The organism is Streptomyces sp. GbtcB7 (assembly GCF_019091445.1).
Lineage (GTDB): Bacteria > Actinomycetota > Actinomycetes > Streptomycetales > Streptomycetaceae > Streptomyces > Streptomyces mirabilis.
The window spans coordinates 1-104407 of sequence record NZ_JAGXJM010000039.1; the positions used below are offsets into that span (position 1 = coordinate 1).

Below are 104407 nucleotides of genomic sequence, written 5' to 3' on the forward strand. Positions count from 1 at the left end.
CCCACATCACCGCACACCAAAACAACACCACCGTCTTCACCGCACAACTCACCACCCACACCCCCACCGACACCACCCAAAAGAACGTTTCATCCCGGTGAGGTTGTTCGGTTCGAGGTTCAGGTGTCGCGCCAGTTCGGGGTGAATTCGCGGGTGGGTCGTCGACTTATAAGGGAATGACTTTGAATCCTTCGGCGCCGGGATCGCGTTGGACGACTTCCACGTCGGGGCCGAATCCAGGCCGTTGCCTCTCAACTCGGCCCGCCAGGTGGTGAGCGTGACCCCGATCAGTCGCCAGCGTGCTTCGGAGAGGTCACTGGGATACGCGCGAGCGAGGTCAAGCGGGGGGACGCCTTGGGATCAGACGGGAGCGAACTGACGGAAGCGGGCTGACCAGCGATGTCCCCGTCGCATCCGCCGCATCGGACGCGTCTGCCGCAATGACTGGACCTCGCCTAGCCCGGCCCCCGCAACTCACCCCCCGCAGCCGGGCTGGGACCGGGCTTTGCCGTGATAGGCCGTAATCCACTTGACCTGGCCACGGGTCAACGCTGCACTGTGGCGGGACACCACGAGTCGTGGTGCCGGTACCCCAGGGAGGCAGCGGCAGCAATGGAGATTCGTCCCACGACCGACCAGGACCTCGACGTCTTCGTCGACACACTCCATGCCGCGTTCGGGCGCTTCCCTGAAACCCCGACCGAGGGCGGCGGGGTCTGGTGGTCGGCGCTCGAAATGGACCGCAACCTGCTCGCCCTGACGGCCGACGGGCGGCCCGTCGGCACGGCCGGTTCGTACTCCTTCGAGCTCACCCTGCCCGGTGAGATCCTCGTCCCGGCCGCCGGGGTGACCGCCGTCGGCGTCCTGCCCTCGCACCGACGCCAGGGCGTGCTCAGCGCGATGATGCGGCATCAGCTCACCGAGCTGCGGGCGCGCGGGGAGTTCCTCTCCGTGCTGCTGGCCTCCGAGGCCCTGATCTACCGCAGGTTCGGCTACGGACCCGCGACCTACACACAGCGGCTGACGGTGCCGCGCCACCAGGCCGCCCTCGCCCTCCCCCGGGCGCGCGGAACAGCCGAGGCCCCAGAGACCGGCTCGGTCGAGGTGCTGCGGCGTGCCGAGTGCGGCGAGATCCTGGAAGAGGTCTACGACCGCTACCGCCACGCACAGCCCGGCGCACTGTCCCGCCCGCACCGCTGGTGGGCCTTGGGCGCGGGGCAGCCCCCGGTCGCTTCGGCGCCGCGCTACGTCGCCGTCCACCGGGACTCCGACGGAGTCCCGGACGGGTACGCCAGCTACTCGATCGGCGAGCCCAGCACCTTGACGGTGGACGAGACCATCGCCGCCGACGACGCCGTCTTCACAGCCCTGGCCCGGTTCGTGCTCGGACACGACCTGGTCACTCAGGTCGTGTTCAAGCACTTCCCGCCCGAGCACCCGCTGCGCTGGCAGTTGGCGGACTTCCGCGCCGGCCAGGTGAGCCATGACACCGACTGGCTCTGGGTACGACTGCTGGACGTCCCGCGTGCGCTGAACGCGCGCGGCTGGTTCGTGGACGGCGAGCTCGTCCTCGACGTCGACGACCCGTTCCTCGGCGAGCACGGCCGCTACCTGCTGACCGTCCGGGACAGCAAGGCCGACTGCGTCCCGACGGACCGAGAGCCCGACCTGTCCCTGGACATGAGTGACCTGGGCTCGATCTACCTCGGCGGCACCGCCCCGAGCACGCTCGTGCGTGCCGGACACATCCGGGCCCACCGCCCGGGCGCGGCCACCCTCGCTGACGCACTCTTCCGCGCCGACCGCTCCCCGCACTGCCTGCACTGGTTCTGACCGCACGCTCGCCGACCCTGCACAAGTGATGAACAGTGGGAGCTGTTCAGGCGGGTGGTTCCGGTGACGGTCATCCTGCGCCCGCAAGGAGGCGGCCGGCGTCGCGCCGGCGACCGGGAGACGTTCGCAGCGATCGTGTTCGTGGCCACGTCGGGCTGCACCTGGTGACAGCTGCCGCCGCTGTTCGGGCCGTGCTGGCGTGCCGTGTACTGCCGCTTCGCCCAGTGGAGCCGTGACCGTGTCCGGGCACGGCTCCACCAGGTGATCCTTGACGCGCTCGGCAGCTGTGAAGAGCTGGACTGATGCCGGTGTGCGATCGACTCGGTGAGCATCCGCGCGACCAAAGGGGGCCTTTGACCGGACCGAATCCGACCGACCGCGGCAAGAAGGGATCGAAGATCCATCTGACCTGCGACCGCAACGGTCTGCCACCGGTGGGTAGTCCAGCGAACCGTCTCCTTGCTGGCGAGCTGCCGGTCGCCTCCACCGACGCTACGAACCCAAAACGGAACACTTCCTCGGCTTCGTCGGACTCGTCGGACTCGCCGCATTTCTGATCGGATACCGCCGACTGGCGAAGGCGGTCAGGGCCCCGAGCCGGTTGCCCTGCGGATCGAAGCAGATCAGCCCCATCGAGTCGGCGAACGCCGCAGCAAAGGCAACGCCGCAGCAAAGGCGGAGGGCTCATCCGCCATGCTCCAGCGCATTGGGAAGTAGACCAGCGGACCGCTGGCCTCCCGGATGCGAATCTTCCCAGGAGCAAACGCCCGCGGTTCCTCGCAAGAATCAAGCTGAAGGGTTCCGAACTCGGAGCCCGCTCCGCCGCTTCGGTCGTGACGGCGGCCAGTAGTCCGTCACGATTCGCCCTCGGCTGGAAGCTCGAGGTGCAGTTCGTAGCCCCCGTCGGCCGTTGGGCCGGAGGTGACGGTGCCTCCAAGGAGTGCGGCGCGCTGCCCCAGGCCGACCAGACCGTGGTGCGCACTGGGCAGAGGGAGAGGAGGCCGGGTCGGTGCGGTGTTGGTGACCGTGGCACGGATGGCGCCGCCCTCGTTGCGGATGCGAACCGTCGCACTGGTCCCGGGGGCGTGCTTGCGTACATTGGTCAGCGCTTCTTGGACGGTGCGGTAGATGGCGCGCTGAACGGTGGGGGGAAGGTCGTCGGACACGTCGGTCTGCAGCTCGACCTGGATGCCGCTGTTGTCGACCAGCCGTTCAAGGTCGGCCAGAGACGGCTGCGGTGTCAGTTCTGTGGGGCGGCCCCCGGAGGCGCGCAGGACGCTGACCATGTGCCGCAGTTCGTCCAGGGTCTGTACGCTCAGCCGCCGGATCGTGGCGGCGGCTTCCTTGACTTCGGCGTCCCGGGCGCCGACCTGAAGGGCTCCGGCCCGCACCGCGATCAGACTGACCTGGTGGGAGACCACGTCATGCATCTCCCGGGCGAGCTGCGCACGTTCCCTGGCCAGCACGGCCTGGGCGGTCAGCAGCCGCTTGTGGTCACGCGCCTCTGAGATCTCGGCGAGCCGCTGCGACAGATCGCCCCGGGTCTGGACGAGTTGGCCCAGGAAGACAGGAGCGGCCGCCGTCGCCGCGGTGTAGCCCAGAGTGACGAGGGTCGAGGTGGCCGCGAGGTTCAAATGCAGTGACGGCCATGAGGTCATGTCGCAGATCGTGAATGTCGTCACGCAGACGGCCAGCAGGGCGCGGTGTCGGGTGAATGAGGCGAGGGTGTACAGCGCGGCCAGCGCGGCGAAGACCGCGTCGGAGACCAGGACGGCGGGCAGCGTGAGCAGGAAGGTGAGCAGCGGCCGGCGACGGCGCAGGAGAAGGGAGAAGGCGGCAACCAGGGCGCAACCCAGGCGCAGCGACTCGTCGATGTGGACCTTGACCCAGACATCGAGCAGCGAGGCTCCGACGAGGACGGCGTCCAACAGCGGGGCGGGCGGGCGGCGAGGGGTCATCCCCCCTCCTGGTCCCGCGGGGGTTTGAGAAGGCAAGACCCTTCGGCGATCCGGGAGGCCTGGACGCGGCCGTCCACCTTGAGTTCCGTGAGGATGGCGCTCACGTCGTCCTTGACCGTGCTCGTGCTCAGATGCATCCGTGTGGCGATGTCGCTGTTGGACAGTCCCTCGCCGATGAGGACGAGTACGGCGCGCTCGCGGTCAGTGAGTCGGACGAGGCTGCGGGCAGCGGGTTCCTGGGGGCCGGCGTTCAGACAGACGTCCACGCCCGTCCGGGTGACCTTGGACGGCATTACGGTGCCGCCATCGGCCAGGGTCCGCACCAGGAACGGAAGCTGCTCGGGGTCGGTGTCCTTGAGCAGGAAGCCCGCGGCGCCCGAGCGAAGTGCCGTTGCGACATGTTCGTCCATGCCGATTGTCGCGAGCATGGCTACCACCGGAGGGTGGGACAGCCGACGGAGGCCGGCCAGGACGGTGAGGCCGTCGACGTCCGGCATCCGGATGTCCAGAAGCACGACGTCAGGGCATATCTCCTGCGCCACCTGAAGCGCCTGGCTGCCGGGAACCGCCGCCGCGACCTCGATGTCCTGCGCCGCGTCGAGGATGTACTGAAAACCCTTGCGAATCAGGGCCTCGTCGTCGACCACCAATACTCGGATCACGGGTGCTCCACTCACCATGGGGCCACTGTCCGATTCGTACCATGTCGTGACACTCCCGGCTGGTTCACAGCATCGAATCCAGCCAGTCGGCGGGGGCTGTCTCGGCCAGTCGGCGGGGGCGGTTCCGGACACCTGCCGGATGGTTGTGACGCACACCGTCCAGGACCCTGGATCACATGTTGCACGCCGTGTCAGAGGTCGCACCGTCCGGGGCGGCATCCGTTGTGGGGGCAGGTCCCGCCCCCTCCCTTACGGCGTCAACAGGACGGCTGATCGGACTCGACCTGGCCCGTGGCCTGGCGGTGTTCGGCATGTACGCGGCCCACGTGGGTCCCGACCCGTCGGTGGGCGGCCCGCTGGGCTGGGTGATGGAGGTGGCACGCGGCCGGTCCGCTGCCCTGTTCGCCCTGCTTGCCGGGTTCACCCTGGTCATTCTCACTGGTCGGCCACAGCCACGGACGGGGCGAGCCGGACGGCAGGCCATGGGCAGGGTACTGATCCGCTCCGCCGTCCTGGTTGCCCTGGGATACGCCCTGACCTGCCTGGACACCTCGGTGGACGTGATCCTCGCCGCTTACGGAATGGTCTTCCTCCTCGCCCTTCCGCTGTACCGGCTGCGAGCGGACACCTTGGCCGTCATCGCCGCGACGACCGCGCTCGTACTGCCCCAGGTCCTGTATCCGCTTCGAGCCGCGGTCGAGGGCGGAAGCTGGGCCGACGCCGTCATCGCCCACGACCCGCTGGCCCGGATCACCGATTCGGACGGGATCGTTGAATTGTTCATCACCGGCGCGTACCCGGTACTGACCTGGCTGCCCTTCGTCATCGCCGGAATGGCAGTGGGCCGGCTCGACCTCACCAGACCCGGCATACGCGCCAAGGTCGCTCTCCTCGGCAGCGCACTGGCCCTGCTCGGCTACGGCGGCTCTTGGCTGGCCCTGAACCTGGTCCCCGGCGCGCAGGCGGCCGTGAGCGCTACGACGGACGGCGGGGCGGCCGCATCGGCCTGGTGGTCCGACGCCGTGGGCGACCCCACCACCAGTACCCCGGACTGGCTGCTGGTGGCCGCGCCGCACAGCCAGACGACATGGTCGATCCTGGGCAACACCGGCGTCGGCCTCGTGATCATCGCCGCTTGTCTCTTCGCCACGGACCGGTTGGCCCGCCTGCGGCGGCTTGCCGCGCCCGTCATCGCGGTCGGCTCGGTCTCCCTGACCGCCTACGTCGGCCACATCATCGCCATCAAGGCCCTGGGCATCGACGACCTGCCGACCTCCGCTGCCCTGCCGACCCTGGCCTGCTTGGCCGCGGCCAGCATGCTGCTGGCCGTCGCCTGGACGCGGGCGTTCCGGCGAGGACCACTGGAGTACATGCTGCACGCCGCCACCGCACCCGCTCGCCTGATCAACTAGCCGGCTGTGGTCCAAGCCCCTTCCAGGACACAAACTCCATCGCCGATTCCGCGGCGCCCACGGTTTCCGAAGGTCTCGAACCATCCGGCGTCACGCCGGGCCAGGAAAGAGGTAAGCCGATGTCGGTCCGCCTGACATTCATGTGCGCGACAGCCGGGGACACCAGCAGGAGCGCAGTCTTCGGTGACGGTCTCCTCAGCGAGCACGGCCTGCACGAGGCACGCCTCGTCGGGGCCGCACTCCCCCCGTACTCGCTGGCCATCCGGGCACCGTCGACCCGTTGCGGGCAGATCGCCGACGCTCTCGGCCTGAACGCCACGCTCGAACCCGCGCTGCGCGACTTCGACTACGGCACGTGGCGTGGGCGCACAGTCGGCGAAGTCACCGCGCACGACCCCTACGGGTACGGCGCCTGGCTTACAGACCCGGATGCCGTGCCACACGGAGGCGAGTCGGTACGCCAGCTCTGTCGCCGAACCGCCGGCTGGCTGAGCAGAGTGCCGCCTGGCACGGGCGACGCACTGGCCATCACCGAGCCGGCGATCATCCGGGCCGCGCTCGTCCATGCTCTGTCCGCACCACCAACGGCCTTCTGGCATTTCGATGTGCCACCCCTGTCCGCGGTCTCCCTCACATTGCGTGGTGACCACTGGGACGTCCGGCCCGGGCCCGTCATCCCTAGAGGAGTCGGCAGCACCAGTCGCACTGTTCCCATTCCTTGTGTCGCGGCACGGAACCAGACGACACTCCTGTGGGACGAGACGGCGAACGACGAGCGGTACGACCTCGTCGCCTGGGTGTGACCCGCGAGCACGCTCATGTGCTGCCGTCGGATCGGCGGCAGCCATGGGGCCCTGGGAGCCCTCCATAAGGCGTGCGTCGATTGCGAGGTCACGCTCGTCGAGCGGACGCCGCGGTTCACGGAGATCGGTGCCGGAACCAGCTTGTGCCCAACGCCACGCGTGCTGCGCCGACTGGGCCGGCTCGACACGGTTGCCGCGCAGGCTACCCCGTCCCTCCCACTTGAGAGCTTCCGCACCTGGTCCAACGGGGCTGAGATCTGCCGCTACAGGCTGGGACGCTAAGCCGAGGACGAGTTCGAAGCGCTCGACCTGCAGGTGCAACGGGCCGATCTGCACCATGCCCTGGCCGCTGCGGTGCCACCCCAGTCAGTTCAGCGGCTCTCGGGAACGCCCGCATGGCGGCACACGCGACCATCCGATCGCTCGCACAGATGACGCGGCCAGCCGTTGCTGACCCGACCTGCCGACCAGCCACACCTGCAGCTTGGTTCCCTGCCGATACGGTACCGAGCGGCAGCCTCACGCAAGAGCTCGACCACCACCCGGACTTCGGGTGCGAAGCCACGAGCTCCAGGCACCGGGTGCCCGCTGGTCCGCGATCGCTGAGTGAGACCGCGAAGGAGCTTGCCGCCGGGGGACGCTGAAGCTTGGCCCGAAGTGACGTCGAGGAACTCGACGCCGCCTTGCAAGAGTTGGCCCGCCGCTCCTCAAGCCTACGGCTTCCTCACGAGTGGAAGACGGCGTGAAGACACCACGCATGCCCCGCCATAAAATGGGCACGGCTTGCTGGCATGAGCGTCACGAATATGCCAGCTTTTATTCCCGGCCTGGAACTCTCCCGCCGCTTCTACACCGAAGCAGTACGCCCCCTGTTGGAGGAGGTCTCCCCCGCAATCCCCCACTCCGCAGCACGCCTGGGCAGCGGCTCCGAGGTGCTCGGCTTCGACACCCCACGCTCCGCCGACCACGAATGGGGCCCCCGTCTCCAGCTCTTCCTCCGCCGCCAGGACGTCTCCCGGCACGCGGGACGCATCAGACACGTACTCGCCGAGCACCTCCCAAAGACCTTCCACGGCTACCCCACCCACTTCGCCCCCACCGGCGACCGCGACATCCGCGTCATGCGGGTCACCGACGGCCCCATCCACCACCGCGTCGAAGTCACCCACCTCTCAGGATGGTTCACCGACGCACTCGGCTTCGACCCCTCCTCCGGCATCACCCCGCGGGACTGGCTCGCCACCCCCACCCAGCTCCTCGCCGAAGTCACCGGCGGAGCCGTCTTCCACGACGGCCTCGGTGAACTCGCTCCCTTACGAACGGCCCTCCGCTGGTACCCGCACGATCTCTGGCTCCATGTCCTGTCCTGCCAGTGGCAACGCATATCCCAGGAGGAGGCCTTCGTCGGCCGCTGCGGCGAGGTCGACGACGAGCTCGGATCCGCCATGGTCGCCGCCCGCCTCGTGCGCGACCTGATGCGCCTGTGCCTCCTGATGGACCGCCGCTATCCGCCCTACAACAAGTGGCTCGGCAGCGCGTTCGCTCGCACCCCCATGGGCCCTCGCCTCACCCCCGACCTCACCGCCGTCCTCGCCGCAACCGACTGGCGCGACCGCGAGCAGCATCTGGCGCACGCCTACGAGACGGTCGCGGGCCTGCACAACCAACTGGGCCTGACCGACCGCGTCGACCCCGCCACTCGCCCCTACCACTCCCGCCCCTTCCAGGTCCTGCGCGCCGACCGTTTCTCCAAGGCCCTCACGGCCCGCATCACGGACCCGACGCTTCGCGATCTGCTGCCCGTCGGCTCCGTGGACCAGTTCCTCGACAGCACCGACGTCCTGAGCCGCCCGAAACTGACCCGCGCGGCAGGCCATGCCGTACGGAAATCCAGGTCAGAGTGAACCTGACGTGGGCTTCCGAGCCAGCAGCGTGCCACCGCAGCCGGCCCGGGGAGTCGACGAGGAAGTTCTGGAGCATGATCCGGCCGGCGCTCAGACCCCCCGGCCGTGGCGTGCGGAAGAATTTCCTCTGACTGGCTCTGTCTCCGCCAACCCGACACTGCGCCGCCTGAACTGCGGCCTGTCGGGGCCCAGCCGGCCCGCCTGGGCATCACTCATATCGTCCTCGCGGACTCGGGGCTCCCGGACTTCGACGTGCTCGTGAGCACCACATCCATACGGTGGAATCTCGTACCGTCGCTCTCGCCGCCTGCGCAAGGAGCCTCGAGCCCGGGACGATCGCTCGGCCGGAGGTCTGACGTCCCTCTCCCGACTGTCGGTCCGACCATCGCCAAACGAGTCGCTCCGCAGCTCGGAACGGTGGGAGCCCGAAGCTGCTTGCGTGCCACGGGTCTTCGCACCATGGTGGGCCATGCTGCGGCACATCATCCCCGGCCGGGGGCGGCCAAGTCGCCGTGTCGTCCGTGGGGCCGCGACCCGGCTACGTGACGGATTGCGTTGTTTCACGGAGGCGCTGCGGCGCGGGGCAGGTCAGGGTGGTGGTGTTCCGGGCTTTCGGTTGTGCGTGCCCGCGGGGCCCGACAGCGTGTGAAGGGTGAGTGGGCTGTGAGGCTGGTGATCACACCACGCTGGGGAGCAGTTATCCGTCCGGGAGCGGACACCCGATTCCGGGATATCGTCCGGCCCGCGTCCTGCCCTGAAGCGACCCGGACCCGACTCCCTGCGCACGCGCCGACCACGCCGGTGGTCGTCACTTCGGTGTGCCCGGCCGGGAGGGCCAACTTCCCCTTGCCCCAAAGGTGATGGAGGATCCACACATGACTCCGCAGCGAACTGATGGGGCGCCGTCGGCCGACGCGGCCAACGCCTACCTGGAGGCACTCCGTGAGCGGCTGGCGACCGACGGATGCGGGGTGACCGCAACCACCTGGCGCGACTACCGGGTAGTGATCGGCAGTCGCTCGAACCGCAGGGTGCGGTGGTTCGGCACCAAGGTGGAGCTGTTCGTCCTCGCCGCCGCTACCCCCGAGGTCGACGACGCCTCGATGGCCGAGTTCACCGGGTGGGCAATGGACTATGTGAAGAGTCTCCGCAGCGGTCTGCCCGGCGCCCGCAACGCGACCATGATCCTGCCCGCCCTGGCCGGCGGCAGCGTCCAGCCGTCCGCGAGGAACTGGGCTGCCAAAGACGCACGGATCCTCGGGACGTCCCTGATCGGCCGACCCGTCACGGTGGAGACGCCGGCCTCGAGGGCCACCCGAGTCACCATGTACCGGGGCAAGGTCGTGTACGGCGGGATGTTCACGCGTCACGTCCTGGAAAAGGCGTCGCTGTACTTCCGCTGAGTACTCCGCTGAGGCTTCCCCTGCGTACTCCCCTGAGGCGATCGCCAGGCCCAAGAGTCAGACCGACGGCCCCACTCCCGTGGTCAACGACGTCGCCCACACCCAATACGTCTTGAATGTTCGTACGCGTCGACGGGGACTGCACCTTCAAGGCAGCCGGTGTCGTCCAACTCCAGCGATCGCGGGGCGGTGGACCCCTCCGCCGTCCGTCTCTCCATGAACCGTACGAGTGCTCTTCGCCGGTCGCCAGTGAGACGCCGCAGATGGGTCCCCATGCCGTTCCGCCCCAGGCACGTCGTCGCTTCCGCGAGGCCTGCTCACCGGATGTGCGAGGTGGTCCTGCTGACCCATTGGGACAGCGTGAGCTGCATGGTCAGGTTCGCTCGGTGTGGCCTGCGGTGACGGGGCGACGCGTGGCCGCGATCGGGCCGGGTACCCGCGTGAGTCCGCGTGCTTCGGCCTTTGCCGCAGGCCAGAGCGTCGCGCAGCAGAGATAGGTGTGCGGGCACGGCTGCGAGGCGGTCGTACTCGCCCCGGCATGTGTGGCAGGTCGCCAGGTGAGCTCGCACCGCACCCGCCTCATCGGAGGCGAGGGTCTTGCGTTCGCTTCCGGCCAGAAGTTCACGGATCGTGCGGCATTCCTCGAGGGCCGTCTTCTCGTCGGACTTCGTCAGGCACTGGGTTGCGGTCATGGTGAAACCTCCGTTCAGGGTTTCACCTTGGCTCAGGAGCGGCCCTCAGCGCGTCGTCCCCACGCAGCGACTTCCGGCTACCACGGCTGCAGTACACGGTACGTCGGCCTGCGGCTGGGGCAGAAGGTGGACGCACCGAGCCGGGGGCTATGCGGGTTGCTGGGATTGATCTGGTTCCGTAGCCGGACTGACCAGCCCGCACTGGTAGGCGATGACGACGAGCTGGGCGCGGTCACGAGCTGCCAGCTTGGTCATGGCCCGGTTGATGTGGGTCTTGGCGGTCAGCGGGCTGACGAACAGGCGCTCGGCGATCTCGTCGTTGGACAGGCCCAGTGCGGCGAGGCTCGTGACGTCGCGTTCCCGCGGTGTCAAGCTCTCCAGCCGCTCGTGTACGGCGGCCGGGCATGGGTCCGGCTGGGCCAGAAACCGAGTGATCAATGCGCGCGTCGCTGAGGGGGACAGCAGCGCCTCGCCGTCTGCGACCGTTCGGACGGCATCGAGGAGTTCCTCGGGTCGCGCGCCCTTGCCAAGAAAGCCACTCGCACCCGCACGCAGTGCGTCGGCGACGTGCTCGTCGTCTTCGAAGGTGGTCAGGATGAGCACTTTCACACTTGCGAGATCCTCGGACTCGGTGATGAGCCGTGTCGCCTCGAGGCCGTCCATCTCCGGCATACGGATGTCCATCAGGACCACGTCCGGGCGCTGTGAGCCGGCCAGCTCGACCGCCTCACGGCCGTTGGACGCCTCGGCCACGGTCTCCATGTCGTCCGTGGCGTCGAACAGCATGCGGAAGGTGCCCCGCAGCAGGGCCTGGTCATCGGCAAGCAGTACGCGAATCGTCATGCTCATGTCTCCGATTTCCTGCCGGACCGGGGCGCAGCGGGAGTTCCGCGGTCACGGTGAAACCGCCTTCGGGGCGCGGTCCCGCAAACAGCGTGCCCCCTATCGTGGTAGCCCGCTCACGCATCCCGATCAGCCCGTGACCGGCCCCCGGGTGAGGATGGTGCGGTCCGGCGCACCCGTCGTCCTCGACGGTGATCGTCAGCCGTTCACCGTGGTAGTGCAGGAACAGTCGGGCATGGTCGGCCCCGGCGTGCTTGCGCACATTGGTCAAGGACTCCTGCACGATGCGGTACGCGGCCAGGTCGACCGCCGGCTCGAGCGGTTCGGTGATGCCCAGCCACGTGTGGCTCACGGCCAGCCCGGCGCGTTCGAACGATGCCAGAAGTGCTGGTACTTGCGCGAGGCCCGGCATCGGGTCGCGGAGCGCCACCGGCTCGTCGGACTGCCGCAGCAGGCCTACGGTCACCCGTAATTCGTCCAGCGCGGAGCGGCTGGTGTCCCGGATGTTCTCCAGAGCCGTCAGGATTTGTTCCGGGCGCTGGTCCACCAGGTGGACGGCGACGCCTGCCTGAGCGTTGATCAAGGCGATGTGGTGCGCGACGATGTCGTGCAGTTCGCGTGCGATCCGAACACGTTCGGCCGCCACTCGCTGCTGTGCTTCTTGCTCGCGGGTGCGCTCGGCGTGCTCCGCTCTTTCCTCCACGGCCGCCACGTAGGCGCGCCGTGAGCGCAGCCCGTCCCCGACGGCGGCCGGCAGGGCCGTCCAGGCCACCATCGCGGCCTTGTCCGGGTCCAGCCACGAATTCGAGGTCCACACCGCGTCGGCGCCCACCAGGACGGCAGCCGAGACAGCGGCCGCGGTCCAGGCGGTACGCCGGTCGGTCCGCAGGGCCACGTTGTAGATGGACGCCAGAACCGGGCTTGTCACCAGCGGGCTCTCCCGAAAGCCGAGCATCTGAAAGATCACCCCGCAGCCAATGGTGACCGCCAGTACTCCGAACGGGTGACGGCGCCGCCAGAGCAACGCGAAGCAGCCGACGGCAGCCAGCACCACGGCGGACCAGCGCAGCACGAACTCGTGCTCGTGCGGGTCGACCGAGGCAGCCACCACCGACAGCACGCACAGCACAGCCACGCCCAGGACGTCGAGCGTGCGGCTCGGGGCTCGCCCTCGCCGCCTCCAACCGTTGAGCACCGTCATGCCATCACCGTAGGGTCGGTGGCCGGGTCGGGCATCGTTTCACCACGGCCCGATGCGGAGCGAGAACTCATCGACGCCCGCTGACACTGCAACGGTTCTTGTTGTGGGTGCAGGGCGGTCTTACGGGCTGTGCCCGCGTCGTTCGTAGTGGCTGATGCGGGCTTGATACCGGCGTCGCCGCCGCCACCCGTGCGACAAGTGCAGGATGCAATCCACCCGGGTGGGGCGGCGGTCGGTGAGCCGGCTGATCAATCGTCGGATCTCATCAGCGACGCTCAGGCGGACGAGCTCGGAGGATCCGTTTAGCTGGCGGCGCCGTGGACCAGCTCGTCCAGAGCAGTCCCGGCCGTAGATCCGCAGGCCGTGGCCCCTCGCCGCATGGCCCGCACACCCGTGCGGGCGATGCGGTGCCGGGCGGCCGTAGGCATCGGCGCAGGTGGTCGTAGTCGCAGCCCTTGTCGATGTGGAGCTTGGCCGGCCTTCACCGACGCGATCCGCGGCGCGAGTGGATGGGCGGGATGCGCCGCACCGTGGCAGGAGAGCCTGGCTGCCTTGAAGGTTCGCGCCGGAGATGCCGTTGCAATGGGGCAGTCCGGCGCGTCCAGGGTCGCTTTCCATACGGTGCTGTCGGGTACGCACCGGCCGACGGCAAAGACCGTGGCCGAGTTCGTCGTATGCGACGATCCGCGACATGTCAGTGGCCCATGGCACGATCGCGGGCATGACATCGATCGACGAGCGGCTCGTTCACGAGACAGCCGCCGAGTACGGCGTTCCCGGGCCCGTCGCGCAGGAGTTCATGGCCCGGTTCCGGCCATGCCTCTATCTGGTGCCGCACAAGGAAGTGCCTCCGTCCCGGCGGGAAAACGTCCGCTCCGCCGCACGAACGGGCGGGCTCCCCGCACTGCCGGACGGGGTGGACTGGCCTGAAGGGAGAGCGCCGCTCGTGCTGAGCGTCGACTGCGCGGCCCTGCCCCACGACGTACTGGACATCGAACTGCCCGCCGATGGGCACCTGTTGTTCTTCACCGAGATCGAGTACCCGCCAGAGTCGTCCGTGGTGCTCCACATCCCTGCCGGAGCACGCACCACGGAGCGCGCCGCGACGCATGAATTCAACGGTGAGGCCATGCAGATCAGGGTCTACGAACCACGCACCCTGTATCCCGTGCCCGGACTGACCCTCGACAGCGACTGGCAAGGAGGCCCGCATACCCGCGCGTTCTTGGACGGCGACGGAGACGAGGACGCGCTGGACAGTTTCGAGGAAGCCGTCCTCGACGCTGCCTTCGGCGGACATCGCCCCGGCGTCTGCGTGCAGATCGGCGGGTTCTCCAACCCGTGGGACATGGCACCGGACGAGGGCGATCTCGTGCTCTTCGCGCAAATGGCCGGGCAGGCGATCGACTACAACGTATTCACCATGAACCTGATCGTGGGCACACGGGAGGACATCGCCGCCAGAGAGTATGTCGGCCTCTGGTACGAGCAGCAGTGCTGAGCCGGGCCCTCGTCGTAGGGCCCCAACGGGGATTCCCGGATTCGAAAACCACACCGTCATCCCGGGCGTCTGGTCAACGCAGGCAAGGATCCAATCCTGTGGGTTAACAGTGGGTAGTGGTTCACCGCCGTAGCCGCTGCCACGAAGGTGAACGCACGGTCCGCGGCCGCACCGCCGAGTGCAGTGCAGCCTGGCTCTTGGGGGCCGAGGAATAGTCAAGTGTTGACCAAGTCGATTGCGCATCGCGACCAGTCCAACTCGCCCCTGGAACCCAACTCGTCCAGGATGAGGCGGTGCAGTTTGGCCTACATGCGCCGACGGCTCCACTCCATGAACCGCCGGTGAGCCGTCGCCCCAGATGGTCCGAACACCGGCGGGACCTGCGCCCACCTGGCGACCACCGCCTTGCGGCCTGGTCGCGCCTCCAGCACCACCCGCTGAAACAGTCCCCACAGCCCGTCGGGGACCAGGTGATCAACCATCAACACGCGTACAGGGCAAAGGGATCACCAATTGAGTTGATGACTAAGCGGCGCGGTTCAGCGGCACAGGGCCGTGTCCACGACACCATCCATGCGCTCCTTGACTGCCTGGCTCGGCTGCATGGTCACGGTGACGTTGGCCGCGCGGCCGTCCTCGGTGACGCCGCCTCGGGTCTCGTATCCCGTCATGCTGCCGCCGTGGCCCCAGTACACCCCGCCGCACGACAGCGGCGTGCTCACGAGTCCCAGCCCGTAGCGGGCACCGGCGGGAAAGGGGTAACTGGCGAGGACGGTGGTGCGCATCTGGTCGAGCTGAGCCTTCGGGAGAAGGCGGCCGGCCAACAGCGCGGTGAAGAACCGGTTCAGGTCGGAGTTGGTGGACACCATCTGGCCCGCAGCCCAGGCCCAGGAAGGGTCCCATTCCGTGGCGTCGACCAGAGGCGCGTCTGCCGAATCCTGGTAGTAACCCCTGGGATGGCGCTCCCGGATCGTCTCCTCTCCTGGGGCGGGGAAGTAGGTGTGGCGCAGTCCGATGCGTTTGATGACGCGCTGGTCGATCTCCTCGGCGAGGGGACGGCCGCTGACCTTCTGCACGATCAGGCCGGCCACCAGGTAGTTCGTGTTGCTGTAGGCCCAGTTCGTGCCGGGGGCGAAGTCGGCCTTGTGCTGGAGAGCGAGGTCGAGGAGTTCGCGAGGGTCGTAGTAGCGGATGTCGTCGCTGAGGAACTTGCTGTAGTTGGGAAGTCCGCTGGTGTGCTGGAGTAGTTGGCGGACGGTGATGTGGCGTCCGTCGATCCCGTCCCCGCGGACGAGACCGCGCAGATAGGTGTCGACCGGGGCGTCAAGGCCGATCTTGCCTTCACCGACCAGTTGCAGCACGACCACCGCCGTGAACGTCTTGGTGTTGCTGCCAATGCGCACCTGACCGTCCCGGGGCACCTTCGCTCCGGTGGCCAGGTCACCGACCCCTGCGGTGTAGGTGCGGGTGCGGCCGTCACGGTCTTTGACGCTCGCCAGCGCGGCGGGCACGCCGTCCGCGTGAACCAGCGCGTTCAGGCCCCTTTGGACGGTGTTCGGCCCGGCGGCGGCAGACGCCACGGGCGGGGCCAGGGCGCCCATCGTCATGACGCCGACGGCCACCGCGGCCGCGGCCGGCACGGCTCTACGCCGACCACTCCGCCGCCCGGACGAACGAAACCTCTGCCATGCCTGCTCACGCACGAGCCAACTCCCATGGAATCATTGGGTAACCACCGGCTTATGGGCCCAGCATCTCGGAAGTGACCGCGCGGGACGATCGTGGTACCCGCCCACCTCTAGGTAGGGCTAACCCCCGGCCGCTTGGTTGGCGGGGAACGGGGGCGGGGGACGCGGTGGCAGCGTCAGGAGATGCAGACGCGACGTCGAGCCGGGCCGGCAGTTCATCCAGGTCGGAGGTGGTGAACCTCCACTGGAACGGCTGCGCCGTGGCGTTGTAGCGGTCTTGTCGACGATCCAGAAGACGCGTCTGGCACTGGCGTACGGCTCGGAGGACATGACCTGGGTGACAAGGTTCATGAAGGGCACGATGCCGGTTATGGGTTCGGCGGCCGGGAGCCTGGATGGAAGTCTTCTCGTCCGCCGAGATCACGTACTCGTCCTCGCCCAGCGCGGTGCCGTCGAACGTGCGGGTGTACAGGTCCAACACACGCGCGGCCTTGGGCCGGAAGGCGGGTCGCGTACGAAGATCCAGGACTGGTACTGCCAGGAATTGAGCGCGTCCTGCTTGAGCCAGCGCCGCATGGTGGAAGGAGAGTTCGACCCGGAGCTGGTCCGGTCAACCGCCTCCGGACCAGCTCCGGGCAGGACCAGCACGACTGCGGGTGCTGGTCTTGGCGGGTAACTGGCGGGCCAGCGCCTTGACTTCGGCGACCTGCAACACGGTTAACGAGGCCGGCGGACCGGACCGCTTGCGGGCGGCGAGGGCGGGCAAGCCGCCGGTGGCGAACCTGCCCCGCCAGGTGCGCACCGGCACCGTGTCCACATGCAGCCGCGTCTGCGCGGATTTCCGGGCATTGGAGCCCCACGGGCAGCCGGCAGCACGGTGGCTGCGTGCTGCCGGGCCTGATGTGGGGTCTTGTGGCCGTAGGCCATTTTCTTGAGCCGGTGATGCTCGGAGACGGTCAAGGTGAGCGACACGGCTCGGGCCGCAGGCATGGAAGGGACACGACCGATCTCGGGGTGAATGGTTCGGGACGGTGAACCGCCCTGCGCCGACGCGCCGTCCGCTCCGCGCTCAAGGGTTGCCGGTACTGCCGGCCAGGGCTCGGCGCCGCTAGGAGCCGTGATCGGTGGTCGGTGCTTGGCCGAGCATGGCCGAGCATGGCCGATGTGTCTGGCTGCCGGGTGGGAGCGGATTCGAGGTCAGGGCAGGGTGAGGATGCGGGGGCCGTCCTCGGTGATGGCGATGGTGTGTTCGATGTGGGCGGCTCGGCTGCCGTCGATGGTGCGCAGGGTCCATCCGTCGGGGTCGGTGTGGTAGTCGTTGCGTCCTCCGGCCATGAGCATGGGTTCGATGGCGAGGGCGAGGCCGTGGCGCAGGGGGAAGCCGCGGCCGGGTCGTCCGTGGTTGGGAACGTGGGGGTCTTCGTGCATCTGGCGGCCGATGCCGTGGCCACCGAAGTCGGCCGGCATGCCGCAGTCGGCCTTGCGGGCCACCGTGCTGATGGCATGGGAGATGTCGCCGATCCGGTGGCCGACAGTGGCGGCGGCGATGCCGGCGTCCAGGGCCTGCTGGGTGGCGGCGATGAGTTCGAGGTCGGCGGGGCGAGGGATACCGACGGTGAAGCTGATCGCGGCGTCGCCGGTCCAGCCGTCGAGTTCGGCTCCGCAGTCGATGCTGACCAGGTCGCCGTCGCGCAGGCGATAGTCGTCGGGGATGCCGTGCGAGACGGCGTCGTTGACGGACGCGCAGATCACGGCAGGGAAGGGGGTCGGGGCGAAGGAGGGCTGGTAGCCCAGGAACGGAGAACGTGCTCCGGCCTTGGTGAGAACGGTGCGGGCGGCTTCGTCGAGTTCGCGCAGGCGAACTCCCACAGCTGCCGCCGCGCGGGCGGCTGCGAGTGCATGGGCCACGACGCGTCCGGCTTCTCGCATCGCCTCCAGTGCCGTGTCGGTCTTGATCTCCACCATGTGTCGTGACTCCCTGCCATGCGACTCTACCCAATACTTATACCGGTATTAGTATCACGGGTATGGTGAGAGTTCCTTTGAGTCCGCAAGAGCGGCAACGTGGAGAGCGCTTCGGGATCCTGCTCCGCCGGGCCCGTGGTGACCGCAGCATGGTCGACGTGGCAGCAGCAGCCGGGGTGTCCGCTGAAACGCTTCGCAAGATCGAGACCGGCCGGGCCCCGACCCCGGCCTTCTTCACCGTGGCAGCCCTGGCCCACGCCCTGCACCTGTCCCTGGACGACCTGGCCGCCGCCTGCGCGGAAGGCGCCGAAAGCGGCGAGCAGGCCATGTCGGCGTGACGGCCGGGCGCGCGCCATCCGGCTGAGGATCGGATGTTCCTGACGCAGCACGATTCGGACACGTACGTCGATCCCCGAAGGACTTCGAGCGCCGACCAGAACCTGCTGACGGTTACCTGTTCCCCGGTCGGCCATCCGGGGCTCCGGGGCTTGGACGGCATCTTCCAGTCGGACGGCCTGGAGCGCCTTCACCAGGCGGCGGGCCTGTACGGCTGGGACGGGTTGGACGGCTCGGCTGCGCCACTTCCCGCCGAAGCGCGGCAGCGACAGGCGCGCACGCGTAGGCCATATGGGTGACGCATGTCGCCGAAGAAGGACGACGACACCTGCACACCCGCCTGGGGCGACCTCGTCGTAGAAGTCGTGGCGGGCAGCACTCGGCATTCGGTCGTCAGCGTGGTTCAGCGGCGCTCGGTCCACGCCTCATCGGGGTGGCACAGCCGCCTCCGTGTCGGATCGTTCTGCTGACCACCTGCGGGCAGCACGGACCGCCTGGACGCGGGCAGACAGGCGCCTTCCGCCACGATCCTGAGCGGAGCCGCGCGGTCCGCATCACCGCACCACTCGGCGCCGCGTCACATTTCGGCCGCCACGGCATCTCCGGCAGACGCTGGGTGAGATGGCCTCGATGGCTCGCGCGGCGAGCTGCTGTGCAGGCGCGGGCCATAGGCGGCAGCCAGTTAGCCCACCTGGCGGGATCTGGCTGTGCCGATCAGCGTTCCGCGAGGTCTCCTGTGCTTCCATCGCGCCAGGAGGCATATGACATGGCTGACAAGCGACAGCAGGACACCCACTCTCGGCACACCCCGTCCCGGCGCCGTGTGCCGGCCGCGGCCGCCCTTGCGCCCGTGCTCACCGGTGTGCCTGCCAGGGCCCGCGCCCTGTCCGCCGGACCGGAGGACCGCTCCCCGGCCGAGCCGGTAATCACCAAGCCGGCGGACTGGGCGGGCGTGGGCAACGCTCTCGGCCCGACCGGTGACCTGAGGCGGTTCATGTACCACACGGGCTTGCCGCGCCGGGACCTCACGGCCTTCTCTCGCGGCATCCGGATCAACCGCGCGCTCGTTCTGGGCACGCGCGTGTTCTATGTCCATCACCCAGACCACGGCACGCTTTTGCTGGGCGACGCCGTGGTCACCGAGCGCGAACTGCAGAATTTCAGATGCCCGCCGCGAGACCGTCGCCGACGGCCCTGCGATCCTGCCCCCGAGACGGGTCGCCACCACCTCCGTCAACTTCCAGCCGCTCGGCGGCGGAAAGGCCGCCCTCAGCGGTGACCTGGTCGTGATCGCCAAGGAAGTCCAACCCGTCCTCGTGGCCCTGCCGCGCGGTGGCGTCAAACTCGTCGAGGCGCGCCACCACAACCTCACCGACGATCCACACCTGTTCTTCGTCCACTACTGGGCCGTCGGCGACGCCGTCAGCCTCGCCAAGGCCATTCGCCGGGCCGTGGACACCACCAACGTCGTACGCACGCCCGGAGGAGCCGCCTGATGACTGCGGACAACGAGACAAACATCTGCCCGTTCGACTTCAGCGAAGCCCTGGAGTTCGACCCTGAGCTCGCGGACCTGATGGACCGCGATTCCCCCACTCGCATCCGGCTTCCCTACGGCGATGCGGACGCCTGGCTGATCACCGGATTCGACGCCGTCAAGCAGGTGACCACCGATCACCGGCTCAGCCGGGCCGCCATCATCGGCCACGACTACCCCCGGCTGACCCCGGAGCCCATCGTCTCGCCCGAATCGATCAACGTGATGGACCCGCCGCACAGCAGCCGTGTCCGCCAGCTGGCCTCGCAGGCCTTCACCCAGCAGCAGGTCGACGGAATGCGGAGCCGGATCATCTGGCTCGCGGACGTCCTGCTGGACAGGATGGAGGAGGACGGCTCGCCGGCGGACCTGGTTCAGTACCTCTCCGACCCGCTTCCCCAGCACACCATCCTGGACCTCCTTGGCGTCGAACAGGAGGACTGGCCCCAGATGCAGGAGTCCGTGCGCCAGTTGCTCGTCGTCGGCGCGGGCAACAAGGAGGCTGCGGCGAGCGCCAAGGCCGATCTGACGGCCTACTTCGCCAAACTCGTCGAGCAGCGCCGGAGCTCACCCGGCAAGGACCTCATCAGCGCGATGGCCGCAGCGCGAGACGGCGAGGATCAGCTGGACGACAGGGAACTGGCGGTCATGGCACTGACGCTGACACTCAGCGGCCAGGACACGGCAACGTGCCAGATCAGCGACATCGCATACCTGCTCCTGACGCGTCCCGACCTGATGGAACACCTCAGGCGTCGGCCGGAGTCCCTGACTGACGTCCTGCAGGAGATGCTCCGCCACATCCCGTTCCGTAAGGGGGTCGGTATCCCCCGGGTGGCCCTTGAGGACGTGGAGCTGGACGGCGTACGGATCCGGGCGGGCGACTTCGTCCACGTGTCGTACCTGACGGCCAACCGGGACCCGAAGCGCTTCCCGGACTCGCACGTCCTCGACCCCGACCGGCCCTACCAGCCGCACATGACGTTCGGCTGGGGCGGACACCGATGCATCGCGGTGCCCTTGGCCATGGCGGAGATGGAAGTGGCGATCGGGCGCCTCTTGAAGCGCTTCCCCGGGCTGCGGCTTGCGGTGCCGCCGGAGGAAGTGCGGTGGGACACGGAGACGATCCGGCGCTTTCCGCTGGAGCTGCCGGTGGCTTGGTAGGAACGCCTGAATCGCGCCGGACCTGATGGGCTAGCGTATCGGCTCGCTCGGACGATGCGAGCCCTTCAGGTGGGGGCCCGGTGACGGCGTCCAGGCTCTCCGTGCCACTCACAGGTGTCAGCAGCACGATCCGGCACGGCGGTGGCTCCGCCGTCCCCGTTGACCTGCACAATCATGAACTCCGCATCGCTACAGTACTGTCGCAACTGCACTTCGCATGACGCGACCTCAGCCCATCCTGCAAGGTCACGCCTTACGGCGTGACCTTGCAGGTACGCGCCGTAGTGGCAGCAGCATCCTCGTCCACCCCTCGTACGAGCCTCGGCGCCGGACTCAACGGTGGGGGGACAAGTAGCTGGGCGAGGAGGGCGGGCGGCCGCTGACGCTCGTTCAGAGTGCCCCTGTCCGAGTGGGTCGCGCCGTACGGCAATTCGCGGAGCGTGCGGGGCCGCTACGATGCGCGATGGCTTCCTGCACAGAGGACCCGCGCTGCATCGCCATGGCACAAGACTCAGAACAGCGACTGAGCGGCAGACAGCGGTGCGGTCCGGCCAGCGCTGGACTTGCTGCTCTCCGTACCGAAACGACCTGAACCGCCTGCGGCGCCGCCCGTCGTGCGGCCTGGACGACGACGGCGCAGTCATCGCCTTCTTCGACGATGCCACTATCTCACTGGTTCGACGGCGGTGACCGTAGGCGCCAGCCATGATCCACGTACTGCAGGAGACCATCCGGCGGGCGGGGCACCTGGACGTCAACGCCCAGGCCAGGGCGCGTCTCGGACTGCTGAGGAGGTATTTCCCGATCGCTCAAAGAGTCGCCGGGTACGCTCCTTCAGTCCTTGGTCAGTCCTTGGTCGAGGGGAGTTGCTGAGTGGCCCGGTCAAGTGGCCCCGTTCTGCGCACCCAGAGGCTTGTGATGGAGCCGATCCGCCGCGGGGACAGCGACGATCTCTTTGAGGCTGTGGTCAGTCAGGACAGCGTCATGCGATGGCTGGCGACCGGCCGGGCGGACAGTCGGTCTGCGGCCAGGGCCATGTGCGACGACCACGTCGCCCACTGGACCAGACATGGCTACGGCGACTTCGCGGTCAGGGATGCTGCGACGCACGCGTTTCTGGGCCGGGTGGGACTGCGCAATCGGGCCCAGCACGGAGTTGACCTCGGCTTCGCCGTGCAGCCACGGGCCCAAGGCCGTGGGATCGCCGGCGAGGCGGGCCGTGCGTGCCTGGACCTGGCGTTTCGCCGCCTCTCGCTCCCTGCCGTCTTCGCCTTCGTCCTGCCCGGCAACACAGCCTCGATCTCGGTACTGCGCCGCCTGGGTGCCCAGGCGGACGGGACTGTCGAGTCCAGCGGCCTGCATTGTCTGCGCTACCGGTTTGACCCCGCCGGCACGGCCACCGCGAAGCATGTGGTGGTGTACGACGGTGGTGCGGACCTCCGATTGATCCATGTGCTGGGTCCCGGTTCTCCGGGTGATGGAGCCGCACTCCGCGCTGGCCTGTCCGACCCTTGCGGGGTGAACGGGTTCGCTCTGGTGTGGGCCGACAAGCAGCACACCCTCACCGCTGTCTCCGAAGGCCGACCGGTGGCTTCCGCGGGATGGCTGCTGCGGGACATGGCCTTCGACGGATCTCCGCGCCGCGCCGCGGGGTTGGGCGGCGTGCTGGTGCACCCCGCCCATCGAGGCCAGGGCATCGCCCGGACGGTGATCAGCGTGGCGGTCGAACACGCACGAGCGGCCGGCGCCGAGACGATGATTCTGCTCTGCCGCCCGGACCTCGTCCCGCTCTACACACAGCTGGGATGGAGCCGACTCTCCGTACCCGTCACCTTCCAGCAGCCCGACGGCGCTCGGACCTCGCCACTGATCACCATGATCTACGACCTGGCCGGCCTGCCTCATCCGACCATCAGCGTGGACCTGCGAGGCCTGCCCTTCTGATGCGCTGGGCAAGATGCGCACGGTCAAGCAGTTCGCCGACGCCCAGAAACGACAAGCGCACCTCGCCACGGCCGGTGACCGCCCGGCCGCCCTCGCCGCGAGCCGTCGCCAAATGGATACTGCGGCACCCGAAAAGCCCCACCGAGTCCGAGCAGGTCCAGCTCAAGACCGTCCGAACGCACTGCCCCGAACTCGCCGCCCTCACCCACCACGTCCGATCCTTCGCGGCCATGCTCACCAGCCGCCAGGGCGAGCGCCTGCCGGACTGGCTCGATGGCGTCCGGCAGGACGACCTGCCCAGCCTCCACACCCTCGCCGCAGGCATCGACCGAGGCCGCGACGCCGTCATCGCCGGCCTCACCCTGCCTTGGAACTACAGAGTCGTCGAAGGCCACATCAACCGGATCAAGATGGCCAAACGCCAGATTTTCGGCCGCGCAGGCTTCGACCTTCCACGCGAACGAGTTCTGCTCGCCCCGCAGTCGCTTTGTCGGTGCCTGGTGCGAGGGTCCCGGCGAAGCTATGCAAGGAGATCGGCATGGGCACCTGGGACATCGGTCCTTTCGACAACGACACAGCTGCGGACTTCGCCAACGCTCTCGACGACGCCGAACCCGAGGCATGCGAAGCCCTGATCCGAGGCGTCCTCATCCGGACGATCGATGCCACTGGCTACCTCGCGGAAGCAGAAGAAGCGGTGGCTGCCGCCGCACTGATCGCGGCGCAATGCCCCGAAGGCGAACCCGTCGACACGCCCTACGGCCCAGAAACACCCATGCCCGTGTTTCCCGATGACCTTCGGGCGCTCGCTGACGAAGCCCTCGCCCGCATCGCCGCCGGCGACGAGGCGGAGTCGGTCTCAAATTGGGTCGACCAGGAGGACTGGAAGCAATGGCGGGCGATGCTCACCCGCCTTCGCGCAGTACTCGCCTCGCCGCCACTTTCCTTCGCTCTCTTCGACGTCCAGCCTTGACGGAGCGTCACTCGGCCCAGAAGTCGAGCCAGAACCCGAGTTCCGACAGCGGTTGTTCAGCATCGCGGAAGTGCCTCGCTCGAGGCCGGGGTCGGTGCCCACGAGAACAGACAGCACCCGGCCGCCGGCACTGCGGTCGGGCAGGAGGCAGAGCGGCACTACTCGGATTGGCACAGTATTACCGCGAGAGCCTGTGCGAACGCGGAGTCGTGGGTGCCCTTGGCTATCTCCTGAACGAAGTTGCCCGTGCGGATGTCAGGGGGGATGCCCTCACCGTCGAAGGTCTTGCCGTCGGACGGGGTGCGGTACTCCTCGTTCGGCAGGCCGAAGGTCCAGCCGTTCGGGAGGATGCGCTCCAGAACGTCCGAGAAAACACCCTGCGTGCTCTGTCCAATCCGTACGGTCCTCGCCGGGCGCTGTATGAGGGCCTGGGTGAGGGTCTCGCCGGCGCTGTAGGTCTCACCGCCGGTGAGCACTGCGACAGGGCCGGTGTACCGGAACCGGTCGGGTGCCGGCTGGACGCGTACCGACTGCGGGCGGGTGTGGCGACCTGGGTCGGCCGGGTCGTTGCGTGCCCGCTTGGCGTACGCCACGTACGCGCGGTCGGTGAGGCGTTCGGCGACCTGCAGGGCCAGCGCATCGGAACCGCCCCCGTTGATCCGTAGATCCAGCGCCAGACCACGGAGCCCTGGCCTGATCACCTGGCTCAGCGTCTGATCCAGGATGGCGCTGTTGCGCGCGTAGGTAGGGCTGTTGCCGTCGTATCCACCGAAGCCGGAGATCCGCAGGTAGCCGGCTCCGTCCGGCAACCGGGCATATCCGATGCGCCCGTTCGCGAAGGTCCGCAGTCGCGTGCCGGGGAGGTCGTGCTGCTCGACGAACGCCTGGGCCTGCTGGTCAAGTCCGGGGCCGGGGATCATGGTGCCAGGGCGGCTCTGCCCGAAGCCCTCGGTGTCACCGGCGTCGATTCCCACGTGCGCGTCGTACAGCGGCAGCACCATCTCCCGCAGAAGGGCGAACAGCTCGGTGTCGGGCATACCGTCGTAGACCTTGGGCGGTATCGGTCCCTGACTGCCCACCAGTCAATCTTCTTGGCCGCGAAGAAGGGATAGTTTTCCTCGAAGGTCTGCCAGAAGACGTCGAAGGTCGCCGGCGCTCCCGTCGGTGCGGCCTCGGCGCAGCTGGCAGGCAGTGCTGGAAGGCGCAGCAGCCTGCGGTCGCCGACCGAGCCGTCGAAGTGCAAGATCGCGCCGACTCCGCCCGCTGCGGGGCGTATCCGGTAGACAGTCGCGTCGTCGCCGGTATAGGACACCGAGCCGCTGCCACCCTGGCCGGTGCGCCGTGCCGTGTCGCCTCGCAGACAGCTGACGGCGGTCGCCTGGTATTCCTGCAGCCGCCCGTCCTCGATGGACAGCACGGTGCCGTAGCCGTCCAAGCGCCACACTCCCTCGATGCGGTCGGCTGCGTGGTGCGCGGCAGCGACGGGGCCGACAGCCAGCTCCATGCCGTCTACCAGGGCGAGGAGGACAACGGCTGCGGCGCCCCTGCTCCATGTTCGCCCCCTGAGCCCTCTGTCTTCTTTGACCGGCAAGTTCCTGCTGAGCACGCTCGCTCCTTCATGTCCGCCTGGTCAGCTCCGGAAATCATGATTCTCGACAAGGTCCTGACCCGGTATCCGGCTGACTGGCCCAACCACACGGGGGTAAACCCAACCCCAACGTCGTCAGCAAGCCACACACCTGCGGGCCACCCACCCTTGCACCAAGGCCTTCAGGCTGACGGCCTCGACGCCCTAGAAGTGGCTGATCGCGGGCATCTCCTCCCAGGTCTCTCGACGCTGCGGAGAAGACGCGCCGCCGGCACCTTGCATGGCTGCGCCGCACTGCCCCCACGGACGCCGGGCCGTCTCCGGCTGCTCCGGCCGCCCCCACTTGGACTGCATTCATCAGCGAACTGCAGACCCTGTCAGCCGTACCACGCGGGAAGGGCGTCCGGCGGAGCGGACGCCCTCTGGCCGCGCGACGGCGCCGAGGCTGACTCAGGATGAGCCGACCGGCACCTCACCCGTTTTGTCCGCGACGCCAATTCCCAGGAGCGCGCTCTTGGTTGTTCCGAGGTAGACGAGACTCGACGAGTCGAAGACCCAGGCGTAGCCCTTCGGGGCGCCGTCGAACGTGAGGCCGATACCCTCCCGCTCTGCGGCGTCCTTGACGTGGTCCACAACGCGCACACCCGGGAGCCTGGTGGTGGCACGGTAGAGCGCGGCACTGAAGTCGGGCAGCAGGGTGGCGTCGTCGAGTATGGCTCCGAGGTTCTCGACGACCACTTCCGTGACGCGGCTCGCTTCCACATTCTTGGCGTCGCCGGAAAGCTTCTTCAGCAGCGCGTCGGGATCGGTGGGCAGAGCCTGAAGCTGCCGGAAGGTCAGATATCCGGTGCCGACCATGTCCATGACCATCTTCTTGGAAGGGTCGGTGAGCGCGACGCCCTTCCTCAAACCGTCCCGCTTGCCGTCCACCGAATCCCATTGCTCTTGCCGGACGGTCCCCTTGTACTCCTCCACCTTGAAAGTCCCCTTGCGCTTCGCGAGCTCTTCGGGACTGCTGAAATCGACGCCCAACTCACCCGCCGATCCTTGGGACTTGGTGTAGATGTACTGGTCGTCGCGTACCGTGACCGCCGGGCGGTCGGCCGCCGCCAGGGCGATCCGATCCAGCAACTGCGTGGCCCTCCGGTGGTCGTCCGCGGTGACACCTACGGCAGCTGTGTCGCGCTTGCCGTCCTGTGCGCTGTCGACCGCCACTACGCCCAGGCCCACGACGGTGGCCAGTGCCAGTGGCGCCGCGACGAGAACGAGACGCCGGTCGGGGCGCCGACGTGCGGGGATCACAGGTGAGGCGCTCGGTGAGATGCTCGATGAGGTGTTCGTCGCACCCGACTGCTCGCGGGTGGTCTCGTGGGTGATGTGCTCCATCAGGTGTTCCCTCAGTACGCGGTGGCGGTCCTGAGCGAGCACCGGACGGCCCGGCGCGGGCAGCAACTCGGCCAGATCCTGGTAGTCGACCGGCTGATCGCGTCGTCGCGGGTTGGTGTTCATCGCTTCTTCTCCTGCGTGGACCGAGCCGCCTGATGGCGGCTACCCAGTGACTGTCCGACCGCGGCCGGGCGTTGCACTCCGCTCTGCCCGATGCCGCCTTCCGTGCTGCGGCTGCCGCCCCTACCGTTCATGCTGCCCGTGCCACCTGCGCTGCCTGTGATGCCTGTTCCGCCCGTGCCGCCGTCGAGTTCGAGCTCGGTGAGCTTGCGCAGGCGCCTTCTCGCGCGCGAGAGCCGGGCCCGTACGGTGCCGACGGCCACGCCCAGGGCCTCGGCCGCCGTGGCGGCGTCCAGGCCCTCCCACACACAGAGCGTGAACACCTCACGCTCCCCGCGGCGCATCTTGCTCAACGCCTTCTGCGCGGCGGCCAGTTCCTCGGTGTCGGCCAGGCGTTGTGTCACCTCGTCGGCGAAGTCCGGCACGGGGTCGGGGGGTGGGACTCTGGTGAGCGCGGCCTGGTGTCTTCGCGCCGCCCGCGCGGTGTTGCGCGTGATGTTCGTCGCGATCCCCAGCAGCCACGGGCGCAGACTGTCGTCACCCGGAAACACCCGCTCACGCAGCCGCCACGCCTCCAGGAAAGTCAGCGACACGATGTCATCGGCCATGACCCAGTTGCCGGTCATCCGGACGGCATGCCGGTGAACCACCGAAGCGTGCTCGTCGAAGAGTTGCCTGAACGCGTCCGGATCCCCGGCCCGCACGCGGGCCCGTAGTGAAATCTCCACACTCCTCCCTGTCCGCTGCGCGGATCGCGCTGCGGTGATCCGCGCCACACCAGGGCCGGACCAGCCATGCACAGCACATCACCGGACCGCTGCAACCATTCCGGCTTCTCGGACCATTCGCCAGTGCAGAGCCTGGGGCCCTGGAGGCCACGCCTGGGGGTTTACGGTCGGAGCATGACATGCCCTGCGGGATGGGGCCGCGATGGCGCCACACGCAAAGCCGGTGAGGCCGGGCAGTTGGTCGGCATCGACTGCGTCGATCCAGGCGGGGAGCCTGGCATCCCGGAACAGACGTCACCGCCCGTCCAACCACTCGAACCACCAACGCTGCGAACCTATGTGGTCACAGCATCAGGCAGCCGTCTCGGCTCACCGGAGATGCCTGGCGAGGAAATCGGTGGGATTGGCGGCTCGTGAGGTGAGCCGTTAACTTCCGCCTGAGCGCGGTGCGGTACGAGACGCGACGACGAAGGGAACCAATGCATGGAGACCGAAGGCGTGCGGACCGACCGTTTGGGCTTGCTGCTCAGCCAGTTCGACCAGGCCAGGGAGATGGCCCAGGTGCGGCTGACGGAGCTTGGCGACGAGGAGTACCTATGGGAGCCGGTGCCTGGTTGCTGGTCGATCCGGCGTCGGGGCGAGGCGACGACGCCCAGAGCGTTCGGACCGGGCGAGTGGCTGCTCGACTTGGGCAAGGCGGACATCCCAGCGAGCGAGTACGCCAAGGTCGCCCGGCAGGCCGCCGGCGGCATGACCGTCGCCAAGATCGCCGATGACTGGAGCGTGAGTGCCGAGCGGGTCGCGCAGATCCTCGCCCACACTGGCACGCCGGAGCCCGACGCGACGCCGGTCACGACCATCGCTTGGCGGCTGGGTAACCTGCACTTCCACTTCGCGGGGGGGGAGATGGGAGTGGACCTTCGGTGAACGCCGGCAGGAGCCGAAAACGCTGGTCGACTTCACTCCCTCCGCCGCCGTGGCACTCGAGCGGTTCTGGGCGTTGATCGACCACTGGCGCGACGACGTCGCCGCGCTCACCGACGAGCAGCTCGACATGGTCGGCTTCTCGCAGTACCCGTACGGCTCCGACCCCGACGACCCATACATTGCGGTGCTGTCGGGGACCAACCTCGAATTCATCCATCACATGGCCGAGATCGCGTTGCTCCGCGACCTGTGGCGGGCCCGCTTCACCACTCCCGGGTAGACCCGGGCGCGCCGCGAGGGTGTTCAACGGCGTTTCCGGCCCACACGCGCCTGCGGTGCGTAACCTCCAGCGTGAGCTTGCCAGTTGAGCTGACAGGGGCAGAAAACCCCCTAGATGGGTTTTCCACCCAGAAATCAGTCTCCACCAGGGGCTTCCTGTGCTCATCTACCCGCCCGGCAGCACCGTTCCAGCTCCACCCTGCGCTTGCCGTCCGCCCGCCTGAACGTCCCTCGCGGCGACCGCGGTACCCGACGGCGCCGGGCTGGGCATCGTGGCCCGAGCAGTCTCTCGCCCAACACCGTGGCGGCCCCGGAGTCGACATACCGAACTCGGCTGTCAGCGCTTCGAGTTGCTCGATCACCGCGGTGGGGCCGGGGCGCGAAGGCCACGACGCCGAGCCGTTCGGCCCCGCGGCGAGTGCTCGCCGGAACATGGTCTCGTCAGACCTGCGCACGAGCTTGCTCATTCTCGTAAGACGGTGCAATCGCGGCTCAGAGTCTTGAGTGTTTCTGAGATTGAGCTTGCGGTGTGTTCGCCCTGACGAATTGGTTCCAAGCGTCAGCGGGCCGCCGGTCCGGCAAGGACGAGTGCGGTGCTGGGCCTGCGGAGGATGGCATGCCGAGCGGCCCGGTCCGAGAGCAGGCCGCCCGTCGCGGCCACGACCTCGGGCAGGGATTCCTGACGGCCGAGCCAGCCTTGCAGCGACCGCCGCTGCCTCGGCTCGGCGATGGCGTGTTCCACCGTGATCCACCGCTGGGATCGGCGGCGGCTGCTGTCGTAGGTCTCGGCGTACGCGAACAGTCCTCCCATGTACGCAGCCGCAGACCGGCTCGTGTCGTGCAGCTCGGTCAGCGCCTGATGCGGCAACCGGAAGCGCAGCACGACGAGTGTCACGACTACCCGGTCGACGCTCACCAGATCGTGGTTCGGTCCGGTACCAGCCGCACGTCCCCGATCACGCACCCGACGCTCCCGCAGTGCACATCTCCGCTGAGCCCACCACGAGTCGGTCGGCTGCTCGGTCAACTCGGCCACATGCCGACGGGAGATACCCGTGAAGACAGGCCGCTCAGGAGTCGTCGCCGTGACCGCAGGCGGCCGCGCAGGACCGCTCGCGGGGCGTCAGCCCAGTACGACCTCTCCCGCGTGGACGGCACGCATGGCGCGCGCGACAGTCTCCTGGTCTTCGCCGACCGGAGCCACGTACCCGATGACGTCGCGCGCGGCGTCCTCCCCGAGCATCCGGGTGATCACCCACGTGGCGAGATACTGGGACGCCAGACAGCCGCCCGCTGTAGCGATGTTCCCCTCGGCGTGAAACGGCGCGTCCAGCACGGTGACGTCGAAGGCCTCGACAAAGGGCCGGCTCGTCATGTCCGTGCAAGCCGGCATGCCACCCAGCAGACCGAGCCGCGCAAGGACCAGTGCGCCGGAGCACTGTGAACCGATCAGCTGTCGCGAAGGGTCGAGCGGCAGCCTGGAGATCAGCCGGTCGTCGGCGACCACGTCTCGCGTCTTCACTCCGCTGCCGATCAGCACGACGTCGGCTTCGGTCACGAACTCCATCGGGCGCTGCCCGGTCACCTCGACGCCATTCATCGACGTGACCACCGGCGTCGGCGTCGTGATGAAGGCTTCCAAGCCGTCCTTACGGCACCGGTTGATCAGCGCGGAAGCGATGAAGCTGTCGAGCTCGTTGAACCCGTCGAAGGTGACCACGGCTACCTGCATCACAACTCCTTCAAGTACGGCATCAGATCCCCAGTCTCGCTGGCGCGCCGTTCCGGAGCGAGGGCCAATCAGCGGCTAGTGGCATGCCTACCGCCGCTCCGCGCTTCGAGCTCCGAGCTCCGAGCTCCGAGCTCCGAGCTCCGAGCTCCGAGCCTGAGCACCGTACTTACTCGTCCCGCCGACCCGCCGACGTCCCAAGGCTCTCCAGGCTCAGCCGCTGGGGGCACCCCCCTGCTCGAAGAGCTCGAGGGAGGGCGTGCCAAGCCCCGCGTCTGCGGCATGATCCGCCGGACAGGCCCTAGCCCCGATCGGCGAACCGTCGCGATGGACCCGGACATCGCGAGTCGGCTCCCCCAGGCGCATCTGCCCCAGGCTCATCTACGAGAGCCAAAAAAGAATCGGACGGCGATGTCGAGAACCCGTGGCTGGCTCCGTCCCCGTAATGAACGCGACCACAATGGGTCGGACCAGCACCGAGGAGAAACACGATGGCCAAGTACTTGCTGCTCAAGCACTACCGCGGCGCTCCGGCGGCGGTCAACGACGTGCCCATGGACCAGTGGGCGCCGGAGGAGATCTCGGCCCACGTGCAGTACATGAACGACTTCGCGGCCCGGCTCGAGAAGACCGGCGAGTTCGTCGACGGTCAGGCGCTCTCGCCCGAGGGGACGTGGGTCCGGTATGACGGCGAGGGGCGCCCGCCGGTCACCGACGGCCCGTTCGCCGAGACCAAGGACCTCATCGCCGGCTGGATGGTGATCGACGTCGACAGCTACGAGCGCGCCGTGGAGCTGGCCGGGGAACTGTCGGCGGCCCCTGGGGCGGGCGGGAAGCCGATCCACGAGTGGTTGGAGCTGCGTCCGTTCCTGGGCGTGCATCCCACCATCACAGAATGATCGTCGACGTGAACGAGGTCCTCCTCCGGAGCCTCACGCCGAGCGTGCTCGGCATCCTCGTCCGCCGCGGAGCCGACTTCGCGGCGGCCGAGGACGCCGTGCAGGACGCGCTGGTCGAGGCGGTCCGCGTCTGGCCGGCCGACCCGCCGCGGGACCCGAAGGGCTGGCTGGTCACCGTGGCTTGGCGCCGGTTCCTCGACGCGACCCGGGCGGACGCCGCCCGCCGCCGGCGCGAGGACCGCGTCGACGAGGAGCCGGCGCCCGGGCCCGCGCCCTCGGTGGACGACACGCTTCAGCTCTACTTCCTGTGCGCCCACCCGTCGCTGACGCCGTCGTCCGCGGTCGCGCTCACCCTGCGAGCCGTCGGCGGGCTGACCACCCGCCAGATCGCCCAGGCCTACCTTGTGCCCGAGGCGACCATGGCGCAGCGCATCAGCCGGGCCAAGCGCACTGTCTCCGGCGTGCGGTTCGACCAGCCCGGCGACGTCGCCACCGTGTTGCGCGTCCTCTACTTGGTCTTCAACGAGGGCTACTCCGGCGACGTCGACCTCGCCGCCGAGGCCATCCGGCTCACCCGGCAGCTCGCGGCCGCGATCGACCACCCCGAGGTGGCGGGGCTGCTCGCCCTCATGCTGCTCCACCACGCCCGGCGCGCCGCCCGGACCGCGCCCGACGGCAGCCTGGTGACGCTCGCCGAGCAGGACCGCGGCCGGTGGGACACCGAGTCGATCGCCGAGGGCGTCGAGATCCTGCAGGCGGCCCTCGCCCGCGACCGGCTGGGCGAGTTCCAGGCCCAGGCCGCCATCGCGGCACTCCACGCCGACGCGCGCACCGCCCAGGAGACTGACTGGGTGCAGATCGTCGAGTGGTACGACGAGCTCGCGCGCCTGACCGACAGCCCGGTCGTCCGGCTCAACCGCGCGGTGGCCGTCGGCGAGGCCGACGGACCGCGCGCCGGCCTGGCCGCGCTAGCGGCACTGGACGACACACTGCCCCGCCACACCGCGGTGGCGGCCTACCTCCACGAGCGGGACGGCGACCTGACCACGGCGGCACAGCTGTACACCGAGGCTGCCCAAAAGGCACCCAACTTCGCCGAACGCGACCACCTGACGCGCCAGGCCGCTCGGCTCAACGCCCGCGGGGGTCGCTGACGGTCGCTTTCGGATTTGCCCGCAGCACTTGGCGCGGCCCCGTGGCCTGAGCGGGCGCCCTCAATGTGGGTAGGTGGTCGAGCCCAGCTGCACGACGCGTTGCCGGCGGGGAAGCCAAGGTTGAGGCTGCTGGAGCATCCGAGGGCGCCGGCACACACCCGACCCGCTTGGGCTGGCCACCATTGTCCTCGCCCACTTTTGCCGGGCGCGTGCATCAGCCGGACAGCGAGTCTCTTTCTCTAGAGTCGGTTCCTTACCGACTCCCCTTCGTACTAACCAGTGGGACCGTCCGTCGTGGGCTCGCCCGCGTGGCAGGTAGGCGTTGGCCTACCCACGTAATGCGAAGGAGGGTGTGCGGCACCCACCTCGGTGGGGCCTTCTTGCCGGCTTTGCGTGGGCGAAGACTCGGGTTGTCGGCGATCGCCGATACCGAGCTTCAGCCCACTCCGGAGAATCCTGTGACCACGCTTCCATCCCGTCCGACCGCACGATCGTCCTCGTGACAGGAGCGTCCAGCGGCATCGGCGAGGCGACTGCCCGCCACCTGGCCGCGGCCGGCCACCACGTCGTCCTCGGGGCCCGGCGCACCGACCGCCTCGCACTGCTGACCAAGGAGCTGAGCGCGGCCGGGCACAGCGCCGAGTACGCCGAACTGGACGTCACCGACCCGGCCGGCGTCCATGCCTTCGCCGAGGGGGCGCTGGACCGTCACGGCCGCATCGACGTGCTGGTCAACAACGCGGGAGTGATGCCGCTGGCACCGCTGGCAGCCCTACGCGTCGCGGAGTGGGACCAGATGATCGACGTAAATCTGCGGGGTGTGCTCCATGGCATCGCGGCCGTGCTGCCGTCGATGCTGGAGCACCGGTCTGGGCACGTCGTCAACATCGCGTCCACCGCCGCCCACCGGGTCGACCCCACGGCCGCGGTGTACTGCGCGACCAAGTACGCCGTGCGGGCCCTGTCCGAGGGGTTGCGGCAGGAGAACTCCGACATCCGGGTCACGGTCGTCAGCCCCGGCTTCACCCGCTCCGAGCTGGCCGACAAGGGTGGTGACGCTCAGGCGCAGGGCGCGGCCCGTAGTGCCACCGAGCTGATCGGGCTGCCCGCCTCGGCAGTCGCCGAGGCCATCGGCTACGCGATCGCCCAGCCCTCGGGCGTCGACGTGAACGAGATCATCGTCCGTCCCACGGCCCAGAACTGACTCTGCCCTGCAGCTCGTCGTGCTGACGCGCGGGCCCATGTCCCCGGGACGCGCGTCAGCAGCGGGAAGCGGCCATGGACGCAAGGTACGTCAGGGCCTCCGCGCTGCGGCTTCCCGGCTCCGCCGAGCCCACCAGCAGCTCCTGGCCGGGCGCGTCGTGCACGTCGAAGCTCTGGTAGGTCAGCTCGATGCGGCCGACCTCGGGGTGGACGAACACCTTGTAGGCGCGGGTGAGGGCCGCGACGGTCTGGTCGTTCCACAGGGTCCGGAACTCCTCCGACGCCTCCAGCAGTTCCTGGGTCAGGTCGCCGATCTCGGGGGCGTCGCTGAACCGGGCCGCATTCAGGTGCAGCGCGTACACGGTCGCGCTGGTGACCAACTGCCAGTCGGGGAAGACCTCGCGGGCCCGCGGGTGGGTGAACAGGATCCGCGGCATGCTGGTCTCCCCTTTGAAGGGGGACAGGAGGGCGTCGGCGATGGCGTTGGTGGCGAGGATGTCGAACGCGGGACCCATGACGTAGGCCGCGGCCGTCGGGAAGGCGTCGAGCAACCGCAGCAGGTCGGGGTGTACTTGGTCGCGGGAGCTGTCGGCCTTCGTGCGGGGGTTGATGTCGGCGAGGCGGAACAGGTGAGTACGCGCATCGGCGCCCAGGCGCAGTGCGCTGCCGAGCGCGTCGACGACCTGGGGTGAGGGGTTGGTTTCGCGGCCCTGTTCCAGGCGGATGTAGTAGTCGGCGCTCAGGCCCGCCAGTACGGCGACCTCTTCCCGGCGCAGGCCCTTCACGCGGCGGGTGCCACCGCCGACGGGCAGCCCGACGTCGGACGGTTCCAGGCGGGAACGGCCGGCGGGCAGGAAGTCGCCGAGGGCGTTGGCAGGCGCGTTCCGCATGTGACCGACAGTACCGCGCGGACGGCTGCCCGCACTTGTGAGCGGCCGTGCCGAGGCGACGACACGCAGGCGCAGACGCAAGGAGATTCCTGTTGGTGACGGGCCGCTCGGTCGATCCATGCTGCGCGGGCGGCCGAAGGCGTTGACGGCTCCCGCGGACCGACACGCCCGGACCGTCGATCAATCAGGTGTCTCGGCCGACTCGGTCGGCTCGGAGTCGTTGGCCGGCGCGGACCGCTCGATGTCGTCGTCGGCCGCGGCCCAGCTGGCCAACATGTTCAGGGCCTCGTGCGAAGATGACCCGGGCTCGGCGGTGTACGCGAGAAGGCTCTGGCCGGCGTCGGTCCCCAGCGGGAAGGCCTCGAAGGGCAGGTCGAGGTCCCCGACGACCGGGTGATGGAGGAGCTTCATCCCTGAGGTGTGGATCCGGACGTTGTGGGCGGCCCAGCGGCGACGGAACTCCTCACTGCGGGTGGACAGCTCCCCGATCAGGTCCGACAGTCGCCGGTCGTAGGGATCGCGGCCCACCTCGGCGCGCAGCATGGCGACCGTGTCACCTGCGACCTTGTCCCAGTCGCGGAAGAACTCGGTGGCGCCGGGGTCGAGGAAGACGAACCTGGCGTTGTTGGGCGGCCGCACCGGGTCGGCGTAGACCGGCGAGAACAGCGCGCGCCCGAGATGGTTGGCGGCCAGGATGTCCAGGCGTCCGCTGAGTACGAACGCGGGCGTGCCGAGCATCGAGTCGAGGACACGCCGCACCGTGGGGCGGACGCGCTGCTGGGCCGGGCGGCGGCGCGGCGGACGGGTCGTGTTGGCGCCGCGCAGGAGGTCCAGCAGGTGGGTTCGCTCGGCCTCGTCGAGCCGCAGCACTCGCGCGATGCCGTCGATGACACTTTCGGAGACGCCGGTGGCGTTGCCGCGCTCCAGGCGGGTGTAGTACTCGCTCGAGATGCCCGCGAGGAGGGCGACCTCCTCGCGGCGCAGCCCGGTGACCCGTCGGCGGTCTCCGTACACGGGCAGTCCGACCTGCTCCGGGGTGACCCTGGCCCGTCGCGATATCAGGAATTCTCGGATCTCCGCGCGGAAATCGCCACGGATATCGCGATTGGTGTCATAAGGGACGTTTCTGCCGGCCATGGGCTCCACTCTACGAGCGCTTCCGCATGGCTGGGGGTCCCTGTCAGTACCCCCTCTCATCAGGGTCTCCCGCCGTCCCGTGACAACCGGTTCCGTAGATGGTGCACCACCCACGGTGGTGTGAATCGCCCGGATGAAGCGGCGCATCTGCCGCCCGTCGCCGGCCTCTCTGCGGAGCCGTCCGCGCCGCGATTCTCCGCAACAGCAACACGATCCTCCGGAACAGAATCAGAAGGACGAACAATGCGTCGACTCACCAAGCCGGCCGTCGTACTCACGACGCTGGCAGCGCTCACCCTCTCGGCCTTCGGAGCGGGTGCTGCGGACGCGGCCGGCACGACGGGAGGCACCACCGACTCCGGGTCGACGTCGCGCGCCGCCGCGGATTCCTTCTCGTGGAACCACGGGACCGCCCGAATGAACAAGCGCGTCATGGAGCGCTTCACCAGTGAGTTCCTGCCCACCGGTGACCCGGCACTGGCGAGGAAGTTCATCAGCCCGGACATCGTCATGCACTTCGGCGGCCGGACGCAGCAGGGTCGGGACACGTATCTCGGCATCGTCGCCGCGAACATGAAGGCATTCCCCGACCTCAAGTGGACGGTGGAGGACATGCGCGCCGAGGGCGACACCGTGGCCGTCCGCTACACCATGACGGGCACCCACAAGGGACCGTTCGCCGGCGTCGAGGCGACGGGCAGGGCCATCCGCGCGGAGAGCATGGCGTTCTACCGCCTGGTCCACGGCAAGATCGTCGACGAGCGCGCCCAGCTCGACATGCTGAGCATCCTCCAGCAGATGGGCGCCGTACCGGCCGCGTAGCAGCGCCCCGCTTCACCCGGCATCCCCTGCGCCCGCTCCCCCTCCCTCGCCGCACCGGCCGCCGCGTCCATGCGGTGACCGGCGTTCGCCTCGCCCCTCGGCACGGACGGGTCCGCCGCCCGCCGCCACCCACACCTCGCACCTCGCACCGCGCATCCAGAGAACCAAAGAAGGAAGAACAGGACACCCCCATGCCATCGAAACTGACCGGCACCGTCGCGCTCGTCACCGGCGCGAGCAGCGGCATCGGCGCGGCCACCGCCCGCCGACTCGCCGAGGACGGCGCCTCCGTCGCCCTTGTCGCCCGCCGCAAGGACCGTCTGGACGACGTCGCCGCCGAGATCGAGAAGGCGGGCGGCACCGCCCTGGTGGTGGAAGCCGACATCACCGACCGCATCCAGGCCGGGGCGGCCGTACAGCATGCTGTCGAGCACTTCGGACGGCTCGACACCCTGGTCAACAACGCCGGCCTGATGCTCCTGGGCCCCGTCGTCGGCGCGGACGTCGACGAGTGGGAGCGCATGCTCGCCGTCAACGTCCAAGGCCTGCTCCACACCACCCACGCCGCTCTCCCACACCTGCTCAAGGCCGCCGAGGCCGGCCCCCGCAAGGTCGCCGACATCGTCAACATCAGCTCGATCGCCGGCCGCGTCGCCTGGAACGGCTACGGCGTCTACAACCTCACCAAGTTCGGCGTGAACGGCTTCACCGAGTCCCTGCGCCAGGAGGTCACCCAGCGGCACGTCCGCGTCGGCGTCCTGGAGCCGGGCGGCGTGGACACCGAACTGGGCTCGCACAACAAGCCCGAGATCCAGGGCGCGATGATCACCCCCTTCTACGAGACGACCGAGGTCCTCACCCCCGACGACATCGCCGACGGTGTCGCCTACATGATCACCCGGCCCCGCCACGCCTCCATCGGCGAACTGTGGATCATGCCCACCGACCAAGCCTGACCCCATACGGCCGCGTCGGCCCCCCTCCCCTCCCCTCCCCCATCCACCGCCCGGCCGACCGCCGGGACGGACACCACGCGTCATCACCGCATGACACCGGTGCCGCACCACGACACCGAGTGCCGCACCACGGCACCTGAAAGGAACCCCTCATGAGCAAGGTCATTCTCGTCACCGGCGCCGGACGCGGTCTGGGCACGGACATCGTCCGCGAAGCCCTCGCCGCCGGCCACCAGGTCGTCGCCACCGGCCGCCGCCCCGAAGAAGTCGAGAAGAGCGTGGGCGGACCGCAGGACAACCTGCTGGTCACCAAGCTGGACGTCACCAGCCTGGAGGACGCAGAGGCCGCCGCCCAGGCCGCCGTCGACCGCTTCGGCCGCATAGACGTCCTGGTCAACAATGCCGGCAACTTCTTCGCCGGCTACTTCGAGGAGATCACGCCCGCACAGATGCGCCGACAGATCGAGACCAACCTCTTCGGCCCGATGAACGTCACCCGCGCTGTCCTGCCCGTTCTACGGAAGCAGCGCGCCGGCCACATCATCACGCTCTCCTCCTCCGCCGGTCTGATCGGCCAGGAGTTCTGCGTCGCGTATGCCTCCTCCAAGTTCGGCGTGGAGGGCTGGATGGAGTCGCTGCGCTACGACGTCGAGCCCTACGGCATCCGCACCACGGTCGTGGAGCCCGGCTTCTTCCGCACCGAGCTGCTCGTGGATGCCTCCACCACCTGGCCCGAGCCGACCATCGACGACTACGCCAAGCGCACCACCGCCACCGTCGCGGCCTGGAAGAACATGAACGGCCGACAGACCGGCGACCCCGCCAAGCTCGCCCGCGCCCTGCTCGCCATCGCCGACCAGGACAAGCCGCTGCTGCGTTTCGTCGCCGGCGCGGACGCCATCGAAGGCGTCGAGGCCAAGGCCAAGGAACTCCTCGCCCAGGCCCAGGCTTCGCGCGAACTGGGCGGCAACCTGGCATACGACGACACCACCGCCTGAAAGGGGGCACGGATGGTGCCGCCGACGCCTCGATAGTCTCGGCCGTCCGGACCCCACCGAAGAGGTTGGCATCGAAGAGGTCGCCATCGAAGACGCCGAGAGCGTCCGGGACGGTCAGGCGGGCTCACTGGGATCGCCATGCGGACCGTGCACGTCGGCGTTGTTGATCAGTACGTCGATCACGCCTCCGTCGCCGCAGCGGCGACGGAGGCGTTGCCTCGTGGCCGGTGTTCGCACACAACAGTGACGGCATTAGCAGCACACCGCCGCTTCGGCGTCACCGAACCGGTGTCGGCGGACGAGGTGATGACGTCGCGCTCTGGGACCGTCAGCAAGAGTGGGCGTAATGCGGATAAACGCCAATTCCGCCCCAAAAGCCCAAAACCCCGCGCCCGATCCGACTGTCGACTTCGCCTCGGTCGAGGCACTGCGCACCGAGATCTCCACGAAATACCGCCAGGACGGCATCCACGTGGAGTCGACAGCCGCCGGGTTCGCGCGCGGACGCCGTCGGAACAATTCGGGCAGGCGCTTCACACTGTCACTGACTTTCCCCGCAACGTAGCGACTACATTTCGACGGTGTTTCCGGCGGTGTGCCGAACTTGGGATTTGGTCAAGAATGGGATTCAACCCTTGTCGCCCGTCGGATCACCGACACACCATGTGCCGAACATAACGACGCTTATCAGCAGGAGGCACGGGTGTCCGCTGGTCTGTCCAAAATCGAGGTGGATACCACCACTCTCGCAGCGGAGTCCGAACGGAACAAACTCCGCAAACACTTCGGCCGCTTCGACATCCTGTTCTTCCTGGTCTGCACCCTCGTCGGCCTCGACACCATCGGTACGGTGGCCTCTTCCGGAGCGGAGGCGTTCACCTGGCTGATCGTGCTGGCCGTCATCTTTTTCGTCCCGTCAGCGCTGCTCACCGCGGAACTGGGCACGGCCTTCGCCGAGGAGGGCGGCCCGTACATCTGGACCAGCCGGGCCTTCGGGCGGCTGGCCGGAGCGGTCAACAACTTCCTCTACTGGGTGACCAATCCGGTCTGGCTCGGCGGCACTCTCTCCGTCTCGGCGGTCGCCGCGTTCACCACCTTCTTCAATGACGGCAAGGATCTGAGCACCCCCGCCTTCTACGTCTTCACCCTGCTATTCATATGGGTGGGCGTGCTCGCGGCGATCCTCTCCTTCGATGTCGGCAAGTGGATCCCCACCGCCGGGGCGTGGTCCCGCTTCGTGCTGCTCGGCCTGTTCACACTCACTGTGGTCATCTACGCCTTCAAGCACGGCCTGCACGGCTTCGGCTTCGGCGACTTCTCCCCAACGTATGCCGGCTTCGTCGGCCTGGTCCCGGTCCTGATGTTCAACTACGTCGGCTTCGAATTGCCCAACACCGCGGGCGACGAGATGACCGACGCGCAGAAGGACGTCCCGTACGGCATCTTCCGCGCCGCCGGGCTCGGCGTGCTGCTGTACGGCCTGCCGATTCTCGGCATCCTGCTGGTCCTCCCGGTCAAGGCCATCACCGGTCTCGGCGGCTTCCTCGACGCCATCCGCCAGGTTTTCACCGTCTACGGCGGCCACGTCGCCTCCGACGGCACGGTCACCCTCAGCGGGGCCGGGACCGTGCTGGGCGATCTGGCCGCAGTGATGTTCATCCTGACTGTGCTCTCCTCGGGCGTCACCTGGATCATGGGATCGGACCGTGCGCTGGCGGTCTCCGGGTACGACGGCGCCGCGCCGCGCGGCCTGGGTGTGATCTCCGAACGGTTCGGCACGCCGGTCCGGGTCAACCTGCTCAGCGGAGTGCTCTCCACCGGCGTACTGATCCTCGCCCACCAGCTCACCGGTGGTGACGCGGGCAAGCTCTTCGGCGCCGTGCTCGGGCTCGCCGTCTCCACGACGCTCATCAGCTACCTCGGCATCTTCCCGGCGCTGCCGGTGCTCCGCCGCAAGTACCCGCAGGTGGAGCGCGCCTACCGGGCTCCCGCTGCCTGGCCGATCACGATCGTCCTGACGCTGCTGATCCTGTTCGCCTCGGTGCAACTGCTGGTCCCGGGCGCGCCCTTCGACTGGTTCAGCTCGGACTTCCGGCCGGACGGCTGGAGTTACAGCGAGCGCTGGACCTATCTGTTGACGGAGGCGGTGCCGCTGGCCGTCTTCATCGTCACGGGCGTGATCTTCTGGGCACTCGGCGCACCGACCCGCGCCAAGGCCAAGGAGACGGCTGCCACAGGAGTGACCCAGGGGTGAGCGCCTGGCCGGTGGCCGAAGTCGCAGGCCGCGCTCGCCGTGGTGAACCGCGACCCGATGGTAACCCTGCCCGGCCTGGACCCGCTGATACTGATGCTCACTCCGTCTTGGCAGAGCCGTACGACACGACGACGGTACTGACCGTGGTCGCGGATGTGGCGCAGGCAACCGTCATGGAGCTGCTCCGGCAGATCTGGCCGATCTGCCGGGAACACAAGAAGTGAGCGGAAACGGGGCGGGTCTGGCCCTGCTCGAGTTCGTCGAGGTACTCGAGCAGGGCCAGCCGTACGCCGTGCCGTCGAGCGTGGTGCTGCCTGCGCGCTGTCCCTGCCGTCCTCCCTCCAGGGTCGTGTGAACGCGGTACCAATTACCACCGACGGGATGGGGTGTTGCAAGCGGAGGCCCTCGTCGGCGTGGGAGCCGCGGGGATAGTCGGGGTGGCACCCGGCCGTGGGGCGGGAGGCGGGTGCGGAGGGGGCGAGGCGTGTACAGGTACGTCCACCATGAGTTGATGACAGTCGTCGAGGTGCTGTGCGCCCTGGCCATCGACGGGATCGTCGTACTGATCGTCCGCGGCATTCCCGAGGTCGATGCCGCCTGGTTGTTCCTCGGCACCCTGATCGCGGTCAACGCTGTGTTCGAAGTGATCGTCTGCACCCGCTTGAGTTGGCTCGGCGGCAGAAAGCGGGACTTCGAGAACGCGGTTTCTCTGACGAACCCCGGCCCAGTGCTGCCGACGCAAGGCGAGTCTCTGTGCCGCAGCTTCGACTGGGGCCTCCTTTCCCTTCTTGTCGTGCCCACTCTGGTCGCCGCCCTGGTATGGGTGCCGTGGTTTGCCCTCTGGCCGCTGACTCTTCTGCCGGGCCGGCTGTCCGCCGGGGTATAAGGGCTGTATTGGGAACGGCGCCACAACGTCCTGCTATGGCGGGGCAACGTTGCGGCTCAGCCCCTGGGGAAGGGCCAGTTCTTTTATGCGTCTGGCTGACCGAGTCCTGTTGGTGGCCGCATCCTGGCGTACCGACCTGACGTTGCGTCAGGTGATGGCGCCCCCCGTTTGGGACATCGAAGTCCGCGGCCGACTGCGTCCTGGACCGCGTAACCGCCTCCGGCAAGAACCATCGGTACTCGAGTAACCCGCAGGTCGTCATCGACGCCGCTGGTCGGCTGGTGGTGGCGGTCGGGAGGCCGCTGCCCGGCAGCCGCAGCGAGTGCCGGACGTTTGCCGAGTCCGGTGTCCCCCGCGCTTGTCGCGGGGCCTGCCTCATTGCTGAAGAACTGGAAGGTGTTGCGGGGCTGCCGCCTCAAAGGCGATGGTGTCCACCAGGCCATGCTCGGTATCGCCTGCCTCCGCAGTCTCGCTGGCAGGCTCTATGCTGATCAGTTCGGCAAGCGCCGCGGTGGCAATACCCTGACCCCAATGGGCCCGCCCGACGACGTACGTGACCTCACGCTCCGAGGGCGCCCCGAAGGCGGCGGCGTGCCCTGGGACGACACCGCCGGCGAGAACGGTTCGCAAGAGCACCGAAGCGTCCGAGCGCACCTTTGCCCAGTGCTGGTCGAAGTGGCCACGGTCGTAGTGGTACTTCCTGGTCACAGCCGCCATCCGCTGCAACGCGGGGTCCGTCAACTGCTCCGAGCGGAAGGACTCCCCAGCCAAGATGGTCACATCGCGCGAGATAGGCCCGGTTCGTCAGCGATGCGGCTTCGAGACAGGACACGATCCGCCCTCGGCGCCAAAGGCCACAGCGTCGTCGTAGGACACGAACGGCGAGACCCGGTACCAGCCTATGAGCCCCCAACTCCGTCGTCCTCGTTCAGTCCGTACCGGAACTCCCACCGGCACGGACTGGAGCGAGCGACGAAATGAGAGAACGGGACATCACGCCAGGATCTCGCCACCGCGTTTGTCGGAGAGGCTCGAGGATTCCAGCCATGCGCCTGTTCCGAGGGAAGCCGTCCGGCACGGCAACCCATGCCACGCCGGTACGGATGCGTCGGTCAGCTCCAACGCTGGTCGGTGTTCAGGCTGCAGGGCCACAAGATCGGCTTGACGCCGTTGGTGGTGTCGGAGTTGGGTACGGCGAGGCAACGGTCGGCGTTCATGCTGCGCAGGCGGTCTATGCTGTCATGAATCCAGAGTTCTTCTATGGACGGCGTGTCGTCGCAGGTCCACTGCCAGGTGGTGTTGCCGTCCGAGGAACCGGAGTTGAGGCATTTGCCGCTGCTCTGGTTGATGATCCGGACCCGGTTGTCCCCCACCTCATGCAGCTCCCACCGCTGATCGGTGTCGTCGTTACAGGTCCACTGGATTGCCTCGGTGCCGTTTGCCTGACTGGAGTTGGGGATGGCCAGGCACTTCAAGGTTCGGGCGTTCCTCAATTCCTGGTAGGTGGCGGCTTGAGCGGATGACGTCGACAGGAACAGAACGGAAACGAGCGCGAGCGCCACAGCGCCGGTTCTCCGTGCGGCTTTCAAGGCATAGGTCATGTGCTCTCCTGGGTTCAGGGAACAGAGGAGCCAGCCACTCCCCGGGGTCTGGCCCTGGCACGGCGGGCCCAACTGCCGTGGAACATACGGCCAACACTTCCACCGCCTCCTCGGCCTGCGCCCACATCCGTCCGGCTCTTCGTCAGGTCCACCCCAATCAGTACTGCCTGAGTGCAGTTCGCCCCGTCGAGCCCCACATCATCGGGCGATGTTCCGGAACGGAACGGGTTGGCGTTCGAAAGACCGTCGTCGTAGATGGAGACATGCGAAAGCTTGGCGTCCGAGAGGTCCGGCCGGGGGAAGTACGCTTCTTCCGTCGTGGCGTTCGTGAACAGACCGCATGACCAGTTGGCCTTCACCTTGGCGCCATGCACAGGAATGTAGGCCGACAGCACTCCGACGATGCTCCATTGGTCCTTCGATGAGACCCGCATGATGCGCTCCAACGCGTAGATCCCTCCGAGGCATACATCCATTGAGGTATCGCTGAGTTGGGCCACGGCCGGAGTGAATCGCTCCGTGCCCGGGGCCGTCGGCGGCGTACGAGCGATCGCTCGTCGGCGCGCGGCAGCACGCCGCAGTCGCCAGACCCGAGGGACGGGAGCGTTCCGCCAACTCGTCTTGGACACCATGAAGCCTGAGCGATTCATTCGGGGTCAGCGGGCCAGTGCCGCGGTAGCCGCCGTCAGCGATCACCGTGGTGTTGCCGACGACGGCCTTTGCTCCGGCTGGGCAGGCTTGCTCCATGGCCGGCCTCGGCGGACCGTGTCCGCTACCTCGCGGCGCAGGGCGGTCACCGGCTTGCCGAACAGCGCGGGATCAGCACCCGCGGTGAGCGGGACTCTCCAGGGCCGCCGTTGCGCCGTAATCACACCAGCCACGCATTGATCATTTCACTGCGGCTTGGGCCAGGCCCCTCATCCAGCCTCTCGTCCGCCGGCCAGGCGGCGCCGCCACCAGAGGTCGGGACGCCATTGCCGATGTGCGGCGAACGGATCCGGCAGCGTGCGCTCGACGTACCTGGTGTCCAGGGCACGCACTCGGCGTTCCAACTCGACGTGGGCCCAGGCGGGCAACTGCCGCAGGACCTCACCGAACACGTCGAGAGCGTGCCGCACGTCGTCGCCGGAGGCAAGCCCCACGCGACACGGAGAGTCTGTTCAGCGCGCAGCGCCGCTGGCCGCTTACGCGGCATCGGCCTTTCGGTACATGGACATGAGCATCATCATGCCAGCGTCCACGGTCCGACGACGGCCAGGAAGCCGCATCCTGAATCGGTCCATCGCCCCCCAGGACTCAACCCCGCACGCTGTCCGGGGCGGAGTGGCGGACAGTTCTTGAGCGGCGCCCCGGGGCACATCCCAGAGCGTCTTGCCCGGCGTCCTCGGTCGGGCAGGTCGGTGGTGGGCGGCGAGCCTGCCGCGCAGACTGTCCGCCCGGGTCTTGCGTCAGCCCGAGGATGAGGCACCACCTTCCGCTGTCGCTGTCGCCAACTGCTCGGCGAGTCCCGGAGCTTGAGCGCGGTTCTTGTCGTCGGTGGCCGCGACATCGACTGCGTGTCGACTCTGACGATCGGCAGACGCTTCGAACCTCGCCGAACCGACCCGTAACCCATTCCGTCGGCCGCCAGACTGGCGGGCCAATGAAGCCACGACTCAAATGCGTTGGCAACCGGCTCGACACCAGCTCATCGAGCCTCGGGCTCCTCCGAGGTGACCGCGGAGATCCCAGCGCAGGGTCGCAGCCGGCTCGTAGAAGGAGAACCTCGTGAAAGTTGCGCGATCTGCCCTGATGCGGCGTGCCCTCGTCCTGCTGAGTGCTCTGGGAGGAGTGATCGCCCTGGGTGCCAGTCCGGCACAAGCGGCGGACAAGTGCGTGAACCTTGGCAACGGGAGGCTGTGCGTGGCCATTACGCCCGTCAATGCCCAGGGAGCCATACAGGTGATCTACGAGAAGACAGGAGGAGCGCCGATCTACGGACATCTGGCCTGGCAGGTTCCGGGCGGAGACGATTTCGTGTCGCCGGACATCTCCATGACGGCTGGGCACACCTACTACCACACCTGGCCGACTTGGGTCGGTCCTGGTTACGTGGAAGGCGCCTTGTGGTCAGACCGATACGGGCGTCTCAGCACCGGGTACGTGAAGGTGAACTGACGGCTGTTGACCTGCTCGGCAAGATACCGGGGGCCCCGGCGTTCCAGAGGCCTCCGGTGGTTGCAGTCGGTCACGCCACTGGCTCTGCTCGGACGATTGACCGGCAATGAACCGCCACACCCTGTGTGACGACGCAGCGCCGCACTGTCCGTGTCAGGACCTACCCTGGGCGCATGATCAATGGTGGGCACATCATCGTCTACAGCCGTGATGCGGAAGCGGACCGGGTCTTCTTCAGGGATGTTCTGGAGTATCCACATGTCGACGTGGGAGGTGGCTGGCTGATCTTCAAGCTTCCGCCGACCGAGATCGCCGTGCATCCCACGGACGGCCCGGAGACACAGGAGCTCTATCTGATGTGCGACGACGTCGACGCGACCGTGCAGAGCCTGACCGCGAAGGGAGTGGAGTTCACGCAGCCCGTCACTGACGCGCGTTGGGGGCGGCTGACCAGGTTCCGTCTGCCGGGCGGCGGCGAGGTGGGCCTGTACGAGCCCCGCCATGAGCGGGCTATCGACCTGTGAGGCATCCCGGCACTCGGGATTCGTTCCCGACCTCACCCACGAGCAGTGGGCGCGGATCGACGCGGCCGCCGTCGCACTCCTCGGTCAAGGGAGCCACTTGGGGATCGGCGAGTCTTTGGCGAGCGGGGAGTCGGTCAGCGCCCTGCGCGCGGTCTTCATGCCGGTGAGCGGCAAAGTCACCAGCAGGAGCGAGTCCCTGGAACGCGACCCTGCCTGATGAGCAACGATCCGTACGGGGACGGGTGGCTGGCTGGCTGTGACGACCATGTCCGGTACCAAGGAAATCAACGACCTGCTGACCTCCCGGCAGTACCGCAGGTTCGTTGCTGCCGAAGACTCCTGGTACTCCGGCTTCGTGACTCGTACTTCGCGCTTCGCGCCGATCGCGACTGGAGCGGGGCAGTCTGCGTCAGGTGCCCTGCCGATCGTCACTGCGGCTGGCGCAGTCCGGCGATGAGGAGGCCGACCAGTCGGCGTGCGTCGTAGCGCGGATCGCTGTCCGCGCCGACGCAGAGGTTGCCCACGCCTCGCATCAGCTCAAGGCCCTCAAGGCCGGAGCGGATCTCGCCGCGACCGGCCGCGGCGTCGAGCAGTTGGTTGCACACGGGCACGAGCCGGTCGAGGAAGTAGGCGTGCAGCGTGTCGAAACCGGCGTTGTCGGGCTGCAGCACGGCAGCGAGTCCGTGCTTGGTGACCAGGAAGTCGACGAAGAGGTCGATCCACTGCCCCAGCGCGGCGTACGGACTGGCGCAGCTCGCCAGTAGAACCGGACCGGCCTCGGCGCAGGCGTCGACCTGGTGGCGGTAGACCGCGATGATCAGGTCCGCCCGTGTCGGGAAGTGCCGGTAGATCGTGCCCATCCCGACACCGGCCTTGGCCGCGATGTCGCGTACCGGCGCCTCTACGCCCGAGGTGACGAAGACTGCGGCGGCCGCATCCAGCAAGGTCTGTCGATTACGCCGGGCATCCTTGCGCTGGGATCCCGCTGCACTTCCCGCGCCCTGACCGCTGTCGTTCACCGCGGCGATCCTTCCATGAGACTTGCGAAACGGAACAGTGCCTCGTATCTCCTACGGAGCGAGGTTCCGTTTTCATGCATTGTGGCAGACCCGGGACCGGCGCCCAAGCCGTCTGCCGCCAACAGGCTCCGCCCGGACGAAAGACGCACACTCGCCGAAGAGCGCGAAGAAGCGAAGAAGCGAAACGTAAGGCGCTTGCATGTCCGACTCGAACACCGCGAACGCACGGAAGATCGAGGGTGCTGCCACCACCGCCCCATCCGCGCGGTCGGTAGTTCTGTCCTCCCCAGGTTCTCGGTGACCTGCGGCCGCATCGCAGTGGCCGGCCACTCCTGGGGAGCCGAGACAGCGAGCACGTTGCTGGGCGCGCGTCCTCGACTTCGACGGTGTTCCCGGCGAGGACATGTCCGACCCCCCGCGTCACGGTGGGTGTCCTGCTCGCCCTGGACGGCCTGTGGGCCGACCTGACTCCGTTCGCCGTTGTGCCAGTCGCTTCGCCGGCTCGCTGCGACACGAGTGAGGCGGGCTGCCGGTGAACCCAGCGCGAAGATCACGGCACGTACCCTGATGCACATGGTTGAGCATCGAATGGTTGACGTGAACGGCGTTCGGCTGCACATCGCCGAGCAAGGCGACGGCCCCTTGGTAGTCCTCCTGCATGGCTTCCCCGAGTCATGGCACTCCTGGCACCACCAGTTCGGCCCTCTGGCCGATGCGGGCTTCCGAGTGGTCGCCCCCGACCAGCGTGGCTACGGACGCAGCGACCATCCCGACGACGTCGGCGCGTACACCATCCTTCACCTGGTCGGCGACGTCGTCGGACTGATCCGCGCCCTGGGCGAGGAGAAGGCGTACGTCGTCGGGCACGACTGGGGCGCGCCGGTCGCCTGGCACACCGCGCTGCTACGACCGGACATGGTGCTCGGAGTGGCGGGTCTGAGCGTGCCGCCCCCGTTCAGGGGGACGGAGCCTCCGCTGGCCGCCATGGAGAAGAGGTTCGAAGGCCGCTTCTACTGGAACTACTTCAACCGCCCCGGTGTCGCCGACGCCGAGTTCGCCAAGGACACCCGCACCGCGTTGCGGAAGTTCTTCTATTCGGCCTCCGGCGACGCTCCGGGCGCCCGCGAGGGCAAGCAGCCGCTGGTCGACCCCGAGCGGGGCTGGCTCGCGGCCATGCCGGACCCCGAGGTGCTGCCGGACTGGTTCACCGAGGACGATCTCGACGCGCTCACCGAGAGTTTCTCCAAGGGCTTCACCGGGGCTCTCAACTGGTACCGCAACCTCGACCGCAACTGGGAACTGACCGCTCCCTGGCACGGCGCCGTCGTCACCCGGCCGGCCCTGTACATCTACGGCGACCGCGACTTGGTCCCGGCGTTCCCCGGCACTCCCGAACTCATCGAGCGCCTCCCCGACCTCATGCCCAACCTCTGGCGCAAGCCCCTCAAACTGGCCGGCTGTGGACACTGGACTCAGCAGGAACGCCCGGACGAGGTGAGCGCGGCGCTCATCGAATTCCTCAGGGCCTGTGCCTGAGCCCGGCCTGAGGTGGCTCTTGAGGTCCATGGTGCTGGTGGGATCCGTGATGGCGAACGGTGGTGCTACGTAGTGCTCCCGCGGGGCGTCGCGCCCGCCGTGGTGAGGAGATCGGCAGTTTCGGGATGAGGGCCCTTGAGTGCCCACTCCAGTGGGGACCAGCCTGTGCCGTGATCTTCTCGGAGATTCGGATCCGCGCCGTGCGCCAGCAGTTCGCGCACTGTCTCGGTGTGCCCCCAGCATGCGGCCGCGCACAGGGGTGTGCCGTCCGCGCCGAGTCCGCTGCTCTCGGTGTCAGGGGAGGCCCCGGCCGCCAGGAGCAGGCGGGCAATCTCGGCTTCCCCGTTCACGGATGCCTCATAGAGAGGGGTGGTGCCCTCGCTGTCGGCTCGTTCCGGGTCGGCCCCAGCCCTCAGAACCGCCTTCACGCGGGCGGTGTCACCCGCCAGAATCGCTTCGAAGAGACGATGGGAGACCTTCTTCTGCTGCCGCTGGTTCATGGCGGCCGAGGTTAGCGACCGGGCGCGTGGCGGGGCCACTCATATCCACCCGTTGATGGCCGCGACCAGCATGGTTGCCGCGTAGCGGACCGCAAGCTCGAAATTTCCCTTGGGAACGTGGCACGGGCCACGGCAGGATGGTCGCGTCACCAGCCATACGAGGGGAACGGTGGATGAGGCGAAACCGGCTTGGGAAGAGCAAGGTGCAGGTCACGGAACTGGGCTTCGGTGGCGGACCACTCGGGGGACTCTTCGCTCCGCTGGACGACGAGACCGCCGCGGGAGCCCTTGAGGCAGGCTGGGACAGCGGGATCCGCTACTTCGACACCTCTCCACACTATGGCATCGGACACTCCGAGCGCCGCACCGGTGGGCTGTTGCGCGGCAAGCCGCGTGAGGAGGTGACGCTGTCGACGAAGGTCGGCCGGCTACTGGTCCCGCAGGACCCGGCGGGCCGGTTGGACGAGAGCTTCATGGTGCCCGCCACACATCGTCGGGTGTGGGACTTCACACGGGACGGCATTCTGCGCAGCGTGGAGGACTCGCTCGAGCGGATAGGCGTCGACCGTATCGACGTGCTGTTCCTGCACGACGCGGAGCAGCATTTCGAGGATGCGTTGCGCGAGGGCTATCCGGCGCTCGCCGAACTGCGCGGCCAGGGAGTGGTGGGCGCGATCGGCGCGGGGATGTACCACCCCGGAAAACTGACCAGGCTGGTCAAGGAGTCGGACGTCGATGTAGTCATGCTCTCCGGCCGCTACACGCTTCTGGACCAGAGCGCCCTCGACGAACTGCTGCCCGCCTGCACGGACCGGGGGGTCGCGGTACTCGCGGCATCGGTCTTCAACTCCGGGCTGCTCGCCACGGCCCGACCTGCCGAGGGTGCCACCTTCGACTACGCGCCCGCCGCGCCGCGGACGCTGGAGCGCGCGCACCGCATCGCCGACGTCTGCGAAACACACGGTGTGACGCTCCCGGAGCTGGCCATGGCCTTTCCGCTCCGCCACCCCGCCGTCTCGGGCATCGTGGTCGGCATGCGTACCGCCGACGAAGTACGCCGCAACATGGCGGCGTTCGGCGCGAAGATCCCGGCTCAGGTCTGGGACGATCTGCGAAGCGAAGGCCTCTTGGACGAGCGGGCACCAGTGCACGTCTGACGATCACCGGAACCACGACACGGCGGCCAACCCTTGGGCCCTGTCCGGTGTGTCTCCCTGGCCCGGCAGCTCGCGGCCGAGCGGCGTGACTTGATACAGGGTTGAGGGCCCATGCAGCCCATCACGCCCGGAGCCGGAGCCGGATCGCCGTGACGGCGACGGTGCCGTGAGATTCGGGGATGCTGTGCTTGATCCGGCGTCGGCCGTGGGGACGGCCATCGTGGACGGAGGCTTGGGCCGCACGGGAATACGAAGATCATCGCCCGGGTTGCCGCTCCCGTACGGCCCACACCGGAAGGGCCGTGACGATGAGGGGAGCGTCGTATGCGGGCGGTCGGGTTCCGAGTCAACGGAGGCGTCGAGGTACTGGAGGCGCTGGATCTGCCCGAACCCGTACCGGCTGGCGGCCAGGTGACCGTGCGGGTCGCCTTCGCGGGCGTCAATTTCGCGGAAATCCAGCACCGCCGGGGCGAGTTCGGCACCCCGGACGGGCCTGGCGGAGTGGACGTTCCCGGCCTGGAAGTGGCTGGAACTGTTGTCGCGCTCGGTGCGGGGGTGAGCGGACTGGAGGTCGGCGAGCCCATCGCGGCGTACCTACCGGCTTTCGGCGGCTACGCCCAGGTGGTGACCGCGGACACACGGTTTGTCAGGTCACTGCGCACCGGGGCGGGAGAGGCCGACCTGGCCGAGGCAGCGGGGCTGCCGTGCGTCTTTCCGACGGCCTTTGGTGTGCTCAAGGACGCCGGTCGGCTGAGGGAGGGGGAAGACGTGCTGATCCACTCCGCGGCGGGGGGTGTGGGCTCTGCGGCCGCGCAGCTGGCCCGGGAGCTGGGGGCCGGCCGGGTATACGGCACGGTCGGCTCGGTGGAGAAGATTCCGTATGCCGCCGAGTTGGGCTACGACGGAGTGTTTCCGCGTGAAGGCTTCGCAGAGCGGTTGGCCGCGGTGACCGGTGGCCGGGGCGTGGACCTGGTCCTCGATCCCGTCGGCGGGCCGATCCGTGAGCAGAGCCTGACCGTGCTGGCGCCGTTCGGCCGCCTGGTGGCCTACGGAGACCTCGGTCGACACGAGCAGTGGACGGCCTCGGTGTGGGACTTGTGGAAGGGCAACCGGACCATCGCCGGGTTCAACATCGGCGACCTCGCTCGTCGGGCTCCCGAGCGGATAGGCGAGTACCTCGGCGAAGCACTCCGGCTGCTCGCGGCGGGGCGGATCCGGCCCGGGGTGACGCAGACCCTGCCCCTGGCCGAGGCGGCGAAGGCACACCACCTCCTGGAGACGGGCACAGGCCGCGGCAAAATCCTTCTCTCGCTCACCTGACCCTACGTCAACCTGCCGGACGGGGCTCCTCACTTCCAGACGATCGACGACCAGCGCCGATGCCTCTCGTACACGGTTCTCCACTTGCCGACACATACAGGTAGATCTCGCCACGGCAGCCCCGAGCGCTGCCGGTGCGGGATCCCGTTGACGAACCTTCCACGTGGAGTCCGGCGCGAAAGGCTGTGGTGGTGTTCTCGTAGCGGGTGGTCAGGCGGCAGCAGCAGCCCAGCCCCCGCCCTCTACGTCACCGAACACCTCACCACCAGCACCCAGCCCTGTAAGACAGCTCAGCCAACGCCCCGCTCGTGGCCCTCCCAATACGGCTCCCGCAACTTGTACTTCTGGAGCTTGCCGGTCGCCGTACGCGCCAACTCCTTCCGGAACTCCACCGAAGTAGGCGCCTTGAAGCCGGCAAGACGCTCCTTGCAGAACCGGATCAGCTCGTCCTGCGTCACCCGCACGCCGGGAGCAAGAACCACCAGCGCCTTCACGGTCTCGCCCCACTTCTCGTCAGGCACCCCGATCACCGCGACCTCGGCAACCGCCGGATGGCTGAAGAGGACGTCCTCCACCTCGATCGACGACACGTTCTCCCCGCCCGTGATGATCACGTCCTTCTTGCGGTCACTGATCGTCAGATGGCCGTCCTCGCCGATCGACCCCCCGTCCCCCGTGTGGAACCAGCCCCCGGACAACGCCCGCGCACTCTCCTCCGGCTGCTCCCAATACCCCTCCAGAACCACGTTCGAGCGCGCGAGAACCTCACCCTCGGTGTCCGTCCTGAGCGTCACGCCCAGCGCGGGAGCACCGGCCCGCACCAGCTTCTCCGCCCGCTCCGCAGAGGCGAGGCCGTCCCACTCGGCGCGGGCACGGTTGACGGTCAGCAGCGGCGAGGTCTCGGTCAGGCCGTAGATCTGAATGAACTCCCACCCCAGCTCCGACTCCACGCGCGCGACCGTCTGGGTCGGCGGCGGAGCGCCCGCAACGATGATCCGCACCCGATCACGGCCGGGGATCTCCCCCTCCCAGGACTCGGCGGCCGCCAGCACCGCCCCCACGACCGCGGGCGCCGCGCACATCACCGTCACACCGTGCTCGGCCACCCGGCGCAGGATCTCGGCCCCGTCCACCTTGCGCAGCACGATCTGTGGCACGCCCAGGGCCGACATCGCGAACGGCATGCCCCAGCCGTTGGCATGGAACATCGGCAACGTGTGCAGATACACGTCCCGGTCCGTCACCCCGGCGTGCAACGCGAAGGTGATCGCGTTCACCCAGATGTTGCGATGGGTGATCTGCACCCCCTTGGGCCGGGCCGTCGTACCACTGGTGTAGTTGATGGTCGCGGTGGCGTTCTCGTCCGGCTCCCAGGCCTGCGGGGCAGTGCCGAAGCGGTACAGCTCGGCGTCGGCTGCGGCGCCGAGCGTGAAACGGTGCCTGCAGTTGACATCGGCCAGACGCTCCGTCAACTCCGGGTCGACAAGGAGCACATCGGCCCCCGAGTGACCGACGATGTAGCTCACCTCGTCCGCCGTCAGGCGGAAGTTGACCGGGACCAGCACCCGCCCGTAACCGCTGACACCGAAGAACGACGTCAGAAGCCGCGCGCTGTTCGGCGAGACCATCGCCACGCGAGCGCCCAGCGGCACACCCAGCGCATCCAGTCCGGCAGCCTGAGCCCGCGCCAGCTCCCCCACCCGCCCGTATGTCAGCCCCGCCCAGACCTCAGCCGGTTGGTCCGGCTCGTCCACCACACCCACCCGGTCGGCATACACGGTGACGGCACGGTCCAGAAAATCACGGACTCCGAACGGGACGATCATCACAGCCTCCGAAGCTTGAACGACACAGAGCCTCTATCCCGCCACGCCCTCGCGTATCCCGACAAGCCATCCGACACCCTGCGAACAGCTCAGTACCACCCGACCTCGCGAGACCCGGCCGACCACGGTTCTACGGCTGCCCGGTTGCCGTGGCAGTGAAGCCGCACCACTCGAAGGTACGTACCGGCGCCCCGGATGTCCGCTTGATACGCGGCCCGTCGAGCACCGTCTTCGCGTCCGCCGAAGCGGCGACCACCGCGACGCCCCCGACACCGCCTCCGATCCGGTCGTCGCGGACCGTGCACGAACCGTCCCGCAGGGCCATGCTGACGGTGCTCCGCGCGACGCGCCGGACCGCGCCGGCCACGAACCCGATCCCGTAGGTCGACAGTCGCCGGTGCCCCGTGACGGTGCTGTCGACGATCATGGCGCTCAACCTCACGACTTGCTGCGACAGCGCTGCGGACGCACCGTTGTGGATCTCGACGATCGAGGTACCGCCGTCCTCACCGGCGACCAACGTCTGCGGAGCCAGGATCCTTGTCTTCCGAGCCCCCGAGCCGGTGATCGACACATTCTTGTCGGCCAGACGGTCGCGACGACGGCCCACAGGCCTGTTCGGAGGTCGGCCGCAGGGCTGACGTGATCGAGACGGTCCGGTCCCCGTTGCGATCCGCCGCTATCGTGCCGGCGTGACTGGCTCTCCGCAGCGTCCGCTGCTGTTTCTCGATGTCGACGGACCGCTCATCCCGTTCGGTGCGGCGCCCGAGCAGTATCCAGTCCATGCCAGCTGCCTCGAACCGCTCGATGCCGATGCGAATCCGCTCTTGGCCCGGCTCGATCCCGAGCACGGGCCTCGGCTGGCGGCGCTCCCGTGCGAGGTGGTCTGGGCCACGACATGGATGGCTGACGCGAACGAGTGCATCGCCCCGCGCATCGGTCTGCCGCAGCTGCCTGTGGTGGTCTGGCCGGAACCGTCCGACATCGATGATCAGGACGAGCGGAACGGACTGCACTGGAAGACCCGCACCCTTGTCGAATGGGCGGCGGGGCGCCCGTTCGTCTGGGTCGACGACGAGATCACCGACGCCGATCGGGCCTGGGTCGCCGCTCACCATCCAGCGAACGCCCTGCTCCACCGGGTCGACCCCCGCCGTGGTCTGACTGATCACGACTATGCGGCGATCGACTCCTGGCTGAGGCGGTTGGTCTGACTCCCTCGTGGAGCAGGTGAGGTAACCGTCGGTCCGCAGCCGGGCCCAACTCGGTATGGGCCTGTCCAGCCTGTGGCATGGTCCGATTCGCTCGGCTGAACCGCGGATCACCGATGGTCGCCATCAAGTACGCGTCCCACTCCGCCACGTTGGCACCTCACGCGAACCGAGCGATGGGCAACCGTGCCGCATCCGTGGCCTGTTGGCCCGATCACCGGGAAGCCGGGGCAGCCCGCCCCGCGGCCTCCTCGCCGGACGTGACCCGCATCACGCGCCGGAAGTGCATAGCGAGGTGCTCACCAACGTCTTTCTCCAGGTGTACGAAGCTGGCAAGTGCGGGGACGGTGCGAATGGAACAGGCTCAGGCCGAGAGTTTCGACGGGTTCGTTGCGGCCCGTTGGTCGGCGTTGTTCCACCTCGCCCGTCTGCTCTGTGGAGGTGACCGGCACCGTGCCGAGGACCTGCTCCAGGAAGCCCTGGTCAAGCTCTGGTTCGTCTGGCCGAAGGTCGCGGACGAGGCGCCCGAGGCGTACGTACGCAAGGTCCTGGCCCGCGCAGCCGCCCGTTCCGCACGCCGGCGGTGGTGGGGCGAGCGGCCCGTGGAGCAGCTGCCCGACCTGGCACAGACCGGGGACGAGTCCGCCGCCGTGGTGGAGCGGACGCGGCTGGAAGCGGCCCTCGCCCAGCTGCCGCCCCGGCAGCGGGCCGCCGTTGTGCTGCGTTACTACCAGGACCTGCCCGAGAAACAGGTCGCGGAGGTTCTGGGGTGCCCGCTGGGCACCGCCCGGTCCCACGCGTCACGCGGTGTGGCGCGACTGCGTCAGATCCTGGCCGATGTCATCGAGCCGGTGGGGTGAAGGGAAGCATGGATCACTTCGAGCGGGAGTTGGCGCGGATGATGCGCGACGCCCAGGAGTACACCCCTTTTGAGCCCGCACAGCAGGACCGGCTCAGGACGGGAGTACTCGTCCGCCGTCGGGTCCGCGCGGCGCAGAAGGCCGTGGGCTCCGTACTGGTGGCCGCCGGGCTCGGCGTAGGCCTGGTCCTGCTGCCACACGCGCCGGACCGCGACCAGCCCCAGGCCCCCGTGCCGCGGCCCGCGACCGGCTCCTCCTCCCCGACCACCACGCCGTCTCCGACCCGACCCCCCAGCACCAGCCCTACCGGGTCGGTCCCCACCACGCCCACGGCACCGATCACGACAGAGAGTGCGACAGAGAGTTCGAGCTCGGTCGGCACCGGTCCCTCCGGGACCGCGACTTCCGGTCCGCCGGCCACCATCCCGGCCACACCGAGCGGAAGCATCACGTCGTCGTCCCCGCCGACGACGACAGTCGAGCCCTCGTCGTTCGTCAGCGCGACCGGCGCCGGGTAGCCGCCGAGCGCACGGCCGACCGTCCCGGCCGCTCCCCCACTGAATTTCCGCACCGCCGCTTATCCCTGCTCCGCCCCGGCCTTACTCCCTGATCGCACCTCCGCCGTGAGCGCCTTCGGCATGCCCTGCTACAGCACAGAAACCTGGATTGAACCATGACCAAGACCGCACGGTCCGCCCCGATGAACCTCGCGACGGGACTGCCCATGGACCGACTGCCGCTCCGCCTGCCGCTGCCGGCAGACCACCCGGAACCCGTACTGGACGTGGTCGTCCCCGTGTTCAACGAGGAGACGGATCTGGAGCCGAGCGTGCGGCGACTGCACGCGCATCTGCGTGAGACGTTCCCGTACCCGTTCCGCATCACCGTCGCCGACAACGCCAGCACCGACGACACCCCGCGGATCGCGGCCCGGCTGGCGACCGAACTGCCGGAGGCCGAGTGGATACGGCTGGCCGAGAAGGGGCGTGGCCGTGCCCTGCGCGTCGCCTGGTCGCGCTCGCGGGCCCCGGTACTGGCCTACCTGGACGTGGACCTGTCCACCGAACTGAACGCGCTGCTCCCGCTGGTCGCCCCGCTGATCTCCGGCCACTCCGACATAGCCATCGGCACCCGCCTGGCCCGTGGCTCCCGGGTGATACGCGGTCCCAAACGGGAGATCATCTCCCGTTGCTACAACGTCCTGCTGCGTTCCACTCTCGCCGTCGGCTTCTCCGACGCGCAGTGCGGCTTCAAGGCGGTCCGGCGCGACGTCGCCGAGCGGCTGCTGCCCCTGGTGGAGGACTCGGAGTGGTTCTTCGACACCGAACTGCTGGTGATCGCCGAGCGGGCCGGGCTACGCATCCACGAGGTGCCCGTCGACTGGGTGGACAACCTCGACAGCCGCGTCGATCTGGTCTCGACGGCCATGGCCGACCTGCGCGGCATCGTCAGGATCGGCAGGGCGCTCGCCCGTGGCACGCTCCCGACGGCGGGGCTGCGGCGTGCCACCGGAGGTGATCCGCCGGGCCCACTGGCCGCCCAGTTGCTGCGCTTCGGCGCCGTCGGCGTGGTGAGCACGATCGGGTACGTCCTCCTCTACTCGGCCCTGCGCCCGGTGACGGGGCCGCAGGGCGCCAACGCGTGGGCGCTGCTGGTCTGCGCCGTCGCAAACACCGCCGCGAACCGGCGGCTCACCTTCGGGCTGCGCGGGCGGGGCGGAGCGCTGCGGCAGCAGGCCAAGGGTCTGGTGGTCTTCGGCCTCGGTCTGGCGCTCACCAGCGGCTCGCTCGCCGCGCTGCACCGCTGGGCACCGGGGCCCGCGCGGCCCACGGAAGTCGCGGTGCTCGTCATCGCCAACCTGGTCGCGACACTGCTGCGCTTCCTGCTCCTGCGGGCCTGGGTGTTCACCGCCGCCCCACGCGCCAACGGAACAGGAGCCGAGCCCCGATGAACGACCCGAGCCTCGCGAACGCTCCGTCGTACGAGGGCAACGGGGTCCACGCCGAAGGCCGTTCGCCCGCGACGGAACCGCCGTACAACACCGGCGTGCCCCCGGCCCCGTCTCCCTCCCTCACCTTCCTCACCTCGACCGCCCGCCAGCGGTGGGTGCGACTGTGCCAGGCGGCCGAGCACCACGGTCCGGTGCTCGCGCTGTACGGTGCGCTGAAGCTCATCGGCTTCTGCGTCTTCATGTACCTGCTGGGCTCCTCGGGGGACTTCCGAAAGAAGGACCCCCGCTTCGGCGGCGGCGCCCACGCCTGGGACGTCCTGGCCACCTGGGACGGCTGGTGGTACCAGCAGATCGCGGCGCACGGCTACCACCCCGCGCTCGTCCCGGTGCCCGGGGCGGGCGGCCTGATCACCATCGAGGGCAACTCCGCGGCGTTCTTCCCGCTGTACCCCGCCCTGATGCGGCTGGTCTCCTCCTGCACCGGCCTGGGTCTGTTCGGCGCCGGCCTGCTGGTCTCGGTGGCCGCCTCGTTCGTCGCCGCCCTGGCGATCCACGCCGTCACCGCACGGATCGGCGGACGGCGGGCCGGGCTGGCCGCAGCCGGCCTCTGGGCCGTGTGGCCCGGATCCGGCATGGAGTGGTCGGGCTACTCGGAGTCCCTCTACGTCGCCCTCGCAGCCTGGGCCTGCTACGCCGTCATGCGCCACCACTGGATCACCGCCGGCATCCTGACCTGCGCCACGGGTCTCACTCGTCCGACGGCCACCGCGCTGATCGCGGCGCTCACCGTCGCGGCGCTGCTGGCCGTACACCGGCAACGGCGGGAGGTCCACCGCTGGGGAGACGCCCCCGGCCCGGACGGGAAGAGGCGTCGGGTCAAATTTCTGCGCCCGCTGGTCGCCGTGGCGATCGCTCCCCTCGGCCTGTTCGGCTACCTCGGCTGGGTGGGATACCGGATGGGCGACTACAGCGGATACTTCAAGCTCCAGGAAGGCGCCTGGGCCCACACGTTCGACTACGGCAAGCACACCCTCGACGTGTTCACGTCCCTCCCGGTGGGCCACTTCGACTACCTCTTCGCCTACCCCTACGAAGACCTCATCGGCGTGGGCACGGTCCTGCTGGCCTTGATCGTCCTGCCTCTGCTGCTCCGGCTCCGCCCGCCGGCGGTCCTCGTCGTCCACACCCTCCTGACGATCGCGCTCGTTCTGGGAAGCCAGCAGATCTTCGGCAACATCTCCCGCTACCTTCTCCCGACCTTCCCCCTGTTCATCCCGTGCGCCGTCGCCATGCGGCGGCTCAGCACGCCGGTGCTGTGCACCGTCCTCGGAATCGCCGCGCTCGCCTCCGGCTCATACGCGGGGTACGCCCTGTTCGAACTCGGCGTTCCATAACCGCCATCGGTGTTCAGCGATCGCGATCCCCCGGTTCCGGTGGCGCGAGCGCGGCGCGGCGGTCGTACAGGAAGTCGTACGGGTACTCGCGGCGGACCCGGGTGGCGGCGTCGAGCCGTTCGAGCTGCTTGCCGTCGAGCCGTACGGCGAGTGCGCCGAGGTTGTCGTGCACCTGGGCGAGGGTGCGGGTGCCGAGCACCGGCAGGAGCCCTTGGCCCAGCACCCAGGCGAGGGCGACCCGCGCGGACGTCACGGTGAGTCCGAGCGCCCGTGCCATGGGCAGGAGTTCGTGGTCCGGCGACCGCGCGGCGAGGGAGTACTCGATCTGCAGGCCGCAGTAGGCACTCCAGCCGCGGAGTTCGGCGATGGCCTGGGAGCGGGCGATCACTCAGGCAGGGGTGTTGCTCACCCCGACGGCCAGAACCTTCCCGGAGCGTATGAGGTCGTCGAGGGCCCGCAGGGTCTCCTCGGCGGCGGTGCACTCGTCCCAGGCGTGCACCCACAGCAGGTCGAGGTGGTCGGTGGCCAGTCGGTGCAGGCTTTCCTCGACGCTGCGGCGCAGGCTCTTGCGGTGGCTGCCGCCCGGGTTCGGGTCGTTCCTGTCGGTCGGCAGGGTGAACTTCGTACCGAGGACGACCGCGTCGCGTTCGGCCGCCACGAGTCGACCGACGATTCGTTCGCTCGCCCCGTCGTTGTAGACGTCGGCGGTGTCGAGGAAGGTGCCGCCCGCCTCGCGGAAGGCGGCGTAGATCTCCCGGCAGGTCGCTTCCTCGGCCCCGAATCACCACTCGGTGCCGAACGTCATCGTCCCCAGGCACAGTTCGCTGACGCGCAGGCCGGACCGGCCGAGCAGACGGGACCGCATGGAGTCAGGCATCGTCGTCGACCACCCAGTTGACGAAGCGGTGCAGGGGATACATCGCGTCGTGCGGATTGCCGATGCTGCCGCTGCCCAGTTTCACGACGCGCTGGACGCCCGCGCCGGCCAGCCGGTCGCGCAGCTCGGCCTTGCGGTGCGCCGGGTACACGCCCACGGTCTGGGCGGCCACGGTGGCGTGGGCGGCGGCGTAGGCGGCGGCGTCGGGCAGCGAGTCGACGGGCACGACGCAGGTGCCGTCGGGTGGGTGGCGGCTCGCTGGGCTCACCCGGGGCGGCCGGTCAACCGGCCCGGGTGAGCCCGTGTTCTCAGTAGGTCAGTACGACGCAGCCGTCCTGGCCAGCCTTACCGTCCTGCCCTGCCTTTGGGTAGCGTTCCGCGTACTTCGCGTACCAGTTTCCCGCATCCCCTCCGCTGCCTCCGTCGCCGCCCTCCCCGCGCGCGTTCTCGGGGCAGGCCGCCATGCCCGGCAGCGGGGCAGGGTAGACGGAGGGTTCCATCACACCGCCGGCTCCGCCGCGTCCGCCGTCACCTCCGACGCCGGGTCCCCGGTCGTGCTTGCCGTCCTGGCCGTCCCGACCGGCTTCTCCGGCCTCGCCGCCCTTGGCCTGCGCGTTGTTGCGGCAGTTGGGGCCGAGCGTTTCCCACATCCCGCCACCCGCCTTGTCGTTGAACGGGCCGCCCTTGCCGCCCGCGCCGCCGCCGCTGGCCGCCCTTCCTCCGCGTCCGTACCATGCGCCCAGGCCGCCCCAGGCCCTGATGGAGTTGTCCGTGGCCTTGTCCCACACCCACGAATCGTTGCCGTGGGTACCGCTGTAACCGCGGTAGCCGCCGTAGTCCTTGGGGTCCCAACTGTCGCTACCGCGGCCGCCGGGGTAGCCGTTCCCCACGGCGAGGTGGATGATCCGTCCGGGCTTCACCGGGAAGACGCACCCGACAGCCCCGCCGCCGTTGCCGCCAGCGCCTCCACCGCCACCGCTGCCGCCGGCACCGACCGCCGTGGCCGTCAGCTGAGTGACTCCCTGCGGGACGGTGAACTGGTACGTGCCCGGCGTCGCGTACACCTTCGTCACCGGCGCCGCAGCGGCGGCATCACGGGCAGGCGACTGAGCCTGTGCGGGCACCGCCGCACCGCTCAGTACCGCCGCGAGCACCAGCACGGCTGCCTGCCCGGCCTGGCCGCTGCTGCGGCCCCTGCCCGGGAACCCATCGATATACAGACCAGACTGTCCGACCACGCCACTGCCTTCTCGCTTGCGTCTGAACCGGACCTTACGACGCCGAAGCGTCCAGGCCCGGTGAAGGCGGAAGCCGAGCTGCACACCACGGCGCCCCAGCCCATGACGACCGGGGCACCGCTGCGCTCAGCTGTCCATCCTGCTCCAACGACCCGAATACACGCTGGTCACCGCCCGGACACCCATGGGTGCTGTCACGTTGATGCGTGCGTGTCCGGCTGGGGCGTGGTGGGGCCGGGTTTCGGGTCTTGTGTCAGGCCGTGGTGGGCAGGCCGGTGCTGCCGGTGATGTCGCGCATGGCCAGCAGGTGCGCGGCGGGGCCGGCGACCTCTTCCAGCGCGGCCCGCACCGCCTCGGTGACCAGCTCCAGCCGGGTCAAGTCGCGCACGGCGGCCAAGACGTGGTCCACCACAGCGCGCTGGCCGACCAGGTCGAACAGGAACTGCAACACGCAGACGGTGGCCAGCTGAGCCGGCGAGAGACCCGGGCGCCCGTCGCGCGGGTACCAGTCGGCGAAGTCCTCGTCGCGCCACAGGCCGTTCAGCCGGTCTCTCACCCACATTGCCGTCGTACCGCCCGGATTGCTGGCCCGCGCGACCTGCGCGGTCAGGGACGGAACCTTCTCGCCGGAGCGGGAGCGAACGGACAACGAGCACCTCAACTGCTGGAGCAGCCTTCGAAACTGCCCCGAGTGTGCCCGTCGATCATGCTGCCGCACCGGGAAACACCAAGATCACCGGCAGAGTCAAACTGAGAAGCCGTGCCTGAGGCCTACATGACAAGGCGAAGCGCCTCGGATGAGCCAAGCCGTCTATGCTGACGCGCAGCAGGACACGGGGGAAGGGGCGGTTGGTGGACTGGTTCTGGTGGGTTCTTATCATCTTCTGGACGGGCGGCTTCGCGTGGGCAGCCGACAACGTCCGCACCGCGCTGCGTAATCGGCATGAGCGGAAGTTGCAGTTGTTGGAGGCGGCGAAGCAGGAACGTTTGGCCGTCGAAGCGGCGCACAAGCCGCCGGAGCCGGTGTGCGGATGCACGCACCATCTCGCCAAGCACGACAAGCAGGGTCGGTGCCACGAACGTGTCGAGGTGCCGACGGCCTGGGACGAGAACAAGAAGCCGCTGCGTTTCGAGGCCGGCCAGTGCAACTGCCAGCAATACGTGGGACCGCAACCTCTGTCGCAGGTGTTCGCGGAGGAGCTGACGGACCGCGCCTGACCAGTATGGGGGACTTCCGGCGGTCATTTTCGCTTCGTACGGTGGCGAGCACGGGCAGGGACGGTGTTCCCCGGCTGCGGCTGGTCGTGGTCGCGGAGGGCCGTGATGCCGGGCCACGGTTGTGCCGGGGGTGCGGTGATCCGCTGATGCCGTCGGCGAAGTCGACGGCGGTGTCCTGTTCATCGGCGTGCCGTTCGCGGCACTGGCGCCGGCTGCGGCGCACGAGGGCGAGGACCGAGGCGGTCCAGGCCGCCCGGACAGTGAACTGTCCTGAGTACGGGGCGAGTTGGACGGTCGGGGTGGAACATCCCGTCTCGGCGCGGTACTGCTCTCCCCGCAGCCGCAAACGGGACCGTCGGCACTCTTTCGCCAAAGGCTGCAGGGGCTGTTGGGCTACTAGGTGGTCCTTGGCTGGTTGAGCTGGTCCCAGGGGTTGTTCTGTGGACGCGGCGCGGGAATGCCGGGCGCCTGGTCCTTGCCCGGTTTGCCTTGGGGGTGCTCCCTGCTGAACGAGAGACCGATGCGAGAGCACGCACGCGGAACCGATGGGACCTGTTGAGGCAGCCCGCGGAAGCCGGCCCGGCAGCTGGTCGCTGGTGTGCGGTCGCCAGCTCGTACAGCGTGGCTCCGGACCAGCCGACGGCCCCCTCGTCCGCATGCCTATGGGAGAGACCACGACGATCTCGTGGTTCCCGCTGCCCGCGGGTACTCAGTCGCTCGCGATGCCGAGGGCCGTACGGATCTCGCTTGCCAGCCGCGCGTCCAGGCCGGGCAGGGTCATCCGGTTCTTGACCAGAGCGAAGGAGAAACGATGCGCTGGGTCGGCGAAGGCCGTGCTGCCGCCCGACCCGCTGTGGCCGAAGCCGCCTGCCGGGCGCACCGGCTTCGCTCCGCTGTCCCCGATCACGAATCCGCCGCCCATCGTGCAGGTGGTGCCCATCATCCTGTCCACCCCGCTCGCCCACCCCGTGGTCGCCTCCTTCAAGGTCGCCGCCGAGAGCAGCCGTACCCCCTCCAGCTCACCGCCGCAGGCCAGCACCGCGTACATGCGGGCGGCCCCGCGCGCGGTCATCATCCCGTTGGCCGGCAGTGCCGTAGCCCGGAAATCGGCGCGGTTGCCCAACTCCGCCACCGGCAGCACCCCGTGGGGAACGCAGTCGAAGAACGGCGCCCCGGGCGGCATCCGCTCCAGCCGCGCCGCCCAGCCGCCGTCGTAACAGGTGGCCACCCGCGACGCCAGGTGCTCAGGGACATGGAAGAGCAGCTCGTCACCGATCCCCAGCGGACCGGCCAGCTCTTCACGCAGCAGCTGGTCGCAGGTCCGGCCGGTAGCGCGGCGCAGGATCTCGGCCAGCAGCACCCCGTAGGTCCAGGCGTGGTAACCGAACGCGCTACCGGGCTCCCACCTCGGCCGCTGCCCGGCGATCCAGTCGGCCATGGCCGGCAGGTCGAGCAGCCGCTCCGGGGTCACGTCCGCCGGCAGCTGGGGCAACCCGGCCATATGACCGAGCACCTGCCCCAGGGTGATCCGCTCCTTCCCCGCCGCGCCGAACCGCGGCCAGTACCGCGCCACCGGCGCGTCGTACGCCAGCACCCCCTGGTCCACCAGTATCGCGACCAGGGCCGCCGCCACGCCCTTGCCGGTCGACCAGGCCGGCACCAAGGTGTCCGGCCCCATCGGCCGCCCCTCGGCGACGTCGGCCGTCCCCGCCCACGCGTCGACCACCAACTCGCCGTCGCGCCAGGCCGCCACCTGCACCCCGACCTCCACGCCCGATCCCGTCAGCTCCGCCAGGACTTCCTCGACGCGCCGCTGCGCCGGGTTGTCCGGCACCGTGCTGGTGTGCACAGACCCTCCCCCCTCCGACCCGGGGGACCGCGATCGGCTCCGACCAGAACCGTTCCAAGCGCAAGGAAAGCCTGACCAACCCGGCGAACTGATGGGGTGGCAGCACCAGGTCGCATCTGTCAGGGGCAGTCCAAGGTTGTGATCAGGGTGATCACTGATGGGGGACGGCGGCTGCACGCAGCAGAGTTGGCGTTGTCAACAAGTCCCGTCAACGCCGTGGAGGAGAAACGTCGATGCGCATCCGCCTCGCCGTCACCACCCTCGCCCTGGCCACCGCTCTCACCGCCGGCGAGCGCGGCCCTGCCCACGACCGCCGCCAAACGCCTGCTTCCAGCGCCCCGGCGTCCGCGAACCCCACCGTCCAGGACATCCTCGACCACCTGCCCGACGACGTCGTTGCAGGCGCGCTGATCAGACGGGACGGCGTGGGCGCCACCGCCGGCCCGGTCACCGCTGACGCCTATGTCCGGATCGGCAGTGTCACCAAAGCGTTCACCAACACGGTGGTGCTCCAACTCGTCGCCGAGCACCGGATCGGCCTGGACACACCGGCGCGGAGGTACGTCCCTCAAGTGCTGCCCGAGGCGTACAACCGCGTCACCGTGCGCCACCTCCTCGACCACACGAGCGGCCTGCCCAAGCCCGCCTCGACCCCTGGCCCGGCCGACGGACCCGGATGGCAGCTCAAATCTGTGACGCCCGAAGACTTCCTGCGCGACTCGTTCGTCGCAGCCACCGACGCGCCGCCCGCACCCGGCTCCGAGCAGCAGTACAACGGACTCAACTCCTTCGTCCTCGGCCTGATCGTCGAAAAGGTCACCGGCCACTCCTTCACCAGCGAACTGCAGCGCAGGATCATCCGGCCGCTGCATCTGAGGCACACCAGCCTGCCCGCCGCCGCCGACCTGGACCGCTTCATCACCGCACTGTTCCGTGGCAGCCTGCTCCCACCCACCCAGCAGAAGCTGGTATTCGAGGTACCGAACGTGAAGAGCGCCGCCGACAACACGAACTGCGTTGGCCAGGCGGCCTGCTACAGCATCGGCGGACTCCTGCGCTACCAGCTCCCAAGTGGCAAGTACGCGTGGGGCAAGACCGGTTCCCGCCCCGGCTGGGACAACGGGTTCTTCGCCACCCGCGACCTCCGACACCGCGTGGTGTACTCCCTGAACCCGACGGGGACCGGCAATGACCTCCCGTACATCAAGGCGATCGTCAACGCCGCGCTCGCCGACTGACAGCCGGACCTCCCATCCAGTCCGGTGCATGGCGACCAGCGACCAGCGACCGACGCCCGGGCAACCCGGCGAACCAATGCGGTCACAGCACCTAGCAGCGACGCACGGAGTACCCTGCTGGCCGTCCTACGCCGTTCCGGTAGCCGTTGACCTGTTCCTTGTCCGAGCTGTCCGGTCACGCCGTGATGTCCTGTTCGCCGTGCCCGTCGCTGTGTCCGCCAACGTGGCCGGGGTCCTCACCTCTGAGTCGCTGGCCAGCGTCGATACGTGGGTGTCTGCAGGTCTGCACGCTGTGTTCCCGCTGACCCTGTACTGGATGCACAGGCCAGCGCACGCCCTGGTGACCGCTGAACGCCCGGCAGAGCCTGGGGGGTGAGTCGTACCAGCGGCCACTCGCCCGGACGGCGGGCAGGTCAGCGGTTGTTCCGGTTCGAGTTGCAGTCCCAATAGCCCTGGTGCCAGTGGTGGTAACTGTCGTACCAGCCGCTGTGCCACGAGCAGCCCTTGGGAACCGAGGCGGTCGTCGTGGCGGGGGCGGCTGCTGCGGCCGTGCCCGCCACTCCGATTGCGGTGCCGCCGGCCAGCAGGAAGCCGGCCGCGAAGCAGGCGAAGGCGCGCTTGGCGCGATGTGCTCGCATGGCTCTGCTCTTTCTTCCACGTTCTCGCGCTGTCCCAGCACGAAAGGGATGGCCGCGGCCTCACGCCGAAGCGTGCGGTCCGGCGATGGCTGGATGGTGCCGCTCGAAGACCGATGCGGCGCTGTCGTCGAGGTCGCCGCGTGAAAGCGAGGGACGCACGTCTCCCGGCTGCAGGCCCACCGTTGCGGGAGCGCGTCGCGTGACGTGTCCTGAATCGCGACCTCACCACTTTCGACGGTAGCGGCCTATCCGCTGACAGGCACCTCGAGCCCACAGCGCGAGAGCCCCTCCGGCAGGTTCAGCTGCCGGAGGGGCTCTACCTGTCGTTGGGCCGATGGCCGTGGACCCTGCGCCCCTGATAGCCCGTCCTGCGTCCGCTGAGAGCCGTTGGGCCGGACGCCGAGCTTGGGCAGGACTTCGAGGACAGCGCGCCGGACAGCGAGGCGGTGTCCGAAACTTCTAGCGACATCAAAACCTGCCTACATTGATCACGGCGAGGCCCGCGAAACGACTCCCAAAGGCACCGCGAAACGACTCCCGTTTAGACCTTCACAGCCACCCTGTACCCACGCGTCGTCGTCTAGGCGGTCAAGCCTCGATGTACACGACGACCACGACCACGATGCGCAGGAGACCGTCATGAGTCAGGAACCGGCCGCATCCGTTGGAGCCCGCGGCCGCGGACGCGGTCCACGGCCGCGCCGCCCGGACCCGGGCCGACGCCGACCGGTTCGCCGGTGACCCGAGGGGAGCAGCGCGACAACGGCTACAGGCCGCCGTCCCGCTCCCGCACGTTCAGCCGCTTCAGGGGTGTGACCCGTGGGGCACTTATGCCTTGCAGTAGTTGCCGTAGTAGCTGTCGTCGAGGATCAACCAGAAGCCGGTGCTCTTGCCCACCACGCTGTCGGCGTGGAGGCCGTACTGGCCCTGGTACCAGGCCACCCAGTCAGCGGTGCTCGTGCCGAACACCGCATCCTCGGCGAGCGGGCCGCTCTTCTTGTTGTATTGCCTCTCGTAGTAGAGGTTTACGGCGTGCTGGACGCACCAGACGCCGTGTCCGGTGTCTCCCTTGCTGATGATGCTGGGCGGGGTGGCCGCCGTGGCGGCCGGGGCGAGCAGGGAGCCCACGCCGAGGGCAGCGGTCGCAGCGAGCAGGCCGGCTCGCATGCTGACGGACTTGATGCGCATGTCATTTCCCTTACGTGGGTGGTGGGAGCGGCGCGGGGTGGACCGCGCCGCCCGGCTTGCATCACCGAGCTTGCTGGACATTCCCGATCCCCCGACAGCAACCGCGGCAGACTGAGGTGTTCGTGGGACGTCCCATGCTCTGCCCTGCTGGGATTTCGCTGGACACGGCGTGACGCCGGGACGCCCGCGGGCCGAGCGGTGGCAAGAAGGCTGTCCGAAAGGTGTGCACGGCGGCGCGCGCTCCAAGAACCGAGAACCTTGCAGAGGCGTATAACACCACCCAGGAGGCGTATGCGAAGCCTCCGACAACTGAACGCGGATGGGGTGGAACGTGTCGCGTTGGAAGGCGTTACCGGATTCTCTTGACGACCGGGTGCAACAGCTGGTCGTCCAACTGCGGCGGCTGCAAGACCGCAGCGGATTGAGCCTGTCGTCGATGGCGTCAAGACCGGCTACAGCCGCTCCTCCTGGGAGCGCTACCTCAACGGAAAGGCACTGGCGCCGCGACAGGCCGTGGAAGAACTGGCGCGGGTAAACGGCGTAGAAACGACACGGGCTCCTGGTGCTCCATGAGCCTGCTGAAGAGGCGTGGCGCACGGAAGACGGAGCGACCGAAGCGGCTGACACCCCGACACAGAGCGGCGCACGCCGGGCAGCGCAGATCGGTGTCCTCACGGCTGCGCTGCTCGGCGCACCGGTCGTCGGCCTGCTGGTTGGGACGCTTTGGAGCGACCACGGGAACAGCGGAAAGGACACGGCCGCAACGGCCCATGGGGCCTTCGCCTACAAGCCGGGAAAGACCTACCCCTGCGCGGTCAAGCGGAAGAACGGACAGCTGTACGCGGGGTGCAGCACCACCCGCACCGCCGTGCTGAGCCAGCCGGGATGGGATGTCGTCGCCCGGCTCGAACTGCTGGTCATCACGGGCATGGGGACCCGGCAGGAACGGCCAGTTGCCGGGTGCGACAGTGTGTGAGGCGTAACGGACGCAGAATCCTGGCTCGAGCCTCGTGCTCCCAGGAATGGTCCGTGACCGCCTTGATCACCATCCCGATGAGGACGTAGTTGGTGTTCGAGTACTCCCAGTCGCTGCCAGGCATAAAGGACGGCGGGTGCTGCATCGCGAAAGCAACGCGCTGCGGCCTGTGACGTGTTCAGCAGGACCAGTTGACCACGGATGCCGGCCCCTCAGAACACTGCGCCCCTGCCCGCCTCGACCTGGACCTGACCGCCCGCGCCGCCGTGCTCGCGCCGGAAACTCGGATGCGGGTGCCGCACGGCCGCCCCTAGGCTGCGCCCGCGCGGAGGGCGAGGCGCCGTGTCGACTGTCGATGGATCGGAGATACACGGGGTATGACCAGTCAACTGTTCGCGATCTGCTTCAACGCGACCCGGCCGTCGGGCCTGGCGCGCTCCTGGTCCCGGGTCCTGGGCTGGGAGTTGGCCGACGGTCCGGACGACGACGTCGCGATCCTGCCCCCTGATACCGGCGGGTTCTGCATCCGTTTCCTGCCGAGCCAGGAGCCGAAGATCGGCCAGAACCGGGCACACTTCGACCTGACGAGCACCTCCCCGGAGGATCAGCAGCAGACGGTGGCCAGGGCACTGGAACTCGGCGGGACACACATCGACGTGGGCCAACTCCCGGAAGAAGGACATGTGGTGCTCGCCGATCCGGACGGCAACGAGTTCTGCGTGATCGAGGCGGGCAACAAGTTCCTCGCCGACACCGGTTTCATCGGAGCGCTGGCCTGCGACGGTACGCGGGAGGTCGGTTACTTCTGGAGTGAGGCGCTGCGGTGGCCGCTGGTCTGGGACCAGGACCAGGAGACCGCGATCCAATCGCCGAACGGCGGTACGAAGATCACCTGGGGTGGTCCTCCGGTGGCGCCGAAGACGGGCACGAACAGGCTGTTCTTGGAGCTGGCGCTTCCCGCCGACGCCGACGGGGAGGCGGAGGTCGACCGCCTGATCTCGCTTGGTGCGACGCGCACCGACATCGGCGAGGGCGACGGCGTCCGCGTGCTGATGCTCGACCCCGACGGCAACGAGTTCTCCGTACAGAGGCCCCGGTAGCGGGGCAGCCATTCGCTGCTGCGTGTCCGCGTACTGATCCGAATTTCCCGGGGCGGAGGACTACCGGCCCACACGCGCCACGGCGCGGGCTCCTGCTGAAGGCGACCCCGGTGTGTGGTCCGCGGCAAGACCGACGGGACCGGTTCGGTCACCGCGGGCGCGTGGCGCGTCCGCGCTTCGAGGCGCCCGAAGTCCGTCGGCACCGCGCGACGGCGAGCCGATCACCGCGAACGATCCGGCCAGCCGCGCGAGCAGTCCTGCTGACCGCTTCGGCGTCCGGGGCTCCCCCGGCTCGCTGCAACCGGAGCAAGGAACTGCTGGCCATGAGTACGGTTGCACGTCGTCGGCAGACTGATCGGGCACTTCTGTGACCACTGCGGTCCCGGATCCGGCCCCCCGGCCGGTCGATCGCCCTGGGGTGGTGTTCCAGGCGTTCGCGTCGGGTGACTGTCCCGGCGTGGAGAGGACCTGCCCGGTCCGGCGGGGTGTCACGGCGTGTGGGGAAGCGGTCGGCAAGGGAAGCGGTCGACGAGGTTCATATGTCGGTGCGGGCCTGGCCGTGGTCGGCGTGGCGGGCGCTGAGGGCCAGAGTGCCTTCGCCTTGCGTGCGGCGTTCGTCTCAATGCGGGGTGCGGACCGCCGTGGGGCGCGCGATCCGGGATCCTGGTCGGCCGGGGGTGCGGCCGTGTTGCTGTGTGGGCAGGCGCCGGCGTTCCGGAGTGGGGCGGCTCGGGCCGCGTCAGCTGTGGTTCAGGGACCACACGACCTGGTCCTCGTGCCAGCGGGCGGCGCTGACGCCGTGCCACGAGGCCGCTTCGTCGACCTGGTCCTCGTACCAGCGGGCGGCGCTGACGCCGCGCCCCGAAGCGGCTTCGCCCTCATGGTCCGCAGCCCGTACGTAGCGCACAGTGTCCTGCCCACGGTGGTCGTCGCGGCGGTCGTCGTCCGTGTGGCGGCCGACTTGCTCGCTGCTGGTCGCGGAGGTGGCGGACACGTACTGCGTGTGCTGCACGGGCACCGAAGTCGTGGCTGCCGACGCCGAGCCGCCGGCTCCGAGAAGGGCTCCGCCGGCCAGTGCCGTGGAGGCGAGTGCGATCGAGACGCGCTTGGTCATGCTGTTCATGGTCATTTCCCTTGCGAGACTGCCGCGGTTCCGCCGAGCTGGCGGCCGCCGCTTCTATGTGAACCGAGATCCGGAAATCCCGGGTCAGTCGGCTTGCCGCAAGGTCATCCGGAGGGGCGCCTCACGTTCGGCTCTGCCACCGTACCCGAGGGGTGCCTCATATTTGCGGTGAGGCTCATCACAGCACGTCAGAAGGGCGAGATTGCGATCGGAAACATGACAACAAACGAATTCGAGGGGGGCCTCATGTTACGCTCGAGCCATGAGCCACCACCACGCCCCGTCCGCGAGGGAGACACCGACGAAACCCCTGCGCCGTGACGCACAGCGCAACAGGGACGCGATCGTGGCCGCCGCCCGCACGGCCTTCTCCGAGCAGGGCCTCGGGGCGTCCCTGGAGGGCGTCGCCCGCGAGGCCGGCGTCGCTATCGGCACGCTCTACCGCCACTTCCCCACCCGGCTCGACCTGGTCGAAACACTCTTCAACGCGAAGTACACGGAACTGCTCACCGCCGCGGAAGAAGCCGCGGCCATGGACGACGCCTGGGAGGGGTTCTGCCGCTACCTGGAGAAACTCTGCCAGCTGCAGGCCTGCGACCGCGCCTTCAACGACCTGGTCTCGGCACGGCTGCCCCTTCACGTGGCCGGCCGCGAGATGTACGAACGCGCCAAGGAACTCTGCATCCAGATCATGCGCAACGCCCAGGAACAGGGCGTCCTGCGCGGCGACGTCACCGCGCAGGACATCGCCTTCGTGATCTGGTCCCAGGCCGGGATCATCCAGGCCACACGCACCATCGCCCCCCAAGCCTGGCGCCGCCACCTCCACCTGATGCTCGACGCCTTCCGCACCGAGGGCGCCCACGAACTGCCCGAACCTCCTCTGACCAGCCAGCAGGTAGACCAGACCCTCGTCACTCTCGAGTGCACCGAAGAGGACTGCCGCGAGCAGTCCTGACCACACGAGAGACGAAGCCGCGGACAACAGCTGCGCATCACACCGGACCGGCGCCACACCGGACCGGTACCTCGGCCGACCGGCCGGGAAGACCCCGGACAGCACTCCGGGCGGCAGGACCACGGGCCGTCCGACCGCCGTCTTCCGGCCGCCCCGGCCCGTGCTGTCACACACCACTGCGTCGACCTCGTCGAAGGCGCGCTCCCCCGCGGCCTCGGCCACGTCGACGGCCAGACCGAAGCCCTCCTCCACATCACCGACGCCCGCGCCTACGCCGCCACGGGTGAAACTCCCGCGGCGGCCCGCGGTTCCGACTGGTTCCAGCGCAAGGCGTCGGCCAAGGGAGCGACGAGGGCCGCGGCGATAGAAGGTGGGCGACCACCCTCGGCTCGGCCGCCAGAGTGTCGCAGGATCTTCATGATGGTGGGCATGTCCACACCCAGCTCGTTCAGGATCGTGTCGGCGGTGTGACGGCTCCCGTCGTACAGGCGCCGGTCATCGATCCCCGCTGCCCTCAGGAGTTCCTTGAACGCCTCGTAGTCGGCACGGGGGTCCAGCGGACGCCCGTCTGCGGGTGGCCCTTCTCGTCGAGCCGGGCGAGTTCGCGTTCACAGCCGGGACAGTGTGCTTGCGCCACCCTGGAACCGGCCGCTTCGGGGCCGCCCCGGTACCAGGGAGTGCGGACGGGTCAGTGACCGCCCGCGTCGACGACCTCGACGTCCTCGATGTTCTGCTCGATCGCGTCGGTCGGCAGGGCCACGCGGATCGCCCAGTGGTAGATCGCCAGGGAGAACGCGGCCACGACGGCGATGTCCGTCCACATCGGCAGGTTGCCCTGGCCGTTACCGAAGGTGCCCTGCCAGGAAATCACACCGATGCCGAGCAGGTAGACCGGCAGCCACTGGGCGGACTTCCAACTGATCCGCGGAGCGTTCGGCAGGCCCTTCTTGGACGCGTAGAGGGCGTAGCCGCCGAGCAGGATGTAGCCCAGGACGATCGCTTCGCCCAGCTTCTCCAGGGTCTGCCAGCCGCTCCAGTAGATGATCAGGCTCGCAACGATGAACGCCAGTGGGGAGAGCACACCGCCGAACGGCAGCCGGTAGCTGCGCTCACGGTTCGGCAGGCGCCGGCGCAGCGCGCCGAAGGCCAGCGGAGCGCCCGCGTACATCAGCACGCTGGCCGAGGTGATGAAGCCGACCAGCTGCTGCCAGCTCGGAAACGGCAGGAAGCAGACCACGCCGGTGACGAAGGACATGATCAGGCCGTACACCGGGACCCCGCGTGAGTCCGTGCGCTCGAAGGCGCGCGGCGCGTAGCCGTTCTTGCTCAGACCGTAGGAGATACGGGAGGTGGAGGTCGTGTAGATCAGACCGGTGCCGCCCGGGGAGACGATGGCGTCGAAGTACAGCACCACGGTCAGCCAGCCCAGACCGACAAGGGTGGCCAGACCCGCGAAGGGGCCACTGATACCGACGAAGTCGAGCTTGTCCCAGCCCTTGGCGAAGCTGCTGCCAGGCAGCGCGCCGATGAAGACGACCTGCAGCAGGACGTAGATCAGCGTGCCGATGGCCACTGAGCCGAGCACCGCGCGAGGGATGTCGCGCTTGGGGTTGCGGCTCTCGCCCGCCAGCTGGATCGCCTGCTCGAAACCGAGGAGGGCGAAGACGATGCCGCTGGTGCTGATCGCGGCGAGCACGCCCTTGGAGCCGAACGGCGCGAAGCCGTGCGAGGTGAAGTTGCTGCTGTGGAAGTGGGTCGCAGCGAGGGTGAAGATGGCGAGCAGCGGCACGAAGATCTTCAGCCAGGTGGCAGCGCTGTTGGTCCGGGCCAGCACCGTGACACCGAGGAAGTTCACGGCGACGAAGACGCCCATGAGGGCCACCGCGACGATGAAGCCGCTCGTCGTCAGGGTGCCGTTGTCGTTGAGGAAGCTCTGGGCGAAGTGCCAGTGACCGGCGTAGCCGATCATGGCCTCGACCTCGATCGGCGCCACGGTTGCCGCCTGCAGCCAGGCGAACCAGCCAAAGGACATGCCCGCCAGGCCGCCGAAGGCGTAGTGCGGGTAACGGGCGGTACCGCCGGCGACGGGGAACATTCCACCCAGCTCGGCATGAACAAACGCCAGCAGCACGATCGCGACCGCGCCGATGCCCCAGGAGATCAGAGCCGCCGGGCCAGCGGCGACGACGGCGTTCTTCGCGCCATACAGCCAGCCGGATCCGATGATCGAGCCGGCGGACGCCCAGAGCAGTCCGATCAGTCCGACGTTCCGTCGGAGGGAGCTGTGGTGCTGGCTCGTGCTTGGTGGGGCGAGCTGGTCGACAGATGCCATAGTGCGGCCTCACGGTGTTAGCGGTGCGTTAAAGAGTCGCCACAGGCTAGGTTCGGAATGTCGCCATGCAACAGCCCATAGGGCTGAATGGTTATTTTCATCACGTCACATTCATGTTCGTCTGCGCAGCTCGGTGGCCACCGCTGGACGTGGTGGATCCCGTTCGGAGACACGCCGGCATACATCTGACCCTGGCGGCGAAACCGTCATCAGGCTGCCGTCGTCGCCGTGGTGCCGACTAAGGACTCCTAGCAAAATGAGTGACTGTTTCCTTGGAATGACAGGTCATCAGTCACTGTTGCACCTACCTTCGATGGATCGGGAGGCGTGGGGCAGCGGAGGCCGTGGGAGGTCGATGACGGCTCGGGGAGCACGTGCTGGCGCAGGTTGCGGGACTGGCACCAGGCCGGGGGTATGGCAGGCCCTGCACGAGCCGCTACTCGCCGAGTTACGGAAGGCCGGGCAGCTGGACTTCTCCCGGGCCGCGGTTGACGGCTCGCAGCTGCGGGCGATGAAGGGCGGGGCGAAGAGCGGGCCGTCCCCGGTGGACCGGGGCCGGACGGGCAGCAAGCACCACGTGATCGTGGAAGCCCACGGCATCCCGCTCGCCGCCACGCTGACCAGCGGAAACCGCCACGACGTCACCCAGCTCATACCCCTGGTCCACGCCGTTCCGGCGGCCAGAGGCAGGCGCGGGCGTCCCCGCCGACGCCCCGACGTGCTGTACGCCGACCGGGGCTACGAATACGACACCTACCGCCGTGACCTACGCGACCTGGGCATCCGCCCGGTCATCGCCCGCCGCGGGAACGAGCACGGCTCCGGCCTGGGTGTCCACCGCTGGGTCGTCGAGGCCGCCTTCGCACTCCTGCACTGGTTCCGCCGCCTGCGCACCCGCTGGGAGATCCGCGACGACCTCCACTAAGCCTTCCTCACCCTCGGTTGCAGCATCATCTGCTGGCGCCGCCTGAAAACCTCCTTATGAGCCGGTAGCGCCGGTCCGGGTCGGCGTACCCCTCGGTCGCCTGATTGCCTCCGCCGACGATGCTCTTGACGCGCTCACCGCTGCCGAGACGACCCCGAGGTCCTCGCACTCCCGCGAGGCCACCTCTACGGCCCGGACGACGAGTGGGACGGCGGCTGGGGCCGCACGGTAGAAGAACTGGAAGCCGACGTTCGGCACGCTGTACCGATCAACTCCGCCTCGAGGAGCGCACCGCAAGGCCCGCGCCTTCCGCGCCTCCCAGGTGCCGTAGCCCGGGGGTGGGCTGGCCGACCCGCGATCGGGATCGCTCCCGTGAAAGGCATTGCCGCAAAGTTGGCCGCCGGAAGTCCCCCATGGTGCAGACGGCACGCGTGGAGCGGTCGGCGGCTTCTGCGTAGAGGGCCAGAGACGCCCGGATGCGCTGTGTTGAGCCGGTTACCGGCCCTCGATTGCGCCGGTCATGTGCGCGGCCGCGCCCGACCGCTTCTGCAGGGCGTCCAGCCGCGCCATCAGCCGCGTCCGGCCCGACCGCTCCAGCCAGGTGCCGAAGTCCATGAGGCCAGGGTGGGTCTTGCGCAGGGGCTCGGGGTCGGAGTCGTAGTAGGTCTCGTTCGCCCAGGTGAACACCTTCGCGACCTCGGGGTCATGCTCCCAGAGGATGTCGAGCGGCACCTGTGTGTGCGGGATCGGCCGGCCGGCCGCCGTGCTCAGCGCGGCGGCGATCTGCGGGGCGGTCAGCCGGTCGCCGGTGATCTCCATAGCGTGGCCCAGGTAGGTGTCCGCCTTCGCGAAGACCAGCGCGGCGAGCGCGCCGATGTCATCGATGGCGATCAGCTGCATGACCAGGTCGTCGTGCCAGGGCACGGTGAGGACGCCGTTCTGGAAAAACCTCGCCGGGCTGGTGAAGTCCTCCATGAACCCGGCGGGGCGCAGGATCGTCGCGGGCACGCCCAGGTCGTGGATGTGCTGCTCGATCTGCCACTTGTCGATGGGACCCCAGCCGCGCTCCATGTAGAAGCGGTTCTGGCTCTGCATGCCGCCGACCGACGAATACACCAGGTGTTGCACGCCCGCGGCCTTGGCGGCATCCGCGACGTTCTTGCCCTGGGGGATCTCGTTGGCGTTGGCGGACTGAACGCTGTAGACGCCGTAGACGCCGCGTATAGCCGCGTCGAGGGAGGCACGGTCGTCCAGGTCGCCGCGGACGACCTCGGCGCCCGCAGCGGCGAGAGCGGCGGCGGCCGGGGCGGTCTCGTCACGGACCAGGGCGCGGACCCGCCAGCCGGCGGCGAGCAGGTGGGGGGCGGTGGCGCCGCCCTGGTTCCCGGTGGAGCCGGTGACGAGGACGGTCTTGTCGTGGGTGTTCATCGTGGTCTCCCTGGCACACTCGGCTAATATCTGCACTGAATGCGAGTTTGCATTGAGTGCATGTTGGCCGTCAATGCAGTACTCTCGGGGCATGGTCATACGAGAGCACGGCGCCCCGGCGCCTTCCCTGCGTGAGAGGAAGCGGGAACGCACCCGTCAGGCGCTGGTCGACGCAGCGGCGGAGATGTTCGAGCGCAAGGGGTACGACGAGACGACCGTCGCGGAGATCGCGGCGGCGGCAGAGATCGGCACCCGGACCTTCTTCGGCTACTTCGCGAGCAAGGAAGACATCCTCTTCCCCGACAGCGACGCGCGGGCGCGGACCACCATCGAGGCGATCGCCAACCGCGATCCGGCCGAGGGGCCCGTGGACGTGCTGGTGCGGGCGCTGGAGACCGTCGCCGAAACCGATGCCGACATGGTCAGCCCGATGGCGGCCGTGCGGATGAGGCTTTTTCGCACCGTGCCGGCAGTGCGGGGCAAAGCACTGCAAATCCAAATGTCAGCACAGCAGGAGATCGCGCGGGCCCTGCAGGCTGCCTTCCCCGACGAACTGGACCGGGTGGGCGCGGCGGCTCTGACCGGGGCGCTGACAGGCGCGGTGAACGGCGCGCTCGACGCGCTCATGGACGACGAGGATGCGGCAACCGTCGCCCTCGACGCCGATCGGCTGCGGGAACGGGTACAGCAGGCGACGGAACTGGCACTCAGGACCTGGCGGAGCTGAGGGGCAGCCGCGGCCACCCTGGCGCCCGTTCAACAGCATGCCGACGAGGCGAGGAGCCTGCGCCGTACACATGACCTGCTTCGAAGCCCTGTTCAACTTGTCATGCGGGGCTCGGACACAGGCGCTTTGGTCGGGCACCGGACTCCCCGTACCTAAGGCGTGTTCGAGATGTGATCACAGCGCCTGTCGTATCAAGGTGAGCTGGACGGTGGCCTCATAGTGTTGAGCGACGCTGAATATGTGCATGAAGGCGACGTGCTGGTTGTCGACGGAGTGGTGTGAAGCGACCCCGGCGGCCGCCACGCCGCCGGGGTCTTCGCGGTCACGGTGTCGCTTTCGTCGTCACTCTGTCGCGTGCGTCTCGGTGATGGCGAGGCGGGTGGAGGGCTCGTCGACGATGCTCTTCTCGTCGGCGAACGCGGCGATGAGGGACTGCAGGGCGATGTTGTTGACCGAGCGGGGCAGGCCGCGGCTGGTGAGGTGGATCAGGCCGACGGCGTCGTCGGAAACAGCGGGTCCGAGCGGCCGGCGATCGTCAGGTGATGCTTGATGTAGCTGGCGGTCTCCTCCTTTGTCATGGTCGGCATCTGGTAGTCGTATCCCCGGGGAGCAATGCCCCAGCCTTCCCAGTCGAGGATCGTGGGGCCTGGTGGTGAGGTTGGCGGCGTGGAAGTCGCCGTGCGCGCAGGCCCATTGTGTGATCTGGGGTGCCGGGTGGCCGGTGTACTCGGGGACGGCGCGCGAGATCCACTCCTGGCGCATGGCGGTGCGGTCGGTGGGGGTGGCCGCGATCGCCGACAGGTTCGTACGGATCGTCTCGAACCAGGGGCCGGGCAGGTCGAGTTCGTCGCGCAGGACGGGGTGCGGGGACAGCAGCGGCTCGTCGACGAACGCGGACAGCTCGGCGCGGTAGGCGTATCCGTCGCCGGTCCGGTCGTGCAGGGCGTGGAGGGCTGGTTTGCGGACGCCGGGAACGCGGCGGCGGCCCGCTCGGTGCCTTCCCAGAGTTTCCCGCCCGGCCGCCCGGCAGGGACGGATGCCAGGCGCAGCCGGCACGCGCCGTGCACGGGGTGCGCGGCGCGGTGGCCGAGGGTACGGCCGTGCCAGCCCCAGGCCTGCGGGCCATGGACGGAGGCGCCGAGTTTGCCGGCGGCGTGCGTGTGCACGGCGGTCATGCGCCGAAAGTCGGCGTCGTCACGGGATGGCGAGTACATCAGGAGCCGTCCGGAGAGTCTCTGGGGAGAGTCGTGTGGTGCGAGTGGCGTGGCCTCCGTACGTGAAGGTCTTGTCGATCAGCCCCCGATCAACTCCCCCTGGGGACTAGGTTGTTTGCCCTTGAATAACGCGAATCTCCGGGGAGAAGCTTTATGTTCGGTGATGCTTTGGGCCAGGACGCCGCCGTGCTGAGATGGCGGGTCGACATCACCAAGGCGCACCCGGCGCGCGTCTACGACCTGTTTCTCGGGGGCACGGACAACTACCCGGTCGACCGGGCCGCGGCCGCCGCGGCGCTCGCCGCCAACCCGCGGGGTTACCTCGACATCCGGCACAACCGGGACTTCATACGCCGGGCGGTGACCACGCTGACGGCGCAGGACGGCATCCGGCAGTTCCTGGACATCGGCACCGGGCTGCCGACGCAGGAGAACGTCCATCAGATCGCCCAGCGGATCAGCCCGAACTCGCGGGTCGTGTACGTCGACAACGACCCGGTGGTCCTGGCCCAGGTGTACACCCTGCTCACCAGCGGGTCCGAGGGCCGTACGGACTACATCGACGCGGACCTAAAGCAGCCTGCTCGGATCCTCGAACAGGCGGCCAAGACCCTTGACTTCGACCAGCCGGTCGCGCTCGTGCTTGCGGCCGTCCTGCACTTCGTCGAGGACGAGGAGGCCTACCGGGCCGTGCGTGAGCTGGTGGACGCGTTGCCGTCGGGCAGCCGGCTCGTCCTCAGCCATCTCACCGAGGACGTCAACCCCGAGGCCATCCGCGCGGTGCGACGGACGTACACCGAGCGCGGTTTCACCTTCGTCCTGCGCTCGAATCGGGACGTCGAGCGGTTCTTCACGGAGGCCGGGCTCGTACTGGAGGAGCCGGGTGTCGTCCCGGTCCACCGCTGGCGCCCCGACGGCGCGGCCCCCTCCCCCGAACAGGCCGACCCCGCCCACCTCGCCACCTTCGACGCGATCGAGATGATCCGCTTCCATGACATCAACGACGTCACGGATGCGGACATCAACATCTACGCGGCGACGGGCCGCAAGGCCTGATCAAGGTTTGATCAGGCCTTGACCAGGGATCGGTCGGAGGTGCTCGGGCGTCTGATGCCCAGCAGGGCCATGCCCTGGCGCAGGCTGCGGGCCGTGAGGTCGCACAGGAACAGGCGGTTCTCGACCTGGGCCGGGGTTTCCGCCTTCAGGACCGGGCACTCCGAGTAGAAGGTCGTGTACAGGGACGCCTGTTGGTACAGGTACGTCGACGGCTTGTGCGGGGCGTACTCGCCGGCGACCTCCGCGATCGTCTCTGCAAAGCGGTCCAGGTGCAGGCCCGACTCGCGCTCGGCCGGGGCCAGTTCCAGCTCCGGGTGAGCGGCAAGCGCCTGGGCCCTGTTCACCGAGAAGGGCTTCCACGCCACCTAGATCCCGCGCCGCCTGCACCCATCTGTCATCAGCAACGGACGTCCACGCCATCTCAGCAAAGCGGACCTTGGGCGGGCCCGTCCGCTCTACCTCAAGAACGCCAAGAGCAGGGTCACGACGATGACGCCGATGCCGATGGCAGTGCCGAGTTCGGGATTGCGGTATGCGGCGTAGACGGCCAGCGCGCCGAGCGCCAGCGCAAGCGCGGTTCGAGTGTCCATGCCCGTCAGGACAGCCTTGTAGCGGGAAATTTTGCGCCGCCAGCGTCGCGGCGGATGAAAGAAGTTGGCCCCTTGCGCGTCCTACTACCAACCAACCTCTGCGGGGTCCATCCCCGCCTGAGTCCGGTGGAAGGACGGCCCATGGCAACCAACTCAGGAGGAGCGGGTCCCGCGCGGCCACGAGACCGGCTGTCCCGTGAACAGGAGGCGGAGCTGAGCGAGGTACTGAAAGAGGTCCATCCGCGGCTTCTGACGGTGGTGATGCGGATGACGCGTGACTACCACCTGGCCCACGACGTCACCCAAGAAGCCTGTCTCGCGGTGATCCAGGAATTCCGCAGGGGCACCGTGTTCAGGAAGCCGGTCATCGTGTACGCCACCGTCGTGGCCCGCAACAAGTTCCTCTCGGAACTGGGACGGATGCGGGCACAGCTGGAACGGCCCTCGGACGAGCTCCCGGAGGGCGGCAGGCCGTGGCCGGACACCACAGCTCCCTACGACATCACCGCGGGCTTGGAATACCTGGAACTGCTGGCTGCGGTGAAGGCCGCGATCCGTGACGAGAGGCAGGCGACGGTCTGGGAACTGACCCACGTCTGGGGCCTGAAGGGCATCGAGATCGCAGCGTTGCTGAAGGTCTCATCCGCGACCGTGTCCAGGGATTTGGAGAAGGCAGAGACCAAGGCCAAGCGCATATCCGAACCGCACACAGAGCAGTAGCTCGCCTCTCGGGGCCACGGTGGTCGCGAGAGGCGAAACCCGTGGTCCCGACTCGGGACCTACCGCTCCCGACACGAAGGGAGCGAGCTGCTTCCCACAGACGAAGAAACGGGACACGGAAAAGGGGATGCAAATGGAGCACGAGAAGCGCTCCTCTCCTCACGAGAGGATGCTGGCCTACTTGCGGGAGGGAGAGCGGCTCGTCGAGGACTCTCCACCCGGGGCACCCGGCTGGGACGTGGTGTATCGCGCGCTGTCGGATGCCGCAGACCAGGCCGAAGCAGGCGTCAGCGGGGACGAATCGGCGACACGGGACGAGACCGGACTGCACACCGGCTCGATCGTCTGGTGACGGGCCGCCGATGAAGCCTCCCGGCACACGCGTCAGCCCACAGCCGAGCCGAACAGCCAGCACCTCGGTCACGGTGCTGTTCACCTCTGCCCGCCTGTCGGGCACGTTCAGCCACACCGCATGCAGCTGTACGGACGGCACGGGGGCCCGCCCGTAGAGCTGGATCTGCACCGCCTCGGAGGCTGGGCAGGTCAATCACCATCGGTGTGCCCTCCCGCCAAGCATCTGTGCCTGGCGGGAGGGCACACTGCTAATCCCGGAGCTCATGAAGAGCGTGATCTGGGGAGGCCATGTCTCGACCGTAGAGTGCGCCCCAGACAACGGGCGCCGCGAGCGTAGCGTTCGAAGCCGCCAGCTCAGCCGACGTTCCCGCGTACTTGAGCAGGGCGCCGGCTCGTCGCCTGCTGACTGATCACCTATCGACAACTCAGCCTACTGTGTTGGCCGTTGGTTTCCGGCCCTCAAAATGAGTACAGCGTCCGTATCAGAAGCCACGGTTCCTGATCACGCACTCTGCTCAAGGCGGCCTGAAGCCGCGGAGGAGACCCCGGTCTGCCGCCGTCCTGTAACCTGACGGTTATCCCTGCCGGCGTGCGAATGGGTCGTTGGGGCGCAGGCAGTCGAAAACGAGGGCCGCGAGACGATCGGGTCGGGTCGTGTCGGCACATTGGCGCTGAGCGGTGAGCGCGGCCAGGACGATCGCCTGCACATCTGCGGCGTCCACGTCGGCCCTCACCACGTTGGCGCGCTGGGCCCGTTCCAGTAGTGCCGCGAAGATCTCCCGCAGGTCAGCGGCCACCTGCAGGGTCGCACTGCCGAGGTTGGCTCCTGCGCCGGCGATCGCATCGGCAAGGTCCTGCTTGGCGTCGGCCTCGCCGGTCATCCGAATCAGGAAGGCGAAGAACGCCGATCCGGCCTCGTCGGCCTGCAGAGCGGCGCGCGCGTCGCGCGTCAGCTGCTCAAGGTGCTCTACGACGACTGCCTCGAACAGCGTCTCCTTGGTTGGGAAGTGGCGGTGGACCGTGCCCGGGCCGACCCCGGCCCGGCGGGCGATCTCATCCAGTGGCACGCCGATGCCCTCTGCGGCGAAGGCGTGTCGCGCCGCCTGCAGGATCCGTTCCCTGTTTCGCCGCGCGTCGGCTCGCAGCGGTCGTTCGGTGCTCAATCGTCCTCCGGTGTGAGGTGGTTCCGGCTCCTGAAGACAAGCGGGGCGTGCGCCCCGTATAGTCGTAACCGGGGTTACCGCCCCGCTTACTCTCCTGAGGAGTGTCCCATGCCCGCTGCCGCATCACGCGAGGTCCTCGACCGTCTCCTTCGCCTCACAGCCACGGGACCGACTGAGGAGATGGCCGACGTGTTCTCCGAGGACGCCGTCTTCGAGATGCCGTTCCTGCCGCCGGGCGCGCCCCAGCAGGAGGCGGGGCGGGAGGCGTTCCGGGCCCATCTCCAAGCAGGCGCCGGACTGCAGGAGTTCGATTCCGTGGACAACGTCCGCATCCACGAGACGAGCGACCCGGAGGTCGTCGTCGCCGAGTACCGGCTGCACGGGCGGGTCCTCGCCACCGGGAAGCAGTTCGCCTTCGACATCGTCATGATCGCCCGGATTCGCGGCGGACTGATCATCTGGTCGCGTACCTACTCGAACCCGCTCGACGGCGCGATCGCCTTCGACACGGTCGATGACCTTCTGGCCGGGCTGACCACAGCCTAGCCTTCAGTCCGCCTGCCGTGCCCGGTGCCGCCGCCTGTCCGATATCCCCGACCGCCGCCGAACGCAGGCGGTTGAAGAAGATGGCCTGTGGCCACAAGACCGAGCACCGGCTGCGGGTACGCGCGCAGGTCGTCCCGCATGCGGCACGCGGACGCTCCAACGCGCGCATCGCTCACGAGACGAGCCTGCACCTGGACACGGTTCGTGCCTGGCGCGGCCGGTTCGCCCACGGCGGGCTGCCGGCTCTGGCCGACCGCAAACGTTCCGGCGTCCCGCCCGGTTCACTCCCGTGCAGGTCGCCGAGACAAAGGCACTGGCCTGTCAGCTCCCCGCCGAAACCGGCGTACCGCTCTCGCGGTGGTCCTGCCCGGAGCCGTCCGCCGAGCCGACCGCGCGCGGAATCACCGACACCATCTCCGCATCCACCGTGCGCCGGTGGCTGCACCAGGACGCACTCAAGCCCTGGCAGTACCGGTCCTGGATCTTCATCCGCGACCCGGCTTCCGCGCCAAGGCCCAACGTGTCCTGGACCTTTACGCCCGCACTGTCGAGGGCGCCCCGCCGGGCGAGGACGACTACGTCGTCTCCCGCGACGAGAAGACCTCCATCCAGGCCCGCTGCCGATGCCATCCGACCCTCGCCCCCGGCCGGGCCCGCGCGATGCGCGTCAACCACGAGTACGGACGTGGCGGCGCGCTGGCCTACCTGGCCGCCTACGACGTCCATCGCGCGAAGGTCTTCGGCCGCTGCGAGCCGAAAACCGGCATCGTCCCCTTCATGAGCCTGGTCACCCAGGTCATGACCACCGGGCCCTACGCGAGTGCCAAACGCGTCTACTGGATCGTCGACAACGCCTCCTCCCACCGCGGGCAGAAGGCCATCGACCGCCTGACCAGCACCTTCCCGAACACGGTCCTGGTCCACACCCTCGTCCACGCCTCCTGGACGCACCAGATCGAGATCTTCTTCTCCATCGTCCAGCGCAAGGTCGTCTCGCCCAACGACTTCCCGGACCTGATCCAGGTCCGGGACCGGCTCCGATCATTCGAAGACCACTACAACGCCGCGGCGCAGCCGTTCCAGTGGAAGTTCACACCACCTCCGACCTGAACGATCTGCTAGCCCGGCTCGGCCGGTTGGTTGTGGCCGCGCTTCCGTCATGGCTACGGCTGCAGGAGGATGCGAGCCCTGAGCAGGGGGAATGAGGCTCGGCCGTACCGCTCTGCCGCGGTCGGATACGCGCAGTGCGGCATCCGCATCAACGCTGGCCGGTCACGCCAGGGGCTACTTCTCCGGTGCGAGGTCCAGGGAGCGGACGAGTTGGACCAGTTCCTCGCGGAAGAGTTTTTCCGGGCTGAGGGCCTGGACCTGCAGGTGGCCGTAGATCTCCAGCGACACCAGTCCGTGCAGGTGACTCCAGATGCGCAGGGCAAGGGCCACGGCGGCCGGGGGTAGATGGGGGAAGGCAGGGCGAACCTTGTCCAGCAGACCTGGGTCGAAGTCGGACCAGTCGAAGTTGCTGTCGGCGTAACGGAGTTCGGCCTGCGGCCAGGCGGCATCCGCAAGGGCGGTGATGCCGGTGCAGACACGGTGTGCGGCGTCCGGGGCGGCGCCGCCCTCGGGCGGGCGATAGCCGGGGACAGGGTCGCCGTAGATGAGGCGGAAGCCCTCGGGGTTGGCCAGTGCCCAGTTCCTGAAGGCGCAGGCCCACGCCTGGATCCGGGTGGCCGGATCGTACTTGAGGGCGGCGCTCCATGCGGCGTCCACGGTGTCAGCCAGCGAGGTGTAGACGTCGTTGATCAGCGTGGTGACCAAGTCGTCGCGGGTGGCGAAGTACCCGTAGATGGCATTGGCCGTCATGCCCATCTCGCGCGCGATGGCCCTGAGCGTGATGGCGTCGGGCCCGCCCGTGGCCATCAACGCCAGGGCGACCTTCTTGATCTCGGCTGTCGTCTCCAGGCGCAGCCGTTCGCGGCGCCCCATGCTGCTTCCCATGACCAATCACTCTACAGCGTCACGGAATTGAGCCTCGCTCAGCTACTACACGCCGTATAGTTTTTGCGTGCCGTGTAGTTCTAGGCGGCACCTACCCAAGGGGACAGCCATGCACATCGGAGTCATCGGGGCCACGGGCACCATCGGCAGCCGCGTCGTCACCGAAGCCCTCGACCGAGGGCACCACGTCACGGCCTTCAGCCGCGACGCCACGCAGATCAAGGAGGACCGCAAGAACATCACCTGGAAGAGCATCGACGTCCTCGATGCCGACGCAGTCACCGCCGCCATACCCGGCCTCGACGTGCTGATCAGCGGATTCCAGCCCGGGAACGCCGCCAAGGACATGGCCGACACCGTGGCCCGCTCAATCGCCGATCCCACGGCCTACGCCACCGCCGCGCGAGCACTGCTCAAGGCACTGGAGAGCCACCCCCGCACCCGGCTCATCGTCATCGGCGGGGCCGGCAGCTTGGAGATCGAGCCCGGCATCACACGGGCCGACTCCGACGACCTCCTGCACGAGGCCCTCGACTCGATCGGCCTGCCAAGGGAGTACGCAGCCGCGGTACGCGGCCACCGGGACGCCCTGAACGTCCTGCGCACATCGAATCGGCTGTGGACCTACTTCAGCCCGGCGGAGGACATCGCCCCCGGCGAACGAACGGGACGGTTCCGCGTCGGCACCGACCGGCCAGTCCTCGACGCCGACGGGCACAGCCGGATCTCGGCAGAGGACGCAGCCATCGCCCTCGTGGACGAGGCGGAACTGCCGCGGTTCATCCAGCGCCGTTTCACCGTCGGCTACTGACCCCGCGGGCGCACCCATACACCGCCGCACGGAACTGCCAGCGCGCCTCTGCGCTTCCACCCGCAGAGGCGCGCTCCATATTCCCGGAACGGTTCAGAGCTCACGCCGAGCCCGTCCCTCGGACGTGATTCCACTGCCATCGGCAGACCTCAATCTCCCGGCACAGCGCGGCCCACGCCATCCATGGCGGGCCGTGCCCCGCCGCGCGGTGGAGGCCGTGAGTACCTTCTGCGGGAGATCCGGTACAGCACACACGCGCGAAGCGGCCCCTCGGGCACGCTCGGATCCTCGAAGTCGTCGGCCGGATCCCGGGTCATGCCGATGCGGCGCATCACTGCCTGCGAACGAAGGTTGTGGACGGTCGTCGACGCCACCACTTCCGGCAGCCCGAGGGCCTCGAAGCCGAAAGCCAGACAGGCCAGGGCGGCCTCGGTGGCGTAGCCGTGCCCCCACGCCGAACGCATCAACCGCCACCCGACGTCCACCCCCGCGAACGGCATTTCCTCGCCCACCTCGTCCAAGCCGGCACGGCCGATGAACTCACCAGTCTCCCGCGTTTCGAGCGCCCACCATCCAAAACCTCGCTCATCGAACTGGGCCTGCATGACTTCCACCGCGGCATCACTTTGCTCCCGCGTCAGCAACTCCCCCAGATGTTCTCGGACTTCAGGATCCGCGTTCATCGCCGCCCACGGCTCGAGGTCGGACTCCCGCCACCGGCGGAGCACAAGACGACCGGTTCGCAGCTCTGGCATACCCCCAGCCAACCCGATCACGATCAGGGCGTCGATCGGTTATCTCGAACCCTACGGCGCTCACCAGCGCCAGCGTGTCCAGGCGCTCACTGCCACGTGTCCGTCACCGTGGAACCTCACCCGGGACCGGCGACTTGTGGAACGGCGCGATGAACCCCCGTGCTCGACCCCCTGCGCGGCAGACCGTCGGTCCGCGGTGGCCGCCATCGCGGCGAGAACGGGCCGCCGGCCAACTACGAACCTCAGCGTGGCCACTAGCGCGCTCAGTCACATGTCGGCCGAGACCGCGCGGAAATGCCACTCGTGAGACTGAGCGGCTGTGCCATCGACCTGAGACAGCGGAAGAAGCGCTGATCAACGAGCACCGCCTGCGCCACGAGCGGCGAAACCCTACACCAGCCTAAGGGCTCTCCCGTAACGGCTGATCTCGGTGTCATGATCTTGCCGTGCCTGGTCTGATCACGGCGTCGGAGCCATCCTGGATAACCCCGTTCACGGGGGCTGAGCCCGCGGCAGTTTGGCAGGCTGGTCACTGCGATGACAGAGCGAAGGTACGAACCCAGTACGCAAGGGCCGGCCGTGGAGCCTGACTCTGGAGGACCGGATCCCTGCTGGTAGCGCGTTACTGGCGTATGAACTTGACGCTGCGGCAGCTCGCCCCGCTGTTCGGGGTGTCGAAGTCGGCCGGCAACCGCATCATCGGCCACCTCTGGCCGGTCACGGGCAACCGCAACGATTGCAAGGCGTACGAGCTTTCCGGTGCGAAGGCCGCCGTCGGCCGGGCCACGGTCATCGCGGACGGCGGCTACCGGGGCACCGGCCTGGTCATCCCGCACCGCCGTGAACGCGGCCAGACCGAACTGCCGGCTTGGAAGGAGGAGCACAACACCTCCCACCGCAAGGTCCGGGCCCGCGTCGAGCACGTCTTCGCGCGGATGAAGGCGTGGAAGATCCTTCGCGACTGCCGTATGAAAGGCGACGGCGTTCACATCGCCATGCTCGGCATCGCCCGGCTCACAACCTCGACCCTCGCAGGATAACTCCCGCCCCATACGGGACCAGAGAGGTCCAAGGGAGGCGGCTCCCCACCTCTCCGGCTCGGAGAATGCTCAGTCGATACAGAACTCGTTGCCCTCGATGTCGAGCATAGGGATGCACGAATCATTGCCGTCATACAGCGTTCGCACGTGTACCGCGCCGAGCGGGACCAGTCGTGCGCATTCGGCCTCAAGTGCGGCGAGGCGCTCTTCACCCACGAGTCCGGTGCCGACCCGCACGTCAAGATGCAGCCGGTTCTTGGCGGCCTTCCCTTCGGGGACGCGCTGAAAGTACAGGCGCGGGCCCACACCTGAGGGATCACTGCAGGCGAACCATGAATCCCGCTGCTCAGGTGGTTGCGAGCACTTGAAATCGTCCCAAGTGGCAAACCCCTCCGGGGGTGGCGGTACGACGTACCCCAACACTTCGCACCAGAAACGAGCGAGGCGCTCAGGTTCTGCGCAGTCAAAGGTGACTTGGAACTTCTTGATCGCTGACATCGGCGCAACATACCAAGGGGACTCTGCCGCTCATTTCCCCAGGTGGATCCGCCACTCCCTCACGCCCTGGGCCGCCTTGGACACCAAGCGATCAAACCGGACAGTCCACAAGAACGACGCGACCCTGGCGGCGGAGCCCACCGGTGGTCCCCAGGATCCAGCCCTGACCAACCACCTTCATGCCAAAGATCAGTTACAGGACAACCCTTAGTCCGCCACGTCACCACCAGCATAGCTTGATGGCCCGGCGCCACCCGAGCGGCCACTCGCCGAGGTGACGTTCACCAGCCCGGACCGGGGCCCCGACGTGATCCACGACTTCAACACCGACGGCTTCGAGGCGCTTTACCCCAAGTACAAGGGCGGACGCCCGAGGACCTTTACGCTGCCCGAACGCAGGGAGATCAAGAAATCTCGTCGAACGCCCCGAGGAACCCGCCGCAGCGTGACACACCTCAACCGGCCTACAACTCCTGACAGTTGCTCATGGAACCAGCGCCGGTGAGCGCTACGCTGCTGTGTCGTGCAGGAGACTCGTCTCGACACTGCTCGGATCCGGGCGGCTCGCCGGGTGATCGACCCGGTGTTTCTCGACACTCCGCTGTACCGCTGCGAGGCGCTGGAGCCCGGCCTCGGGTGCACGGTGAGCATCAAGCTCGAAACGGCGAACCCGGTCCGCAGCTTCAAGGCCCGCGGCACCGAGGTCGTCGCGAACCAGCTCGCCGACCGTGGCTCGCGAGCCGCGGTGTGCGCCAGCGCGGGCAACCTCGGCCAAGCCCTCGCCTGGTCCGGTCGCGGCCGGGGGCTCGACGTCACCGTCGTGGCATCCCGCTTCGCGACCCGGGCCAAGCTTGATCGCATCCGCGCGCTGGGCGCCAGGCTGGAACTGGTGGACGGCGACCACGAGATGGCTCGCGAGCGGGCGGCGGCCATCGCACGCTACGACGGCATCCGGCTGGTCGAAGACAGCCTGGACATCGAGACCTGCGAGGGCGCGGCGACCATCGGCCTGGAACTCATGGACACCGCCCCGTCTTTCGACACCGTCCTGATCGCTCTCGGCGGCGGGGCGCTGGCCACCGGCGTGGGTCATGTGGTGAAGGCCTTGGCACCCGAAGTCGAGGTGATCTGCGTCCAGCCGCTGGGCGCACCGGCGATGACACACTCGTGGCGCAGGCGGCGTGTCGTCACCACCGACTCCACCCACACCATCGCCGACGGCGTCGCCGGCCGGTACCCCATCCCGGCCGTCCTGGACGACCTCCTCCTGGTCGCCGACGACGCCGTCCTGGTCCAGGAGACGTCGATCATCGCCGGTATGCGGATGCTCCTCACCCACGCCGGCCTCGTCGTCGAACCGTCGGCCGCACTCGGCATCGCGGCGATCCTCGAAGACCGTGACCGCTTCGCCGACCGACACGTCGTCACCATCGTGTGCGGCAGCAACGTCGACGTAGACGCGTACCACCGCTGGGTCGGCGCGGCTTCCATCCACAGCTCTTGACAATTGCTCGGACAGCGGGGCGAGAGGGGCCAAGCGTGACAGGGGCTGTGTGAGGTTGTGCCCGGGCTTCTCAAGGACTACAGCCGAAGCATCAGCCAGAAGCACAGAAGTTGGGCCTCAAGCGCCGGAATGCCCACGCGAACGATGCCAGGCCGCCTGCCCGGGTCGCAGCAGGTCGAACCGGACGTCGCGCCACAAGGCGCGGAGCCCAGACGTGTCGTCGGCGGCCAGGTGGTCGCCAGGGACGGCCCAGGACTTGACTGGCGTGGTGCCGGCGGTGACCGCCGGCCAGCCCGGATCACCGGTGGCCGCAAAGCCAGCCCACGCGCGGAGCATGCGGCGGGACAGGGCGCGGTCGTGGTCGTCGGGGGCACCGCCGATGAGGAAGCCGGCGCCGACAGCGTCCAGGTTACCGAAGGCGAAGGGGATGTCCGCGGTGTGCCAGGGCCTGGTCTCTCCGCGCCTGCGGGCGAAGCGGGCCAGGTACGCCCGGCCGCCGGCCCTTGCGTGGTGCTCGGCGAGGCGGGTGGTGTACTCGCCGAACTGCGCGTCGCCGAAGATCGCGAGGTAGCGGTCGAGTACCGGGGCGTCCGGCATCAACGCACAGTAGCCGTCCACCAGGTGGGCTGGGAGGTTCAGGGCCTCGGCGAAGTCCGCCAGTTCCGCCTCAGTGGTGACCTCCCGCACGGCTCCCACCGCGTGGAGGAACCAGTACTCCTCCAACGTGTGGCACACCAGCAGGTCCACCTCCCGCGCCGTCCCGGAGGCGAGCATACGGAGTGGGTCCGCAGGCAGCACCCCGCCGTCGACGACGGGTTGAAAGATCACCGGGTCAAAGGCGTGGACCGCTGCCACGGGGTCGGTCCCGCAGTGCGCGGCGGCCTTGTCGGACGCGGCCACCAGCGCCTCGGGCGACACGGACAGCAGTCCCTCCGCCGTCGGGGCAACCCCAGCCTCCGCCGCGATCCGCTCGGTGACCGCCACCGCGAGCTCGACTGTGAAGAAGGCATTGGGCACGCTGTGGGCGATGGCCCGCCGGAACAGCCCCCGTGTCTGCTCCATGACCATCAGGCAGACCACCGAGCCTCCTCCGGCAGAGTGCCCGGCGACGGTGACGTTCCCAGGGTCGCCGCCGAAGGCCGCGATGTTCTCCCGGACCCAGCACAGCGCGGCGGCCTGGTCCAGCAGCCCGCGGTTGTCGGGAAAGCCGGGCACATGCCCGAAGCCCTCAAAGCCCACCCGGTAGTTGCAGCTGACCACGACCAACCCGGCTCGGGCCAGGGCTGTCCCGTCGAAGTCGGGCTGGGCAGAGGAGCCGAACGTGTAGGCGCCGCCGTGTATCCAGAAGAACACCGGCAGCGCGCCGCCATCCGCGCGCTCCGGCACCCACACATTGACGGTGAGGATGTCTTCGTCCCTGGGGCGCCACACCGGCGCTCCGGGCAGCTCCGCCGACTGCGGGGCGATGGGGCCGAAGGCCGTGCAGTCCCGGACCCCACCCCAAGCCGGCGCCGGTTGCGGCTCCCGGAACCGGCGGGCACCGAAAGGCGCGGCTGCGTACGGGATACCCAGCACGGCGGTGACGCCGTCGTTTGCCCCTCTGCCCCGCACACCGCCGCTCGTCGTCCGAAAGGCTGCTTCAACACCGTATGGTTGATCACTCATCGCGCGTCAGTCTCGCTCATCAACAGGCACCCACGCGACCAGGATTGGACTCCGCCGATGACAGTGCAGCCGTTGACGGCAACGCGCACCAGAGCAAGTACGGTGACCAGCGCGAGAAACCTACCCGCGCCCACCCAGGCCGGACTCGCCACGGACCAACAGGCCGGCCTGGTGAGGCTCGGTGGTGCCGTAGCCGCTCGTACCCGTCACACGGGCGGGCACATTCAGGGCCTGCGCCCAGGCCCGCAGGGCGCTTCTGTCCTCAACCTGGATCAGGGCGGCGAGTCCAAGGCCCCTGGCGTCGGCAACGTCCACCGAATCCGCGGAGAGGCTGGGGTGGGCGGCCAGCAGGGCGGCAGCCGCGTCGGAGGGTGCTCAACTACACTCAAGATGCCTATGTGGGCGGTGGGTTGAGGGCATGTTGTGTGCCGACTGATTCGGACACATGCCGGTGAGAAGTGGCCGCCCTGGAACAAAGGACTGCCCTGCGTTACACCATGCCGGGCATGACTTCGAGCGAGACGACCAGCTACGTCGGCCACCATCCCTCGTCGACGAAGCCGCTGCCCGCGCTTCCGTGAGCGAGGTGGTTGGCGACTGACAAACCGTCTTTGATCCCTTGACCCCGCCGACGCTTTAGGGTGGCCCGGTGGTGTTTGAGCTGCGGGAACGATGGGGCGGACAGCCGTTGTGGGCGAGATGGGTTCTCACGGTGTACTTGATCGGATTCCTCGAAGGATCCTGCGTCCACATTCTCGATCTGGCCCGTGACGGCATCCATGCCTATGCGTCGTTTCCTCAGGTTCCCCTTCAGGTGTTCTTCGTCAGCTTGGCGATCCTCGATCCGCTGGTTGCCGTGCTGGTGGGACTCACGCGGCGGGAAGGCGTCTGGCTGGCAAGCGCCGTGATGATGACGGACGTCTTCGCGAACTGGTGGGGCAACCGGCACTGGCTGCAGGATGATCCAGCGAGACTCGTCTGGCTGTCGCCCATCACCCTCTTCGGTCTGTTCGTCGTTGCGTTCTTGCTCCCCTTGCACCGCACAGTTGCCAGGACGGCCTGCAGGCCCCAGGCGGCCCTGCCGCCTGCCTGACGACTCACGCATCGCGCAGCCTGAACCACCGGCACCTTGCCGACAAAAATGACACCGTGCCGACCACCACCGCGCTGGAACACCCACCGGCGGGGCGTCGCCATCACCGCTCGTCGGCACCGTGAACGCCGCCTCCGTCGGCATTTTCAACGCCGGGCAACACGGAGGGTAAGGGGCAGGCGCCCGGTTGGGCAGTAGTCATGGAGTCCTCTCTCTGATGCTGCGGGTCGGGCGGCCACGGTGCGGACGGTGGCCATCTGAGTTGGTCGGACTCAGTCGCCGGGGAGGTTGGTGGCGTCGGCGCTCGCCGTCCGCACTCGTTGGGCGCTGGGATCCTGGGTGAGCGTGCCGTTGGCCGGAGTGCTTCGGGTGAGGCCTCGGAACGGCCGGACGACGATCGCTCCGTGCGCGCGGAGGACCGCAACGTTGGTGGCCCGGCGGCGGGTCGCCGGCCGGGCCACTGGAAGTGCAGTCAGTCGCCGGTGGTGTCGAAGGCGCGGCGGGTGCAGTGCGGGATGACCGCGGTGACGGGGTTGCCGCGTTCGGGATACACCCGGCCGGTCATGCCGCTCATCGGGCGGGCTCCTGTTCGTGGGCGGGCTGGGCGGGGCCGTTACTGGGCGTCTGCAGCACGCGGGGAAGGTGGACGTGCAGGTGCTCGATTTCGACCTGGCGGCTGCGCGCCCGAAGTTCTCGGGCAAGGAGTTCGGTGAGTCCGCTTGCCCTTTTCCGGAGTACGTAGCTGTCGGGGGCGTGCGCAACGGTCCGGGCGTGAGTAGTTGGCGAGGCGCCGATGAGTAGTCGCGCTCATGTCGCCGTCCGGTCGCCCACTGCAGGCTGGATCCGTGAACGTGACCCGGAACGTCAAGCCCCGCGACCTGGCCAACTGGCCCGCATGTCGCTTCCTCGCCCTGTTCTTCTGGAGCTGGGCGGCGCTGATCACGTTCGGCCCCATCCTTCTCCTGGCTGTTCTCTCCGTCGCCTGGATGCAGCCGTTGACGTCGGTGATCCCGTTGGCAAAAGTGACCGTGCTCCAAGTCGGCCTCATCGCGGCCGTCCTGACACCCCTCTACTTCGCCCCTGGCATCCGCCGTCTCGCCCGCTCCGCCCGGTTCGCGCTGCTGGGGCCCCTGGCCGGTGCCATCGCCCTGGCCGTGCTCCTCTGCCTCGGCGCTCAAATCTGATCTTCGTCACCCCCGGCGTGTCCTCCGGCGGTCCGGCCAACAGCTCTGTGTCGTCCGCCGGCGCATCCGATCGCGGTGTGCCGGGGTCCGGCGGGCAGGCTCGCGTAGTCGGCGAGGTTGTTGAGCAGTTCGCGGGCTGTCCGCTGAGAATTCGTGACGGCTGGTTGGGCGCCCGACTGGCGATGCTATCGACTGGTCGGGCGGGCCAGGAGCCGTCCCGGTGGCCAGCGATGCTCGCCGCAAAACGGCGAGACCACAGCGAGGTTTGTTTCAGTGGGCGGGGGCTCCGTAGCATCGGATGAACAGTGGTACGTGCTGGTCGAGGCAAACTCCAACTACGGGTCCGATTCATATGGGGAGCTGAAGAAGAAGCACCATGTCGAGGGTGACCGGTCGGCAGCACTGTCCCGGGCCGAGGAGATATGCCGCACCTGGTGCCCAAGCCACTGGGAGCCGGAGGAGAGCGGTCGGACCGTCTTTCAGACCTCCGAGACAAGCTGGCTGGTGGAGGTGACCAGCGAGCGGTGGAGCGAATAAGCGGCGCGATCTTGACCAGTGAGGGACATTTCCGCGTCACAGTCGCGCGACTCGTCCACGCCAGGGAGACCCCGCCCGCACATCCGCCTGAGAAAAAGGCCGGGGTAATACGCCGAGCTTTCGGCGGCGGACGGTAGCGGACCACCGGCGGCGTTGGACCGGTACTTCGCCGGTCCGGGCAGGCGGGCCCGGTCGACGGTCCGCGCGAAGATCAACAAGCACATCTCCAGGTCCACCTGGTCGAACCAACCGTCGTCACCGAAGTCGCCGTCGACGTGTCCCAGGACGTGGCCGCGCTGGTCGACTACTTCTTCCCGCGCGGCGGTCAGTCGAGGGCGGCCCGGGCTATTTGTACGGCCTTGCGGTGACGGCTTGTACGGCCTTGCGGTGACGGCCGTCCATGCAGGCCTGCAACGCCCAGTGGGACCGGCCCTGGACTTCAGCGTTCCGTGGGCCCGCTGGTGAGCGAGATTAGGGAACCGGAGGGCGGCGACTGAGCGTATATGGGTAAATACGCTATGTACGCGCTGGTGGAGCGCTACGGTCTCGGACCAATCAGCATGCAGCAGGGGACAGTGGGGGGATTCGATGCTGGCGGAGGAACTGGCCGCGCTTGTCGCGGCGGGGGGCATGGCAGTGGTACAGGCTGCGGGCACGGACGCCTGGCGGGGGTTCCGGGAGAAGGTGGCGGCCTGGTTCGGCCGCGGGGACACCGGGCGGGAACGCGTCGCGCTGGAGCGGCTGGACCAGACAGCGGCCGTGCTGGCGAGTGCTAGCCCGGGCCAGGTTGAGGAATACCGAGGCCAGGAGGCCGCATCCTGGCGGACTCGGTTCGCTGACCTAATGGATGACTTGGGTGAGGAGGACCGCGTCCGGGCAGCAGCGGGCCTGCGCGAGCTCGTCACGCAGGTCCGGCAGGCTCCTGGGGTCACCGTGGGGGAGATCGCCATTAGCGGAAACGTGCACATCCAGTCCACGCACGGCTCGGTGAGCGCGGTGAAGACGGGCAACGTCACCATGGGAAACCCTCCCGTGCCGGACGCGGACCCGAGCTGACCGCGCCCGGCACCAGGCAGGCTCCCCAACCTGACGCTCGCACCATCATCTCGGCTAAGCACGGCAGCCTGGCGGCCGGGCACATTGAGGTGTTGAACCAATACGCCGCGCCACAGGCTCCGGTGGAGTGGCCCGTACGAATGGGGGCCGTGCCAGCCCTGGCCTCGGCCTTCCAGCCCCGCACTGGTCTGCGCGAGCGGATCGAACAGGCCCGGGCCGGACACGCCACGGTGGTGTTGACTCAGGTACTCTCCGGCGGTGGCGGGGTAGGCAAATCCCAGCTGGCCGCCGCCTATGCCCACCATGCCCTGTCCGAGGGTACCGAGCTGGTGGTCTGGGTAAACGCCTCCGAGACCCAGCAGGTCGTCGCTGGCTACAGCGACGTTGCGCGCCGCATCCAGGCACCCGGCGCTGGAGGCCAGGACGCCGAGACGGATGCGCGGGCCTTCCTGGCCTGGCTGGCTGTCACCTCCCGCTCGTGGCTGGTTGTCCTCGATGACCTCGCCGATGTGGAGGAGATCGCCCCGTGGTGGCCGCCGCCTTCTCGTGCCGGACACGGCCGGGTGCTGGTCACCACCCGGCGCCGGGATGCGCTGCTGTCCGGCGGCGGCCGGGCGGTCGTCGAGGTCGACGCCTACACCCCGGCCGAATCGATGGCCTACTTGCGCGACCGGTTCACCGGCGCGCAGACGCCCCACCTGCTGGACGTTCAGGCCGAGGACGTGGTGCGGAAGCTGGGGTACCTGCCGCTGGCGCTGGCCCTTGCCGCCGCATACATGATTAACGAAGACGTGCCCTGCACGCCCTACCTCGAGGTCCTCACCGACTGCGAGTTACGCCTGGAGACGCTGCTCCCCCATCAGGCGGACACCGAGGGCTACGGACGGCAGATCGCCGCGGCCCTGCTGCTGACCCTGGACGCCGCCCAGCAATGCAACCCGGTGGGCCTGGCCGCCCCCGCCCTGCGCCTGGCCTCCCACCTGGACCCGGCCGGGCACCCCCAGACCCTGTGGGCCGACGCCGCGGTCACCCGTTACCTGACCACCCACCGCAGCGGCTCCACCGAACCGGCCGCCCTGCCCCCTCCTGACGTCACCACGGAGCAGGCCCGATCCGCACTGCGGCTGCTGCACCGCTACGGTCTGATCACCTGCGACTCCCGGCACGGCCCCCGTGCGGTGCGCCTGCACGCCCTAACCGCCCGCGCCGCCCGCGAAACCACCCCCACACACGACGTCCCCGCAACGGTTCGGGCAACCACAGACGCCTTGGCGGCAATCTGGCCTGAGACCGACCACACCGATCCTGATCTGTGCTCCGTACTGCGGGCCAACACCGACACCCTGGCCGCCCACGCCGGCGACCTCCTGTGGCAGTCCCATGGCCACGCGGTGCTGTACCGGGCAGGGAAGAGCCTTTTGAGCGCCGGCCTGTACGCCGCCGCACTCACCCACTGGCACCACCTCGCCACAACCGCCGGGAGGCTGCTGGGGCCCGAGCACTCCGACACCCTCACCGCCCGAGCCAACCTGGGCACCGCCTATAGGGAAGCGGGGCGCACGCCCGAAGCCATCACCCTCCTTGAACAGGTCGTCGCCGACGCCGAGCGGCTGCTAGGAGCCGAGCACCTCGAAACTCTCGCCGCCCGCAACAACTTGGCCACCTCCTACTTGATGGCGGGACGCGCCGAAGAAGCCATCACCCTGCTCGAACAGGTAGTCGCCGACGCTGATCGGGTGCTGGGGCTGGGGCCCGAATCCATCGCCGCCCGCGCCAACTTGGCCACCGCCTACTCGGAGGCAGGGCGCACGGCGAAAGTCATTTCCCTGGAAGAGCAGGTCGTCGCCGACATCGAGCGGCTGCTGGGGCCCGAGCACCCCGACACCCTCACCGCCCGAGCCAACCTGGCCATCTCCTATCGGGAGGCGGGGCGCGCCGAGGAAGCCATCACTCTCGAAGAGCAGGTCGTCGCCGACCGCGAGCGGCTGCTGGGGCCCGAGCACCCCAGCACCCTCACCTCGCGCAACAATCTGGCCCTCTCATACGCGCAGGCGGGGCGCACGGCAGAGGCCATTCCCCTGGAAGAGCAGGTTGTCGCCAGCTTTGAACGTCTCCTTGGGGCCGGGCACCCGAGCACCCTGACCGCCCGCAACAACCTGGCCGTCTCCTATAAGGAGACCGGGCGGGCCGAGGAAGCCCTCCCCCTGCTAGAACATGTGGTCGCCGACATCGAGCGGCTGCTGGGGCCCGAGCACCCCGACACCCTCACCGCCCGAGCCAACCTGGCCGCCTCCTATCGGCAGGCGGGGCGCGGCGAGGAAGGCATCACTCTCGAGGAACAGCTGACCACCGACGCCGAGCGGCTGCTGGGGCCCGAGCACCCCAACACCCTCACCATCCGCGCCAACCTCGCGTTCTCCTACTTGGAGGAGGGGCGGGCCGAGGAAGCCATCCCCATGCTGGAACAGGTAGTCGTTGGCCGCGATCGGCTGCTGGGGCCCGAGCATCCCGAAACCCTCACCGCCCGCAACAACCTGGCCAACTCCTACTCAAATGCAGGGCGCACGGCCAAAGCCATCACCTTGCTGGAACAGGTCGTCGCCGACACCGAACGGGGGCTGGGGCCCGAGCACCCCTACACTCTCGACGCCCGCAACAACTTGGCCATGTGCTACAAGGAGGCGGGGCGCGCCGAGGAAGCGATCCCTCTCGAAGAGCAGGTCGTCGCCGACCGCGAGCGGCTGCTTGGGTCCGAGCACCCCGACACTCTCACCGCCCGAGCCAACCTCGCGATTTCTTACTGGCAGATGAGGCGCGCCGAGGAAGCAATCCCTCTCGAAGAGCAGGTCGTCGCCGGCCGCGAGCGGCTGCTTGGGCGCGACCACCACGACACTCTCACCGCCCGTTACAACTTGGCTGCCTCCTACCGGCAGGCGGGGCGCACCGAAGAAGCCATCACGCTGCTGGAACAGGTCGTAGCCGACGCCGAACGGGTACTGAGGCCCGAGCACCCCAGCGCTGTGGCCATGACCGACACTCTGCGCTCATGGCGACGCGCGAACAAGCCACGCTGGTGGCGCTGGTAGTTGATCACGAGGAAGGGGCCCACAAGTCCCGAGGCCGCCCACGAGCAGGGAAGTGCGGAAGTACTTGATTCCGGCCCTCATTTGAGGGCGGCCACGTCGCCCTTCGGTGTGCCCCTTCAGGGGCAGGGGTCTTGCCGTAGTGGGGCGCGGCCAGCTCGGGTCCGTCTTCCGAGGACTTCGTGATGCCCGTTCGTCGCAGCAACAGGAGGACAGGGCCGGCCGCTGCGGCGAGATGTTGTCACCCAGCGTCGCTTCACGCGTTCTCGCCGTCAGCGGCGTTTGGAGGCCGATCCCCCACCACACCGTCGTCCAGCCGCGGCGCGGACGAAAGAACTCATCGCTGCTCCCGGGGCAATGGATGGATCAGCGCGCAGGTTCGTCAGCAACCACGTCTGAGAATCCGCGAACCCGCGCGGTTCGGCCGGCACGAACGCGACGATCTCGATCGCCTCCGCGGTCGGCAGCGGCATCCGCTCCAGCTCTTCGTCCGTGACCTCGACCAGCGTGTCCCTGGAGACCTCGAACCCCTTGCCGATCTCTCCCCCCCGGCGGACACCTCGCGGTCCTCCGCCTCGCAGAACTTGCGCACCCGCACCCGTCCCAGATCCTCCGTATGGACCTGATGAAACCGGACCGACGGTCCTCGGTGGCGCTCATCAGCTTCACCGGAATGGTCACCAAGCCAAAGGAAAGGGCGCCGCTCCACAGCGGTCGGGGCATCACAGACCTCACGACAACCCCGAGCCCCACCAATGTAGGATCTCAAATTTCGTGTCGGAATCTCACGGCTGGTGCCGGATGGAAGTCGGATCCGACGTGGGCGCTGAGACATGCAGGTCGCGCTTGTACCTCGTTCGCGTTGAAACGCCGACGCCTGGAAACCAAGCGGCCGCACCGGGAACAGCCGGTCCGGCCGGCACGGTTGCATCGACCGAGGGACCGGCGCCCCACGGGCGGGGAACACGGAGACCACAAGGTCGTCCGCCCCACCAGGGTCCGGGCCCCAGGATCGCGGTACGCCCGCCGCGCTACTTGGACCAAGACGTATTTCTGCAGGAGGACTGTTTCATGACTGACCGGCCCTTGACGCTCATGGCAGTACACGCCCACCCCGACGACGAGGCCACCGGAACCGGAGGGGTCCTCGCGCGGTACGCGGCGGAAGGCATCCGCACGGTTCTCGTGACGTGTACCGACGGCGGTTGCGGTGACGGACCGGGGGGTGTCAAGCCGGGCGATCCCGGGCACGATCCGGCGGCGGTCGCCTTGATGCGCCGTCAAGAACTTGAGGCGAGCTGTGACGTCCTGAAGGTCAGCGATCTGGAGATGCTGGACTATGCCGACTCCGGGATGACGGGCTGGCCGAGCAACGACGCCCCCGGATCCTTCTGGCAGACCCCCGTGCAGGAAGGCGCGGCCCGACTCGCGGAACTCATGCGGCACTACCGACCTGATGTGGTCGTCACCTACGACGAGAACGGCTTCTACGGCCACCCCGACCACATCCAGGCCCACCGCATCACGATGGCGGCGCTGGAGATGACCGCGCTGACACCGAAGGTGTACTGGACCACGATGCCCCGCTCGATGATGCAGCGGTTCGGCGAGATCATGCGCGAGTTTCATGAGGACATGCCGGAGCCGGATCCTGCCGAGGCCGCCGCGATGGCCGAGATCGGCCTCCCCGACGATGAGATCACCACGTGGGTGGACACCACCGCGTTCAGCGGTCAGAAGTTCGACGCGTTGGCCGCGCACGCCAGTCAGGGCGAGAACATCTTCTTCCTCAAGATGGGCAAGGAGAGGTTCGGCGAGTTGATGGGCATGGAGACCTTCGTACGTGTCCAGGACGCCACCGGCGCGGCCATACCCGAGAACGATCTCTTCGCCGGACTGCGCTGATCCGCCCGTCCGACGGGGGTCTGGGAAAGCTCATCGGCCGCACGGCGCGATCGAGCGTGCTCGCACACCTGGAGGCTTGTCCACGCGGGTTCCGCTCCGGCAGCCCGCGTCCAGGCCCTCGCCGACGGCGTCGACGCGTGCCCGCACTTCCGACCCGACACTGAGCTCGTCCCCAAACCACCTGGCAACCGCACAGGTGGGAGACCTGCGGGCTGCTGACTCGGAAGGTGCGCGACAGCCCAGGTCACAAGCCCGGCGGTCTGCTCCGATCAAGACAGACCGCCGGGGAAGCGACACGAAGCTGAGGCTCCGATGTCCGACACGCCGTGAGGCAACGGAAGAAGCAGCAGGTCACGAGGGCGGTCTCCGACACCAACGCGAGACCCTACAACCAGCTGTACGATCTCAAAATCGACACCTTCGGGTCGAACGCGACGAGCTGGAAGCCTGGCCCGACGTACCGCGCGGCGTTCGCGATGGCCTCGCCGCCGCCCCACAGCCGCCCCCGCCTCCCCTGCGGGATCAGCGCTCCGTACGCACCGGGTGCTTGCTCATGATCGAGACCCGGTTGAACGCGTTGATGGTGATCGCCACCCAGATCACCGCGGAGATCTGGTCGTCGGTGAGGACGTCACGGGCGCCCGCCCAGGCGGTTTCCTGCGCGGCGGCGTCGGTCGGCCCGGTCGTCGCCTCCGCCAGCGCGAGGGCCGCGCGTTCCGCGGGAGTGAACAGCTCGGTGTCCCGCCAGGCGGCCAGCACTCCGAGCCGCTGCGTCGTCTCGCCCGCACGCAGGGCGGCCCGGGTGTGCACGTTGAGGCAGTAGGCGCAGCCGTTGATCTGCGACACGCGGAGGTTGATCAGCTCCACCACGGTCCGGTCGAGCCCCGCGTCGGCGGCAGTCGCGCGCACCGCTTCCGACGTCTGGACCAGTGCGTGGTAGGCCTTCGGGCTCTGCTTGTCGATGAAGATCCGCTGCGTCGCGGTTCCTGTCGCGTGGCTGCTCAACCCCGGACTCCGTCCTACTATGCTGCGAGTATCATTGTTGAATCTGAAACTATCATGGTGACGGAAGGCGGTCCCCGGTGAGCGATGTCGACGTTCTCTCCCCACGTGACGTACCCCTGGGCGGCCCGCGCGCGATGACCGTGCGGCGCACGCTGCCGCAGCGCGCGCGGACCCTGATCGGAGCATGGTGCTTCGCCGATCACTACGGTCCCGACGACATCGCCGAGACGGGCGGCATGGACGTCGCCCCGCATCCGCACACCGGACTGCAGACGGTGAGCTGGCTGTTCAGCGGGGAGATCGAGCACCGCGACAGCCTCGGCAGCCACGCGTACGTACGGCCCGGCGAGTTGAACCTCATGACGGGCGGGCACGGCATCAGCCACTCGGAGGTGTCCACCCCGGGCACCACGGTCCTGCACGGAGTCCAGCTGTGGGTGGCGCTGCCCGAGGAACACCGGCACGCTGAGCGGGACTTCCAGCACTACGTCCCCGAGCCCCTGCGGATCGAGGGGGCCGAGATCAGGGTCTTCCTGGGCTCTCTCGTCGGTCAGGAGTCTCCTGTACGCACCTTCACACCCCTGCTCGGCGCCGAGGTCGTCCTCGAGCCGCATGCGACGGTCACGTTCGCCGTGAACCCCGACTTCGAGCACGGGCTGCTCGTCGACCACGGAGACGTCCGCATGGCCGGCACCCTGCTGCGTCCGGCGGAGCTGGGCTATGCCCAGGCCGGAACCGCAGCTCTGACGTTGGTGAACGAGTCCGACGACCCGGCTCGCACCGTACTGCTCGGCGGAACCCCGTTCGAGGAGGAGATCGTCATGTGGTGGAACTTCATCGGCCGTAGCCATGAGGACATCGTCCGCGCCCGGGAGGACTGGGCGAACGCCTCCGATCGCTTCGGCGCCGTCGAGGGGTACCCGGGGGACCGTCTTCCCGCTCCCGTTCTTCCGCATGCCACCATCTCGCCGCGCGGCAACCCGCCGCGTCGCCGACCCGCATCCGAAAGGCACCTCATGACCGAGTCGTCTCCCGCCGCTCCGATCGTCGAGCGGAACGACGCCAGGCATCGCTACGAAATCCTGGTCGACGGCAAACGCGCCGGCCTCACCGCCTACCGCGACCGCGGTGAACAGCGCGTCTTCTTCCACACGGAAGTCGACGACGCCTTCGCCGGGCAGGGCCTGGCCGCGCGGTTGGTCGAGTACGCGCTCACCGACGTGCGCGACCTCGGTATGCGAATAGTGCCCGTATGCCCCTACGTCGCGAAGTTCCTGAAGAAGCACGACGAGTTCGCCGACATCACCGATCCCGTGACCCCCGAGGTCCTGGCGTGGCTGGACACGCAACTGGGCTGACCCACACCCCCTGCCACCGCTCCCCGGCCGAGCCGCCGCCGCGCAGGCGCCGGCGCGAGGCCGGGGGCGGAAGCCGGCCCCTTCGTACGATCGTCAGCGTCAGCCGCGCACTGTCCGTGCCGCTCAGGCGGATCTGCTGAGTCGTCCACTCGCCGCGGAGGACGAGCCACGGGTTGTCGTCGGCGTCACGGTGGAGGACCAACTCGGGGAAGTCGCTGCTGTGGAGACGCAGCCGAAGCCGGCACGACCGGGGCGCGGCCGGTATCCGACGTGGCCACATCCAGCTCGTTGTCCAGAACCCGTACGCCTCCCTCGACTCGCGCCAGACCGTCGGCGACGCTTTCGTACTGACCTCGCCGGAGCACCCGTACACCCACCACCTGCTCGCGGCCGTCCCCCGCGAGGGCCGACAACCGAGGCGCTTACGGGTAGCCCAAATGTGCTTGTCCGCCATTCCGGCACCGCACTACCTTGCCGGTTGGCACACGCCAAAACGGAACCCAAGCGCGACGCGGTGACGTACTGGGACATCGCCGAAACGCCTCCGCCCGGTGACGACCCGCTCGACGCACTGACCGTCCGCCTGGCCGCCGCGTACGAAGAGCCGCGGCTGCTCAAGTTCCACTTGGACGACCTCGGTTCCGCCGCCGGTCGCGCCGCCGAACTCGCCGACCCGGCCCTCCGGGTCAGCACCCGCGACGAGGTCCTCACCGCGGGCGACTACCTCTCCGCGTACGTCCTGGAGTGGACGCTGCACCACCTCGACCTGGTCGCGCACCTCCCGGAAGGGACGGGACCGCCCGCGGAGGGACTTGCCCGGTCACGCGAGATGCTGGAGAAGATCGCCCGGGCCACGTTCCCCGCGTCGTTGTCCGACAAGGACGCGCTACTGGTCGGCACCGGACGGCGCGCCCCGACCGACGCGGAGAAGGCCGAACTGGGCGACTTGGCCACGAAACCCCCGCTCGTCATCGGATGATCGTCCGGCTGAACGGACCCTTCGGCGTGGGCAGAACCGAACGGGGCGCCTGATGGGGCTGCCTGCGGCCAGCGCCGGCTCCGCCGGGCGAACCGCTGGAGGGGGGCGAGTCGCCTCCGTGTTCGTCTTCAGGCCACCGGTTTGCCGACCGCACGCGCGCCATGCACGCGTTCCTGGCGGTCTGTCACAGCAAGCGGTCCGTCGCCCGGCAACGGCAAAGCTGTCCCACCAAGCTCGACGCCTGGAAGCTGTAGGAGGAGATCAAGGAACAGAGGGCTGCCCGCACGGCTATGGCACCGTCCGGGACTACGTCAGCCGGACGTTGCGCGGCAAACCCCAGCCGGTCGGCCCCCCGGCCCCCCGCCCGATCCGTCACCCGCTGGATCCTCACCCAGCCCGCCGCCCTGACCAAGGGCGATCGGTTTCAGCTTGGGACGCCCTCGACCGGCAGTCACTGCATCCCGAGAACATGAATCCGCGGCTTCCCTGGGTAGGGACTTCGCCCTGCTCGGGTCGGCCGGCGCTCCTCGACCGTGACAGCCCGCAGGCCCCGTCTGCGCGGGACCGCTGGAGGGGCGCTGGCCGGGTGGCCGGTGTCGCCGTCGAACAGGTACGTCTCGATGAAGGAGATGCCGACGTACTCGGGTGTGGCGTCGGACAGCAGCGGACGGATCCGCGACCACGCCCCGTCCGCGCCGACCAGGAGACCGATCTCCACGGTCGCCCCGTCCGCGAACGTCACTTCGTGCCGGCCGCCCCCGAGAGACCGGACCGCGTTGGCCTTGTACCCCCACTTGATCGTGTCGGCCGGCAGCGAGTCGAGCAGAATCTGCCGTAGGGCACCGCGGTGGACCTCCGGACGCCCGCCGGTGCAGTCGTCGGGTTCGTCGAGGAGCACGGTTCCGTCCCGGTCGAGGACCCGCGTCGCCTCACCGCCCTTGTGGATGAGGCCGCGGAACTCCCGAGGAGGTCGGCCGCGTCGAGGGCGAGCTGGCCGTTGTAGTCGTGGATGTCGAGCATGCCGCCCTGCGTGCGGGCGTTCGGTGAGGTCTCCGCCTCGTAGACCGTGGCCGGGATGCCGTGGACGTGGAGGACACGGGCGAGTGTCAGTCCTCCGAGCCCGGCACCGATGATCGTGACGTCAGTGGTCATGGTGGTTCCCTGCCTGTCGCAGCCCGCCGGGCGGGCACCCGGCAGACCCTCTCTGGAACGTCGTTCCAACACAGCCCGGAACGACGCGAGGAACCGCTCTCCCGCCAGCGCATCGTCGAAGCCGCGATCGGACTTCTCGACACCGCCGGCGAGGGCGCACTCACCTTCCGCGCACTGGCCGAACGCCTCGCCACCGGACCCGGCGCCATCTACTGGCACGTCACGGGCAAGGACGAACTCCTCAACGCCGCCACCGACGCCGTCATCGCCACCACCACGACCACCGACACCACCACGACCGTCGACACCACCGGCACCGCTGACGCAACGCCGCAGGAAGCGATCCGCACCCTCGCACTCGGCGTGTTCGACGCGATCGACGCCCACCCCTGGATCGGCACGCAACTCGCCCGCGCCCCGTCCCAGTCACCCATCCTGCGGGTCTTCGAACACCTCGGACGCCACATCCAAACCCTCGGCGTACCCCACCCCGCCCAG

Annotated in this window: 97 protein-coding genes and 17 pseudogenes; 61 read left to right on the plus strand and 53 right to left on the minus strand. The window is 68.6% G+C overall.

Annotated features, from left to right (window positions below; all coding sequences use genetic code 11):
* Positions 1–234: 234 nt before the first annotated feature.
* Positions 235–330 (minus strand): annotated as a pseudogene (locus KVT44_RS60760) (IS5/IS1182 family transposase); the annotation flags it as partial.
* 282 nt (positions 331–612) lie between these two features.
* Here KVT44_RS60760 and KVT44_RS43780 point away from each other — a divergent pair.
* Together KVT44_RS43780 and KVT44_RS43785 are read left to right on the plus strand one after the other, a co-directional pair.
* Positions 613–1833, plus strand: coding sequence for a GNAT family N-acetyltransferase (locus KVT44_RS43780; protein ID WP_217573584.1), 1221 nt, complete (start codon positions 613–615; stop codon positions 1831–1833).
* Positions 1834–1875: 42 nt separating this feature from the next.
* Positions 1876–2407, plus strand: a pseudogene (locus tag KVT44_RS43785) (transposase); the annotation flags it as partial.
* 280 nt (positions 2408–2687) lie between these two features.
* Here the strand turns inward: KVT44_RS43785 and KVT44_RS43790 are convergent.
* A complete protein-coding gene (locus KVT44_RS43790) occupies positions 2688–3791 on the minus strand; it encodes a sensor histidine kinase (protein ID WP_099918505.1) in 1104 nt (367 codons plus the stop codon).
* Positions 3788–4453 (minus strand): response regulator transcription factor, encoded by a 666-nt coding sequence (locus tag KVT44_RS43795; protein WP_217573586.1) that lies wholly within the window; start codon positions 4451–4453, stop codon positions 3788–3790. The genes KVT44_RS43790 and KVT44_RS43795 overlap by 4 nt, the downstream gene beginning before the upstream one ends.
* Positions 4454–4641: 188 nt before the next feature.
* Between KVT44_RS43795 and KVT44_RS43800 the strand changes: the two genes are divergently transcribed.
* The 4 genes from KVT44_RS43800 to KVT44_RS43815 all read left to right on the plus strand — a co-directional run bounded on the left by KVT44_RS43800 (position 4642) and on the right by KVT44_RS43815 (position 9975).
* A complete protein-coding gene (locus tag KVT44_RS43800; RefSeq protein WP_308314268.1) occupies positions 4642–5865 on the plus strand; it encodes a DUF418 domain-containing protein in 1224 nt (407 codons plus the stop codon).
* A gap of 119 nt (positions 5866–5984) precedes the next feature.
* Positions 5985–6668, plus strand: a complete 684-nt coding sequence (locus KVT44_RS43805) for a histidine phosphatase family protein (protein WP_217573589.1) — start codon at positions 5985–5987, stop codon at positions 6666–6668.
* Positions 6669–7474: 806 nt separating this feature from the next.
* On the plus strand, positions 7475–8572 hold the full coding sequence (locus KVT44_RS43810; protein ID WP_217573591.1) for a DUF4037 domain-containing protein: 1098 nt from the start codon (positions 7475–7477) through the stop codon (positions 8570–8572).
* An 875-nt stretch (positions 8573–9447) separates the two neighbouring features.
* On the plus strand, positions 9448–9975 hold the full coding sequence (locus tag KVT44_RS43815) for a hypothetical protein (protein WP_217573593.1): 528 nt from the start codon (positions 9448–9450) through the stop codon (positions 9973–9975).
* Between the two features lie 317 nt (positions 9976–10292).
* Here the strand turns inward: KVT44_RS43815 and KVT44_RS43820 are convergent, their stop codons facing one another.
* The 3 genes from KVT44_RS43820 to KVT44_RS43830 form a co-directional block, all read right to left on the minus strand.
* Positions 10293–10667: a zf-HC2 domain-containing protein gene (locus KVT44_RS43820; RefSeq protein WP_217573595.1), complete on the minus strand. Its 375-nt coding sequence runs from the start codon at positions 10665–10667 to the stop codon at positions 10293–10295.
* Between the two features lie 147 nt (positions 10668–10814).
* Positions 10815–11510: a response regulator transcription factor gene (locus tag KVT44_RS43825; RefSeq protein WP_060896883.1), complete on the minus strand. Its 696-nt coding sequence runs from the start codon at positions 11508–11510 to the stop codon at positions 10815–10817.
* Positions 11482–12711, minus strand: coding sequence for a sensor histidine kinase (locus tag KVT44_RS43830; RefSeq protein ID WP_099918511.1), 1230 nt, complete (start codon positions 12709–12711; stop codon positions 11482–11484). Before KVT44_RS43830 ends, KVT44_RS43825 begins: the two co-directional genes overlap by 29 nt.
* Positions 12712–13432: 721 nt before the next feature.
* On the opposite strand from KVT44_RS43830, the gene KVT44_RS43835 reads away from it, so the two are divergent.
* A complete protein-coding gene (locus tag KVT44_RS43835; protein WP_254650719.1) occupies positions 13433–14212 on the plus strand; it encodes a DUF1963 domain-containing protein in 780 nt (259 codons plus the stop codon).
* A gap of 221 nt (positions 14213–14433) precedes the next feature.
* On the opposite strand, the pseudogene KVT44_RS58920 reads toward KVT44_RS43835, so the two are convergent.
* The 3 genes and pseudogenes from KVT44_RS58920 to map all read right to left on the minus strand — a co-directional run.
* Positions 14434–14694: pseudogene (locus tag KVT44_RS58920) on the minus strand (IS5/IS1182 family transposase); the annotation flags it as partial.
* Between the two features lie 57 nt (positions 14695–14751).
* Positions 14752–15852, minus strand: a complete 1101-nt coding sequence (locus tag KVT44_RS43840; protein WP_217573597.1) for a serine hydrolase — start codon at positions 15850–15852, stop codon at positions 14752–14754.
* Between the two features lie 1245 nt (positions 15853–17097).
* Entirely contained in the window at positions 17098–17865 is a 768-nt protein-coding gene (map, locus tag KVT44_RS43845) for a type I methionyl aminopeptidase (protein WP_217573600.1), read from the minus strand.
* Between the two features lie 62 nt (positions 17866–17927).
* Here map and KVT44_RS43850 point away from each other — a divergent pair, with 62 nt between their 5' ends.
* From KVT44_RS43850 to KVT44_RS43875, 6 genes are all read left to right on the plus strand, one after another.
* A complete protein-coding gene (locus KVT44_RS43850; protein WP_190174364.1) occupies positions 17928–18203 on the plus strand; it encodes a helix-turn-helix domain-containing protein in 276 nt (91 codons plus the stop codon).
* Between the two features lie 992 nt (positions 18204–19195).
* Entirely contained in the window at positions 19196–19480 is a 285-nt protein-coding gene (locus tag KVT44_RS58925) for a DUF1259 domain-containing protein (protein ID WP_254650730.1), read from the plus strand.
* Entirely contained in the window at positions 19404–19697 is a 294-nt protein-coding gene (locus KVT44_RS58930) for a DUF1259 domain-containing protein (protein ID WP_254650731.1), read from the plus strand. The genes KVT44_RS58925 and KVT44_RS58930 overlap by 77 nt, the downstream gene beginning before the upstream one ends.
* Positions 19697–20902 (plus strand): cytochrome P450, encoded by a 1206-nt coding sequence (locus tag KVT44_RS43860; protein ID WP_099918516.1) that lies wholly within the window; start codon positions 19697–19699, stop codon positions 20900–20902. The genes KVT44_RS58930 and KVT44_RS43860 overlap by 1 nt, the downstream gene beginning before the upstream one ends.
* Before the next feature lie 918 nt (positions 20903–21820).
* Positions 21821–22846, plus strand: coding sequence for a GNAT family N-acetyltransferase (locus KVT44_RS43865; protein WP_254650732.1), 1026 nt, complete (start codon positions 21821–21823; stop codon positions 22844–22846).
* A gap of 538 nt (positions 22847–23384) precedes the next feature.
* Positions 23385–23819 (plus strand): DUF4259 domain-containing protein, encoded by a 435-nt coding sequence (locus tag KVT44_RS43875; protein WP_217573604.1) that lies wholly within the window; start codon positions 23385–23387, stop codon positions 23817–23819.
* A gap of 158 nt (positions 23820–23977) precedes the next feature.
* On the opposite strand, the gene KVT44_RS43880 is transcribed toward KVT44_RS43875, so the two are convergent.
* The 4 genes from KVT44_RS43880 to KVT44_RS43890 all read right to left on the minus strand — a co-directional run bounded on the left by KVT44_RS43880 (position 23978) and on the right by KVT44_RS43890 (position 27641).
* Positions 23978–24820, minus strand: coding sequence for a S41 family peptidase (locus tag KVT44_RS43880; protein WP_308314276.1), 843 nt, complete (start codon positions 24818–24820; stop codon positions 23978–23980).
* Entirely contained in the window at positions 24736–25425 is a 690-nt protein-coding gene (locus KVT44_RS60765) for a hypothetical protein (protein ID WP_308314269.1), read from the minus strand. Before KVT44_RS60765 ends, KVT44_RS43880 begins: the two co-directional genes overlap by 85 nt.
* Positions 25426–25857: 432 nt before the next feature.
* Positions 25858–26916: a CU044_5270 family protein gene (locus KVT44_RS43885; RefSeq protein ID WP_217573606.1), complete on the minus strand. Its 1059-nt coding sequence runs from the start codon at positions 26914–26916 to the stop codon at positions 25858–25860.
* Positions 26913–27641: an RNA polymerase sigma factor gene (locus KVT44_RS43890; protein WP_190174370.1), complete on the minus strand. Its 729-nt coding sequence runs from the start codon at positions 27639–27641 to the stop codon at positions 26913–26915. The genes KVT44_RS43885 and KVT44_RS43890 overlap by 4 nt, the downstream gene beginning before the upstream one ends.
* A gap of 483 nt (positions 27642–28124) precedes the next feature.
* On the opposite strand from KVT44_RS43890, the pseudogene KVT44_RS43895 reads away from it, so the two are divergent.
* Positions 28125–28848: pseudogene (locus tag KVT44_RS43895) on the plus strand (DinB family protein).
* Between the two features lie 558 nt (positions 28849–29406).
* Here the strand turns inward: KVT44_RS43895 and KVT44_RS43900 are convergent.
* Together KVT44_RS43900 and KVT44_RS43905 are read right to left on the minus strand one after the other, a co-directional pair.
* Positions 29407–29763, minus strand: a complete 357-nt coding sequence (locus tag KVT44_RS43900) for a hypothetical protein (protein WP_217573608.1) — start codon at positions 29761–29763, stop codon at positions 29407–29409.
* A 207-nt stretch (positions 29764–29970) separates the two neighbouring features.
* On the minus strand, positions 29971–30579 hold the full coding sequence (locus KVT44_RS43905) for a DJ-1/PfpI family protein (RefSeq protein ID WP_217573610.1): 609 nt from the start codon (positions 30577–30579) through the stop codon (positions 29971–29973).
* 488 nt (positions 30580–31067) lie between these two features.
* On the opposite strand from KVT44_RS43905, the gene KVT44_RS43910 reads away from it, so the two are divergent.
* The 3 genes from KVT44_RS43910 (at position 31068) to KVT44_RS43920 (ending at position 33833) form a co-directional block, all read left to right on the plus strand.
* Positions 31068–31475 carry a YciI family protein gene (locus KVT44_RS43910; protein ID WP_217573611.1) on the plus strand — a complete coding sequence of 136 codons (408 nt, stop codon included), beginning with the start codon at positions 31068–31070 and terminating at the stop codon, positions 31473–31475.
* 8 nt (positions 31476–31483) lie between these two features.
* On the plus strand, positions 31484–32629 hold the full coding sequence (locus KVT44_RS43915) for an RNA polymerase sigma factor (protein WP_217573687.1): 1146 nt from the start codon (positions 31484–31486) through the stop codon (positions 32627–32629).
* Positions 32630–33119: 490 nt separating this feature from the next.
* Entirely contained in the window at positions 33120–33833 is a 714-nt protein-coding gene (locus KVT44_RS43920) for an SDR family oxidoreductase (protein WP_308314277.1), read from the plus strand.
* 55 nt (positions 33834–33888) lie between these two features.
* Here KVT44_RS43920 and KVT44_RS43925 read toward each other — a convergent pair whose 3' ends face one another.
* Both KVT44_RS43925 and KVT44_RS43930 read right to left on the minus strand, forming a co-directional pair.
* A complete protein-coding gene (locus KVT44_RS43925) occupies positions 33889–34722 on the minus strand; it encodes a helix-turn-helix transcriptional regulator (RefSeq protein ID WP_217573612.1) in 834 nt (277 codons plus the stop codon).
* A gap of 180 nt (positions 34723–34902) precedes the next feature.
* On the minus strand, positions 34903–35859 hold the full coding sequence (locus tag KVT44_RS43930; RefSeq protein WP_217573614.1) for a helix-turn-helix transcriptional regulator: 957 nt from the start codon (positions 35857–35859) through the stop codon (positions 34903–34905).
* Between the two features lie 243 nt (positions 35860–36102).
* Here KVT44_RS43930 and KVT44_RS43935 point away from each other — a divergent pair, with 243 nt between their 5' ends.
* From KVT44_RS43935 to KVT44_RS43960, 7 genes and pseudogenes are all read left to right on the plus strand, one after another.
* The gene (locus tag KVT44_RS43935) at positions 36103–36681 is read left to right on the plus strand and encodes an ester cyclase (protein WP_217573616.1); all 579 of its coding nucleotides are present in this window, start codon (positions 36103–36105) and stop codon (positions 36679–36681) included.
* 191 nt (positions 36682–36872) lie between these two features.
* Positions 36873–37637: an SDR family NAD(P)-dependent oxidoreductase gene (locus KVT44_RS43940; protein ID WP_217573618.1), complete on the plus strand. Its 765-nt coding sequence runs from the start codon at positions 36873–36875 to the stop codon at positions 37635–37637.
* Positions 37638–37789: 152 nt separating this feature from the next.
* Positions 37790–38635 (plus strand): SDR family oxidoreductase, encoded by an 846-nt coding sequence (locus tag KVT44_RS43945; protein ID WP_217573620.1) that lies wholly within the window; start codon positions 37790–37792, stop codon positions 38633–38635.
* A 346-nt stretch (positions 38636–38981) separates the two neighbouring features.
* Entirely contained in the window at positions 38982–39200 is a 219-nt protein-coding gene (locus KVT44_RS61200; protein WP_368857605.1) for an L-histidine N(alpha)-methyltransferase, read from the plus strand.
* Positions 39201–39365: 165 nt separating this feature from the next.
* Positions 39366–40889 (plus strand): APC family permease, encoded by a 1524-nt coding sequence (locus KVT44_RS43950; protein ID WP_308314270.1) that lies wholly within the window; start codon positions 39366–39368, stop codon positions 40887–40889.
* Positions 40890–41400: 511 nt separating this feature from the next.
* Positions 41401–41775 (plus strand): hypothetical protein, encoded by a 375-nt coding sequence (locus tag KVT44_RS43955; protein WP_217573622.1) that lies wholly within the window; start codon positions 41401–41403, stop codon positions 41773–41775.
* A gap of 85 nt (positions 41776–41860) precedes the next feature.
* Positions 41861–42249 (plus strand): annotated as a pseudogene (locus KVT44_RS43960) (IS5/IS1182 family transposase); the annotation flags it as partial.
* Here the strand turns inward: KVT44_RS43960 and KVT44_RS43965 are convergent.
* The 5 genes and pseudogenes from KVT44_RS43965 to KVT44_RS43980 all read right to left on the minus strand — a co-directional run bounded on the left by KVT44_RS43965 (position 42151) and on the right by KVT44_RS43980 (position 44518).
* The gene (locus tag KVT44_RS43965) at positions 42151–42555 is read right to left on the minus strand and encodes a GNAT family N-acetyltransferase (protein WP_217573706.1); all 405 of its coding nucleotides are present in this window, start codon (positions 42553–42555) and stop codon (positions 42151–42153) included. The pseudogene KVT44_RS43960 and the gene KVT44_RS43965 overlap by 99 nt on opposite strands.
* Positions 42556–42887: 332 nt before the next feature.
* The gene (locus KVT44_RS43970) at positions 42888–43376 is read right to left on the minus strand and encodes an RICIN domain-containing protein (protein ID WP_217573624.1); all 489 of its coding nucleotides are present in this window, start codon (positions 43374–43376) and stop codon (positions 42888–42890) included.
* Positions 43377–43390: 14 nt separating this feature from the next.
* Positions 43391–43876: a hypothetical protein gene (locus KVT44_RS43975; protein WP_217573626.1), complete on the minus strand. Its 486-nt coding sequence runs from the start codon at positions 43874–43876 to the stop codon at positions 43391–43393.
* A gap of 240 nt (positions 43877–44116) precedes the next feature.
* Positions 44117–44257 (minus strand): annotated as a pseudogene (locus tag KVT44_RS60770) (IS5/IS1182 family transposase); the annotation flags it as partial.
* A gap of 36 nt (positions 44258–44293) precedes the next feature.
* Positions 44294–44518, minus strand: a complete 225-nt coding sequence (locus tag KVT44_RS43980; protein ID WP_217573628.1) for a hypothetical protein — start codon at positions 44516–44518, stop codon at positions 44294–44296.
* A gap of 625 nt (positions 44519–45143) precedes the next feature.
* Between KVT44_RS43980 and KVT44_RS43985 the strand changes: the two genes are divergently transcribed.
* From KVT44_RS43985 to KVT44_RS43995, 3 genes are all read left to right on the plus strand, one after another.
* The gene (locus tag KVT44_RS43985; protein WP_133257612.1) at positions 45144–45533 is read left to right on the plus strand and encodes a hypothetical protein; all 390 of its coding nucleotides are present in this window, start codon (positions 45144–45146) and stop codon (positions 45531–45533) included.
* 173 nt (positions 45534–45706) lie between these two features.
* Positions 45707–46057, plus strand: a complete 351-nt coding sequence (locus KVT44_RS43990; RefSeq protein WP_190174383.1) for a VOC family protein — start codon at positions 45707–45709, stop codon at positions 46055–46057.
* Positions 46035–46274: a hypothetical protein gene (locus KVT44_RS43995; RefSeq protein WP_217573630.1), complete on the plus strand. Its 240-nt coding sequence runs from the start codon at positions 46035–46037 to the stop codon at positions 46272–46274. Before KVT44_RS43990 ends, KVT44_RS43995 begins: the two co-directional genes overlap by 23 nt.
* A gap of 211 nt (positions 46275–46485) precedes the next feature.
* Here KVT44_RS43995 and KVT44_RS44000 read toward each other — a convergent pair whose 3' ends face one another.
* Entirely contained in the window at positions 46486–47076 is a 591-nt protein-coding gene (locus tag KVT44_RS44000; protein WP_217573632.1) for a TetR/AcrR family transcriptional regulator, read from the minus strand.
* Between the two features lie 309 nt (positions 47077–47385).
* Here KVT44_RS44000 and KVT44_RS58940 point away from each other — a divergent pair.
* Together KVT44_RS58940 and KVT44_RS44005 are read left to right on the plus strand one after the other, a co-directional pair.
* Positions 47386–47555, plus strand: a pseudogene (locus tag KVT44_RS58940) (chlorophyllase); the annotation flags it as partial.
* A 94-nt stretch (positions 47556–47649) separates the two neighbouring features.
* Positions 47650–48612 (plus strand): alpha/beta fold hydrolase, encoded by a 963-nt coding sequence (locus KVT44_RS44005; RefSeq protein WP_254650723.1) that lies wholly within the window; start codon positions 47650–47652, stop codon positions 48610–48612.
* Between the two features lie 65 nt (positions 48613–48677).
* Here the strand turns inward: KVT44_RS44005 and KVT44_RS44010 are convergent, their stop codons facing one another.
* Positions 48678–49112 (minus strand): ankyrin repeat domain-containing protein, encoded by a 435-nt coding sequence (locus tag KVT44_RS44010; protein ID WP_217573634.1) that lies wholly within the window; start codon positions 49110–49112, stop codon positions 48678–48680.
* A gap of 173 nt (positions 49113–49285) precedes the next feature.
* Between KVT44_RS44010 and KVT44_RS44015 the strand changes: the two genes are divergently transcribed.
* Positions 49286–50269 (plus strand): aldo/keto reductase, encoded by a 984-nt coding sequence (locus KVT44_RS44015; protein WP_217573636.1) that lies wholly within the window; start codon positions 49286–49288, stop codon positions 50267–50269.
* 324 nt (positions 50270–50593) lie between these two features.
* Positions 50594–51589: a zinc-binding dehydrogenase gene (locus tag KVT44_RS44020; RefSeq protein ID WP_217573638.1), complete on the plus strand. Its 996-nt coding sequence runs from the start codon at positions 50594–50596 to the stop codon at positions 51587–51589.
* 47 nt (positions 51590–51636) lie between these two features.
* On the opposite strand, the pseudogene KVT44_RS60265 reads toward KVT44_RS44020, so the two are convergent.
* From KVT44_RS60265 to KVT44_RS44035, 3 genes and pseudogenes are all read right to left on the minus strand, one after another.
* Positions 51637–51816: pseudogene (locus KVT44_RS60265) on the minus strand (transposase); the annotation flags it as partial.
* Between the two features lie 63 nt (positions 51817–51879).
* Positions 51880–53415, minus strand: coding sequence for an AMP-binding protein (locus KVT44_RS44030; protein ID WP_217573640.1), 1536 nt, complete (start codon positions 53413–53415; stop codon positions 51880–51882).
* A gap of 130 nt (positions 53416–53545) precedes the next feature.
* A complete protein-coding gene (locus KVT44_RS44035; RefSeq protein ID WP_217573642.1) occupies positions 53546–54025 on the minus strand; it encodes a hypothetical protein in 480 nt (159 codons plus the stop codon).
* A gap of 82 nt (positions 54026–54107) precedes the next feature.
* Between KVT44_RS44035 and KVT44_RS44040 the strand changes: the two genes are divergently transcribed.
* Complete coding sequence (locus tag KVT44_RS44040) at positions 54108–54629, plus strand: HAD domain-containing protein (RefSeq protein WP_217573644.1); 522 nt, start codon at positions 54108–54110, stop codon at positions 54627–54629.
* 350 nt (positions 54630–54979) lie between these two features.
* The gene (locus tag KVT44_RS44045) at positions 54980–55486 is read left to right on the plus strand and encodes a SigE family RNA polymerase sigma factor (RefSeq protein ID WP_099918540.1); all 507 of its coding nucleotides are present in this window, start codon (positions 54980–54982) and stop codon (positions 55484–55486) included.
* 13 nt (positions 55487–55499) lie between these two features.
* Here KVT44_RS44045 and KVT44_RS44050 read toward each other — a convergent pair whose 3' ends face one another.
* The gene (locus KVT44_RS44050; protein ID WP_217573646.1) at positions 55500–56057 is read right to left on the minus strand and encodes a hypothetical protein; all 558 of its coding nucleotides are present in this window, start codon (positions 56055–56057) and stop codon (positions 55500–55502) included.
* A gap of 153 nt (positions 56058–56210) precedes the next feature.
* Here KVT44_RS44050 and KVT44_RS44055 point away from each other — a divergent pair, with 153 nt between their 5' ends.
* Both KVT44_RS44055 and KVT44_RS44060 read left to right on the plus strand, forming a co-directional pair.
* Positions 56211–57437, plus strand: coding sequence for a bifunctional glycosyltransferase family 2/GtrA family protein (locus KVT44_RS44055; RefSeq protein ID WP_217573694.1), 1227 nt, complete (start codon positions 56211–56213; stop codon positions 57435–57437).
* Positions 57434–58831 (plus strand): hypothetical protein, encoded by a 1398-nt coding sequence (locus KVT44_RS44060; RefSeq protein ID WP_254650724.1) that lies wholly within the window; start codon positions 57434–57436, stop codon positions 58829–58831. The genes KVT44_RS44055 and KVT44_RS44060 overlap by 4 nt, the downstream gene beginning before the upstream one ends.
* Positions 58832–58844: 13 nt before the next feature.
* Here KVT44_RS44060 and KVT44_RS58950 read toward each other — a convergent pair whose 3' ends face one another.
* The 5 genes from KVT44_RS58950 to KVT44_RS44080 all read right to left on the minus strand — a co-directional run bounded on the left by KVT44_RS58950 (position 58845) and on the right by KVT44_RS44080 (position 61595).
* The gene (locus KVT44_RS58950) at positions 58845–59219 is read right to left on the minus strand and encodes an aldo/keto reductase (protein ID WP_308314271.1); all 375 of its coding nucleotides are present in this window, start codon (positions 59217–59219) and stop codon (positions 58845–58847) included.
* The gene (locus KVT44_RS58955) at positions 59220–59582 is read right to left on the minus strand and encodes an aldo/keto reductase (protein ID WP_308314278.1); all 363 of its coding nucleotides are present in this window, start codon (positions 59580–59582) and stop codon (positions 59220–59222) included.
* Between the two features lie 118 nt (positions 59583–59700).
* Positions 59701–59976, minus strand: a complete 276-nt coding sequence (locus KVT44_RS44070) for an acyl-CoA reductase (protein WP_217573648.1) — start codon at positions 59974–59976, stop codon at positions 59701–59703.
* A gap of 40 nt (positions 59977–60016) precedes the next feature.
* Positions 60017–60946, minus strand: a complete 930-nt coding sequence (locus tag KVT44_RS44075; protein WP_217573650.1) for a hypothetical protein — start codon at positions 60944–60946, stop codon at positions 60017–60019.
* Between the two features lie 253 nt (positions 60947–61199).
* Positions 61200–61595, minus strand: a complete 396-nt coding sequence (locus KVT44_RS44080) for a hypothetical protein (RefSeq protein WP_254650725.1) — start codon at positions 61593–61595, stop codon at positions 61200–61202.
* A 203-nt stretch (positions 61596–61798) separates the two neighbouring features.
* Here KVT44_RS44080 and KVT44_RS44085 point away from each other — a divergent pair, with 203 nt between their 5' ends.
* Entirely contained in the window at positions 61799–62164 is a 366-nt protein-coding gene (locus KVT44_RS44085; RefSeq protein WP_190174394.1) for a hypothetical protein, read from the plus strand.
* Positions 62165–62873: 709 nt separating this feature from the next.
* Here KVT44_RS44085 and KVT44_RS44090 read toward each other — a convergent pair.
* Complete coding sequence (locus tag KVT44_RS44090; protein ID WP_217573653.1) at positions 62874–64013, minus strand: serine hydrolase; 1140 nt, start codon at positions 64011–64013, stop codon at positions 62874–62876.
* A gap of 233 nt (positions 64014–64246) precedes the next feature.
* On the opposite strand from KVT44_RS44090, the gene KVT44_RS44095 reads away from it, so the two are divergent.
* Positions 64247–65251: a serine hydrolase gene (locus tag KVT44_RS44095; RefSeq protein ID WP_217573655.1), complete on the plus strand. Its 1005-nt coding sequence runs from the start codon at positions 64247–64249 to the stop codon at positions 65249–65251.
* A gap of 413 nt (positions 65252–65664) precedes the next feature.
* On the opposite strand, the gene KVT44_RS44100 is transcribed toward KVT44_RS44095, so the two are convergent.
* Both KVT44_RS44100 and KVT44_RS44105 read right to left on the minus strand, forming a co-directional pair.
* On the minus strand, positions 65665–65889 hold the full coding sequence (locus KVT44_RS44100) for a hypothetical protein (RefSeq protein ID WP_217573657.1): 225 nt from the start codon (positions 65887–65889) through the stop codon (positions 65665–65667).
* Positions 65890–66717: 828 nt separating this feature from the next.
* Entirely contained in the window at positions 66718–67077 is a 360-nt protein-coding gene (locus KVT44_RS44105) for a peptidoglycan-binding protein (RefSeq protein WP_217573658.1), read from the minus strand.
* Positions 67078–67497: 420 nt separating this feature from the next.
* On the opposite strand from KVT44_RS44105, the gene KVT44_RS61205 reads away from it, so the two are divergent.
* A complete protein-coding gene (locus tag KVT44_RS61205) occupies positions 67498–67650 on the plus strand; it encodes a helix-turn-helix domain-containing protein (protein ID WP_368857606.1) in 153 nt (50 codons plus the stop codon).
* On the plus strand, positions 67640–68053 hold the full coding sequence (locus KVT44_RS58960; RefSeq protein WP_254650741.1) for a hypothetical protein: 414 nt from the start codon (positions 67640–67642) through the stop codon (positions 68051–68053). The genes KVT44_RS61205 and KVT44_RS58960 overlap by 11 nt, the downstream gene beginning before the upstream one ends.
* Here the strand turns inward: KVT44_RS58960 and KVT44_RS44110 are convergent.
* Positions 67998–68198 (minus strand): serine hydrolase domain-containing protein, encoded by a 201-nt coding sequence (locus KVT44_RS44110; protein WP_308314272.1) that lies wholly within the window; start codon positions 68196–68198, stop codon positions 67998–68000. The two genes, KVT44_RS58960 and KVT44_RS44110, sit on opposite strands and share 56 nt — an antisense overlap.
* A gap of 232 nt (positions 68199–68430) precedes the next feature.
* Here KVT44_RS44110 and KVT44_RS44115 point away from each other — a divergent pair, with 232 nt between their 5' ends.
* Positions 68431–69153, plus strand: coding sequence for a VOC family protein (locus KVT44_RS44115; RefSeq protein ID WP_217573659.1), 723 nt, complete (start codon positions 68431–68433; stop codon positions 69151–69153).
* A gap of 739 nt (positions 69154–69892) precedes the next feature.
* Here KVT44_RS44115 and KVT44_RS44120 read toward each other — a convergent pair.
* Complete coding sequence (locus KVT44_RS44120; RefSeq protein WP_217573660.1) at positions 69893–70276, minus strand: hypothetical protein; 384 nt, start codon at positions 70274–70276, stop codon at positions 69893–69895.
* 262 nt (positions 70277–70538) lie between these two features.
* Between KVT44_RS44120 and KVT44_RS44125 the strand changes: the two genes are divergently transcribed.
* Positions 70539–71234 carry a TetR/AcrR family transcriptional regulator gene (locus KVT44_RS44125; protein WP_099918554.1) on the plus strand — a complete coding sequence of 232 codons (696 nt, stop codon included), beginning with the start codon at positions 70539–70541 and terminating at the stop codon, positions 71232–71234.
* A 269-nt stretch (positions 71235–71503) separates the two neighbouring features.
* Here KVT44_RS44125 and KVT44_RS58965 read toward each other — a convergent pair.
* Both KVT44_RS58965 and KVT44_RS44130 read right to left on the minus strand, forming a co-directional pair.
* A pseudogene (locus KVT44_RS58965) lies at positions 71504–71803 on the minus strand (integrase); the annotation flags it as partial.
* Between the two features lie 119 nt (positions 71804–71922).
* Positions 71923–73566: an APC family permease gene (locus KVT44_RS44130; protein WP_217573661.1), complete on the minus strand. Its 1644-nt coding sequence runs from the start codon at positions 73564–73566 to the stop codon at positions 71923–71925.
* Positions 73567–73926: 360 nt separating this feature from the next.
* Here KVT44_RS44130 and KVT44_RS44135 point away from each other — a divergent pair.
* A pseudogene (locus KVT44_RS44135) lies at positions 73927–74491 on the plus strand (IS5 family transposase); the annotation flags it as partial.
* Positions 74492–74986: 495 nt separating this feature from the next.
* Here the strand turns inward: KVT44_RS44135 and KVT44_RS44140 are convergent.
* Positions 74987–75919 (minus strand): NmrA/HSCARG family protein, encoded by a 933-nt coding sequence (locus KVT44_RS44140; RefSeq protein ID WP_217573662.1) that lies wholly within the window; start codon positions 75917–75919, stop codon positions 74987–74989.
* Between the two features lie 91 nt (positions 75920–76010).
* Here KVT44_RS44140 and KVT44_RS44145 point away from each other — a divergent pair, with 91 nt between their 5' ends.
* Positions 76011–76646 carry a TetR/AcrR family transcriptional regulator gene (locus KVT44_RS44145; protein ID WP_217573698.1) on the plus strand — a complete coding sequence of 212 codons (636 nt, stop codon included), beginning with the start codon at positions 76011–76013 and terminating at the stop codon, positions 76644–76646.
* Positions 76647–76988: 342 nt separating this feature from the next.
* On the opposite strand, the gene KVT44_RS44150 is transcribed toward KVT44_RS44145, so the two are convergent.
* The gene (locus KVT44_RS44150; protein WP_217573663.1) at positions 76989–77702 is read right to left on the minus strand and encodes a hypothetical protein; all 714 of its coding nucleotides are present in this window, start codon (positions 77700–77702) and stop codon (positions 76989–76991) included.
* A 311-nt stretch (positions 77703–78013) separates the two neighbouring features.
* Here KVT44_RS44150 and KVT44_RS44155 point away from each other — a divergent pair, with 311 nt between their 5' ends.
* The gene (locus KVT44_RS44155; RefSeq protein ID WP_217573664.1) at positions 78014–78916 is read left to right on the plus strand and encodes an SAM-dependent methyltransferase; all 903 of its coding nucleotides are present in this window, start codon (positions 78014–78016) and stop codon (positions 78914–78916) included.
* 11 nt (positions 78917–78927) lie between these two features.
* Here KVT44_RS44155 and KVT44_RS44160 read toward each other — a convergent pair.
* Positions 78928–79239: pseudogene (locus KVT44_RS44160) on the minus strand (DALR anticodon-binding domain-containing protein); the annotation flags it as partial.
* Positions 79240–79371: 132 nt separating this feature from the next.
* The gene (locus tag KVT44_RS60270) at positions 79372–79506 is read right to left on the minus strand and encodes a hypothetical protein (protein ID WP_302832183.1); all 135 of its coding nucleotides are present in this window, start codon (positions 79504–79506) and stop codon (positions 79372–79374) included.
* Positions 79507–79647: 141 nt separating this feature from the next.
* On the opposite strand from KVT44_RS60270, the gene KVT44_RS44165 reads away from it, so the two are divergent.
* Entirely contained in the window at positions 79648–80226 is a 579-nt protein-coding gene (locus KVT44_RS44165; protein WP_217573668.1) for an RNA polymerase sigma factor, read from the plus strand.
* A gap of 133 nt (positions 80227–80359) precedes the next feature.
* Positions 80360–80578 carry a hypothetical protein gene (locus tag KVT44_RS44170; protein ID WP_217573669.1) on the plus strand — a complete coding sequence of 73 codons (219 nt, stop codon included), beginning with the start codon at positions 80360–80362 and terminating at the stop codon, positions 80576–80578.
* 577 nt (positions 80579–81155) lie between these two features.
* Here KVT44_RS44170 and KVT44_RS44175 read toward each other — a convergent pair.
* The gene (locus tag KVT44_RS44175; RefSeq protein WP_217573670.1) at positions 81156–81743 is read right to left on the minus strand and encodes a TetR/AcrR family transcriptional regulator; all 588 of its coding nucleotides are present in this window, start codon (positions 81741–81743) and stop codon (positions 81156–81158) included.
* A 108-nt stretch (positions 81744–81851) separates the two neighbouring features.
* Between KVT44_RS44175 and KVT44_RS44180 the strand changes: the two genes are divergently transcribed.
* From KVT44_RS44180 to KVT44_RS58970, 3 genes and pseudogenes are all read left to right on the plus strand, one after another.
* Complete coding sequence (locus KVT44_RS44180; protein ID WP_099918564.1) at positions 81852–82289, plus strand: nuclear transport factor 2 family protein; 438 nt, start codon at positions 81852–81854, stop codon at positions 82287–82289.
* An 80-nt stretch (positions 82290–82369) separates the two neighbouring features.
* Positions 82370–82558 (plus strand): annotated as a pseudogene (locus KVT44_RS44185) (helix-turn-helix domain-containing protein); the annotation flags it as partial.
* A 166-nt stretch (positions 82559–82724) separates the two neighbouring features.
* Positions 82725–83399, plus strand: coding sequence for a transposase (locus KVT44_RS58970; RefSeq protein ID WP_308314273.1), 675 nt, complete (start codon positions 82725–82727; stop codon positions 83397–83399).
* A 174-nt stretch (positions 83400–83573) separates the two neighbouring features.
* Here the strand turns inward: KVT44_RS58970 and KVT44_RS44195 are convergent, their stop codons facing one another.
* Entirely contained in the window at positions 83574–84284 is a 711-nt protein-coding gene (locus KVT44_RS44195) for a TetR/AcrR family transcriptional regulator (protein WP_217573671.1), read from the minus strand.
* Positions 84285–84393: 109 nt separating this feature from the next.
* Here KVT44_RS44195 and KVT44_RS44200 point away from each other — a divergent pair, with 109 nt between their 5' ends.
* Positions 84394–85095, plus strand: a complete 702-nt coding sequence (locus KVT44_RS44200; protein WP_217573672.1) for an NAD(P)-dependent oxidoreductase — start codon at positions 84394–84396, stop codon at positions 85093–85095.
* 149 nt (positions 85096–85244) lie between these two features.
* Here KVT44_RS44200 and KVT44_RS44205 read toward each other — a convergent pair whose 3' ends face one another.
* Positions 85245–85850: a GNAT family N-acetyltransferase gene (locus KVT44_RS44205; protein ID WP_217573673.1), complete on the minus strand. Its 606-nt coding sequence runs from the start codon at positions 85848–85850 to the stop codon at positions 85245–85247.
* A gap of 446 nt (positions 85851–86296) precedes the next feature.
* On the opposite strand from KVT44_RS44205, the pseudogene KVT44_RS44210 reads away from it, so the two are divergent.
* Positions 86297–86890 (plus strand): annotated as a pseudogene (locus tag KVT44_RS44210) (transposase).
* Positions 86891–86959: 69 nt separating this feature from the next.
* On the opposite strand, the gene KVT44_RS44215 reads toward KVT44_RS44210, so the two are convergent.
* Positions 86960–87388, minus strand: coding sequence for a VOC family protein (locus KVT44_RS44215; RefSeq protein WP_190174868.1), 429 nt, complete (start codon positions 87386–87388; stop codon positions 86960–86962).
* A gap of 265 nt (positions 87389–87653) precedes the next feature.
* Between KVT44_RS44215 and KVT44_RS60775 the strand changes: the two are divergent.
* Together KVT44_RS60775 and KVT44_RS44220 are read left to right on the plus strand one after the other, a co-directional pair.
* Positions 87654–87800 (plus strand): annotated as a pseudogene (locus KVT44_RS60775) (IS630 family transposase); the annotation flags it as partial.
* Positions 87801–87911: 111 nt separating this feature from the next.
* Positions 87912–88892 (plus strand): threonine/serine dehydratase, encoded by a 981-nt coding sequence (locus KVT44_RS44220; protein WP_217573674.1) that lies wholly within the window; start codon positions 87912–87914, stop codon positions 88890–88892.
* 117 nt (positions 88893–89009) lie between these two features.
* Here KVT44_RS44220 and KVT44_RS44225 read toward each other — a convergent pair whose 3' ends face one another.
* Together KVT44_RS44225 and KVT44_RS44230 are read right to left on the minus strand one after the other, a co-directional pair.
* A complete protein-coding gene (locus tag KVT44_RS44225; protein WP_217573675.1) occupies positions 89010–90557 on the minus strand; it encodes a carboxylesterase/lipase family protein in 1548 nt (515 codons plus the stop codon).
* Positions 90558–90677: 120 nt separating this feature from the next.
* A complete protein-coding gene (locus KVT44_RS44230) occupies positions 90678–90872 on the minus strand; it encodes a hypothetical protein (RefSeq protein ID WP_217573677.1) in 195 nt (64 codons plus the stop codon).
* Positions 90873–91206: 334 nt separating this feature from the next.
* Between KVT44_RS44230 and KVT44_RS44235 the strand changes: the two genes are divergently transcribed.
* The 4 genes from KVT44_RS44235 (at position 91207) to KVT44_RS44250 (ending at position 97513) form a co-directional block, all read left to right on the plus strand.
* A complete protein-coding gene (locus KVT44_RS44235; RefSeq protein WP_308314274.1) occupies positions 91207–91650 on the plus strand; it encodes a hypothetical protein in 444 nt (147 codons plus the stop codon).
* Positions 91651–92495: 845 nt separating this feature from the next.
* Positions 92496–92834 carry a hypothetical protein gene (locus KVT44_RS44240; RefSeq protein ID WP_190174871.1) on the plus strand — a complete coding sequence of 113 codons (339 nt, stop codon included), beginning with the start codon at positions 92496–92498 and terminating at the stop codon, positions 92832–92834.
* A gap of 1167 nt (positions 92835–94001) precedes the next feature.
* Positions 94002–94427 carry a hypothetical protein gene (locus KVT44_RS44245; protein WP_217573679.1) on the plus strand — a complete coding sequence of 142 codons (426 nt, stop codon included), beginning with the start codon at positions 94002–94004 and terminating at the stop codon, positions 94425–94427.
* 140 nt (positions 94428–94567) lie between these two features.
* Entirely contained in the window at positions 94568–97513 is a 2946-nt protein-coding gene (locus KVT44_RS44250; RefSeq protein ID WP_217573681.1) for a tetratricopeptide repeat protein, read from the plus strand.
* Between the two features lie 419 nt (positions 97514–97932).
* Here the strand turns inward: KVT44_RS44250 and KVT44_RS58975 are convergent.
* Positions 97933–98233 (minus strand): annotated as a pseudogene (locus KVT44_RS58975) (Ku protein); the annotation flags it as partial.
* A 348-nt stretch (positions 98234–98581) separates the two neighbouring features.
* Between KVT44_RS58975 and KVT44_RS44255 the strand changes: the two are divergent.
* Complete coding sequence (locus KVT44_RS44255) at positions 98582–99415, plus strand: PIG-L family deacetylase (RefSeq protein WP_217573683.1); 834 nt, start codon at positions 98582–98584, stop codon at positions 99413–99415.
* A gap of 522 nt (positions 99416–99937) precedes the next feature.
* On the opposite strand, the gene KVT44_RS44260 is transcribed toward KVT44_RS44255, so the two are convergent.
* Entirely contained in the window at positions 99938–100420 is a 483-nt protein-coding gene (locus tag KVT44_RS44260; protein WP_190174875.1) for a carboxymuconolactone decarboxylase family protein, read from the minus strand.
* 77 nt (positions 100421–100497) lie between these two features.
* On the opposite strand from KVT44_RS44260, the gene KVT44_RS44265 reads away from it, so the two are divergent.
* Together KVT44_RS44265 and KVT44_RS44270 are read left to right on the plus strand one after the other, a co-directional pair.
* The gene (locus KVT44_RS44265; RefSeq protein ID WP_308314275.1) at positions 100498–101778 is read left to right on the plus strand and encodes a bifunctional pirin family protein/GNAT family N-acetyltransferase; all 1281 of its coding nucleotides are present in this window, start codon (positions 100498–100500) and stop codon (positions 101776–101778) included.
* A gap of 496 nt (positions 101779–102274) precedes the next feature.
* Positions 102275–102757, plus strand: a pseudogene (locus tag KVT44_RS44270) (maleylpyruvate isomerase); the annotation flags it as partial.
* Positions 102758–103331: 574 nt separating this feature from the next.
* Here the strand turns inward: KVT44_RS44270 and KVT44_RS44275 are convergent.
* Positions 103332–103909: pseudogene (locus tag KVT44_RS44275) on the minus strand (FAD-dependent oxidoreductase); the annotation flags it as partial.
* A 111-nt stretch (positions 103910–104020) separates the two neighbouring features.
* Between KVT44_RS44275 and KVT44_RS44280 the strand changes: the two are divergent.
* On the plus strand, positions 104021–104407 hold a 387-nt coding region (locus KVT44_RS44280; protein ID WP_308314279.1), incomplete at its 3' end, for a helix-turn-helix domain-containing protein.

Coding starts and splice junctions, on each gene's coding strand:
- KVT44_RS43820 (WP_217573595.1), bottom strand. CDS start 10,667: ATGACCGCAACCCAGTGCCTGACGAAGTCCGACGAGAAGACGGCCCTC.
- KVT44_RS43940 (WP_217573618.1), top strand. CDS start 36,873: ATGCCATCGAAACTGACCGGCACCGTCGCGCTCGTCACCGGCGCGAGC.
- KVT44_RS44120 (WP_217573660.1), bottom strand. CDS start 70,276: ATGAACAGCATGACCAAGCGCGTCTCGATCGCACTCGCCTCCACGGCA.
- KVT44_RS43810 (WP_217573591.1), top strand. CDS start 7,475: ATGCCAGCTTTTATTCCCGGCCTGGAACTCTCCCGCCGCTTCTACACC.
- map (WP_217573600.1), bottom strand. CDS start 17,865: ATGGTGGAGATCAAGACCGACACGGCACTGGAGGCGATGCGAGAAGCC.
- KVT44_RS61200 (WP_368857605.1), top strand. CDS start 38,982: ATGCGGATAAACGCCAATTCCGCCCCAAAAGCCCAAAACCCCGCGCCC.
- KVT44_RS43865 (WP_254650732.1), top strand. CDS start 21,821: ATGGAGCCGATCCGCCGCGGGGACAGCGACGATCTCTTTGAGGCTGTG.
- KVT44_RS43885 (WP_217573606.1), bottom strand. CDS start 26,916: ATGAACACCAACCCGCGACGACGCGATCAGCCGGTCGACTACCAGGAT.
- KVT44_RS43780 (WP_217573584.1), top strand. CDS start 613: ATGGAGATTCGTCCCACGACCGACCAGGACCTCGACGTCTTCGTCGAC.
- KVT44_RS43995 (WP_217573630.1), top strand. CDS start 46,035: ATGAGCGGGCTATCGACCTGTGAGGCATCCCGGCACTCGGGATTCGTT.
- KVT44_RS43945 (WP_217573620.1), top strand. CDS start 37,790: ATGAGCAAGGTCATTCTCGTCACCGGCGCCGGACGCGGTCTGGGCACG.
- KVT44_RS44105 (WP_217573658.1), bottom strand. CDS start 67,077: ATGCGCATCAAGTCCGTCAGCATGCGAGCCGGCCTGCTCGCTGCGACC.
- KVT44_RS44130 (WP_217573661.1), bottom strand. CDS start 73,566: ATGGCATCTGTCGACCAGCTCGCCCCACCAAGCACGAGCCAGCACCAC.
- KVT44_RS60270 (WP_302832183.1), bottom strand. CDS start 79,506: ATGGACACTCGAACCGCGCTTGCGCTGGCGCTCGGCGCGCTGGCCGTC.
- KVT44_RS43880 (WP_308314276.1), bottom strand. CDS start 24,820: ATGGTGCTGCCGCTGTACGACGCGCACGTGGGAATCGACGCCGGTGAC.
- KVT44_RS44225 (WP_217573675.1), bottom strand. CDS start 90,557: ATGAGTGATCAACCATACGGTGTTGAAGCAGCCTTTCGGACGACGAGC.
- KVT44_RS44030 (WP_217573640.1), bottom strand. CDS start 53,415: ATGATCGTCCCGTTCGGAGTCCGTGATTTTCTGGACCGTGCCGTCACC.
- KVT44_RS43830 (WP_099918511.1), bottom strand. CDS start 12,711: ATGACGGTGCTCAACGGTTGGAGGCGGCGAGGGCGAGCCCCGAGCCGC.
- KVT44_RS44205 (WP_217573673.1), bottom strand. CDS start 85,850: ATGCCAGAGCTGCGAACCGGTCGTCTTGTGCTCCGCCGGTGGCGGGAG.
- KVT44_RS43815 (WP_217573593.1), top strand. CDS start 9,448: ATGACTCCGCAGCGAACTGATGGGGCGCCGTCGGCCGACGCGGCCAAC.
- KVT44_RS44020 (WP_217573638.1), top strand. CDS start 50,594: ATGCGGGCGGTCGGGTTCCGAGTCAACGGAGGCGTCGAGGTACTGGAG.
- KVT44_RS44045 (WP_099918540.1), top strand. CDS start 54,980: ATGGAACAGGCTCAGGCCGAGAGTTTCGACGGGTTCGTTGCGGCCCGT.
- KVT44_RS44095 (WP_217573655.1), top strand. CDS start 64,247: ATGCGCATCCGCCTCGCCGTCACCACCCTCGCCCTGGCCACCGCTCTC.
- KVT44_RS44055 (WP_217573694.1), top strand. CDS start 56,211: ATGGACCGACTGCCGCTCCGCCTGCCGCTGCCGGCAGACCACCCGGAA.
- KVT44_RS43910 (WP_217573611.1), top strand. CDS start 31,068: ATGGCCAAGTACTTGCTGCTCAAGCACTACCGCGGCGCTCCGGCGGCG.
- KVT44_RS43835 (WP_254650719.1), top strand. CDS start 13,433: ATGACATCGATCGACGAGCGGCTCGTTCACGAGACAGCCGCCGAGTAC.
- KVT44_RS44195 (WP_217573671.1), bottom strand. CDS start 84,284: ATGGGAAGCAGCATGGGGCGCCGCGAACGGCTGCGCCTGGAGACGACA.
- KVT44_RS44180 (WP_099918564.1), top strand. CDS start 81,852: ATGCCCGCTGCCGCATCACGCGAGGTCCTCGACCGTCTCCTTCGCCTC.
- KVT44_RS43805 (WP_217573589.1), top strand. CDS start 5,985: ATGTCGGTCCGCCTGACATTCATGTGCGCGACAGCCGGGGACACCAGC.
- KVT44_RS44005 (WP_254650723.1), top strand. CDS start 47,650: ATGGTTGAGCATCGAATGGTTGACGTGAACGGCGTTCGGCTGCACATC.
- KVT44_RS44015 (WP_217573636.1), top strand. CDS start 49,286: ATGAGGCGAAACCGGCTTGGGAAGAGCAAGGTGCAGGTCACGGAACTG.
- KVT44_RS44250 (WP_217573681.1), top strand. CDS start 94,568: ATGGGGGCCGTGCCAGCCCTGGCCTCGGCCTTCCAGCCCCGCACTGGT.
- KVT44_RS43955 (WP_217573622.1), top strand. CDS start 41,401: ATGACAGTCGTCGAGGTGCTGTGCGCCCTGGCCATCGACGGGATCGTC.
- KVT44_RS43925 (WP_217573612.1), bottom strand. CDS start 34,722: ATGCGGAACGCGCCTGCCAACGCCCTCGGCGACTTCCTGCCCGCCGGC.
- KVT44_RS58925 (WP_254650730.1), top strand. CDS start 19,196: ATGTACCACACGGGCTTGCCGCGCCGGGACCTCACGGCCTTCTCTCGC.
- KVT44_RS44155 (WP_217573664.1), top strand. CDS start 78,014: ATGTTCGGTGATGCTTTGGGCCAGGACGCCGCCGTGCTGAGATGGCGG.
- KVT44_RS44255 (WP_217573683.1), top strand. CDS start 98,582: ATGACTGACCGGCCCTTGACGCTCATGGCAGTACACGCCCACCCCGAC.
- KVT44_RS44245 (WP_217573679.1), top strand. CDS start 94,002: ATGGCAGTGGTACAGGCTGCGGGCACGGACGCCTGGCGGGGGTTCCGG.
- KVT44_RS43850 (WP_190174364.1), top strand. CDS start 17,928: ATGGTGAGAGTTCCTTTGAGTCCGCAAGAGCGGCAACGTGGAGAGCGC.
- KVT44_RS44200 (WP_217573672.1), top strand. CDS start 84,394: ATGCACATCGGAGTCATCGGGGCCACGGGCACCATCGGCAGCCGCGTC.
- KVT44_RS44145 (WP_217573698.1), top strand. CDS start 76,011: ATGGTCATACGAGAGCACGGCGCCCCGGCGCCTTCCCTGCGTGAGAGG.
- KVT44_RS44115 (WP_217573659.1), top strand. CDS start 68,431: ATGACCAGTCAACTGTTCGCGATCTGCTTCAACGCGACCCGGCCGTCG.
- KVT44_RS43875 (WP_217573604.1), top strand. CDS start 23,385: ATGGGCACCTGGGACATCGGTCCTTTCGACAACGACACAGCTGCGGAC.
- KVT44_RS44010 (WP_217573634.1), bottom strand. CDS start 49,112: ATGAACCAGCGGCAGCAGAAGAAGGTCTCCCATCGTCTCTTCGAAGCG.
- KVT44_RS44060 (WP_254650724.1), top strand. CDS start 57,434: ATGAACGACCCGAGCCTCGCGAACGCTCCGTCGTACGAGGGCAACGGG.
- KVT44_RS43790 (WP_099918505.1), bottom strand. CDS start 3,791: ATGACCCCTCGCCGCCCGCCCGCCCCGCTGTTGGACGCCGTCCTCGTC.
- KVT44_RS44140 (WP_217573662.1), bottom strand. CDS start 75,919: ATGAACACCCACGACAAGACCGTCCTCGTCACCGGCTCCACCGGGAAC.
- KVT44_RS43970 (WP_217573624.1), bottom strand. CDS start 43,376: ATGACCTATGCCTTGAAAGCCGCACGGAGAACCGGCGCTGTGGCGCTC.
- KVT44_RS43930 (WP_217573614.1), bottom strand. CDS start 35,859: ATGGCCGGCAGAAACGTCCCTTATGACACCAATCGCGATATCCGTGGC.
- KVT44_RS44215 (WP_190174868.1), bottom strand. CDS start 87,388: ATGTCAGCGATCAAGAAGTTCCAAGTCACCTTTGACTGCGCAGAACCT.
- KVT44_RS44125 (WP_099918554.1), top strand. CDS start 70,539: ATGAGCCACCACCACGCCCCGTCCGCGAGGGAGACACCGACGAAACCC.
- KVT44_RS44100 (WP_217573657.1), bottom strand. CDS start 65,889: ATGCGAGCACATCGCGCCAAGCGCGCCTTCGCCTGCTTCGCGGCCGGC.
- KVT44_RS43825 (WP_060896883.1), bottom strand. CDS start 11,510: ATGACGATTCGCGTACTGCTTGCCGATGACCAGGCCCTGCTGCGGGGC.
- KVT44_RS44165 (WP_217573668.1), top strand. CDS start 79,648: ATGGCAACCAACTCAGGAGGAGCGGGTCCCGCGCGGCCACGAGACCGG.
- KVT44_RS43905 (WP_217573610.1), bottom strand. CDS start 30,579: ATGCAGGTAGCCGTGGTCACCTTCGACGGGTTCAACGAGCTCGACAGC.
- KVT44_RS43860 (WP_099918516.1), top strand. CDS start 19,697: ATGACTGCGGACAACGAGACAAACATCTGCCCGTTCGACTTCAGCGAA.
- KVT44_RS44170 (WP_217573669.1), top strand. CDS start 80,360: ATGGAGCACGAGAAGCGCTCCTCTCCTCACGAGAGGATGCTGGCCTAC.
- KVT44_RS44110 (WP_308314272.1), bottom strand. CDS start 68,198: ATGCAGCACCCGCCGTCCTTTATGCCTGGCAGCGACTGGGAGTACTCG.
- KVT44_RS43935 (WP_217573616.1), top strand. CDS start 36,103: ATGCGTCGACTCACCAAGCCGGCCGTCGTACTCACGACGCTGGCAGCG.
- KVT44_RS43990 (WP_190174383.1), top strand. CDS start 45,707: ATGATCAATGGTGGGCACATCATCGTCTACAGCCGTGATGCGGAAGCG.